The following is an 85,820-nucleotide window of genomic DNA, read 5'->3' as shown; positions in this document are numbered from 1 at the left end:
CCGGCCCGCCGCCAACACCTTCCGCGCCGCCAACCGATTCTCCGCCCGACACGACCAGGCAACCTCGTCGAGAGCAGCGACGTCGGCCAGCAACGAGGCGACCTCCGCCTCGACACCGGACCTCACCTCACCAACCCCGCCACCATTCTCGAACATACATTCGATTCTACGCCCAGGGTCCGACAGTCGACCGGAGATCGCGAACAAAGAGAGCGATCAGCCAGGCGAACCCGCTCGCGATCGAGACGCGCTGGAACAAACCGCCATACCCGACGAATCCGCGCGACTGCCCGAAACCCGCAGTGGCACAACCGAGACCGACGAGCATCGACAGTGCGGACGCGCCTGAGCAGAGCGCCCGCCCCGGTCGCCGTCGCATCGGCATCGCCACGCCTGCGCGACGGCGGCCGCGGGAAAGCCGAAGAAGATCGGGATCGCGGCGGCATAGCCGTCAATCTAGGTTGACATCAGCGCCTTGCCGCAGAATTTCCATCACCGTTCCGGGCACAATGGCGTGGTGACCGAACACGCCAACGCCACCCTCCTCGTCGTCGATGACGACGAGGACGTGCTCGTCTCCCTGCGACGGGGCCTGCGCCTGTCCGGCTTCACGATCCTGACCGCGTCGGACGGCGCCGAGGCACTCAGCGTGGTCGCCGACCGCTCCCCCGACGCCATCGTCCTTGACATGAACATGCCGGTCCTCGACGGCGCGAGCGTCGTCACGGCGTTGCGCGCGATGGGCAACGACATCCCCATCTGCGTACTCAGCGCCCGCGCCTCCGTCGACGACCGGGTCTCGGGCCTCGAGGCGGGCGCCGACGACTACCTCGTCAAACCCTTCGTGCTCGCCGAACTGGTCGCCCGCATCCGCGCGATGCTGCGCCGCAGGACGACGCCGCCCGCCGCGCCCGCACCGCAGGGCGCGATCACCGTCGGCCCGCTGACCGTCGACCTGCTGGGCAGGCGGGCACACGAAGGTGACCGCGAAATCGAGCTCACCAAAAGAGAATTCGAGCTGCTGGCCATCCTCGCTCGCAACAGCGGCGTCGTGCTGAGCCGGGAGCGGCTGCTCGAACTGGTATGGGGCTACGACTTCGTCGCCGACACCAATGTGGTCGACGTGTTCGTCGGCTACCTGCGACGCAAGCTCGAATCGAACGGCTCGCCCCGCCTCCTGCACACCGTCCGCGGAGTCGGGTTCGTGCTCAGGGAAATGCCGTGAGGCGCGGGCACTCGTACTCGCTTCGGGTCCGGGTGGCGGCCGCCACCGCCCTCGGCGCCACCATCATCGTCGCGCTGCTCGGCGTCTTCGTCGCCCTCGCCATCTCCCGCAACAACATGAGCCAGCTCGACCGCAGGCTGGAGACCGCCGGGAAGGTGCTGATCGTCAACATCGGCACCGCCTCGATGTTCCTGCCCCGGTTCGGCGACGCCGGCGCATTCGCCGTCACGATCCGCAACGACGGCACGCTCGCCGCCAGCACCCCAACCCAGCTCCCCGTGCTGCCCGAGGGCGCCGCAACGGTGAACGTCGACCACACCGCGTACCGCGTGAACACCACGGCGGTGGCGGGCACCAATACGACGGTCTCGCTGGCTGTGCCCGCGGCCGAGGCCAAGGACGTGACCGCGGATCAGCAGCAATGGGTGCTGGTGTCCGGGTTGCTCGCGATCGCCGCCGCGGCCGGGCTCGGCTGGATCTTCGGCGGACGGGCCGTCCGCCCGATCGTGCAGCTCACCCACCAGATCGGCGGCGGACCGCCGCACGAGGGCCCGCCGCCGACGGCGTCCGGGGTCCGCGAGGCGGAGGAGCTGGCCGACGCCATCGAGCTCATGCTGCGACGCATCGCAGAGGCCCAGTCACAGACCACCGCCGCCCTCGACACCGCACGCGACTTCGCGGCCGTCTCCGCACACGAGCTGCGCACCCCGCTGACCGCGATGCGCACCGACATCGAGGTGCTCAGCACCCTCGAACTCGACGAGTCACAGAGGGCCGAGATCCTCGCCGACCTGGCCCGCACCCAGGGCCGCGTCGAGGCGACCCTGTCCGCGCTCGAACGCCTCGCGTCCGGGGAACTGTCGAGCGACGACGACCACGTCCCGACCGATGTCGTCGAACTCTGCGACCTCGCCGCCCAGGACGCGCGGCGGCACCATCCGGACGTGCAGGTCCGGGTCGAATCCGAGCCCTCGCTGGTGATCCGCGGCCTGCCTGCCGGCCTGCGTCTCGCACTGGACAACGCCATCGCCAACGCGATCCGCCACGGCGGCGCCACGATGGTGGTCCTCGCCGCCCGCCGCACGTCCCCTGACACCGTCAGGATCACCGTCGACGACGACGGCGCCGGGGTGCCCGAGGCCGAGCGCGAGGCGGTCTTCGCGCGTTTCTACCGCGGCGCCGGTGCCAGCAAGGGCGGTTCCGGTCTCGGCCTTGCGCTCGTGGCGCAGCAGGCGCAGCTGCACGGCGGCCGCGCGTACTTCGAGGTCAGCGACCTCGGTGGGGCCCGGTTGGTGCTGGAGTTCCCGCACCGGCCGTGAGCCGGCCCTGAGAACGCGAGAGGCCCCGTACCGCAACGCGATACGGGGCCTCTCGAGGCAAAGGTCTGCTAGACGTCCAGCAGGTCGATCACGAAGACCAGGGTCTTGCCGCCGAGCGGGTGACCCGAACCGGCAGGCCCGTAGGCGAGCTCCGGCGGGACGGTCAGCTTGCGGCGACCGCCCACCTTCATGCCGGGGATCCCCTCCTGCCAACCGGGGATCAGCCGGCCGAGCGGGAACTTGACGGACTCGCCACGCTGGAACGAGGAGTCGAACACCTTGTTCGTGTCGAACTCGACGCCATGGTAGTGGACGTCGACGACGCCACCGGGCTGCGCCTCCGCGCCGTCACCGACGGTGATGTCCTCGATGACCAGCTCGGCCGGGGCCGGACCCGTCGCGGGCTCGATGACCGGTGCGGCGGGCGGAACCACGACATCGAGCAGGTCGATGACGAAGACCAGGGTCTTGCCCGAGAGCTGGTGCCCGGCACCTGCCGGGCCGTAGGCCAGCTCCGGCGGGATGGTGAGCTGCCTGCGCCCACCGACCTTCATCCCGGGGATGCCCTCCTGCCAGCCGGCGATGAGGCCGGACAGCGGGAAGTTGATGGACTCGCCGCGGCTCCAGGAGGAATCGAACTCCTCGCCGGACTCGAACTCGACGCCGAGGTAGTGGACCTCGACCTTGGCGCCTGGCGTGGCCTCCGCACCGTCGCCGACGGTGATGTCCTTGATCACGAGCTCGGTCGGCGGGGGGCCGTCCTGGAACTCGATCACGGGCTCGTCACTCATCCGAGTTACCTGCTTCCCAGATCGGTGTAATTGCGCTCGTTGTAGCCGGTGTAGATCTGACGCGGGCGGCCGATCTTGGTGGCCGGGTCCTCGTGCATCTCGCGCCAGTGCGCGATCCAGCCGGGCAGCCGGCCCATGGCGAACAGCACGGTGAACATCCGGGTCGGGAAGCCCATCGCGCGGTAGATCAGGCCGGTGTAGAAGTCGACGTTCGGGTACAGCTTGCGCTCGATGAAGTAGTCATCGGTGAGCGCGGCCTCCTCGAGCGCCTTCGCGATCTCGAGCAGCTCGTCGTCGCCGCCGAGCTTGGCCAGGATGGTGTCCGCGGCCTTCTTGGCGATCGCAGCGCGCGGATCGTAGTTGCGGTAGACGCGGTGCCCGAAGCCCATGAGCTTCACGCCGTCTTCCTTGTTCTTGACCTTGCGGACGAACTCCTTGACGTCGCCGCCGCCGGCCTTGATCTCGTCGAGCATCTCGAGCACGGCCTGGTTGGCGCCGCCGTGCAGCGGGCCCCACAGCGCATTGATGCCTGCCGAGACCGAGGTGAACAGGTTGGCGTCCGACGAGCCGACCATGCGCACCGTCGACGTCGAGCAGTTCTGCTCGTGGTCGGCGTGCAGGATCAGCAGCATGTCCAGCGCCTTGGCGACCTCGGGATCGACCTCGTACGGCTCGGCCGGGAAGCCGAACGTCATCCGGAGGAAGTTCTCGACGAGCGAGAGCGAGTTGTCCGGGTACAGGAACGGCTGCCCGACGGACTTCTTGTACGCGTAGGCCGCGATGGTCGGCATCTTCGCGAGCAGGCGCGTGGTGGACAGCTCCACCTGCTCCGGGTCGTCGGGGTCCAGCGAGTCCTGGTAGTACGCGGACAGCGCGTTCACCGCGGAGGAGAGCACCGGCATCGGGTGCGCGTTGCGCGGGAAGCCGTCGAAGAACCGCTTGAGGTCCTCATGCAGCAGCGTGTGGCGCTGGATGCGGGTGGTGAAGGCGGCCAGCTCGTCGACCGAGGGCAGCTCGCCGTAGATCAGCAGGTAGCTGACCTCGAGGAAGGTCGAGCCCTCCGCGAGCTGCTCGATCGGGTAGCCGCGGTAACGCAGGATTCCCTGTTCGCCGTCGATGTAGGTGATCGCCGACTTGGTGGAGGCGGTGTTGACGAATCCCGGATCCAGGGTGGTGTACCCGGTCGCGGACAGGAGCTTGCCCAGCTCGATGCCGTCATTGCCCTCAGTTGCTCGGGCAATCGTCATCGCATGTTCGCCACCGGGGTAGCTGAGCGTCGGTGTGGTGTCATCGGCAGCGGGCACGAAGGATCCCTCTCAAACTCGGATCAGCGAGTAGCACTATCAGTCGGATAGAACCTAGTCGCTGTTACGCCCACTTGCCCAGGGAGGGTCCACGCCGAGTGGGATTTACCACTAGAGCGCGCCGAGACCCCAGGTCCCCGTCCAGGTCTCGCCGGACCGCAGTACCACCTGGTCGATGCCCGTGTTGAACGCGTCCGGCGGGCAGGTCATCGGTTCGATCGCCAGGGCTCGGCCGCGGCCGGGATAGCCCTGACCACGCTCGGGATCCGCTGTGAACACCTGGATCCAGCCGAACTGGCGGTCGGTCCACAGCACAGCCCCCGAACCGTCAGGGGCGCGCAACTCGTGCCGGGCACGGCCGTCCGGATCCGGGACGATCGAGCTGAAAGGCGTGTCCAGCCAGACACCGTCGAGCGAGCGCGGGGCGGTGAAGTCGAATTCGGTGCCGTACACCGACTCGGAGTTGCCCACCGGCAGCATCCGCTCCTGGTCCAGCGGCAACCGGGTGCCCGCGGTCAGCCGCAGGGTGCACTCGTCGAGCGGGGTGTCGCCCGCCCGGACGAAGGTGTGCACGCCCATCCCGAACGGTGCCGGCATCGCGCCGATGTTCTCGGCCGTGTGCGTGACGGTCAGCCCCGCGGGTCCGAGCTCGTGCGTGGTCGTGAGCTGCAGCGGGTAGGGCCAGCCCTTGTGCAGGCCGAGGCGGATGCTCTGCCGCACCCGGTTCGGGGTGTGCTCCTCGAGCTCCCAGTCGTCGCGGCGCACCAGCCCGTGGATCGCGTTGTTCCTGGCTGGCTCGGTGATGGCCAGCTGGTGTTCGACGCCGTCGAAGATGAAGTAGCCGTCGCGAATCCGGTTCGGCCACGGCGCGAGGACCAGCCCAGCTGACAGCGGCGGCTTCTCCCCCGCGGGCGAGGTCTCGGTGAGCGGCCTGCCACCGATCTCGAGCAGCCGGAGACCGGCGCCGCGGGAGACCACCTCGGCGCGGTAGTCACCGTGCTCGATCTTGAGGCTGCGCACACCGGACGAGCGAACGACGCCGTTGACGGACTCAGACATGACACGACTCGCACATGGCACACAGTGTCCACCAATCGGCGCGCGACGGCACCCATCCCACCAAAGCCGCCTTCCCTTGGGATCGGTCGCGCGGGATCAGTCGCGCCGCACCCGGTACCGCAGGAACATCGGGAACGCGAGGCAGGCCAGTCCGACGCCGATCACCACCAACACGCCGCCGCCGGCCGCGGCGACCGCGGTGCCGACGGCGAAGGCCGCCGCGCCGTGCAGGACGTCGCCGATCCGCGGCCCGCCCGCGACCACCACGATGAACACCCCCTGCAGGCGTCCGCGCATCTCGTCGGTCGCCACCTGCTGGAGCATCGTGCTGCGGAACGCGGCCGACACCATGTCCACGGCACCGCCGAACGCGAGGAAGCCGAGGGCGACCCACAGCAGTACCGGGCCCCCGTCCGGGTCGGCGAACCCGACCGCGACACCGAAGCCGACCATCGCCAGGCCCCACGCAACGATGCAGGCCACCACGGCCCGGCCCTGGTACCTGACCCCCGGCAGCCAGCCCGAGAACACGCCGCCGATCACGGCGCCCGCCGACATGGCCGCGAACAGCAGTCCCAGCGCGACGCCGCCGCTGACCGGGTCGCCGAAGCTCTCGTGCGCGATCTGGGGGAACAGCGCCCTCGGCATGCCGAACACCATCGCGATGATGTCGACGACGAACGACGCGAGCAGCACCTTCTGCGTGGACAGGTACGCGAAGCCGTCGAGCACCGCGCGGAGCCCTGCCCTGGTGGCGGTGCCGGTCGGCGGCAGCGCGGGCAACCGCAACACCGCCCACAGCGTCGCCATCAGCGCGATCGCGTCGACCAGGTACAGCACGGCCAGCCCGGTCAGCGGGACGAGCACGCCCGCCAGCAGCGGGCCCGCGATCGCACCGAACTGGAAGACCGTCATGTTCAACGAGTTGGCGGCGGGCAGCGCCCGGGAGGGCAGCAGCCGCGGGATGATCGCATTGCGGGTCGGCGAGTTCACCGCGAAGAACGCCTGCTGCAGCGAGAACAGCCCCAGCACCAGCCAGACGTTGTTCACCCCGGCCGCGGCCTGCGCCCAGAACAGCACCGAGGTGACCGCGAGCCCGATCGTCGTGATCGTCATCAGCCTGCGGCGGTCCATCACATCGGCGAGCGCGCCGCCCCACAGCCCGAAGACCACGAGCGGGACCAGCCCGAACAGGCCGGTCAATCCGACATAGGCCGAACTCCTGGTGATCTCGTAGACCTGGAGCGGCACCAGCACGACGCTGATCTGGGCGCCGATCACGGTGACGATGCCCGCCATCCACAGCCGACGGAAGTCCTGGTTCTGCAGCGGCGTGACGTCGGCCAGCAGCCGCCTGCGGGTGACCTCGGTCAAGGCTGCAATCGCTCCGCGGTCCAGACGCCGTCCGTCAGCGTGGTCTTCACCCGGTTGTGCATGCGGTTCGCCCTGCCCTGCCAGAACTCCACGCTGTCGGGACGGAGCAGGAAGCCACCCCAGTTCGGGGGCACCGGCACGTCGTCGACGTCCGCGAACCTGGCCGTGACCTCGGCCAGCTGCGCCTCGAGCGCGGCCCGCGAGTCGATGGGGCTCGACTGGTTCGAGGCCCAGGCCCCGAGCTGGGATCCGCGCGGCCGGGTGTGCCAGTACTTCTCGGTCATCAGCGGGTCAACCCGGGAGACCGATCCCCTGATGGTCACCTGGTGGGCGAACGCGATCCAGGAGAAGGTCGCCGACGCGTAGGGGAAGCCGGCCAGCTCCCGCGCCTTGTTCGACTCGTAGTTGGTGTAGAACACCAGTCCGTCCTCGGACAGCCCCTTGCACAGCACCGTCCGAGAGGCGGGCCTGCCCGCCGCGTCGACTGTGGCGAGCACCATCGCGTTGGGTTCGGCGATGCCGGACGAGCGGGCCTGGTCCAGCCACCGGCGCAGCAACGGGTACCACCCTCCGCGCAGCGATTCCGCGCCGAGATTTCCCTCCGGCACAGCAGGATTCGGGTCCTGGTGGGCATAGCCGACCCGCATCGCGGCGAGGTCGGGGTTCGCAGCGGACTCGGGCTCGGAATCGGGTGACACAGCCGCTGACGTTACTCCCGGGTATGTGCCGCTCACCCACGCCACGCAACGGGCTAGAGTTTGACCTGACCCACCCTGTCGACCGTGGATCGCACCCGCGATTCCCGCGAGGCAGGGTCACCAGTCACGGCGGCGCAGAGCCTGCACACCATGCATGCGCCCCCGCAGACGGCGATGACTTAGGCGGAGCAGCCCGGACCGGGCGAATACCGAAGACGACGAGGAGAGTCCACGAGCAATGGCAGCGAGCGCGGCAGTACCCGAGGATTTTGTCAGCGGTCTCGAGGGCGTCGTCGCCTTCACCACCGACATCGCCGAGCCTGACAAGGACGGTGGCGCGCTGCGCTACCGCGGAGTCGACATCGAGGACCTGGTCGCTCGCGGCGTCACCTTCGGCGACGTCTGGGCACTGCTCGTCGACGGCGAGTTCGGCCAGGGCCTGCCGCCCGCCGAGCCGTTCCCGCTGCCGATCCACACCGGCGACGTCCGCGTCGACGTGCAGGCCGGTCTGGCCATGCTGGCGCCGATCTGGGGATACCAGCCGCTGCTCGACATCGACGACGAGACCGCCCGCGAGCAGCTCGCCCGCGCCTCGGTGATGGCGCTGTCCTACGTGGCGCAGTCGGCCCGCGGTGTCTACCAGCCCGCCGTGCCGCAGAAGGTCATCGACGAATGCCCCACCGTCACCGCGCGTTTCATGACCCGCTGGAAGGGTGACCCGGACCCGGCGCACACCGAGGCCATCGACGCGTACTGGGTCTCCGCCGCCGAGCACGGCATGAACGCCTCCACCTTCACCGCCCGGGTCATCGCCTCCACCGGCGCCGACGTCGCGGCCTCGCTCTCCGGCGCCATCGGCGCGATGTCCGGCCCGCTGCACGGCGGCGCCCCGGCCCGCGTCCTCCCGATGATCGAGGAAACCGAGAAGAGCGGCGACGCCCGCGCTCTGGTCAAGGGCATCCTGGACCGCAAGGAGAAGCTGATGGGCTTCGGGCATCGCGTGTACCGCGCCGAGGACCCCCGCGCCCGCGTGCTCCGCGCCACCGCCAAGCGCCTGAACGCGCCCCGCTACGAGGCCGCCGCCGCGCTCGAGCAGGCCGCCCTCGCCGAGCTGCGCGAGCGCCGCCCGGACCGCGCGATCGAGACGAACGTCGAGTTCTGGGCCGCCGTCATCCTCGACTTCGCCGAGGTCCCGGCGCACATGATGCCCGCGATGTTCACCTGTGGCCGTACCGCCGGCTGGTGCGCGCACATCATGGAGCAGAAGCGTCTCGGCAAGCTGGTCCGCCCGGCTGCCATCTACACCGGACCCGAGCCCCGCACCCCCGAGTCCGTCAAGGGCTGGGACCAGATCGCCGGCTGATTCGGGCCCTCTGCCCGTTCGCACCACCAACGAGAAGGAACTCGAACCGATGACCACCCCGATCATCCCCGCCGACCTCAAGCCCGTCGATGGCCGATTCGGTTGCGGCCCGTCCAAGGTCCGCCCCGAGCAGCTCCAGTCGCTCGTGGACGTGGGCGCCTCGGTGTTCGGCACCAGCCACCGTCAGAAGCCGGTCAAGGACGTCGTCGCCCGGGTGCGTTCCGGCCTGGCCGACCTCTTCTCGCTGCCCGAGGGCTACGAGGTGGTGCTCGGCAACGGTGGCACCACCGCGTTCTGGGACGCGGCCGCGTTCGGCCTGATCCGCGAGAAGTCCCTGCACCTGACCAACGGCGAGTTCAGCTCGAAGTTCGCCTCGGTGGCCAAGGCCAACCCGTTCATCGGTGACCCGATCGTCGTCTCGGCCGAGCCGGGCAGCGCGCCCGCGCCCGTGTCGGACCCGTCGGTCGACCTCATCGGGTGGGCCCACAACGAGACCTCCACCGGTGTCGCGATTCCCGTGTCGCGTCCGGCCGGCTCGGAGAACGCGCTCATCGCGATCGACGCCACCTCCGGTGCGGGCGGCCTGCCGGTGAACATCGCCGACTCGGACGTCTACTACTTCGCACCGCAGAAGTGCTTCGCCTCCGACGGCGGGCTGTGGATCGCGATCATGAGCCCGGCCGCCCTGGCCCGCGTCGAGGAGATCAAGTCCACGGGCCGCTGGACCCCGGACTTCCTGTCGCTGCCGATCGCGGTGGACAACAGCTCCAAGGACCAGACGTACAACACCCCGGCGCTGGCCACCCTGCTGCTGTTCGCGAACCAGATCGAGTGGATGAACGGCAACGGCGGGCTCGACTGGGCCACCAAGCGCACCGCCGATTCGTCCTCGCGCCTGTACAACTGGGCCGAGGCCAGCGAGTTCGCCACCCCGTTCGTCGCCGATCCGGCGCACCGCTCCCAGGTCGTCGGCACCATCGACTTCGACGACAAGATCGACGCCGCCGCGGTGGCGAAGATCCTGCGCGCCAACGGAATCGTGGACACCGAGCCGTACCGCAAGCTGGGCCGCAACCAGCTGCGCGTCGGCATGTTCCCGGCGATCGATCCCGAGGACGTCACCGCGCTGACCAAGAGCATCGACTGGGTCGTCGGCCAGCTCTGAGCCGAACCCAGCAACAGTCAGCCCCCGGCATCGCCTGCCGGGGGCTGACTGTTTTGTGGCGCCGACTACATCCGCATGGGGTTGCCGCACATTTCGGCCCGGGGATGACAGGATCGGCAGCGACTGACATCGATTGGGAGGGAATCGTTCATGTTCAAACGCAGTTTCGTCGTCCTGGCCGCACTCACCCTGACCGCGTTTGCCGCGGGATGCGGAAGCGACTCCTCGGACACGTCCACGACCACGACATCGGCGGCGACGTCGACAACGGCCGCGCCGACCACCACGGCCGCGCCCGCGACCCCGGCGGCACTGACACCGGCGGCCGCTCCGGTGTCGCCCGCGCCGGTGTCACCCGCGCCGGTGGTGGTGGCCCCGGCGCCCGGACCCGTCGGCGCGGACGGCTCCACCGGAAACAACCTGAGCACCGAATACTGTGCGCGCAACCAGGATCCAGGATGCCCCATCGGCAGCTACGTCGCGCCGGACGCCATCCCGCACCCCGATGGCAGCGGACAGTACGTTCCGTGTGAGGGCACCATCTGCACCAACCCGAACCACGGCGCCGGGACCGACCCGCAGCAGAACGGCGGCGCGGTGATGGAGAACCCGAACGGCGACGGCACCGACGTCCCGTGCGAGGGCACCATCTGCACCAACCCGAACAACGGCGCGGGTGGGTAGTCGCCCTAAGGCCCGGTGATCGTGGTCAGGAAACTCGCTCGGATGTCATCGCGGCCCGCCGCCTCGAGCAACGCGGAGAACGCGGTGGCCTCCTCCGCGGATGCGCGGCGGGCCGTGTCGGCGAGGAAGGTCGGGTCGTCGAACAGGTCGGCGACGGCGTCGGCCGCACGGGCCAGGGTGAAGATGTCATACATGGCAGATCGGTCCTGACGACTGCGGTGAGCACGAAGGCCTTCCGCCAGAAATTAGCTTAGCGTGTCCTTCGTTAGGTCTGCCTAAGTAAAGGTGACCGGGGGCCTCAAGTCAACACGGGTGGTGACCGGTCGCCGTTTCGGAACCGCAGCCTATGCGGTACCTTCGGTCACAGATACATTGCCCCGTCTCCGAGGAGGTCCGCCGTGACCGAACACATCGACGTGCTGATCGTCGGTGCCGGACTGTCCGGGATCGGCGCCGCCCACCAGATCCAGGCCAAGTTCCCCACCCGGTCCTTCGCGATCTTCGAGTCCCGCGACGCCATCGGGGGCACCTGGGATCTGTTCCGCTACCCCGGGATCCGGTCGGACTCCGACATGCAGACCCTCGGCTATCGGTTCCGGCCGTGGACGGACGAGAAGTCGATCGCGGACGGCCCGGCCATCCTGGAGTACGTCCGGGACACCGCCCGCGAGGCGGGGATCGACAAGCAGATCCGATTCGGACACCGGGTGGTGCGCGCCCAGTGGTCGAGCGAGGAAGCCCGCTGGACCGTCGAGGCCACGCACGGCGACGACACCGTCACGGTCACCTGCGACTTCCTCTACGTCTGCAGCGGCTACTACCGCTACGACGAGGGATTCACGCCGAACTTCGAAGGCACCGAACGCTTTCAGGGCCGGATCGTGCACCCCCAGCACTGGCCCGAGGACCTCGACTACACCGGCAAGAAGGTCGTCGTCATCGGCAGTGGAGCCACCGCCGTCACCCTGGTGCCCTCGATGTCCGACCGGGCCGAGCACGTGACGATGCTGCAGCGCTCCCCCACCTACATCGCCGCCCTGCCCGCCAAGGACCCGACCACCAACGGGCTGCGGCGACTGCTCGGCGACAGGCTCTCCTACCCGATCGCCCGATGGAAGAACGTCGCGTTCTCCACCGTCACCTACCAACTCAGCCAGCGGCAGCCGCGCCTGGTCAAGTGGTATCTCCGGCGGGCCCAGCAGCGCGCGCTGCCCGCCGGGTACGACATCGACACCCACTTCACGCCGAGCTACAACCCCTGGGACCAGCGGATGTGCCTGGTGCCGGACGGCGACCTGTTCCGGGCTATCCGCCACGGCAAGGCGTCGGTGGTCACCGACCGGATCGCGACCTTCACCGAGCGGGGCCTCGAACTCGAGTCAGGCGCGGAGCTCGCGGCCGACGTGATCGTGACCGCGACCGGCCTGAACCTGCTCGCGTTCGGCGGGATCGAATTCGCCGTCGACGGCCGCGAGGTATCTCTGCCGGACACCCTCGCCTACAAGGGCATGATGCTCAGCGACGTGCCCAACTTCGCCTTCACGGTCGGCTACACCAACGCGTCCTGGACGCTCAAGGCCGACCTCGTCGCCGATTACGTGTGCCGCCTGCTCGCGCACATGGACCGGCAGGGTCACACGGTGTGCGTGCCGACCAACGACGACCCGGCGCTGTCCACCCGCCCGCTGCTCGATTTCGCCGCCGGTTATGTCCAGCGCTCGATCGACGAGTTCCCCAGGACCGGCACCAAGGCGCCGTGGCAGCTCGGTATGAGCTACGCGCACGATGTGGTGACGCTGCGGCACGGCCGGCTCGAGGACGACGCGATGCAGTTCAGCTCCTGACCAGCGAAACAGGTCAGCCCCCGGCATCGTGTCGGGGGCTGACCTGTATGCGGCGAGTGGAGATCTACTCCGCGATGATCGCGTCGGCCTCGATCTCGACCAGCAGCGCGGGATCGATGAGCGCGCTCACCTCGAGGATCGTGGTGGCGGGACGGATCTCGCCGAAGACCTCACCGTGCGCGAGACCGGCCTCTTCCCAGCGGCTCATGTCGGTGAGGTAGATCCGGGTGCGGATGACGTCCTCGGGCTTTGCGCCCGCCTCGGCGAGGGCCGCGACGATCCGGCTGACCGCCTCACGGGTCTGCTCGGCGAGGCTGTCGCCGCCGACCGGGCCGTCGGGGCCCGAGGCGGTGGTACCGGACACCGACACCTGCTGGCCGATACGGACGGCCCGCGAGTAACCGATCTTCGACTCCCAATCGGAGCCGGACGAGATGTTGTTTCGATTCGACATGGCGCTGATTCTGTCAGCCGCCGAGTCGGGTTTCGCAGGCTAGTCCGGGTTCGCCGCCACGAAGCGCCGGAACGGGTCGAACGCCTCCTCCCCGAGGTGCGGCCCGCTCACCTCGATACCTGCCTCGGCGGACGCGATGACATCCGCACACCCGAGGCCGAACCGCGGCCCACCCTCGAGAATCGCGCCGAACTCCGCAGCCGACGCCGCGAACACGACCCGGCTCACCCCCGCCCACACCATCGCCGCGCCGCACATCGGGCACGGCTCCCCGCTCGCGTACACGGTGCTGCCGACCAGGTCGTCCGTGCGACCCTCCGCGCAGGCGGTGGTGATCGCGTCGAGTTCCGCGTGCTCGGTCACGTCACCGGACGTGGCCACAGAGTTCGCGCCCTCGCTGATCACCTCGCCGTCCGCGCCGACGATCACCGCACCGAATGGCCGGTTGCCGGCCTCTCCTGTCTCGTTCGCGAGCTCGATCGCCCTGCGCAGGTTCGCGAGGTCATCGGCATCGAGGCCAGTCATCTACTCTCCCTTTCGCAGAAATGCCTGTGCGGCGACCCCCACCGCGATGAAGGTGTATCCCACCCAGCCGGGGCCGCCGTCGTCGGTCAGGATCAGGATGCCGACCGGAATCAGCCATACCGCCAGCGGGGCCAGCAACGCGCTCACCGGCGGCCGCGGATCCTCCGGATACCAGGCCGAGAACTGCAGCGCGATCAGCATCGCCGCGGTCTGGATCACCCACCCCGTCCACAGGTTCTCGCTGTCGTGCAGCACCGCATCGCCGTAGAACCCGGCGATCGCGGCGACCAGGAACGCCACGGCCCACACGCCGGTGATCACGTAGTTGATCCGCAGGAACCGCGGTGTCCGCCAGTACTGCTCGTCCACCTCCTCGCGCGCGTACTGGATGGTGAAAGGCATCCGGGCCAGCATCGAGCCGACCGCGATGACCACCAGCGTGATGTTCGCGATCTCGCCGACCCAGGTCTCCATCCAGTCCTGCCCGGCCTGGTCGAGCAGGAAATGGACGGCCAGCAGCGCCGCGAAGAACACGACATCGATCACGCCGAGCAGTTTCAGGGACCGCCCGCGCAGCAGATCGACGGCGACGAACAACACCGAGAGCGACAGTGCGATCCCGGCCGCCCAGGCGAGGCGCCCCGGACCCTCGACGACCGCGAGCACGATCCACGGAGCGAGTCCGGTCAGGGGGCCGTCGAGCATCGCGCCGAGCGCATCCCACGCCCGACGCGCGGGCGAGGGACCTGCCCGCGTATCCGGAGCCTTCTCGATCATCGCTGTGCCCTCGCCGGTCCGACCACGTCCGATTTCCTGAGGGTAGCCCCGAATTCGACAGAATTTCGGCCAGAGACAATAGCGCGCCCCGATCCAAACCTGTTGACCGGGCGAGGCGTGTCCTGACCCGACCCCCATCACGGGTCGATTACAGTCGGCAAGGGCAATATCGCGAGCTACGCGATGAGGGAGGTCACGGTGCGAGAACTTCGAGTGATCGGACTTGAGCCCGACGGAACACACATCGTGTGCGCCGACAGCGAGAGCGGCGAGCGCTTTCGCGTACCAGCCGACGACAAGCTTCGCGCCGCCTCTCGAGGCGACGTCGCCCGGTTCGGGCAGATCGAGATCGAGACCGAGAGCCGCATCCGACCCCGCGACATCCAGGCCCGCATCCGGGCCGGTGCCACGGTCGAGCAGGTGGCGACCGAGGCCGGTGTGTCGGTCAAGAAGATCGAGACCTTCGCACACCCGGTGCTGCTCGAACGCTCGCGTGCCGCCGAGATGGCGCAGGCGGGTCACCCGGTGCGTGAGAACGGCCCCACCGTCCTCACCCTGGCCGAGATCGTCGGCCTCGCCTTCCGCGCCCGCGGCCACAACCTCGACGAGGCCGAGTGGGACGCGTGGCGCGACGACGAGGGCCATTGGATCGCCCAGCTCGAATGGCAGGCCGGGCGCACCCGCAATGCGGCGCACTGGCGTTTCCAGCCGGACTCCCACGGCGGCACCATCGCCCCGCTCGACGCGGCCGCGACCGACCTGATCGATCCGGATTTCGGGCGCCCGCTGCGCGGACTCGCCCCGATCTCCGCCGAGGACCCGCACTCCCCCGTCCTCGAAGCCGTGATCGAGGCCGAGGTCGAAGAAGAGGTGGCGGAGTCCGAGTCGCTCGAACCCGGCGCCATGGATGCCCTCTTCGAGGAGGAGGACATCGTCCACTCCGAGGACGAGGAGCACCAACCGAAGCCGGCGCCACAGCACCAGGGCGCGAAGGACAAGCGCGGCAAGCCCTCACTGCCGTCCTGGGACGACGTCCTGCTCGGCGTGCGCAGCAGCGGTCGCGGCTGACCGATACCCGGACCGACTCCCGCCACGGCGGATCACTTAGAGTTACGCCGAGTAACACTAAGTATCTGACGTGAGCAGGGGGAAGACTGTGCTTGATTTCGACTGGCGTCCGCGACTGAACGCGCTGACCCGGAACGCCTGGGGCCTGACGTTCGGCGACGGAGTCCAGGCGGCCGAGCCGACCCCGTCCGAGCAGATCACCCGCGGCCTGCACCGGGACCTGTACCGGTTCGGCCCCCAGATCGGCACCAACCCGGTCCTCCTGGTGCCCCCGCTCGCCGCGCCTGCCCAGTGCTACGACCTGCGCCCGGGCCAGAGCCTCGCGGCACACCTACTCGACAGCGGTCGCACGCCCTACCTCGTCGACTACGGCACCATGACCTCCGCGGACCGGGGCCTCGGCTTCGAGGCCTGGGTCGACGACATCATCCCCGAGGCCCTGCGGCACGTCTCCGAGCTGCACGACGGCGCGCCCGTCGACCTGATCGGATGGAGCCTGGGCGGGACGATCTCGCTGCTCACCGGGGCGGCGAACGCCGACCTCCCGATCCGGTCGATCACCGCGATCGGCACCCCGGTCGACTACACCGAGATCGCGGCCATCGCGCCGCTGCGCGCAATCGGCCGGATCACCGGAGACCGGCCGCTCACCGCCGCGACCTGGGCACTGGGTGGCCTGCCCGCCCCCGTGGTGCAGGCCAGCTACCGGGTCACGGCACTGCAGCGTGAGTTGACCAAGCCGTGGTTCATCGCGCGCAACCTGCACGACACCGAGACGTTGGCCCGGATGGAATCCATCGACAAGTTCATGGCCGCCATGCCCGGCTACCCGGCCCGGTTCTTCCATCAGATCTGCACCCAGTTGATCCTGGGAAACACTCTGGCGGCGGGGCAATTCCGGCTCGGATCCCGCACGGTCGAGCTGTCCGCACTATCGGTGCCGGTGCTTGCGGTCGGCGGTACCGACGACGTCATCGCGCCGGTCGCCTCCGTCGCGCGCATCACCGACCTGCTGACCGGGGCCCCATCGGTCCGCTTCGAGACCGCGCCGGGCAGCCACCTCGGATTGCTGGCGGGTCCTGGCGCGAAGCAGACCACCTGGGCGCACATCGACGACTTCCTGAGCGAGGCCGCGCCGCAGCTGGTCTGAGGGCTCACCCGTGGGCGAGGTGCGCGTCCACGGTCCGACCGACGAGGGCGGCCGCGCCCTGCGGGTCCCCGATGACCTGCAGGGCCCGGTCCGCCGCCAGCACGGCCATCCCGTGCAGACCCGTCCAGATCCCGAGCGCCCGCTCCCGCGCATCGGCGCTGTCCGCGGTCGCCTCCTCCACCAGCGCGACGAGCGACGCGAACAAGGGAAGACTCGTGCGCCGCAGTTCCGCCCCCGAGCCCTCGAGCAGGTCGTGGCGGAACATCAGCTCGAACATCGCCCGCCGACGATCGGCAAAGTGCACGTAGGCCCATCCGAGCGCGACGAGCCGGTCCCGGGCCGTCAGGTCGCCGTCGTCCAGGGTGGACCGGACAACGGCCGCGAGGTCGGCAAGGCCCTCGGCCGCGATCGCCGCGAGCAGCGCCTTGTGCGTCGGGAAGTACCGTCGCGGGGCGCCGTGCGACACCTCCGCCGCCCTGGTGATCGCGCGCAGGCTCACCCCAGCGATGCCCTCCCGCTCGAGCAGCTCGACACCACACCTGACCAGCTTGTCCCGTAGCGGTTCGTCGTCCACGTAGACATTGTCTAACACTCGGTGACAGAATCGTCGGCCTACGCGTAGACACTGTCTACGACCTGTCGATCGATCACCTCGGGAGCGCGCACTGTGTGGTACTGGCTGTTCAAGTACGTCCTGATCGGACCCGTCCTGCGCCTGTTCGGCAGACCGACGATCGAGGGCGCCGAGCACATTCCGCCGACCGGGCCGGCGATCCTCGCAAGCAACCACCTGACCGTCGCCGACTCGTTCTTCCTTGTCCTCATGGTGCGGCGGCGCATCACCTTCGTGGCGAAGAGCGAGTACTTCACCGGCACCGGATTCAAGGGCAGGCTCACGCGCTGGTTCTTCTCCTGCACCGGCCAGGTCCCCATCGACCGCAGCGGCGCGGACGCCGCTCGGGCGGCACTGGCGACGGCGACCGGGATCCTCGAGTCGGGCGGCGTCTGGGGCATCTACCCCGAGGGCAGCCGTTCACCCGACGGGCGGTTGCATCGCGGCAAGACGGGCGTCATGCGGGTCGCGCTGCCCACCGGCGCCCCTGTCGTGCCCGTGGTGATGCGTGGCACGCCCGCGGTCAATCCTGTCGGTTCCCGGATGTGGCGGTTCGGCAAGGTCCACATCACCGTGTGCGCGCCACTGGATCTGGCGCACCACCGCGCGGCCGTCCCGAGCGAATCGACGGTGCGCGAGGCGACCGACGAACTGATGCGGACCCTGCTCGCCAACTCCGACCAGGAATACGTGGACGCGTATGCCGCCAAACGGGTGGGGGTTTCGCTCCCACACGAAACCGCGCCCAGGTCGTACCCTTTCAGGTAAGCGACGAAAGGCAGGTGCAGGCTGTGGGGGCCAAAGCATCAACTATCTGGTACGTCGACGCCCCCGACCCCATGGCCGTCCTCCGCGATCATCCCGAGCCCGACGCCGAGGCGGCACACGCACTGGTCGGCAAGCTCTATCCCGAAATGATCGTCACGCCACTCGAACCCGGCCCCCTCGCCACCTCGGCCGGGGTGCCACCCGGCGTGGTCTACGTCGGCAGTTATCCGGGGCTCACCGTGGTGTGCGGATCGAACCTCACGGTGCACGAGCCATCGAAACTCGATGAATCCTGGACTCGCCCACTGGCTTCCGAGCGTACCTATCTGATGTGTACCGAACCGGACACCGCCTGGGCGTCTTTCGCGTATTGGGAACGCGGGGCACTGCGGCGCTCGTTCAGCGCGACTCCGGTGCACATCTACGAGGACTTCGGATTGCCGCTGGTCTGGGAGCGAGGGTTCTGGGCCGGGGAACATCCCATGGCCTACCCAGCTGGCGTGCTGCCCGACCCGCAGGCGCTGCCGTTCCATCCCGGCGAGTTCGCCGAGGCGGCCAACGCCGAGTGGCTCGGGTTCCGCTACACCCGGCCCGTCCGCGACGGCGAAATCGACCCCGCCACCGTCGGTGTCTGCGGATTCGCCATCTACAAGGAGGGCGAGGCGCCCCCCGCCGCACTCACCGGGAAGCCCGACGGTTCGCCCCGGGTCGGACTCTTCCGCGGGATCCGTCAGTGGTTCGGCTTCGGCTTCGGCTGACCCGAGGTCAGCCGGCCCCGGCCAGCAAGGCGATCCACCCCGCGACGACCCCCACCACGGCACCGAGCACCGCCCAGCGCCACACCGGCACCGTCCGCCACTGCCACAGCGTCGGCGCCACACCGACCGCGACCAGCACGTTCACCACCAGTGCCAGCAGCGGGTGCACCGCCGCCATCGCCGCCCCGCAGGCGGCCACCCCGATGCCGGTGAGCACGGCCGCGAAACCCGACACCACGAGGCCGGTGGCCCACGGTGTGCGGGCGCCGACCGGAACACTCATCCGGCCGTCCTGACCCGTTCGTAGAACGCCATCGCGGCCGCGGTCGCCACGTTCAGGGAGTCGGTTCCCGGCGCCATCGGGATCCGCGCGCGCACATCGGTGTTCCGCATCGCGTACTCCGACAGTCCCGGACCCTCGGCCCCGAGCAGCAGCGCCACCTTGTCCCCCGTCATCGCCTCGGCGAGCGTAACCGCGGAGGGATTCGGGGTCAGCGAGATGAGCTGAAATCCGTTGTCCCTGAGCACATGCAACCCACGCGGCCACTCCGGCACCCGCGCGAACGGCACCCGCAACACGTGCCCCATCGACACCCGCACCGCCCGCCGGTACAGCGGGTCGGCGGTGCTGCCGCCGAAGAGGACGGCGTCCACGCCGAGGCCCGCGGCGTTGCGGAACATCGAGCCGATGTTCTCGTGGTCGTTGACGCCCTCGAGCACCGCGACGGTACGCGCGCCGCGCAGCACCTCCTCCAGCTCCAGCGGGGGTGGGCGGTGCGCGGCGGCCAGCACGCCACGATTGAGATGGAACCCGACCACCTCGGCCATCACCTCGGCGGAGGTCCGGTAGAACGGCACGTCGACGCCGTCGAGATCGTCGGCCAGCTCGCTCAGCCGCCGGTCCACACCGAGCAGGCTGATCGGCTCGAACCGGGAGGCGAGCAACCGCTGCGCCACCAGCACGCCCTCGGCGATCACCAGGCCCTTGCCCTCCGGCAGATCCGGGCGCCGATCCGACGAGTTCAGGTCGCGGAAGTCGTCCAGGCGGGTGTCGGCCGGATCGTCGATATCGATTACGTGAACCACACCGCCATCCTGCCGTACACCACAGTGCCACCTACAAATCTGTGCCACCCTCGAAGGATGACCGACAGGGCGATCGCGATCAGGACGGCAACGGAGACGGACTGGGACGCGGTGGCGTTGCTCGATGCGCACGCGTTCGGTTTCCACCCCACCGACGAGGACATGGCCTTCACCCGGCGGTTCGCCCGGACGGAGGACGTCATCCTGGCCACCGACGACGACCGGCCCGTCGCTGTGGTGATGCACTTCGCGATGCGGATCACCGTCCCCGGCGGTACCCAACTGGATCTGCCGGGGGTTTCCTGGGTCTCGGTCGCGCCGACCCACCGCAGGCGCGGCATCCTGCGCGCACTGTTCACCGAACAGCACCGGCGGTTCGTCGCGGCGGAGGCACCGTTGTCGATCCTCACCGCCACCGAGGCCACCATCTACGGCCGCTTCGGCTACGGTCCCGCGACCAGCGAGCTCGCGGTGTCCGTCGACCGGCGTTCGGCCCGGATCCGTGACACCGCAGCGAATCCCGGCGGGGTGGCCCTGGTGCCACCGGCCGACGCCCGCGCGGCACTGCCCGCGATCTACGACCGCTGGCAGGCGCGCACTCCCGGGGCCCTGGCCCGGCCGAAGGTGTACTGGGACCGGATGTTCGCGGATCTCGAGCACCGCCGCGACGGCGCCTCCGCCCTGTTCTATCTGGTGCACGCGGACGGCTACGCGACCTATCGTCGCAAGCAGACCCCCGGCGGGATGGTCGCGGTGGTCGATGACCTCGTCGCCGCGACCGACGAGTCGTATGCCGCATTGTGGCGGGTGCTCGCGGGCATGGACCTGATGAGCGAGATCCGGGTCGATCAGGCCGCGGACGACCCGCTGCCGTGGCTGCTCACCGACGCCCGGCTGCCGCGGGTGACCTCGCGGGACGACGCCGTCTGGGTGCGCATCATGGACGTGCCTGCCGCGCTCACCGCGCGCACCTTCGCCGTCGACCTGGACGTGGTCCTCGAGATCCACGACCCGTTCCTCGACGCGGGCGGCAATTTCTCACTGCGCGTGGTGGACGGCCGGGCCACGGTCACCCGAACCGATGCTCCCCCGCAGGCCCGTCTCGATCTCGACGTACTCGGCAGCCTGTACCTCGGCGGCCACCGGGCGCGCTCGTTCGCTCGGGCCGGGCGGCTGTGGACGAGCGACGAGTCGGTCCTGGACCTGCTGGATCTGGCCTTCCGCGCCGACCGGGAACCGTTCGCCGGCTGGCACTTCTAGGCCGAAGCAGCCTTGCGCGCTACTCCGAGTCGCTGACCATCGAACTGATGATCTCGACCGACTCGCGGAGCACTGCGATCTGCGAGTCGTCGAGCGCCGCAAGACGATCGTTCATCCACTTCTCCCTGGCGCTGGTCTCGTCTGTCACCAGGGCCTGACCGGAGTCCGAGAGGGACACGATGATCTGTCGGCCGTCAGTGGGGTGCGGGGTCCGCACGACCAGGCCCAGGTCCGCGAGCGAAGCGATGACCCGGGTCATCGACGGCGGCTGCACCCGCTCCTTGGCCGCAAGCGCACCCGGCGTCATCGGCCCGTCCGCGGAGAGGCTGGCAAGCGCCGACAGCTGCGTCAACGACACCTGAGAGTCCGTGCGCCGCCCGCGGAGATGCCGCGTCAGACGCACGACGGCCAACGAGAGATCACTGGCCAGAGTGCGAGTATCCAATGTCACCCTCCGGAGGATACGGCACTACCTGACAAGCGGTTCAGGTAATCGCATCCGTGATCGGCCCGACCGCGAAATAGGCCACGAACAGGCCCGCGACCACCCACAACAGCGGGTGGATCTGCTTGATCTTGCCGCTGAAGGCACCGATCACGACCCAGGCGATGAAGCCGACGCCGATGCCGTTCGCGATCGAGTAGGTGAAGGGCATCACGACGATGGTCAGGAACGCGGGCAGCGCGATGTCGAACTTGGTGAAATCGATGTCCCGGACCTGGCCGATCATCAGCGCGCCGACGATCACCAGGGCGGGCGCCGCGGCCTCGATCGGCACCACGGAATACAGCGGGGTCAGGAACATCGCGGCGAGGAACAGCAGCCCGGTGACCACGTTGGACAGCCCGGTGCGGGCGCCCTCCGCGATGCCAGAGGCGGATTCGACGAACACAGTGTTCGAGGAGGCGGACGCGCCGCCGCCGACGATCGCGCCTGCACCCTCCACGACGAAGGCCTTCCCGATCCCGGGCAAGTTGCCGTGCTCGTCGGCGAGTCCGGCCTCCTTGCCGAGGCCGGTCATGGTGCCCATCGCGTCGAAGAAGTTGGCGAGCACCAGGGTGAAGACCAGCAGGCTGGCGGCCAGCACGCCGATCCGGGTGAAGGCCCCGAACAGGTTGACGTCGCCGACCAGGCTCAGATCCGGCATCTGCGCGAGCACGTCCGGCATCGTCGGGACACTGAGGTTCCAGCCGCTCGGGTTCACCCCCTTCGAGGGGCCGACATGCCAGATCGCCTCGATGACCGCGGCCAGCACCGTCGTCACCACGATGCCGATGAGCAGGCCACCGCGGACCTTGCGCGCCACCAGGATTCCCATCAGCAGCACGCCGAAGACGAAGATCACCGTCGGCCAGGTGGAGATGGACCCGCTGATACCCAATCCGACCGGAACACTCGTGCCCGCGACATCGGGAATGCGGCGGACGAAGCCTGCGTCGACGAATCCGATGAACGCGATGAACATGCCGATACCCGCGACGATGGCCGACTTGAGCGCGTCGGGGACCGCGTTGAACACCGCGGTCCGGAAGCCCGAGATCGCCAGCACCACGATGATGATGCCGTCGATCACCACAAGGCCCATCGCCTCCGGCCAGGTGACCTGCGGAGCGATCGTCACCGCGAGCAGCGCGTTGATGCCGAGGCCCGCGGCGATGCCGAAGGGGTAGTTCGCGATGATGCCGAACGCGATGCTCATGACACCGGCGACGAGCGCCGTCACCGCCGCCACCTGGGTGACCGGCAGGATGTTGCCGAGCACATCCGTCTTCGCGGCCGCATCGTCAGGCGAGAAGCTGCCGAGGATCAGCGGGTTGAGCACGACGATGTACGCCATCGCCACGAAGGTGACCAGGCCGCCGCGGACCTCGTTGCTGACCGTGGAACCACGTTCCGTGATCTTGAAGTAGTTGTCCAGGAGCCTCGAGGTTCCAGCCATAGCGTCCAATGTCCCAATCGCCGAAGGTGCGCGTCGCACCTGGGAGGTTAGGGCAAAGGGGAACGGGTAGCTTAATTATGTGACCGAGACCCGCGATGACCCGTTGATCCCTCGCAGGCTCACCGATCCGCGTCCGGTGGTGACGATCGGCACACTCGCCTGGCTGGTCACCACCACGGTTGTGCTCGCCTCGGGCGACCGCTGGCACGAGGCGCTGCCGATCTGTCTGGCCGGATTGGCCGTCGGCGCACTCGGATTCACCCTGTTCCTCGTGCAGCGGGCCGCCGCACGCCGCGGCAGCAAGGGCGCGCAGCGCGGCCTGAGCTGACCGGGCCTAGACCCGGCTCGGCTCCATCGTCGGGTCGTCCCCGGCCTCGAACTCCTCCAGCTCGTCGTACTCGTCGTGATACTCCTCACCCGCGACGGGATCCTCCGTTCGCCTGCGCCACCAGATCGTCACCGCCACGGCGGCGGCCACCAGCGCCAGCAGCACCACGACCGCGAACCAGAACCTCGGACCGTAGTAGCCGCTGAGCGTCATCCGGAGGGCGTTCCTCGCGTAGGTGAGCGGCATCAATGCCTGCAGCCATCGGAACGGCTGCGGCATCTGCTCGATCGGGAACACGCCGCCGAACGAGAACAGCTGGACCATCAACAGACCCAGCGCGATGAAGGTGCCGTTGACGGCCCCGAAGACGACGGTGAGCATCCGGGCAAGCGCGAGGGCCGCCGCGCCGATCAGCAACATCACCGCGACCATCATCACCACGCTTGGCGGCTCCGCGCCCGTCAGGGTGATCGCGGCGATCGAGGCCAGCACGGCGCCGCCTGCCATGATCGCGGCTGGCATCCGGTAGCGCCGGAGCCCGTCGCGCCTGGTCGGCCTGATCACGAACCAGATGAGGATCCCGAGCAGGAACAGCGCAACGGACATCACCACCGGCACGGCACCCGGACCGAAACCGGCCGCGACGTTGATGTTCTGCGGGCTCAGGCTCACCGGCGACGCGAGCATCGCGGCCGTGGCCTTGCGCTCGTCCGGCGTGAACGCAGGCACCTGCGCCGCGCCGTCGGCGAGACCCTTGGCGAGCTCCGCGCTGCCGTCGTCGAGCTGTCCGACACCGACCTGGAGCTCACCGAGGCCGTCGCGCAACTGCACGCCGCCCGCGTCGAGCTGTCCCAGTCCGGAGTTCAGCTCGGCCGCGCCCGCGTCGAGCTGGTGCGCACCGTCGGCCAGTTGACCCAGCCCGCCCGACAGTTCGCCGGCACCCGCGGCCGCGGACTGAAGCCCGCCCCGGTAGTCCGCCGCCGGGTCCGAGAGCTGGAAGGCGAGCTCCCGCGCGCCCGCTTGCAGCTGCTTGAGCTGACCCGCCACGTCCTCGTCGCCGGTCGGGAGCCCGGCGGCGACCATGGTGTCGACGAGCGGACCGACCACAGTGTCGATCACCTCGCTGATCTGCTTGGCGCCCGCACCCAGCTCGTCGGTGCCCGAGACCAGCTGCGAGAGGCCGTTGTTCAGTTCGGCCGCGCCCGCCGCTGCCTCATCGCTGCCCGCGGCCAGCTCCGAGGCGCCCGCGGAGAGCTCCCCGCTACCCGCGTACGCCTCACTCAGGCCCGCGGAGAGCTCGACGCTGCCGTCGGCGAGCTGGGTGGTGCCCGACAGCGCCTCCCCGGTACCGGCCGAGAGCTGGCGAGCGCCCGAGGCGGCCTCCTCGAGCCCCTTGCCCACGTCGCCGAGCCCGACGAGCACCTGGTCCACCGACTGTTCGCCGATCGACTCGGAGACCGCGGAACGCACCTGTGCCATCAGACCCTCGCCGACCGGCGTCGCGACCAGGCTGTTGTGGTCGTTGTAGACGACCTCGAGCCGCGCCTTCTGCGCGTCGGGCGTCCCGGCACTCGCGATGTCGGCGCTGAAGTCCTGCGGGATCACCAGCGAGAAGTAGTACTCCCCGTCCTCGACGCCCTCGGTGGCCTGCTCCAGGTCCACCTCCTGCCAGGCGACGTCGCCGCTCTCGACCAGCGAGGCGGCCACCTCCTTGCCCGCCTCGAGCCGGGTCCCGTCCATGTCCGCGCCCGCGTCGTTGTTGACGATCGCGACGGGCAGCCGGTCGAGGGTGTCACCGGGGTTCCACAACGCCCACATGTAGAAGCCGATGAGCGCCAGCGGGGCGATCACGATCGCGGCGAGCACCCCACGGCTCAGGTGGATCCGCCGCGTGGGCTGGTCGGGAACGCCAGGGGTGGCTGCTGCCGCCATGGGTGACCTCTTCTCGTGACCGCAAAGCTGGACGATCGTCCAAAACGGTCACCTTAGGGAAGACGGCGCTCCATTGGCAGAGTTTCGCGAAGATTTAACAATCGCCCAGATCCACAGGCCCGCCCAGGCGGCGCCGAAGAGCCAGCCCGCGATCACGTCCGTGAGCCAGTGCGCGCCCAGATAGACCCGGGAGAGCCCGACCGCCAGCGTCCACAGGCCCAGCCCCACGAACACCACGGGGGTGTTCCAGCGCGGCCCCCCGATCCGGACGATCACCGCCGCCACGACGCACACCAGGATCGACGACATCATCGCGTGCCCGGACGGGAACGAATGGGTCAGCTCGACCACCAACCGTTCCGGCTCGGGCGGCCGTTCCCGGCCGAACGCGAGCTTGAGCAGGGACATCACCAGCTGGCCGGTGAACATCGCGCCGCCGACCAGCAGCGCCTCCGCCCGATGCCGTCGCGCCAGCAGCGCGAGCACGATCACCGAGGTGATCACCCACGAGGCCACCGTGCCACCGAGATTCGTGATCACCGTGACGACGTCGGTGAGCCAGGGGGTGCGGATCCCGACCATGAAATCCAGCACCGTCTGGTCAATCGGCATCCGGCCGGCCCCTTTCGAGATCCTGTCGCTCCGCGGACTCCGCTCCGGCCAGCAACCCGCGCTCCGTGCAGTGCGTGCGCCCGTCCCCGTCCACCCACCACGGCAGTTCGACGTCGCCCCGCACGGCGCCGCTCAGCCGAACGGTCAGGCGGTCGTGCACCACCAGGGTGCCCTCCGGCAGCGGCAGCCCGAGCGCGATGTGGGCGAGCACCGCGGCGGGCTCGCGGTCCCATGCGCTGACGCGGCGGCCTGCGCCGAGCACCTCGCCGCGGATCGCCTCGGACGCGGGCGGCAGGTCGAGCAGCTCGGCCAGCCCGGCCGCGCTCGGCAGGTCGCCGACCACCAGCAGCTCCGCCGGCACTGCCGCCGCCAGCCAGGGCCGGTCCAGCACGACGGCCTCGGCCGGGTCGGCCAGTTGCCCGGACAGCGTCCGGACCGCCGCGGGTGGCGAGAGCTCGTCGAGATCGAGGATCCCCGACGCGGTCGCCTCCGCCAACAGCCGGTGCGCACGCGCCACAACGGCGGGGCCCGGGTCCCGGTCGCGGTCGGCGAGCCGCCCCAGCAGCAGTTCCGCCATCTCGACACCGTCGACCCGGTCGGCGGCCACGACCCCCGACAACGCCGCGGCGTCCGGGTGCTCGAAGACGTCGAGCAGCCCCTCGAAGGTGTGATCGTCGACCCGGCGCATCGCCCCCAGCTGGACCCCGCCCAGGCGCGCGTGCCTGCGCAACCACCAGGCGGTGTACCCGGTCCGGTCCGAGAGCAGTGCCGCGGTCGCGGGCTCCCCGGCCAGCAGGCCGAGCGCCTCCGGCCAGGCGCCGGAGTCCACCAGGTCGAGGTCACGGACGGCGAGCAGCACCTCCGGATCCTCCTCGAGCGTCGACCACCAGGCGTCCTCGTCGTCGAGGTCCTGCTCGGGTCCGGTCGGCAGGTCCGCCCGGAGCACGGTGAATCCCCAGCCGACCCCGACGCCGCGCAGGGCTGCCTCGCCGAACCGCTCGACCAACTTCGGCGACACGGTCCCGAACGGCGAGTCCGCCGCGAGCACGCGGGCGAGCGGTGCGCCCGGCAGCAGCAACTCGTCCGCGGCGCGCAGCGCCCCGTCCGCATCCGGCAGGGGCAGTTGGCCGAGCCAGCCGGGCAGGTCGCCCGCAGCGGCGGCGACCGCGGACAGCGACAGTACCGGTTCGGCGAGTTCGCTTGCGGCGGTGGGATCGTCGAGATCGATGTCCTCGATCGCCGACCGCAGCGCGGGGTCGGCGAGCACGTCGAGCGCGGACGCGCTGCCGGCCCCGAGTCGGCCGAGCAGGCGATGGGCTGCATCGGGATGCACCAGCCGGATCCAATGGACCCTCTGCGCGTCGATGCCGTGACCGAGCTCCCCGAGGTCGTGGCCGAGCACGACGGTTCGCGGGCCGGTCACCGTGCGCCCGTCCGTCAGCGGCACCGGGATGGCGGCCAGCTCTTCCGCGGCGACCGAATCCACGACCAGCGGCTCCAAGGCCGCGTAAAGCCTTCCCCACCAACCCGGTTCGCGATGGATCCCGGCGAGCAGCTCGGTCAGGTGCGCCAGCCCGATTCGGTGCACCCCGACGGCGGACAGCGCCTGGGCCTCGCGCTCGGTGGACAGCGCGGGACCGAGCAGCCCGGGGATCACGTCCTGCAGCAGATCGGCGAGCTCCTCCGTCAGCCCCGGTAGCACGACAGCGGATCCCGGCACCAGCGCCAGCCCGTCGGCGCCCGGCAGCCAGGCGTTGCCGGTCAGCTCCCGCAGCACCGCCTCGCGCAGCACCGCATCCACCTCACCGCGCGCGAACCCGGGCAGTGGGACCAGCCGCAGTCGCTGCGACTCCGGAAGCGCCGCAACGAAATCGGCGTATCCGTCGGCCAGATGCTCGAGGGCGGCTCCCGGCATCAGTCGCCTGCGGTCGGGCTGCAGCGCCGCGGCGGCGATCAGGATCGCGGGCAGCGACAGCTCCTCGTCCGACCGGGTCGGCGCGCGCAGCACATCGGCGGAGACCGGGCGGACCCGTCCGTCGATGATCGGCACCGCCCAGCGCGCGGACGGCGCAGCCGAGTACTGCCACCAGGTGCGCTCGCCGGCCGCCGGGAGCGGAGCGACCTGAACCCGGAGCTCGGTCAGCCCGTCGGCGAGCGGCCGCTCGAATCGGGTGAAAGTCTGGTCGGCGAGCTCGATCGACGCCAGCGCGGGCAGCTCCAGCAGCAGGTCGGGAGCGTCGTCGGCCAGTTGCCGCAGCAGCTCGTCCGCGTCCACTCCCGGTCGCAGCGCCAGCACCACCTCGGAGTCGAAACCAGAGGCGGGCGCGGCGTCGGTGGGCCACACCAACCGCAGCACGGGCACGCCCCGCTCGGGCTCGTCCAAGCCGGCGGCGCGGAGTTCGTCGCGGGTCCGCTCGGCAGAGAAGGCGATCGAGCCGGTCCTTGACCGCACCTCGACCTCGTCGCTCACCGACAGCACGGCGGTGAATCCGACCCCGAACCTGCCGACAACCGGCCCGCCGTCGGTGTCCTTACCGGAGACCCGGAGCGCGGACAGGGCCTGTACCCCCGGCTGATCGAGGGGGGCGCCGGTGTTCGCGACGTGCAGTCGGGTGCCGTCGAGGGTGATCCGCATCGCCCCCGGCACTCCGGCCCGGGCGGCGGCGTCCGCGGCGTTCTGGGCCAGCTCGGTCAGCAATCGGTCGCGGTACCCCGCGGCCGAGAGGTCGGCCTCGGTCGCGGCATCCTCGCGGAGCCTGGTCGGCGAGGAACGCCACGCGAGCAGCGTCGATTCCCTCAGCGCATCGGCGCCGAAGGGGTCGGCGACCGTCAGTTCGTCGATGCCGGTTCCCCGGCGGCGTCGGAGGTCGGTGCCTCGTCCGCGGGTGCCTCGACTGCGGCCGCCTCATCCTTGGGCGCCTCGTCCGTGGGCGCTTCGTCCGCGGGGGCCTCGGCTGCAGGTGCCTCGTCTGCGGGTGCCTCGTGTGCCGGAGCCTCGACCTTCGGTTCCGGCAGCGCGACCATTTCCACCGCGCCGTCGTCGTAGGCGTCGAACTGCGGACTACCCGCGCCGGTGGGCAAGGTGGTGTCCGAGTGGGCTCCGCATCCGTACTCGGCGTACACGACGTGACCGTCGGCGGCCATCTCGTTGCCACACACCCCGAACGCCACCTTCAGCGAACCGGACAGCGGCAAGTAGAACCCGCACAGCTCGCAGGTGGACGGCGCGGCCTTCGCCATCTCGGAGTCGGGTCCGTAGTCGCCCTCGCGCCAACGCTCCGCGGCGTCCAGCCGGCCCTCGAGGCTCATGACCTGCTTGCGGCCGAGCCCGACCTCGAGCGCCACCTCATCGACCGCTGGGTCGCCGGTCGCCACGTAACCGGGCACCAGTCGCGGGTCGCCTGGCAGCGGGGCCAGCAGGTCGCCCGGCGAGAGGTCGCCGGGGCGGATCCGCTCATCCCACGGAAGCCAGTCGGGCGCGGTCAGCGCGTCCGGACCGGGCAGCAGGGCCAGCTCACTGACGGTCGCGTGGTCGGACTCCGGGTCGGCCGCGAGAACCACCGCCCACTGCCAGCCGCGGTAACCGGGTAGCTGCGCGGCGAACCGATGGGTGGCGGCGCACTCGCCCTCGGAGGTGACGCCCAGGTGTGTACCGACTTCCCCCTCGCCGAGGTCGATCAACGCCTGACGGGCCAGGTCCACCGCATCGGCGAGGACGGGGCGCACGGGGGCAAGCTCGGGGGCAGATTGGGCACTCACACCCCCATTTTGCCGTATCGCAGCAAATCATCGGCGCAACGGGCTGCAATGCTGGTCCGATGACCGGGCGACGGCTACCCCAGATCGCGGCCGCTGTGGCCGCCTTGATGCTCACCGGCTGCGCGAACGCGGCCACGAATTCCGGCACGGAACCGGACGTGGACCGCGTCGAGCGACTTCGCGTCGAGGTCGTGGGCGAGCGGCCACACGACCGGGGGGCCTTCACCCAGGGCCTCGAGGTCTCCGACGGCGAACTGCTCGAGGGCACCGGCATGGCCGGACGGTCGGACCTGCGGGCCGCCTCGCTGGAGACCGGGGTGGAGCGCCTCCGGGTACCGGTGCCCGAGCAGATGTTCGGCGAGGGCATCACCGTCGCGGGCGACACCGTCTGGCAGATCACCTGGCGCGACGGCGTTGCGATCGCGCGCGACCGCGACACCCTCGCCGAGCGCTCCCGCACGAGGTACGAGGGCGAGGGCTGGGGCCTGTGCGCGCAGTCGGACCGTCTCGTGATGAGCGACGGCTCGGACACCCTCACCTTCCGCGACCCGGTCACCTTCGAGCCGCGTGGCACCGTGGCGGTCACGCTCGACGGGCAACCGCAGGACCGGCTGAACGAACTCGAATGCGTCGGGGACACAGCGGTTTACGCGAACGTGTGGCAAACCCAGCAAATCGTGCGGATCGACCCGGACACCGGCCGGATCACCGCGGTGATCGACGCGTCGGGCCTGCTCACGGACGAGGAGAGCCGCACGGTGGACGTGCTCAACGGGATCGCGGAAGTGCCGGGCACCGACCGATTCCTGATCACGGGCAAGTACTACCCACGCCTGTTCGAGGTCCGCTTCGTCCCCTGACACCCGCGACGGGCGAGGCGTGTGGTCCTTTGTCGCCCATCTAGGACAGAATTGACCCGTGACCGGACCACGCGTGCCCAACGATCCCGACGGGAGTCGGGCATCCGACGACCTCGGACCGGGCCAGGGCCATCCGGGATTCGAGAATTATCCGCCGACGCGCCGGACCTCGGCCCGCCGCGCGCCGCTGCCCCCGCTGCATCCCGTGGGTGACACCCGGCAGGGTTCCTCGAGTGAAACCCGGCAGGGTTCCTCGCCGAAGCCGCCACCGATCCCCCGCAAGCTCACCGTCACCCGAGTGGCGGCGATGCGCAGCCGCGAACTGACGAACCGGGGCATCGCCACCTTCCACCGGGCGGCCAAGGCCGACGGCGCCGAGAAGTCGGGACTGACCGCGCTGACCTATGCGGTGATGGCGAACTTCGCCACCGACGCCGCGATCGCGGTCGCGCTGGCGAACACACTTTTCTTCTCGGCCGCCACCGGCGAGGACAAGACCAAGGTCGCGCTGTACCTGCTCATCACCATCGCCCCGTTCGCGGTCATCGCCCCGCTGATCGGCCCGATGCTCGACCGGCTGCAGCACGGACGCCGGCTCGCGCTGGCATCCTCGTTCGCGCTGCGCACCGTGCTGGCGGTCGTGCTGGTCTTCAACTTCGACAGCTGGGGCCTGTATCCGGCCGCGCTCGCGATGATGGTGCTGAGCAAATCCTTCTCGGTGCTCAAGAGCGCCGTCACCCCGCGCGTGCTGCCGCCGGAGATCGATCTGGTCCGGGTGAACTCCCGATTGACGGTCTTCGGCCTGATCGGCGGCACCATCGGCGCGGGGGCGGTGGCAGGCGCGCTCGCGCTCATCGTCAGGTCGTCCTCGGGACCGTTGTGGTTCGCCGCCGCGGTCGCCGCACTCGGCGCGTACCTGAGCATGCGGATCCCGGCATGGGTGGAGGTCACGGAGGGCGAGGTGCCCGCCACCCTGACCTACCACGGCGACGACGCCCGCACCGAGCCGATCGGCAAGGACGCGGGCGAGGCGGCGAAGGCGAGCAAGCGGCGCCAGCCGCTCGGCCGCGCGGTCATCACGGGTCTCTGGGGTAACAGCACGATCCGGGTGCTGACCGGGTTCCTGACGCTCTACATCGCCTTCGTCGCGAAGTCCCGCACCGAGCACGAGCCGATGGCGCAGGCGGCCATGCTGGCGCTGGTGGGCGCCGCGGCCGCGATCGGCAACTTCGCGGGCAACGCCACCGGCGCGCGGCTCAAGCTCGGCAGACCGTCGGTGATCGTGCTGCGCTGCACGGCCGCCGTCACCGCCATCGCGATCATCGCCGCCCTCACCGACAGCCTGCTCACCGCGGCGCTCGCCACCCTGGTCGCGTCGGGCGCGAGCGCCCTGGCCAAGGTGTCGCTGGACGCCTCGCTGCAACACGACCTGCCCGAGGAGTCCATCGCTTCCGGCTTCGGGCGCTCCGAGACCGTCCTGCAGCTGAGCTGGGTCATCGGTGGGGCGCTCGGCGTGCTGCTGCCCACCGAGTACTGGATCGGATTCTCCGTGGTGTCGGTGCTGCTCGTGCTCGGCCTTGTCCAGACCTTCCTCACCTACCGGGGTTCGACGCTGCTCCCCGGCCTCGGTGGCAAACGCCCGAATGTGGCCAACCAGGAGATCACTCGACCGATCTCCGCGAACGCAGGGAACCGAACGTCGTGACCAAGACAAAGAAGATCGTCCTCATCGGGACCCTGGGGCTGCTGATCGCGCTCGCCGGGTTCGCGGCCGTCGTCACCGCGCTGGTGCGGGGCGCCGACGAGGAGCCGCCGACGGTCACCGCGTTCGCGGGCGGCAAGTCCCTCGTGGTGGAGCCGACCCAGTACTGCAACCTCTATCTGGAGGACTGCGTGGAGAGCCCCGTCGCCGAGCTCCAGGTCCCCCGCGGCAAGCCGCTGCAGATCTCCCTGCCCGGCGACATCGCCGACGGGCTGTGGCGAGTGGTGATGGTCTACCAGCTCGACGACGGCCGGGTCGGCGTCGACGAGCGGTACCACTCGCCGGGCGAGTCCCTCGCGATCACCGTCGAGACCCCGGATGGCATGCAGCTCAACGGCATCGAGATCCAGCAGCCGTCGGCCGTGGTCAACGAGCAGGGCCTGCCGTTGGTGCACGCGACGTGGGCCATCAAGACCGCCTGATCGGATACACCAACGCCGAGGGGCACCGTCGCGTGACGGTGCCCCTCGGCGTTGGTGTCGGGTGCGGCTAGCTGTCGAGCTCGCGGGCGACGGCGCGCACGACCTCGGAGATGCGCTGCGCGGTCTTGCGGTCCGGGTACTTGCCCTTGCGCAGGTCGGGCTGCACCTTCGCCTCGAGCAGGGTGATCATGTCCTCGACCATGCCGTGCAGCTCGTCGGGCGTGTGCTTGCGCACCGTGTCGTCCTTGCGGGCGCCACCGCCCTGCCGGATCGACGGCGCCGGATCGAGCACCTTGAGGCTCAGCGCCTGGGGACCACGACGTCCCGCTGCCATCCCGAACTCGACGCGCTGGCCCGCCTTCAGCCCCTCGACACCGTCGGGCAGCGCAGACGAACGGACGTAGACGTCCTCCCCCTCTTCCTGGGAGAGGAAGCCGAAGCCCTTTTCAACGTCGTACCACTTGACCTTGCCGGTAGGCACTGCGTTCACCTGCTCATCTACATAAATGAACGCGCCCCACCGTTTGCGGGACGCGATGGACCGAAGTCTACCCCCGCGTGCCCCTCCCGAGCACCGGGGTTTGTGGGGGATACGGTTGGAAGGTGGTCAGCCAATCCTCTCCCCGCGGCAACGGTCTCTTCCGTGCCGCACTCCTGTTCTTCTTTGTCGGCGTCCTCGCCATCGTCGCGATCTTCGTGGTGGCCGCGACCGGCCACGAGCCGGGACTGGTGCTGTACCTGATCGCCCTTGCCTGCCCGATCGGGTTCCTGCTCGGCATTGTTTTCGCGCTGCGGTCCGGCCGCCGCGTTCGAAGAGAGGGAAACCAATGAGAATCCTGCTCAACATCATCTGGCTGATCTTCGGTGGCCTCTGGCTCGCGCTCGGCTACTTCCTCGCGGGCATCATCTGCTGCATCCTGATCATCACCATCCCGTTCGGGATCGCGTCCTTCCGGATCGGCGTCTACGCGCTGTGGCCCTTCGGCAAGACAGTCGTCGAGCGTCCGACGTCGGGGATCGCCTCGTTGATCGGCAACGTGATCTGGCTGATCGTGGCCGGTATCTGGCTGGCCATCGGCCACGTGGTGAGCGCGATCGCGATGGCGATCACGATCATCGGGATCCCGCTCGCCATCGCGAACCTGAAGATGATCCCGATCTCGCTGATGCCGCTCGGCAAGGAGATCGTGGACGTCGATGCGGCGCCCACGTCGTCAACGAGCTTCCCGGCATGACACCGCCGCCCCGCGCCACCCCGGCCGCGGGGCGCGCACTCCCCTCTCACCCACTGTTCCTCGGCTCACTCGGCGCCCTTGCCCTCGCCGTCATCGTGGCGCACGACCGGGTGGTGCCGATGGGATACCCGCTGTGGGGCCTGTTCCAGAACGGTCTCGACCTGCTGGTCTACCGCAGCGGCGGCGCCACCGTGCTGCGGTCCGACGGGCTCTACGACCACGCGCTGCACGGCGGCATGTGGTTCACCTATCCGCCGTTCTCAGCCGTCCTCTTCGCCCCGCTCAACGCCGTGTCGGCGGAGCTCACCACCATCCTCGGATATCTCGCGAACTTCGGGATCCTCTACGCCGTCGTCCTGTTGTGCTGGCGGCAGCTCGGGTACCGGATGGACCGCCGGCTGTACGTGGCGACCGGGCTGATGGCGGTCATCTTCACCTGGCTCGAGCCGGTCCGCACCACGATCTGGCTGGGCCAGATCAATCTGTTGTTGATGGTGCTGATCATCTGGGATCTCGGACGTCCCGAGGGCAGCAGGCTGCGCGGCATCGGCGTCGGCATCGCGACCGGGATCAAGCTGACGCCCGGCCTGTTCATCGTCGAACTGCTCGTCACCCGGCAGTGGCGCGCGGCCGCGATCGCGATCGCCGGTTTCCTCGCGACCGTCGTCGTCGGGTTCGTGGTGATCTTCTCGGACTCGTGGTCCTACTGGACCGCGGTGATCCTGCACTCGACGCGAATCGGCGAGACCGCGTGGCCCGCCAACCAGTCCGCCGCCGGGGTACTCGCCCGCTGGCTGGATGTCGCGGACCCGCCGCTGATGCTGTGGCTGCTCTGCGCGGCCCTACTGACCGCGCTCGGGCTCGGCGCCTCCTGGCTTGCCCACAAGCGCGGCCAGGCACTGCTGGCCACCACCCTGTGCGGGCTGACCTCCGCGGCGGTCTCGCCGTTCTCCTGGGGGCACCACTGGGTGTGGTTCGTGCCGCTACTGGTCCTGGCGATGCACCGCGCGCTCGGCGCCGGGCGGGCGACCGCCTGGCTACTGCCCGCGGCACTCGCTCTGCCGCTGCTCTGCTGGACCCATGAGTTCCCGGACAGCGTGCAGGCGATCGGCCTGTTCATGGTCCCCACCTCCGATGCCCTCGCTCCGTTCTTCGCCGCGGTGTACCCGCTGATGTTCGTCGTCATCGCCGTGACCACGCTGATCGCGCTGCGCCAGGCCCCGGGTCCGCGCCACGCGGAGCCCGAGGCAAGCCCCGATCGAAACTGTGATCTACCTCACATCACGGTAACATAACAGGACGGTCTCGGACCAAGTAGACCCGACCTGAGCTGCGAAAACGCCGGAATTTTCGGGCGAAACGCCGAGAGAATCGAAATTTAGGTAACAGATGACTACACGGCCTCGGCCACGTACGGTCATCTGCGGCCGGAGAAGTTCGGCCAGATCCGATCCGCCGCGCCAAACCTCGTCCCGCGGAACCGGATTCCTACGAGTTACCCAGGGACGAGGACGGGGGACCCACGTCCCCAGTGGACACCGAGGAAATCGCGCAAGCGAATTCCTCTTGGGGTGAAGCCAGACCCGCACCATCCAGGAGCGGCGAGGCCGGGCGACCTCTCAGCCCGAACCCGACAGCTGACCTCGCAGGCGCGTGAGGAGAGGAAAACCCGCATGAGCACTGGACGCCATCGCAAGCCCACGAACACCCGCCGCAACGCAGCCAAGGTCGTCGTGACCGGCGCAGTGTTGGGTGCAGCCGGCGCGGCCTTCGCGGCCCCGGCCAACGCAGCCCCCGATTCCGACTGGGACCGCCTCGCACAGTGCGAAGCAGGCGGCAACTGGGGCATCAATACCGGCAACGGCTACCAGGGTGGACTGCAGTTCTCCCCCAGCACCTGGAATGCCCACGGTGGTGGCGAGTACGCCGCGACCGCCAACCAGGCCAGCCGTGAGCAGCAGATCGCGGTCGCCGAGAAGGTCCTCGCCTCGCAGGGTTGGGGCGCCTGGCCGTCCTGCTCCTCGAGCCTCGGCCTGACCAGCGGCTCGACCCCGCGCTCCGCCCCCGCCGCCGAGGTTGCTCCCGCGGCCGAGCTGCCCGCCGTGACCAGCCTCCCGACCACCGAAGGCGCGGCCGACGTGCTCGACAGCCTCGACAGCGCCCTCGAGGCGGTCCAGGCCAAGGGCATCGCGCTCGACCCGCAGATCGAGGCGCTCTTCGAGCAGGCCAAGCTGAACCCCCAGGTCATCGACTTCCTGAAGGCGAACTCGGGTCTCCTGCCCCGCTGAGACTCCCCCTTCACGTGAAAGGCCCCGCACCTACGAGGTGCGGGGCCTTTCGCGTTCGGTATCCGAGGTCAGCGATTGATGACCGTGTGCGGGTGGGTGTAGGGCAGTTCAGAGACGGGGAGGGGGAACTCGGTGTCCTCCCCGAACGGGGACAGCCCACCGGAGCGGCTCGACGAGAGCTCCGTGACGGCATGATCGCCATCCTGGAGTTCCGGCGCCGGCCAGCCTGGATCTACGTATCGCTTGCTCGAATTGTTAGCCACAATCCCATTTTGGCAGGAGCTCGCGCCGTGGTACACCCCAGGTCTCTAATCTGATAGTTGATGACCGATACCGAAGGTGCTGCCCCCGCCGCCGAATCACCTCACGGCACCGCCGTGCCCGACAGCCTGCTCGCCTGGCTGACCGCGAGGACCGACGCGGAGCTGGCCGAACTGCTCAGGCTGCGCCCGGATCTCGCGGTGCCGCCACCGGCGAACCTGGCGGTCCTTGCGGCCCGTGCCGAACAACGCGCATCGGTGCTTCGGGTCGCCGACGACCTGAACGTCCTCGAACTCACCGTGATCGGCGTGCTCTCGCTCGAACGCGGGGCGGAGGTCGGGGTCCGGCGTGAGGTCCTCGCGGAGGCGCTCGCCGGACGGGCGCCGGTCAAGGCCGTCGACCGGGCACTGAAGGCGCTGCGGGCCCGAGCGCTGGTCTGGGGCACGCAGGTGCTGCGGGTCGTCGCGACCGGGAACGACGCCGTCACCTGGCGGGTCGATCGGCCGCAGGAGCCGATGTCCGCGGCGCAGGTCATCGCAGGGCTGGCGACCGTGACCGATGCCGAGCGCAGGCTGCTCGACACCCTGGCCACCAGCTCGCCGATCGGCCGCACCCGCGACGCCGCGCCCGGCACCGCACCGGACCGGCCCGTCCAGCGGCTGCTGTCTCTCGGCCTGCTGACCTGGGTGGACGAGCAGACCGTCGAGCTGCCCCATCAGGTCGGCCAGGCGCTGCGCGGCGAGACGATCACCGACCCGATGGCCCTGACCCCGCCGCCGATCCGCACCAACAAGCAGAAGATCGCGGACGTGAACGCGGTCGCGGCGGGCGAGGCGCTCGAACTGATCCGGCACTGCGAGGACCTGATCGCGGCCCTCGGCGACCAGCCCGCACCGACCCTCAAGGCGGGCGGGCTCGGGGTCCGCGAGACCAGGCGCCTGGCGAAGGCGGCGTGCGTCGACGAGAACCGGGTGAGCCTGATCGTGGAACTGCTGTCCGCGGCGGGCCTGATCGCGAGCGGCGCCCCCGACCCGGCTCCCGCCGCCGACACCGGCGACGACTACTGGGCACCGACGGTCGCCGCGGATGCCTGGCTCAACACCGGCACCGCCCAGCGGTGGTACACCCTCGCCCATGGCTGGCTGGGTATGCCGCGCAGGCCCTGGGTGATCGGGCTGCGCGATCCCAACGACAAGGCGATCGCCGCGCTGTCCGAGGAGGTACGCGCATCCGGCGCCCCCCGCGACCGCAAGTTCGTGCTCGAGCTGCTCGGCGAGCTCGCGCCGGGGCAGGGCGCGACCACGTCCGAGCTCGCCGCGCTGGTCGCGTGGCGGCGCCCGCGCTGGTCCGGCCGGTTCGGTGCGGGGGCCGTCGAGCACACCGTCGCCGAGGCGGCCGCGGTCGGCCTGATCGGCCGCGGCGCGCTCGCATCACCTGGCCGCGGGCTGCTGCACGGGGCCACCGCGGAGGCGGTGGTCGCCGAGATGACGGCGAGCCTGCCCGCCCCCATCGACTACGTCCTGGTGCAGGCGGACCTGACAGTGATGGCTCCCGGCCCGCTCATCCCGGAGCTCCAGGAGCAGATCACCCTGGTCGCGGACATCGAATCGGCGGGCGCGGCCACCATGTACCGGATCCGGGAGGACAGCGTGCGACGGGCGCTCGACGCCGGGAAGAGCGCCTCGGAGCTGCACGCACTGTTCGAGAAGCGCTCGAAGACGCCGGTGCCGCAGGCCCTGACGTATCTCATCGACGATGTCGCGCGCAGGCACGGCCAGCTGCGGGCGGGGGTGGCGTCCTCGTTCATCCGCTGCGAGGACCCGGCGCTGCTCGCCGAGGTGCTGGCCTCCGCGGTGGCCGAGCAGCTGGCGCTGCGTGCCCTGGCCCCGACCGTCGCGATCTCACAGGCGCCGCTGAGCGAGGTGCTCGACCAGCTCCGGTCGGCCGGGTTCGCACCGGCGGGAGAGGACTCCTCCGGCGCGATCGTGGACCTGCGACCGCGCGGCGCCCGGGTGCCGCGACGCCGGACGCGCCCCGCGCTGCGGATGCCCGCGGTCCCCACCGACGACCAGCTCGGGTCCCTCGTCAGCCAGCTGCGGGCCGGCCAGCGGGCCGCAACCGCCCCGCGCGGTCAGGGTGTGCGTTCGGACGGCAGCCGGGCGGGCGGCGCCGCGACGATGGCGCTACTGCAGCTGGCGGCGAAGGTACGGCGCAGCGTGGCGATCGGTTATGTGGACGCGCAGGGCGTGGCGACGGAGCGCGTCGTCGATCCGATCAGCGTCGGTGGCGGACAGCTCGACGCACTGGATCCGGACACCGGGGCGGTCCGCCGATTCACCCTGCACCGGATCACCTCGGTGAACCTCCTCGACTGACGATCGCGCCCGGCCACGTCGCCACTTGCGCGAAGTGTGGACAATGGAGTGGTTGTCTACGTAGGAGGCGCACGTGACCGACGGCCCCTTGATCGTCCAGTCCGACAAGACCCTGCTCCTGGAGGTCGACCACGAGCTCGCCGGCCAGGCCCGGCAGGCCATCGCCCCGTTCGCCGAACTCGAGCGCGCGCCCGAGCACGTGCACACCTACCGGGTGACCCCGCTGGCGTTGTGGAACGCGCGCGCGGCCGGACACGACGCCGAACAGGTGGTGGACGCGCTCGTCACGTTCTCCCGGTACGCGGTCCCGCAGCCGCTGCTGGTCGACATCGTCGACACGATGGCCCGGTACGGCCGGTTGCAGCTGGTGAAGAGTCCGGTGCACGGCCTGATCCTGATCAGCATGGACCGCGCGGTGCTCACCGAGGTGATGCGGCACAAGAAGATCTCGCCGATGCTCGGCGCCATGGTCGACGAGGACACCGTCGTTGTGCACCCGAGCGAGCGCGGACACCTCAAGCAGATGCTGCTCAAGATCGGCTGGCCGGCCGAGGACCTCGCCGGCTACGTCGACGGCGAGGCGCACCCGATCGACCTCGCCTTCGAGGAGGGGCACTGGGAGCTGCGCGACTATCAGCAGATGGCGGCCGACTCCTTCTGGGCGGGCGGCTCCGGCGTCGTCGTGCTGCCGTGCGGCGCGGGCAAGACGATGGTCGGCGCGGCGGCGATGGCCAAGGCCAAGGCCACCACGCTGATCCTGGTGACCAACACCGTCGCAGGCAGGCAGTGGAAGCGGGAGCTGATCGCCAGGACCTCGCTCACCGAGGAGGAGATCGGCGAGTACTCGGGCGAGCGCAAGGAGATCCGCCCGGTCACCATCGCGACCTATCAGGTGATCACCCGCCGCACCAAGGGCGAGTACAAGCACCTGGAGCTGTTCGACTCCCGCGACTGGGGCCTGGTCATCTACGACGAGGTGCACCTGCTGCCCGCGCCGGTCTTCCGGATGACGGCGGACCTGCAATCGAGGCGTCGCCTTGGCCTGACGGCGACCCTGGTCCGCGAGGACGGGCGCGAGGGCGACGTGTTCTCACTGATCGGCCCCAAGCGGTACGACGCGCCGTGGAAGGACATCGAGGCGCAGGGCTGGATCGCGCCGGCGGATTGCATCGAGGTCCGGGTGACGCTGACCGATGCCGAGCGGATGGCGTACGCCACCTCGGAGCCGGAGGAGCGCTACAAGCTGTGCTCGACGGCACACACCAAGATCGCGGTGGTGAAGTCGATCCTGGACCGGCACCCGAATTCGCCGACCCTGGTCATCGGCGCCTACCTCGACCAACTCGAGGAACTCGGCGAGGCGTTGAACGCACCGGTCATCCAGGGGTCGACGAAGAACAAGGAACGCGAGGCACTGTTCGACGCGTTCCGGCGCGGCGAGATCCAGACGCTGGTGGTGAGCAAGGTCGCGAACTTCTCCATCGACCTGCCCGAGGCCTCTGTCGCGGTGCAGGTCTCGGGGACCTTCGGTTCCCGGCAGGAGGAGGCACAGCGGCTCGGCCGCCTGCTGCGCCCGAAGCAGGACGGGGGCCAGGCGCACTTCTACTCGGTCGTCGCCCGCGACACGCTGGACGCCGAGTATGCCGCGCACCGCCAGCGTTTCCTCGCCGAGCAGGGCTACGCCTACCGGATCACCGATGCTGACGACCTGCTCGGCCCGACCATCGGGTAGGCCCAGCCATCGGGTAAGAATGGGACCGTGCGCAGCTTCGAGTTCCCCGTCGACCACTCCCACGCCAACTCCGTCAACGAGACGGTCGGCGACGTCCGGCGGCTCCGGGTCTCGGCCATCGTCACGGCCCTGTTGTTGGCCGGGCTCGCGGCCTGGCTGATCTACCTGGCCCACCCCTGGTCCTATATCGTCGGCGTGGTGGTCGCCCTGCTGGCCGTCACCTCGCTGTGGGTGGCGTTCTGGGCCCCGAAGAAGGTCGGCTCGGTCGAGAAGCTCTACGCCGAGGGCCCGCTGGTGCCCGCCGTGGTGGCGGTGGCCAGGCCCCGCGGGGCCACGCTGCTGGCGCTGGTGGACGTGGCCAAGCCGTCCGCGGATCGCCCGCACTACGCCCTGGTCACCCGCAACATCCGGGCGCTGCCGGGGCATTCGCTGACCAACGTCGGCGAGCGGGTGCCCTCGATCGCGGTGCTCGCCGACCGCAGCAACAAGTCCACCGCGGACACCTGGCAGATGGTCAGCCCGATGCCGATCGCCTGGGGCACCAAGGACCAGAAGGTGATCCGGCGGGCGGCGGACTCGATCAGCGGCGCGGAGTGGAAGCTGCTGGCGAAGTCGATCCCGCTGGCCGAGCAGGTCCCGCGCGCCGAGAACCAGCAGATCCCCGTCGACCCGGCGGACCTGCGCTAGCCGAGATCCGGCCAGCCCCCGGCCGGCTCCCGAGGATCCGCGTAGAGCAGGCCTGCGACCCATTCGTCGCGCCTGCGCCCGCGCTGGAGACCGCCCGCACGCAGCGTGCCCTCGAATCGGAAGCCCACCCGCCGCGCCACGGAGGCGGACTGCTTGTTGCCGACGTACGCGCGCCACTCGATCCGTTCCAGCGCCATACCGTCCGGACGGAAACCGAAGTCGCACACCAGGTTCACCGCCCTGGCCATCAGGCCGCGGCCACGGACCGCCTGGTTCAGCCAGAAGCCGATGTCCGCGGCCGAGTCGTCACGGCAGGCGAGACCGATCATCCCGACCACGGCGCCCGCAGGGGTGTGCCGCATCGCCCAGGTGGGGCTGCGGTCCGCCCAACCGACGGGCACCACCCGCTCGACGAACCGTTGCGCGTCGTCGTGGGCGTACGGCACCGGCAGTGTGGTCCACTCCCCCACCGCCTCGTCCTGACAGCACCGGGTGATGGACTCGACGTCGCCGGGTCCCGGTGGCGTCAGCCACAGACCCTCGTCGCTGAGCGATTCCACGAACATGTCGGCTCCTGCCTCACGTCCCCGCCAGCGCGGGGATCACCTCGCGTTCGAACAGCTCGATGCCCGAGGTGTCGTACGCGGCCTCGGGGAAATAACAGATCCCGTAGCTCAAGCCCTGATCGCGCAGCGCTGTCAGGTTCTCGATGATCTGCTCGGGCGTCCCGACCGCCGGCATCCCGCGGAACGCCGCCATCGATGCCTCCGCGAGGTCCTCGCCCACGAACTTCGCCATCCTGGCCTTGGTCCCGGCAAGACGGTCCTCGACCTCCGCCTCGGTGGCACCGATCGCCACGTTGTAGTTCGCCGAGCGCACGATCGCGTCGAAGTCGGTGCCGACCGCCGCGCAGTGCTCCTTGAGCACGGCGGACTTCTGGGTGAAGCCCTCGAGGGTGCCGTCGAAATTGGTGTACTGGGCGTACTTCGCCGCGATCTTGAGGGTCACCTTTTCGCCGCCGCCCGCGATCCATAGCGGGATGCCGCCCTCCTGCAGCGGCAGCGGTCGCACGATGGCACCGTCGATCCGATAGTGCTTGCCGTCCAGGGTCGCGGACCCGGTACTCCAGGCCTGCCGCAAGATCTGTACGCCCTCGTCGAGACGGGCCAGACGCTCACCGGCGGAAGGGAATCCGTAACCGTAGGCACGCCATTCGTGTTCGTACCAGCCCGCACCGATGCCCATCTCGATTCGGCCACCCGAGATGAGGTCCGCGGTGGCGGCGATCTTGGCCAGGTAGGCGGGGTTGCGGTAGCTGATCGCGGTGCACATCTGCCCGAGCCGGATGGTGGAGGTCACCGCGCCGAGCGCCGACATCACCGACCAGGCCTCGTGCGTGGCCTGGTCGGTTGGCGCGGGCACCGTGTGGAAATGGTCGTACACCCAGGCCGACTCCCACGGTCCGGACTCGGCCCGCAGTGTGACCGACTTCATCGCGTCCCACTGCTCGGCCGGGTCGATGCCCACCAGGTCCAGACGCCAACCCTGCGGTACGAACATCCCGAAACGCATGCGCTGATCCTACCGAGGAGCCGGCCGGCCCATCAGGCTTCGCTCATGCGCTGTTCCTGGCCTGCGATGCGGCGAACTGGCTGACCGGATGCGCCAGCCCGTAGTGCCCGCGCAGGGTCGACGCCGTGTACTCCGGACGGAACAGCCCGCGGCGTTGCAGGATCGGCACCACCTGGTCGACGAAATCGGTCAGACCGCCGGGCAGGAAGGGCGGCATGATGTTGAAGCCGTCGGCGGCCCCCTGCTCGAACCACAGCTGGAGCTCGTCCGCGATCTGCTCCGGGGTGCCTGCGAAGGTCCGGTGCCCGCGCCCGCCCCCGAGCAGCCCGATGAGCTCCCGCACGGTCAGCGCGTCGGATTCGGCCAGCTCCTTGACCAGCTCGTAGCGGCTCTTGTTGCCCTGGATCTCGTGCACGGGCGGCAACGGCGGCAGGGGCGCGTCGAGGGAGTGCTCGGTGAGGTCGACGCGGAGGATGGCGGACAGTTGCCGGAGCGCGTAGTCGGGCGAGATCAGATCGGTGAACTCCCGCTCGAGCGCCCTCGCCTCGGCCTCGGTCGGGGCGATGAACGGGACGATCCCCGGCAACACCTTCAACTCGTCCGGGTTACGCCCGTGCGCGGTCACCCGGGCCTTGAGATCGCGATAGAACTCCTGCCCCTGGGCGAGCGTGCGTTGCGCGGTGAACACCGCCTCGGCATACCGCGCCGCGAACTCCTTCCCGCTCTCGGACGAGCCCGCCTGCACCAGCAGAGGGCGGCCCTGCGGTGAGCGCGGCGAGTTCAGCGGGCCCCGGATCCGGAAGTGCTCGCCCTCGTGGTCGATCGCGTGCACCTTGTCCGGATCGGCGAACACCCCTGTGCCCGGATCCAGCACGACGGCATCGTCCTCCCAGCTGTCCCACAGGGCGACCGCTGCGTCGACGAACTCCTCGGCGCGCTGATACCTGCCGAGGTGATCCGGGATCCCGTCGAGGCCGAAGTTGGCGGCCTCGTCCTCGCCTGCGCTGGTGACGATGTTCCAGCCCGCCCTGCCACCACTGATGTGGTCGAGCGACGCGAACTTGCGGGCGGTGGTGAACGGGTCGCTGTAGGTGGTCGACGAGGTGGCGATCAACCCGATGTGCTCCGTTGCGCCCGCGATCGCGGTGAGCAGGGTGACGGGCTCGAAGGTGGACAGCGCGTTGTGCTTGATGCGAGGGCCGACGGCGAGGCCGTCGGCGAAGAACACCGAATCGAGCTTGCCCCGTTCGGCGATCCGGCCGAGCTCGGCGAAATGCTCGACCGACCGCACGTCGTCGGCATCGGTGCGCGGGTGACGCCAGGCCGCCTCGTGGTGGCCGACGCCCATGAGAAACGCATTGAGGTGAAACTGCTTGGACCGCTGAGACATTGCGATGATCTCCTTAGATCGGGCCGACGCGCCAGCGAGACAGGCGGCGCTCGGCGAGGATGAGGATTCCGTTGAAGACGAGACCGAGAAGCGAAATCGCGATGATGCCGGCGTACATCTTCGGGATCTGGAAGTTGTACTGCGAGGCCGTGATCAGATATCCCAACCCTGCTTTGGCGCCCACCATCTCGGCGGCGATGAGGACGAGGATCGAGGATGCTGCCGCCATCCGGATGCCGGTGAAGATGGTCGGGACGGCGGCGGGCAGGATCACCTTCTGGAACAGCCGGATCGGCGTGAGTCCCAACGACAGGGCGGACTTGACCAGCAGTGGATCCACCGTCCGGACTCCCGAGATGGTGTTCAGCAGGATCGGGAAGGTGCTCGCGTAGATCACCAGGGCGACCTTCGAGGTCTCCCCGATGCCGAGCACGAGCACGAAGACCGGCAGCAGCGCGAGCGCGGCCGTGTTGCGCAGCAGCTCGAGGATCGGATTCACGAACTCGGCCACCGGGCGGTACCACGCAATGGCGACGCCGAGCGGGATGGCGATCGCGATGGCGACCGCGAACCCGGTCAGCGCCCGGCTCAGGCTCGCGGAGGCATGGTTCCACAGCTCGCCGCTGGCGGCCAGGTCGCCGAAGGCGCCCGCCACCACGGAGAACGGCGGCAGGAACACCTTGTCCACCAGGCCAAGGCGCGGGGCCAGCTCCCACAGCAGCAGGAACAGACCGATCGCCAGCGATGGCTTGAGCACCCGCCACGCGGTGGCACCGACCGCCCGGCCGCCGCGGGCGAGAGCCCCCGGACGCCGCGGTGCCGCCTGCGCGGAGCGTGGCACGTGGCCGCGGGCGGCGACCGGCGGCGCGAGCAGTTCGACACTAGACATGAGCCGTCTCCTTCTGTGCGGGCGCCGCCACCTCGAGTTCTTGATGCTGAGCGCGCGCCACCTCGTCCTGTAGTTGGCTCCAGATGTGGTGGCGGAACTCCCGGAAGCGCGCGTCGGAGCGGACATCCGCCGAGGTGCGGTCGATGTCGATGTCGACCACCGTCTTCACACGGCCCGGCCGCGAAGTGAGCACCGCCACCCGCTGCCCGAGGTACACGGCCTCGTCGATGCCGTGCGTGATGAACAGGATGGTCTTGCCGGTGGTGCGCCAGATCCGCAGCAACTCGTCTTGCAGGGACTCCCTGGTCTGGGCATCGAGCGCCGCGAACGGCTCGTCCATGAGCAGCACCTCCGGGTCGAACGCCAGGCTCCGTGCGATGGCGACCCGTTGCTTCATCCCGCCCGACAGCTCGTGCGGGTACCGGTCGCCGAACCCCTGCAACCCGACCAATTCGAGGTAGTGGTCGGCGATCTCCCGCCGCTCCCGTTTCGGTAGGCCCTTTGCCTCCAAACCGAATTCGATGTTGTGCAGGGCCGTCCGCCACGGCAGCAGCGCGTACTGCTGAAAGACGATCCCCCGGTCGAGGCCGGGTCCGGTGATCGGTTCACCGTCGAGCAGGATCCGTCCGGACGACGGTGTTGTCAGGCCGCCCAAGAGGTCGAGCAGGGTGGACTTGCCGCAGCCGCTCGGGCCGACCAGGACGAGGAATTCGCCGTCGGCGACGTCGATGCTGATGTTCTCGATCGCGGTGAACCGCTCATCGGACCCGCGGATGCCGAAGTGCTTGCTGACCCGGTCGAGCCGGAGCTTGGGTTCTGTGGTCATTTCCCTGCCCCCAATGCCTGTCCGTCGGCACCGCTGGTGGCGGTGTAAGCACCGTTCGCATAGGGGTTGAACTCGTTGGTGAACAGGTCGGCCGCCGTCAACTCACCCGGCTTCAGTTCGCCGTTTCTGACCAGCCAGTCGATCCAGGTCTGCAGCTCGCGGTCGGCGATGACCGCCCCCGCGACCGGTATGCCCGGACTCCGCCAGTAGTCGGTCAAACTCGTGTTCTCGTTGCGGCCCCGCTTGCCGATGATCTCCTTGAACCTGGCCACGACCTGGTCCCGCGGTGTGGTCTGGGTCCATCGGACCGCGCGTGCCACGCCCTGTGTGAAGTCCTTCGCGGCCTCGGGATTCTTGGCGATGAAGTCGTCACGCAGGACGTAGGTGCCGTAGCTGAAGTCCCCGAAGATGGCCGAATCCGTGAAGAGCGGACGCAGGCCGCCGCGGTCGACGGCGGTTTCCCGGAAGACACCCTTGAGCGCGGCGACGTCGATCTGCCCTTCCCTGAGCGCCTGCTCGGTGTTGATCGGGGGAACCACGATCAGCTCGACCTGCTTGATCTCGTCGGGGGTGAGCCCCTGCTTGGCCAGCCATTCGCGCACCACGAATTCATGATGGGCACCAAGGGTGTTCATGCCGACCTTCTTGCCGATCAGGTCCCGCGCGCCGGCGATGGGCGCGCCCTCGAGCGCGAAGTAGCCGGTGAAGTCACCCTGGTCGGCGCCGTACGAGCTCACCACCGAGGTGATCGGAGAGCCCGCGGAGCGAAGCTTGACGATCGCGCCGTTGAACGCGCTGCCGAACTCCGTCTGCCCGGTCGCCACGGACTGGATGTCCTGTGGCCCGCTGGTGGTGTCCCCCACCCATTTCAGCTCGATGCTCTGGAAGTAGCCGAGGTCTGCTGCCAGCTCCGGGAAGGTGACCTGTCCGGCCGCGCCCTGGTAGCGCAGCACGGCCTTGCCATCCGCGGTCTGTTCGGTCTCGGACGACCCCGCGCACGCACTGACCAGGGAACCGATCGTCAGAAGCGCGGCGAGAGCCGCGAGTGCGCGCAGGGGTCGCGGCTGCGTTGATCGTCTCTTGGGCGTCGGTGATGCCATGGTCTGAGTCCTCAGGTCGGGCGTGGCTGGATGATGCGTCAAAGATGACGGACGCCGTGACCATCGGGAACAGTTCGGTTCACCGGGGTTTTAAGTCGAACTCGTTCGTAGAATCGACGCCATGGGCACCGTCGCACTCGCCGAGACCTTCGAATCCCACCGCCGTCACCTGCTGTCGGTCGGCTATCGGATGACAGGCAGCGTGTCCGACGCCGAGGACGCCGTGCAGGAGGCCTGGCTCCGGCTCAGCGAGACCGACCCCGACTCCGTCCGCGACCTACGCGCCTGGTTGACCACCGTGGTCGGACGGATCTGCCTCGACCATCTTCGTAGCGCCGCCGTCCGGCGCGAAAGCTATGTCGGGCAGTGGCTTCCGGAGCCGATTGTGATGCCCCTCGGATCCTCGGAGTCGATCGACCCACTGGAAGCCGTTGTGCGCGAGGAGGATGCACGTTTGGCGGCGATGGTGGTGCTTGACACTCTCGGCCCGGATCAGCGCACCGCGTTCGTGCTTCATGACGGGTTCGGCGTCCCCTTCGACGAGATCGCGGGGATCCTCGGCACCTCGACCGCCGCGACCCGGCAACTGGCCTCGCGCGGACGGCGCGCGGCGGCCGGCGCCGAGAGGCGGACCCCGGACGACGAGCATGCGGAGGCGGTCGGCCGGCTGATGGCCGCGATGGCAGCGGGCGACCTCCAGGCCGTGCTGGACGCGCTGCACCCGGACGCCCTGGTGATCGGCGACGCCAACGGCACCACCCGCACGGCCGTCAACGTCATCCACGGATCCGACAAGTTCGCCCGTTTCTTCCTCGGCCTGATCAATCGCTATGGGCCACAGGCACTCCTGGCGCTCGAACCGGCTATGGTCAACGGCCAGCTCGGTTTCTACACGCACGGGTCGCCCGGGGACGAGACCCACCCGGGCTTCCCGTCGCGCGTGGGAGGATTCACCGTCCGCGACGGCAAGGTGAGCGCCGCCTACGACATCGCGAACCCGGAGAAGTTCGCGGGTGTCAGGCTCCCGGACCGGCCTGCCCCGTGACCGCCTGATCGGCCCACGGAACCCGGCACGCGTCCCCCGAGTTGAACCCCTGCTCGGTGATCCCGAGCGCGGAGTACATCCGGGCCCGCATGTTCTCCAGCCCGATCTGATAGGTCAGTTCGACGACCCCGTCCTTGCCGAACCGGCGTTCCAGGTCCGCCACCTGCTCGTCGGTCACAGTCCCCGGAGTTGCCGTCACCGCGTCGGCGTAAGCGATCGCCGCGCGTTCGTCCTCGCTGTAGAGCGGGGAGTTCTCGTAGTCGCCGATCTTCTGGAGCCGCTCGATGTCGAGGCCGTCGAGGCGCTGCAACATGGTGCCGAAGTCCACGCACCAGGAGCACCCGACGGTCCACGCGACCCGGTACACCGCCAGCTCGCGGACGTTCGCGGGCAGCACCTTGGAGGCCTTCTCCGCCGCCATCTCGTGCCGGGCGCAGGCCACGAAGAGCTTGCGATGATTCGCCAACACGGTGAAGGGCTCGGGCACCGCGCCGAACCTGCGGCCTGCGAACTTGTAGGCCACCTTGATCAGCGGTCCGGCATCCTTCGGAGCCACCGGCTGGATTCGAGTCATGACGCCCTCCTGTTTCACTTGCGGCGACCGTTCGTGCCGCCTACTCCTTGGACGAGACAGCCCCGGAAAACGTGACAACCCTCAGTTCGTCTGCAGATCGCGCCGCCGGAAGGCCGCCGTCCCCAGCAGGCACAGCGTGCCCGCGACGAGTGTGGTGACCAGCAATGGCGCCAACCGGAAGTCCACCGCGGGCACCAACGGAAGGTTCTCGAACGGCGAGACGCTCATCAGCCGGTCCGGGAGCTTCAGCGTCGTCCCGAACATCAGGACGAAGAAGCAGAAGGCCAGGCCGATCCAGGCGGCGGAGGCGAGCCGCGGCAGGAGGCCGAACAGGAGCAGGGTGAGCCCGCCCAGTACCCAGACCGCCGGCAGGTAGACGAGGGTCGCGCCGAGCATCCGGGGCACCTGCTCAATGTCGCCGGCGATGATCCCGTACATGAGCCCCATCCCGAGACCCGCGAGCGCCAGCACCAGGGCCGAACCGACCAGCGTGATCACCCCGTGGCCCGCGATCCAGCGGATCCGGGTCAGCGCGGTGGAGAGCAGCGGCTCGAGATGCCCGGCCGCCTCCTCCGCACGCGGCCGGAGCGCGGAGGAGATCGTGTACGCGGACCCGATCATGGCCAGCATCGCGGCGGCCATCGCGTAGAACGCGTCGACCATGCTCGCACTCTCCTGCCCCAGCAACTCACCGATGTCGACATCGCCGAGCAGGTCGCCGACGTCATTGCCGATCGTGCCGAACGCCAATCCGCCGAGGAACAACCCGACCGACCAGCCGACCAGCGTGCCGCGCTGCAGTCGCCAGGCGAGCCCGAACTCGCCGAGCAACCCCTGCGGAGCCCGGGCCGGGCCCGGCCTCGGGGGGAACACGCCCGCGCCGACGTCACGATGGTCCAACACGCGGAGCGCGGCGAGGCCGACGGCCGCGGCGACGGCAAGCGACAGCAGCGCAGGCCACCAGATCTCGCCGTCGTACGGCCGCATCGCCTGGCCCCAGCCAAGCGGCGAAAGCCACGACAGCGCACCACTTCCGACGTCGCCGACCGCGCGCAGCACGTACGCCACGCCGATCGCGGCCCCGGTGATGCCGTAGACGGTCCTGGTGTTCTCGGTGATCTGCGCGGCCAGTAGGGCGACCGCCGCGAACACCAGGCCCGCGCAGGTGGCGCCGACGCCGAGGGCAAGCGATCCCGCCGCGGCCAGACCGTAGGAGATCAGGCTGAGCGCGACCACCGCGCCGTAGAGCACGTTCGCCGCCGTCACGATGATCGCGGACGCGGCGAAGGGGGCGTGGCGCCCGACAACCGAGGACCGGATCAGCTCGTCGCGGCCGGTTTCCTCGTTGGCACGGGTGTGCCGTCCGATCACGAACATGCTCATCAGGCCCGCGACGATCATCCCGAAGGCGCTGGCCTGGAAGGCCACCTGGCCCCCGATCGTGTCGAGGGCGCGCGGCGGTCCGGCCATGGCCACCATGGCCGCGTTGCCCTCCATGCTGGCGGCGACGGCATCGAGCTCCGGCTGGGTCGGATACGCGATGTCGACCCCGACGGCCTGCGAGTAGTAGACGAAGGCGCCGGCGAGGGCCCACAGGACCAGCGCGAATCTCTCGCGCCGGAAACCGAACCGGGTCAGTGTCGCGGTGCCGGCCAGCGTTGTCACGATTCGTCCACCCCTGCCGCCGCGAGCTCGTCGCCGTAGTGCCGCAGGAACAACTCCTCCAGGGTCGGCGGCTGACTGGTGAGGGTGCGGATGCCGAAACGGGTGAGGTGCGTGATCGCCCCGTCCAGTTCGCCCGTGTCCACCTGGAACCGGGCCCTTGTCCCCTCCACCACCAGGTCGTGCACACCGGCCAGCTCGGTCAGACCGGTCGCCGGGCTCCTGGTCTCGCAGGCGATGGAGGTGCGGGTGAGGTGCCGCAGGTCGGCCATGCTGCCGGTCTCGATCGACTTTCCGAGCCGGATGATCGTGAGTCGGTCGCACAGGGCCTCCACCTGGGCGAGGATGTGGCTCGACAGCAGCACCGTGCGCCCCTGCCCCGTGACCTCCGCGATGCACTCCTGGAACACCGCCTCCATGAGCGGATCCAACCCGGAGGTGGGCTCGTCGAGGATCAGCAGTTCCACGTCGGAGGACAGGGCCGCGACGAGCGCCACCTTCTGCCGATTGCCCTTGGAGTAGGTCCGGCCCTTCTTGGTCGGGTCCAGGTCGAACCGCTCGAGCAACTCGGCCCGGCGTCGCTCGTCGAGGCCGCCGCGCAACCGTCCGAGCAGGTCGATCACCTCGCCGCCAGAGAGGTTCGGCCACAGATTGACGTCGCCTGGGACATAGGCGAGACGCTTGTGGAGTGCGGCCGCCTCCCGCCATGGGTCGCCACCGAGCAGTCGCACCTCGCCGCTGTCGGCGCGGAGCAGGCCGAGCAGCACCCGGATGGTGGTGGACTTGCCCGAGCCGTTGGGGCCGAGGAAGCCGTGCACCTCCCCGGTGCGCACCTGGAGCTCGAGGCCGTCCAGGGCCCGCGTTCGGCCGAAGGTCTTTACCAGGTCCGAGATCTCGATCGCGGCGCTCATGTATCGACGGTAGAACGGTCCGGCCACGCCCTGCTGCGGTTTGCCGAGTCGGGGCGCAGGCAGTTCGTCGACCATGCGGTCTGAACCCGCCAGGACGGCGAATAAGCTGTGACGATGCCCGCAGCACGCCACTCGCAGACGGTCTCGCGCCTGCAACCGTTCAGCTCCACCATCTTCGCGGAGATGACAGCGCTCGCCGTGCGGACGGGCGCGATCAACCTGGGCCAGGGCTTTCCCGACACGGACGGCCCGAACGCGATGCTCGAGGTCGCCAGATCCGCGATCGCCGACGGTCTCAACCAGTATCCGCCGGGTCCGGGGATGCCGGTCCTGCGCGAGGCGATCGCCGCCGACCGCGCGGCCCGATACGGCCTGGAGTACGACCCGGACACCGAGGTGCTGGTGACGGTCGGCGCCACCGAGGCGATCAGCGCGACCCTGCTCGGCCTGGTCGAACCGGGCCAGGAGGTGGTGCTCATCGAGCCGTACTACGACTCGTACGCCGCGGCCGTCGCCCTCGCCGGTGGCGTTCGCCGGTCCGTGTCCCTGGTCCCGGACGGCGACGGCTTCACTCTCGATCTGGACGCGCTGCGCGCCGCGATCGGTCCGAACACCCGGATGCTGGTGCTCAACACCCCGCACAACCCGACCGGCACGGTGTTCACGGACGCGGAGCTGCGGGCCGTCGCCGAGCTCGCCGTCGAGCGCGACCTGCTGGTGCTGAGCGACGAGGTGTACGAGCACCTGGTCTTCGACGGGCGCACTCACACCCCCCTGGCGTCGCTGCCGGGAATGGCGGACCGGACGATCACCGTGTCGAGCGCGGGCAAGACCTTCAGCGTGACCGGATGGAAGACGGGCTGGGTGTGCGGCCCCGCCGAGCTCGTGGACGCGGTCCGCTCGGCCAAGCAGTTCCTGACGTTCGTCGCGGGTGGCCCGTTCCAGCCCGCGGTCGCGCACGCGCTGACCCACGAGCAGGCCTGGGTGACGGGTCTGCGAGAAGACCTGCAGCGCAAGCGGGACGTGCTCAGCGGGGCCCTGCGCGAGGCGGGATTCGGGGTGCACGTGAGCGGCGGCACCTACTTCGTGTGCGCGGACATCACCCCGTTCGGCACCACCGACGGCGAGGCGTTCTGCCGCGCACTGCCGGAGCGGATCGGCGTGGCCGCGGTGCCGGTGAGCGTCTTCACGGACCACAAGGCGCCGTGGAATCACGTGGTCCGCTTCGCATTCTGTAAGCGCGACGAGGTGCTCGCCGAGGCCGCCGAGCGCCTCATGGGGCTGGCCGGGCGGTGGTGACGCGGCGATGAGTCAGCGCACAATTCCCGCGGACTTCGTGCGCAGGGCCGCCGCCTTGGCGGCGAGCGGCGGGTTCGACATGTCCATCCCCCTTGCGGCCGCGGGCATCACCCTGCCCATGCTGCGCGACGAGAACGCACGGTTGACCGCCGACCAGCTGACGCTGTTCACCCAGGCGGCCTGGCAACTGACCGGCGACGAGCTGTTCGGTCTCGGCGCTGCACCGGTGCCCCGCGGCACCTTCAAGCTGGTCTGCCTGTCGCTGATCCACACCCCCGACCTCGGCAGCGCGCTCGAGCGGATGGCTGACGTCATGCGGGCACTCCCTGGTCCGCCGCAATTGCGGATCCGGACCGGCGAGTCGACCACCCGGCTCCAGGTCGTGATCCCCCGGCGGGACGAAGCGCTGCCCGCCGCGACCGCGGACGCCGCCGACCGCCTGCTCACCGACTTCGAGCTCATACTCCTGCACCGGTTCGCGGCCTGGCTGGTCGGCAGGCGGGTCAAGCTGATCTCGGTGGAAGTGCCGTATCCGGCTCCGGATCCGTCGCTGGCCCGGAACTACGACGTGATCTTCGGCGTCAAGGTCACCTTCGGCGCCGACATGGCCGCACTCGAATTCGACAACGCCGTGATGCGTGCGCCGATCATCCAGACCGAGGAGACGCTGGAGGATTACCTGCGGGAGTCTCCGAATCTGCTTTTCTCCGAACGGGATTACGACAGCACGGCCTCCGCGCAGGTCCGCAAGGTCCTCGAGTCCGGCGTCAAGGGCCGCACCTCCACCGCCGATGACATCGCGGAGATGCTCTCGATCAGCGTCCCGCACCTGCGCCGGCTGCTGCGCCAGGAGGGCACCTCACTCAATCAGCTCCGGGAGGAGGTGCTCCGCGACGCGGCCATCTCCGGACTCGGCCGCGGCGAGTCCGTTGACGACCTGTCGGCGCGGCTGGGGTTCTCCGAGCCCAGTGCGTTCCGGCGTGCCTTCAAGCGGTGGACCGGCGAGACCCCTGGCGCCTACCGCTAGCCGCCGGGCAGTCGCTCAGCTGACGCAGAACTCGTTGCCCTCGGGGTCGGCCATCGTGATCCACCACTGCGGACCCACCTGCCCGCGATGCAGGATCGTCGCGCCGCGGGCGACGAGGGCATCGGCCACCGCCTGCTTGTCCTCGCCGACCCGGACATCGAGGTGCAGCCGGTTCTTCACCGACTTCGCCTCGGGCACCAGCTGGAACAGCACCCGCGGGCGCTCCTGGTGCTCGGGGTCGCTGATCGCGGCACCCAGCTTCCAGACCAGGGTGCCCTCGAAGACCTGGGTCTCCTCCTCGGTGGCGTGGCCGGCCGCGACCATCCGCCGAATGAAGTCCTCGTCGCTCGGCTCGACCCGCCAGCCGAGGGTCTGCGCCCACCACTTGGCCTGGGTGTGCGGGTCGGCGGCGTCCACTGTGACCTGAAATTCGTATCCCATGTCGCGACAGTACGACCGGGGACCGACAGCGTCCGGGGACTCAGGGCCTGACCAGGATCCTGATCGGATCGCCCTCGTGCTTGTCCAGCTTCTCGATGCCCACCAGGACGTCCTCCAGCGAGACGATCTCGCTGATCGAGCGCGAGACGTCGAGACGACCGCGGGACAGTAGCTCCGCCAGAGTCTCGATGTCGACGTTCTTGTAGCCGAGATGGCCCTTGACCTGCTTCTTCGACAGCCCGAAGGCGGTGGTGGTGCCGAGTAGCGCTTCCTGGTCGCTGAGCCCGACCACGATGAGCCTGCCGCCGACGGCGAGGCAGTCCAACGCCTGGGAGAACGTGACGGCGAGACCCGCCGAATCGAACGCGACGTCGAGCATCTTGCCGCCGGTGGCCTCGGCGACCTTCGCCCTCAGGTCCGGATCCCGGGAGTCGAACGCGTAGTCCGCGCCGAGTTCGATGGCCCGCTGCAGGACCACCGGGTTGATGTCGAACGCGAGGATCGGGACCGCACCGACCAGGCGCGCGAGCTGCACGATGTGGGTACCGATGCCGCCGACGCCCCACACCCCGACGACCTCACCGACCCTGACCTCCCCGGTGCGCACGACGGCGCCGTAGGGCGTGGACACCGCGTCGGCCAGGATCGCCGCCTGATCGAACGGGACGTTGTCGGGGATCCGGGTCAACCCGCCTGCCTGCGCCACCGTGTACTCGGCCCAGGCGCCGTCGTAGGCGAATGCCATCAGCTGGATGTTCAAGCAGTTGGTGAGATCCCCGCGCCTGCAGTTGCGGCACCGGAGGCAGGCCTTGCCTGCGGACGGGATGACCCGGTCGCCCACCGCCCAGCCCGACACTCCCGCACCGAGTCCCGCGATGGTGCCCGAGGACTCGTGACCCTGGGTGACGACCGGCAGCATCGCCGGGAAGGTTCCGTTGATCAGGCTCAGGTCGGAGTGGCAGATCCCGCAGTACTCGACCTTGACGAGCACCTCCCCCGGACCCGGCTCGGGTATCGGGACATCTTCCACCACAGTCTTTTTGGAGTCGGCATGGAATCGTGCGGCGCGCATGGTCTCCGCCATGGTCGGCTCCCTTCAGCCGTGTTCGATGTAGGCCTCGAGTTGGTCGCGTTCGCCCTGCAGTTCGCCGATCCGACTCTTCACCACGTCGCCGATGCTGACGATGCCGACCAGTTGACCGTCCACGATCACGGGCAGGTGCCGGATCCGGCGCTCGGTCATGGTCTCGGCGAGGCTGTCGACACTGTCGGTCGGCAGGCAGGCGAAGACCGCCGTGGTCATGATGTCCCCGACCCGGGCGTTCAGCAGGTCGGCGCCACGCTCGTGGATGCGGCGCACCACGTCGCGCTCGGTCACGATGCCGACCACCTCGTCGTTCTCGACAACGACGAGGGCGCCCACGTTGTGCCTGGCGAGTTCGCCGATCAGCGCATTGACCGTGATCCCCGGCCCGACCGTCGCCACCGCCGGGCCCTTGTTCCGCAACACGTCCGCTATTTGCATCTGGACACCCCGATCCATCCGCGCTCGGCTACCGCTGTGTCGATCATAGGCAGCTGGACGCCCCGCCGACCATCAACGGACGAAGGAATCCGGGGGCGCATCGCCGCCGGTCAGGCGACCGCCGGCCGGGACCTGTCTAGGGCGAGGGTGACGGCCAACCCGCCGAGCACAGATCCCATCACGTAGCGCTGCACCCTCAACCAGCCGGGCCGGGCGTCGAGGAGGGTCGAAATGGTTCCTGCCGCAACGACTATCGCCGCATTCACGGTCAGCGCGACCGCGATCTGCACGCCGCCGAGACCGAGACTCTGGGCCCAGACCCGCCCCGCCGCCGGATCGATGAACTGCGGGATCAGCGCCAGGTACATGATGGCGATCTTCGGGTTCAGCAGGTTCGTGACCAGCCCCATCGTGAAAAGGCGCGTGGCGGAATCGGCGGGCAACCGCCGGGGCGCGAACACCGAGGCCCCGCCCGGCCGGAGCGCCTGCCAGGCCAGCCAGCCCAGATAGCCCGCGCCCGCGAGCTTCACCGCGAGGTAGAGGTGCGGCACCGCGACGAAGACTGCCGAGATCCCCGCGGTCGCGGCCGCCAGGTAGCAGGCGAAACCGACGGCCACGCCGCCGAGTGAGATCAGCCCCGCGCGCCTGCCCTGGGTGACGCTGCGGGAGACGAGGTACATCATGTTCGGTCCCGGGGTGAGCACCATGCCGAGTGCGACCGCCGAGACCCCGAGAACTGCCGCGCCGGTGATCATGGCGATGAGGTTCGCACGGTCCGCACACCGCTGTCGCGGGCCAGTTGAGCACCACTGGACCTCCAACCTAAATGACACATATCCGTGTCATCTCAGTCAACACTGTTACCGTCGAGGGGTGCCACACGACACGCAGCTGATCTTCGCCGACCATGTCGGCCGCTTCTATGCGCGCCAATACGGGTTCCCGCCGATGGCGGGTCGGCTGCTGGGATACCTGTTCGTCTGCGATCCGCCACAGCAGACGATCGACGAACTGGGCGATGCCTTGCTGGCGAGCCGGAGCGCCGTGACCGGTGCCGTCAAGCTACTCGAGAGCTACCGGATGGCGCGGCGGACCCGTGCCGCGGGCGAGCGGGTGGACCGGGTGAGCCTTGACCCCGTCAGCCGGCAACCCCAGAACTTCGATTCCGCCGTCCATCGCGAGCACGCGGCACTGTTCCGGGAAGGACTGGCGCTGCTGGCCGACGCCCCGCCCGACCGTCGCGCACCACTCGAGGAGATGGTCGCCCTTGCCGAGTTCCTCAGCGAGCGACTGCCGGCCCTGCGCGACGAATGGCACACGCATCGCGACGAACTCCGCCGATCGGGAGCACTTCCGGCTCCCCACAACTGAGAGGTTGCCGATCATGACCGACCACGACCTGTCCGCCCTACGAGAGCGGGCCGAGGACGGCGACGAGAACGCCCTCGACGAACTGGTCCAACTCGCAGTCGAGCTGGGCGATATGGACGAGTTGCGACGCCTCGCCGACGGCGAAAGCTCCGACGCGACCGACGAACTGATCCAGCTCGCAGGCGAGCTGGGCGACATGCAGGAACTGCGGCGCCTCGCCGAGGGCGGGAGCTCCGACGCAGTCGACCAGCTCATCGAACTCGCCACCGAACGGGACGATCTGGACGAGCTGCGGCGCCTCGCCGACCTGGGCAATATCACCGCGGCCGAGCAGCTCGCGGAGCTCACCGCCGATTAGCACAACACTAGAACAATTGTTCGATACCGGCGTAGAATTCCGCCCGTGGACATCGCAGTGCAGGCGTCGCTGTTCGACGACCCGACCGAGGGCGCTCGGTTCGAGCCGCTGGGCGACTGCGTCCACAGGCAGGACCTGACCGCCGGCGCCTGGATCGACGTGCGACCGGGCTGGCTGCAGGGATCGGAGCGACTGTTCACCGATCTCGTCGACACGGTCCCGTGGCGGGCCGAGCGCAGGCAAATGTACGACCGCGTGGTCGACGTCCCGCGGCTGGTGAGCTTCTACGCCGAGGAAGCCACGCTCCCCGACCCCCTGCTCACCGAGGCCAGGACGGCCCTCGACGCCCACTACCGGCAAGAACTCGGCGAGCCGTTCGCCACCGCCGGGCTCTGCTACTACCGCGACGGCACCGACAGTGTCGCCTGGCACGGCGACACCATCGGGCGCGGCGGCACCGAGGACACGATGGTCGCGATCGTCTCCCTCGGCGCCGCGAGGACGCTGGCTCTGCGGCCCCGCGGTGGCGGAGCCTCCCTTCGATACTCGCTCGGCCACGGCGACCTGCTGGTCATGGGCGGGTCCTGCCAGCGGACCTGGGAGCACGCGGTCCCCAAGAGCACCCGCCCCATCGGGCCGCGGATCAGCGTGCAGTTCCGGACGCGCGGCGTGCGCTGACGGCGCTCGCGAGCCGGTCCAGCTGGGCGGCGGTGGTGTCCCAGTCCAGGCAGGCGTCCGTGATCGACTGACCGTAGGTGAGCTCGTCCGCCCGACCGAGGGTCAGGTCCTGGCGGCCCGCGACGAGGAAGCTCTCCAGCATCAGCCCCGAGATTCCAGCCTCGCCCGCCTCGATCCGCGCGGCGACATCGGTGACCACGTCGACCTGCTTGTTGTGGTCCTTCCGGCTGTTGCCGTGGCTGGCGTCGATGACGACCCGCTCGGGCAGGCCGGACTTCGCCAGCCGTGCCATGGTGTCGGCGACGGTCGCGGCGTCGTAGTTCGGGCCGTCGTCGCCGCCGCGCAGGATGACGTGACAATCCGGGTTACCCGCGGTGCGGATCAGCGCGGACAGCCCGTTGAGGTCGGTGCCGGGGAACACGTGGCTCGCCGCCGCAGCCCTTGTCCCGTCGACCGCCACCTGCACGTCGCCCTCGGTCGAGTTCTTGATCCCGACCGGCATGGACAGCGCGCTGCAGAGCTGGCGGTGCACCTGGCTCGCGGCGGTCCTGGCGCCGATCGCGCCGTAGCTGACCAGATCCGCGATGTACTGCGGCGTGATCGGGTCCAGGAACTCGCATCCGACCGGCAGGCCAAGCGACGAGATGTCCAGCAGCAGTTTGCGTCCCATCCGCAGGCCGGTGTTGATGTCGAAGCTGCCGTCGAGGTGCGGGTCGTTGACCAGACCCTTCCACCCGAGCGTCGTGCGGGGCTTCTCGAAGTACACCCGCATCACGATGTGCAGATTGTCGCGGTGCTGCTCGGCCTTCGCCGCGAGCCGGCGCGCGTAGTCCATCGCGGCGTCCGTGTCGTGCACGGAGCACGGCCCGACCACCACGATGAGGCGGTCGTCGCGGCCGTCGAGGATGTTCACGGTCGCGTCCCGGCCGCCGCGCACCGTCGCGGCGACGGCGGGGTCGACGGCGTGTTCACGGCGCAGTTCGGCCGGCGCGGCCAACGGACTGATCGAGACGGTGCGCTGGTCGTCGAGGCCGAGCACATCGGTGTCGATGGTGAGAGTCATGGGGGTCCTGTTCGTTCAGGCCGACCCAGGAGAGTGCATGCACACCCGCGAGCCGGTCGATAGCGGCTCGGGGTGGAGGAAGTCAGCGCGTGGTTACGCCGACCGGCCCACCCGGGGCCAGCCTGCTAAACCAGAAATATGCGCGCTGCATGGGCGCCACTGTAGCAGCGCCCCGCAAGCCCCCTGTGAACGGTCACCGCAGTTGGCAATTTGCCAAGTAGTTGGCACGGTTGTCACCGCAGTTGGCAATTTGCCAGATAGTTGGCACAGCGCCGACGCACGCTCGTCTCGCGCTCGGTACGACTGCAACGAGGCGCCTGCCACCGCGACAGCACGCCGAGGGATCCCCGAGTTGTGTGGCCCGCCGGCTCCAGTTGGTTTCGGTCGCCCCAGTTAAATTCGATCCATGGACCGAAATACCATCGAAGCTCTTCCGGTTGGCCGAGCGTTTTCGCAGAGGGCCAAGGCCCTCGCGATCATCGACGCGATCCTGTGCCCCGAGTGGGAGTACCGCTACTACTCGTTCAATTCGGAATGGGGTTCCGGACAGTCGATGGCTTCGGCCCGAGACGGGCAAGGCGCCGAGTATTTTGCCTTGATCTCGGATGATGTCATCGGATTCAAGTCCTACGAACCCCAGAGTCCGGCGGTGCCGCCACCTTCCGCCGGCTGGGCCGCCCATACGCCCGCGAACAAAGGGCTCGAGTACTTCTGGGGCGAACCGGCTTTTTCGATGGATCGCATCTCGTGGTTGGCGACGTGCGACACGGGCAGCTGGCAGTTGCTCGCAGGTGAACTGCGAATTCCTGACCTGGCCGAAGCGCTGACCCGCGACGCAGATGAGCACGCCAGCTGGGCAGCCACCTACTACGAGCGGACCCCGAGCACCGAGCAGGTTGAGGCGATGCGGCACCTCTTCAACGGCGAACCTCTGACCGGCGAGATTGTGGCCGCGCTGAACCCGTCCGCGGGCATCGTCGACCTCACCGACGACATCACGGAGATCGGTTGGCCAACCGCGGTGTAGCCGTTGCTCTCGCGCGAACAATTGCAACTGTCGTGACCACGATCGCGACGGAAAGTCGCCATGGTAGTTGTCACACCACAGGTCGGCGCACCTGCGGATGACAACTCCGATGAATGATTCACACCCCCTGTGAACGGTCACCGTAGTTGGCCATTCGTCACCCAAGTTGGCCACTTCGTCAACATTGTTGGCCATTGGTCAGGACAGTTGGCCAAAGGTCGGCTCCGGATCGCACGGCGTGCGAGTGGCTGTTGTCGCTGTGCGATACAGAAACGGTCCCTGCTGACCTGGCCTGGCGGTCCAATCGATGCTGGCCGGCTTCGCTTGTGTACCAACGGGCTCGGAAGGACTGGGTCGGTGGTCGATGCTGCGGTCGTGCGCGCAAGGCTGCAGTGGAGCGGCTGGCAGTGCAGCTGTCAGCCAGCTGGAGTGATCGGTGTCGACCGAACCTGTTCGATGAATTGACGAGTTTCCTCCACGTCGCGCGGACGGTAGACACGCATGCCGTAATAGAACTTCTGCCCCTCGGTCGTGCGGATGACGTTCGGCTTGTTCGCTACGCGGTCGTCGCCGAACCAGATGCTGATGGTGCCGTCGTCGTTGCGGACCAGTTCGCTGTCGGACAGGCCGGGTCGGTCGACGTCGAGCCAGCCCATCCCGTCGTACTTGATCACCGAGAAGTAGCCGTTGTGCTCGTAGTCCAGCGGCGGAACATCGAAAGTCCACACATCGGCACCGGTGGATGTGGCCACCGCCTGGAAGTACTGGGCATCCTCGGGCGGCAGACCGCCCCAGCCCAGGCGGGCGCCCAGCAGATGCTGGTAGGGGTCCGTACTGGCTGGGGTACCGAAGCCCTTGGAGAAGTCCGCCTCGGCGGCATGGGTTTCCAGCTCGGCGCCGACCGACTTCCGGGTGTCCTCGTCGAACTCCCGGCCTCGGTACGGGTTGGCGGTCGCGGCTGTGATCCGGCGCGCGTCCTGCAACTCGTGGGCGCGATCGAGCCCGCCGACAGTCGCGGTGCGACCCGCGACATACACATGGGTGCCGGCGGACAGGTCGGCGTTGCGCACCGTCAACGTCTCACCGGGGTAGATCACGCCGACGACGTAATGGTTCTCGTCGATGATCTCCGCTACCTGGTATTCGTTGGACGGCGCAAGCGAGAAAGTGGCCTCCTCGGTCACGTCGACGACGGCGAAGGAGTAGATCAGGTCCACGTTCGACCGGATCACGACCTGGGTTTCCACGTTCACCGGCACCCTTGAGTGGAAGTACTCGTTGACCGGGGCCTTGGCGAGCTGCTCCCGGAAGTAGTGCGCGGTTTCAGCCTCGACGAAGTTGTCTCGCGTCACGATCTCAGCCACGGGCGTCCCTTCTCGAATCAACAGGTCAACCGCGACGCTAATCGCCCGTGGGAGAGCCACCTTCGCCCGTCGCGGGTGAATTCACTGGCCGCGATATCCGCCCGACCTGCGTCATCGGCCGAGTAACTGGTAGGGCCCGCATCCCGAGAGAACCAACTGGCGTCAGGGCGTGACCGACGCTTCGCTGAGGATGGTTCAGCACGCTCGGGTGATCCCTCCCCCATCCGATCGCGACGATGTGCTGCTCGCCAAGTTCACGTGAGCCGGTCCAGGAACGCACCAGTCTGCCGATCCGCCTTACCGCCACACTTCGTTCAGCCAACGAACAGCCGTGAACAAATGTCAACTTCGATGACGACGATCGTGCCCTGTCGTCGTCACGATAGGTGTCACACCGCAGGTCAGAGCGCCGGGAAATGACTACTACGATGACGATTCACACCCCCTGTGAATGGTCACCGTAGTTGGCAATTTGTCAGCTGTCCTGTTCCTCGTCCCCGAACCGGTGCTCAACCGCCTGCCTGCTAACCCGCAGCGTCTTCTTGACCGGTGGTCGATAATTGGTGAGTGCTCGTCAATTTGGTTTCTGCCGAAACGGGTCTCCGGTGAGCGTGGCAACTCTGCCGATGGAGCTGACCAGCTTCGTCGGCCGCAAAGCCGAACTGTCCGAGGTACGCAGAGCCCTGTCAGCCTCTCGTCTGGTGACGTTGTCCGGCATCGGGGGGGTCGGCAAAACCAGGCTCGCCATTAGTGCGGCCGAGGCGGAGCGAAAGGCCTATCCCGATGGGGTGTGGCTGGTCGAACTTGGCGAGCTACGCGATCCGACGTTGGTGGTCGAGCTGGTCGCCGCCGGCGTCGGGGTGCAGAACCGCTCGGCCCGTCCCCTGCTCGAGGTGCTTGTCGAGGTCCTGTACCCGAGCACGGGACTGCTGGTGCTCGACAACTGCGAACAGCTGATCGAGGCCGTGACCGAGCTCGCCAAGGCACTGTTGACCACCTGCCCGAAGCTCCGCATCCTCGTCACCAGCAGGGAACCACTCCACATCGGCGGCGAATCCGTGATCCGGGTCTCCCCCCTGACGACACCACCAGCCCACCACCCGCTCTCGCTTCGGAAGTCGACTCACTTCGATGCCGTGTCGCTGTTCACCGAACGGGCTTCGTTTGCGCTCCCGGATTTCGAGCTCACCGGCGACAACGTCAACACCGTCGCACAGATCTGCGCGCGACTGGAGGGGCTACCGTTGGCGATCGAGCTGGCGGTGGCGCGGCTGAAAGTGCTTTCACCCGAGCAGATCCTCCAGCGGCTCACCGACCGATACACCCTGCTGACCCGCGGCCGCCGGAACGCTCCGAGCAGGCAGCAGACACTGCAAATGTGCATCGGCTGGAGTTACGACCTGTGCACACCCGCCGAACAACAACTGTGGGCTCGGCTGTCGGTGTTCGCGGGCAGTCTCGACCTCGAGGCCGCCGAGGCCGTGTGCGCCGATGACGAGGCCGATCAGGACCTGGTCGACACCTTGGCCTCTCTGGTGGACAAGTCGATCCTGATCCGGGAGCAATCGAGGGGTGGGGTCCGCTTCCGATTGCTGGACACCGTGCGGGACTTCGGCCGCGACAAGCTCGACCACACCGGCCAGCGACTGGCCCTGCGCCGGCGACATCACGACTGGTACCTGCAGTTGGCGCTCGATGCCGACGACGCGTGGATGAGCCCGAACCAGCTCGAGTGGACCGCGCGCCTCGCCCGGGACCTGCCGAATGTGCGCGAGGCGCTCGAGTTCAGCCTGTCCGGGTCCGGCGAGAGCGTGCTCCGGATCGCCGCGGCCATGAACCAATTCTGGGTATCCCGCGGCCTCCTCAGCGAGGGACGCCGATGGCTCGACCGAGCCCTGGCACGAACATCCGACTTGTCCTCCGCGGACCGAGCCAAGGCGCTATACGCCGTCGCCGTGGTCGCCGCGACCCAAGGTGACCTGGCGGCGGCGACCGCTCGGATCGAGGAGGGCCGCGCTCTCGATGCGCGGCAGGAAGACCCGCTCTGGCATGTCTTCGTCGCGATCAGCGACGGGTACGTCGCGCTCCATCGCGGTGATGTCGATCAAGATCTGACACCCCTGGAAGAGGCCGTCGAGGATTCCCGGGCACGCGGGGAGTTCAAGCGACTGGTCGAGGCGCTGTTGCTACTCGGTTTGTCCCGCCAGGCGCGCGGCCAGATCGCAGAGGCACTCGCCTGCCATGAGGAGATGCTTGCCATCACGCAGGCGCACGGCGAGACGGTGTATCGGTCGTATGCGCTGTGGTCGATCGCACTCACCGCGCGAGGTCAGGGAGACAACGACCGTGCGGTGCACTGTCTCGAGGAGTCGCTTCGGTTGATCCGACTGGCAGACGACCCGGTTTCGGCAGTTATATGCCTGCAGGCGCTGGCCTCGATAGCCGGCGAGCAACACGACGCGCGGCGGGCCGCCGTCCTGATGGGAGCCTCTGACGCGCTTGGCCGAACCGTGGGCACCGTCACCTTGCGCTTCCCCGACCTCATTGCCAATCCGGACGAGTTCACGCGCGATATCAGTCGGGCACTCGGCGTGCACGAGTTCGAGGCTGCCTACCGCGAGGGCGGCGCGTTGGACTTCGGTGGCGCGATCGCCTTTGCCCTGGGAGAGCAATCACCCGAGGAGGCCCCGGCCGTTCGGCACCTGGCCAGTCTGACCGAACGCGAACTTCAGGTTGCCGATCTGATCGCCGATGGCCTGACCAACAAGGACATTGCCGGCCGACTCGCGATCTCGCCGGGGACGGTGAACGGGCACGTGGAACACATTCTGGCCAAATTGGGGCTCTCCTCGCGCACAAAGATCGCGGTCTTGGTCGTCCAGCACAAGAGAGGTGAGCGCATCTGACAGCACAGGCCAGTGCCGTTGTCTCCGCGCCGGGATGGGGCCGATCCGCCGGGCACGTCGGCATCTGGTCTGCCGTCCTATTCGGTTTCCGCGGCGCGGGCGGCACGGCGGGACAGTTCGGCGAACGCCGCACGCAGCTCCGGTGGGGCGATCACCTCGATCTCGGTGTCGAAGCGGGCCAGCGTCGAGGCGAAGGCGGCCCAAGACCAGGAACCTGTCGTCAGCCTGGTCCGGGCGGTGCCGAGTTCCTCGACGACGCCATCGCCTGCGAACTGGGCCACCTCCGCCGCAGGGAGATGGAGGATCACCTCACCGCGGCAGGGCCAGGCGTCCGTGCTTGCCGAGCCCTTGAACCGGGCCGACAGGAAGACAGCCACGTCGCCGCCCGGCACTTCGCGAGACGGGAACCGCGGTCCGTTCGGCACACGCGGTGTCATCCGGTCGGCGCGGTAGATCCGCCAGTCTTCGCGCTCGGGATCCCAGCCGACCAGGTACCAGCGTCCGGTCCGGACCACGAGGTGGTGTGGCTGCACCCGGCGGGGCGGTCGCGGCTCGGTGTCCTCGGGGCGTCCCGGCGAACGATAGTCGAACCGCAGCTCCTCTCCAGCGCGGACGGCGGCGCTCAGGGTGAGCAGGACACCGGTATCGACCTGGGGTTCGGCACCGCGCCCGGCCGCGCTGATCTCCAGGGCGTCGACACGCTGCCGCAACCGGGACGGCAGGACCTGGCGCACGGTGGCCAGCGCCCGTGCGGCCGCCTCCTCTATGCCCGCGCCCGTCCCGACAGCGATCCGCAGCGCCACCGCGAGCGCGACCGCCTGCTCCTCGTCGAACAGCAACGGCGGCATCTGGAGGCCCGCTTCGAGCCGGTAGCCACCATCGGGTCCTTTCACCGCCTGGACGGGGTAACCGAGCTCGCGCAGCCGGTCGACGTCCCGTCTCACCGTCCGGTCGCTGACGCCCAGCCGTCGGGCGAGCAGGCCGCCCGGCCAGTCGCGGCGGGCCTGCAGCAGGGACAGCAGCGAAAGCAGCCTGCTGGAGGTCGTCGTAGACGAAGCGAGTGGCATGTCTCCAGGCTGCCACGAATAGCGGACGTTCCCTGACCGGTACTGGTGACATCGTGGGATTTGTCGCCGGAAGTCTCCGGCGACGAACCTCTCGTGAAGGACCGGAACACCATGTCGCTCAACGCTGTCGCCCACCTCAACTTCCACGGCCAGGCCCGCGAGGCCCTCGAGTTCTACCAGTCGGTGTTCGGCGGGCAGCTCACCCTCGCCACCTACGCCGACTTCGGGATGCCCGCCGAACTGTCCAGCGCCACGAACGTCGTGTTCGGCCAGGTCGTCGCCGACAACGGATTCCGGGTGATGGCCTACGACGTGCCCGGCCAGGACACTCCTGCCGCGCCCGGCACGCCCACCACGCGCCGCGAGAACGGCACCACGATCACTGAGGAGCGGTTCTTCCTCTCCGTCCGCGGCCAGAGCGTCGACGAGATCACCCCGGTGTGGGAGTGCCTCGCCAAGGACGCGACCGTGATCGAGCCGTTCGGCCCCGCCCAGTGGGCGCCCGCCTTCGGGATGCTGGCCGACCGATTCGGCGTCACCTGGATCGTCGACGTCGCGGCCGAGTACACCCAGGCCTGACCTCGTACATGGGGTGCGGCCGCCCGGCCGCACCCCATCAACAGGAGAAGCCCATGCGAAACCGCCCGCTCGGCCGCACCGGCATCCAGGTCAGCGCCTACACCCTGGCGTCGGGGTGGGATCTGATGTGGGACAACGTCGCCACGCAGGCCGACGAGAAATACAAGATTCAAGTTTGGCCTGAAGCATCAACCGCTCCTGTGATCATCTCGCATCAGAGTCCGCCCACCCTTGGGTGCCGGGGACGGCGTCGTGTCCGTCTGCCGCAGAAGCCAATTGGACCCCGTCCACACGGCGGTTCGCGAACAATTGCCAACTATCTTGACCACGATCACGACCGAAAACCGTCAAGTAGTTGTCGCTCCGGAGGTCAAGGCGCCGCGAAATGACAACGACGACGACTCACATCCGGCGTCCGCACGGCTACCTCCGCCCCGGAAACGGCCGCTACCGTTCGGATGACGAACGGTAGCGATATTTGGCGGATGGTCAGCTAGTTGACGGATTCCCCCGAGTGGAATTGTCCCTTCGCGGCGGTGTGTCAGTCTCGCCGAGGCGGCCGTGGCAGCGACGGGCGTAGACCTAACATGAATCGATGAAGATCGACCGGATTCCAGACGGGGCTCAGGACCCCCGCACCAGCGTCTTGACGCGTGCACGACTAAGCGAGGTTCAGGACGTCGACGAAATTCTGACGCTGGTGTCTGCAGAACGAGCCGCCAATCTCGACTCCCGAATCTTCATTACCCTCGACGATCTCGCTCAAGCTTCGTACACGAGCATGCACGCCGGCGAGGCCGATGAACTCGAAGTTGCGACAGACGATCTCGACTTTCTGAACGACCCAGGCGCTCAACGGCGCTTCGAGCTCCGGCAGGTCGCTCATGCGGCGGCTCAGCTCGGCAGGAGCGAACTCATACCAAGCTGGGACGAACTGCACGGCACTCGAGAATGCCCTCCCGAGTGGATTGACCGGATGGCTGCCGTCAACGACGACCCGTCCACCATTCTCGGCGACGAAATCCACGTTCTCCACGTGCCGGTCCGCGACAGCCTGGCAGCAATCGCCGGCTTCCCGAATGGGTACTTCAGCGTCGACTGGGACACGTTCCAGAACTACACCGTCACTCGTCATCTCGCCGACGCCTACGCCTATCGTCCACTTGGTATCGGTGCGTCCTGGATCGGATTCGAACGGGATACCCCGTTGTCCCTGCTGAAGGCGAGCGAACTCATCGAGGAGCTGAAGCCCATCTACGGCAGTATCGACGCGCCCGGATGGACTCGCCTCGAGGATGTCCTGACTCGCAGACGGACGCTCTTCCTCGGCTACACCGAGAACTTCGCCGATTGAGAAAGCGGTAGGTCTCGTCCAGCTCCGGGGGTCCGTGGCGTCGGTCGACCCCGCTGTCCCGTCTACCTGCCGACGCAGCGATATCAGGATTTATAGCTGACGGGCCCAAAAGTGGCGGAGTGCGGCAGCTACCTGCACGGGTTGCTCCAGGGCTGGAATCACGCGCGCGTCCGTGATCGTGACCTCCGTCGCGTATGACATCTGTGCCACCACGGCGCGTGCCTGTTCGGGTGTCCATTCGCCTCGATCGTCGGTAGTGACGAATAGGGTGGGACACCGCAGCGCACGCGCTGCCCACAGTAGGTCGGTGCGATTGAGAATGGCCGATCGGATCGCGGTGATGGTGGCGCCGCTCCCCGATTTCGCGAGGCACTCGTCGATCAATGCCACTGCCTCCAGGTCATCCTTCCGGGTGGCGTCGGTCAATATCGTCGACATGATCGCTGAGCGGACCGGGCCGCGTGGGCCGAAGGCACGGTAGAGCGGTAGCAGCAAACGAATCTTCAGCCGTACCGCGAGGCCGATGGGAAAAGTCGGCGCACTGATCGCGACAAGGCTGTGGATCATGTCCGGACGGATTGCTGCGAGTTCCATGCCAACATGCCCGCCCCAGGCGTTGCCGAGCCAGTCGATCGGTTGTCCACCCAGTTCGGTGGCGAGCGCCGTGATGACTTGTGCCGCCGCACGCGCACAGGCACTGATGTCCACTGGCTCGGCGAGCGCCTCGCTGGCGCCACATGATGGAGCATCGATCAAGAAGAAGCGTCGACCCGGTAGGTGAGGCGCCAGGCGGGACCAACTCGACGAGTCGACGAACATGCTGTGCCAGGCCACGACCGGGCGTCCCTCGCCCACGATGTGTACTGCGAGATTGCCGAGGTCGGTCGGGATTAGTGCGGTCTTCCACTCAGCGGTTGTCATGGATCCGGTGCCTCCCTGGAATTCTGAATTACTCCAAGTAAACTGAAATTTGATTTCAACATACACCACGTAAGGCGAAACTCGGTAGGCTGTCGGCGTGGTGCGTGAGTACAGATCGAAACTTCGGGAGCAGCTGGCCCTGGCCAACCGTGAAGCGGTGGTCGCCGTGGCAACGGAGATGTTCACGGCCCGCGGATGGGTGGCCACGACCATGGCCGACGTCGCCGATGCGGCACACCTGACCAGGCAGACGGTCTACCAACAGTTCAATGGAAAGCTCACACTCCTCGACGCCTGTATTGCCCACGCCCTCGCCGGTGGAGACGGTTTGCGCGTGCGTGATCAACCGACATTTCAGGCGATGGGTGTAGGCGACCAGGCGACCCGCATTCGCGCCGGCGGGCACTGGTTGCGAGGTGCGCACGAGCGATCGGCGGCCATTCAGTACGTCCTCGATCAAGCGGCGGTGACCGACGATGCCGCGGCAGCCCGACTGGCTGAGAGGGAAGCGGCCCGATGGAACGAGGTCGCACACGCGTCGACCCTGATTGTTGGGCATCGTCCGCATGATGACGTCATCGATGCAATGTGGGTTCTGACCAATCGCCGGTGGTGGTTGTTGCTGGTCGGCAAACGAGGCTGGAATGGCGATCGCTGGGAGCGATGGTTCGAGAACGCCGCCACCGCCACCTTCACAATGTGAGCCTCGGGTCGGGCGGTTACGGCATACCCGGCAGCACGCTAGCCGGCGCCGAACCCATGGACTTCGGCGATCTCGGGCGGCAGCAGGGCCGGCGACGGTTCGCTCGAATGAGGCTGCGCTCGAATCAGCGAGCGCACGCCGGTCAGTGACTAAACCATCTCGACAGACCTGCACTCGAATTCTCATACGCACGTTCACTATTCGTTCATCACGGAACCGTCGTCCCGGGCGAATTCTGCTCGCCGCCAACGGTTCCGTCGAAGGCAAACGGGCATCGCTGCCGCTTCGGACTCCACGTACCCGGATGGATCTCGTTCGCGTTGGACACGGCCGGCTGGACCTACGGCTTCAAAGAACCGTCCGGACACTCAGCCTTCGACAGACATCCCACCAGGGCGTCTACCTTGATCAGCTCGTGTGGCGCCCTTCCACAGTCCTGCCATCATCATCGACTCATCCGCAGACGAATCTGTGACAGGTCTATGACGATTCCTGTCGCGAGAGCAGCGGTGCCGTCATCGTCGGTTCATCGGTGCGCGTAGGAGCCCGACGAGCATCTCCACGATCTGCGGCTGCGTAGGTCCGAATCGGTCGTCGCCCTGGTGTGCACGCTCGAAGTCGGCCAGGAGCGCGAACAGCGTGGTCGCCATCGATGAGATGCGGCTGATCCGCTCCCGCCGCGTGCCCTCAGGGAGGAGTTCGGCCAGCGTGTTCGTGATCATCGACCAGGTGGTGTCCTCACCGGCCGGCCACCCCTTCACCTGGGTGCGCATGACCTCTAGGAACCGGAAGTAGTGAGTACTGCCCTGCTCGACCGATGCATCGACGAGGGAAGCCACCAGCACTTCTACGAGCGCGTGCGTGTCACCGCGGTCGACACCGACCAGCAGCCGGGCGCCGGAGGCCTCCACCGACTCCAACCGCCGTCGCACGATCGCCGCGATCAGGCCTCGGCGATCGCCGAAGTGGTACTGCACCGCGGAGTTGTTTCGCTGGCCCGCGGCGATCGCGATCTCGCGCAGGGGGACATCGGCGCCGCGATCGGCGAACAGTCGTTCGCCAGCGATCAGCAATGCGTCGACGGTCATGGATGGAGAACATACCCTTGACGGATTTAAGCGCGCGCGCTTAAATCCGGGGTATGGATTATAGGGACATAGACACCGGCCGGCCGATCGACCGCTACGCGCGCGGCTGGCACTGCGTGGGGCTCGCCGACACGTTTCGTGACGGCCGGCCGCACGGCCTCGATGCATTCGGGACCCGGATCGTGGTCTTCGCCGAAACCGGCGGCGAGCTTCGGGCGCTCGACGCGTACTGCCGACACATGGGGGCCGACCTGTCGGGCGGGACGATCAAAGACGGTGCGATCGCCTGTCCGTTCCACGACTGGCGCTGGGATGGGCCCACCGGTCGTTGCACGGGGGTTCCCTATGCACGCCGGGTGCCCCGGCTGGCCAGAACCCGCAGGTGGCCTACGGCGGAGCGCAACGGTCAGCTGCTGATCTGGCACGACCCCGAAGGGTCCGATGCATCAACGGATCTGCTGCCCCCGGCGATCGACGGCATCGGTTCGGGGGCATGGACTGATTGGGTGTGGAACTCGGAACGGATCGAGGGCTCGCACTGCCGGGAGATCATCGACAACACCGTCGACATGGCGCACTTCTTCTACATCCACCATGCCTATCCGACCTACTTCAAGAACGTGCTCGACGGGCACTGCGCATCGCAGTTCATGCATTCGAAGGCCCGCCCGGATGTGTTCGGCGCAGGCAAACACTTCTCGGAGGACGCGCATCTTCGTTCGGAGGCAACCTATTTCGGCCCCGCCTACATGGTGAATCTCATCCACAATCACGTCGCGCCGGACTCGGTGATCGAGGTCGCGCTGATCAATTCGCACTATCCGATCTCGTCCGAGTCCTTCATGCTGCAATGGGGAATTGCGGTGCAGAAGCTGCCGGGGCTCACCGACGAGCAGAACGACCGGATGGCGCGGGCGTTCTCACAGAACTTCAGCCGGGGCTTCCTCGAGGACATCGAGGTGTGGCGGTCGAAGACGAGGATCGAGAACCCCCTGCTCACCGAGGAGGACGGTCCGGTCTACCAGCTGCGGCGGTGGTACCGGCAGTTCTATGTCGACGTCGGCGACGTGTCCCCGGAGATGACCGCGCGCTACGAATACGAGATCGATACCGCGCGCGCGAACGACGTGTGGCAGGCCGAGGTGGCGCGAAACCTGGCCGCCCAGAACGCAAGATAGGGCGCAGGCGACTCCTCACCCGGTCTGCCACCGAAGCCGGCACGCCGACATCCACCACCACGCCCGAGGCTGCGATGACCACGTCACGTCGCCTGCTCGATAGCGCGGGGTCGAATCAGAGCGATATGACGGTCTCGATCGGCGGCGCCGACACGTGCGGGGTCGCGGTGCTGAGCCAGAACCGGACACGTCCGAGCCCCGACGCGACATATGCGGCGTTCCCGGAGGTCTGGTAGGCAGCCGGGTTCTCCCTGCTGTCCATCGGATACACGGTGCGACTGCCAGTGCCGCCGGTGTCGAGGTTCTCCCAGTGCACCGTCACCGCGATCATGCACTGGGTCAGCCGATGGGTCAGGTCCGGGAGGTAGAACTCCGGGGACAGCAGGATGTAGGCCTCGCCGCCGGGCCATCCACTGGCCAGTCCCACGGTCATCGGGATACGGACGATGCCGCACCGACCGATGTCGTCCGACACCGCCCACGTGTCCAGGGCCCGCGCCGGCACCGGTGCCGCGCCTGCCGTTCCGACGCCGAGCATCATCGTTGTGGCCAGTACGGCCACGACGATCGCGCTGCGACCCCTGATGAGTTTCCTCATGCTGTTCCTCCCCCGTTCCGTGCTGAGCAGCACGACTGAAACTGATCGTCATTCAGCGCCAACAGCCAGTGCGGTCACCGCGAACAGTCGCCTGATCAGCGAGGCCCACATGCCGGATTGACTGAAACCTACCGATGTGTCTGTTTCCTCCCTCCGCGCGTTACGGAGCTCGGCCATGTTCCGGGTTGCCCCGCTGCTTCCCCGGAGTCGACCCCGCGTCCAGCGAGGTCGACGATCTTGACCACGATCGCGACCGAAGGGGTCACGTTTGTCGGCACACCGCAGGTCAGGTCCTCGGGAATTGCCAACAACCTTGGTGATTCGCATCCGACGACGACAACGGTGGCCGCTGTGAACGGGCACCGAAGTTGGCAGTTGGTCACCCAAGCTCCTCGCGGCCACTGGAGCCCGCTCACAAGCCCCGGGGAGCGCAACTCAGGCGCTCACCACGTAACCTCCGCCCATGATCGACGATCCGTCCCAGTGCCGCTGCATCCTGTGTCATGACTACGGCGACCGAGACGAAGCAGACCGGGCTGAGCTGACGATCATCGACAATGTGCGGCAGCACGGATGGCACGTCGTCATGGTTCCCGAGGACGAGATCGGTCCTGGTTTCGCCTACACGATCGGCCTCTCGCACACCCACGGTGCACCGGAACTCGCAATGTTCGGGATCGATGTCCACGCCATGCACAGCATCCTCAATGCGCTCGGGGAGATGGCCGCCGCAGGCACCGTACTGGCCGACGGCCAGAAGCATCCTGACGTCATCGGCGACCGCCAAGTCGCGCTCAGGCAGGTCGATCCCCGCTGGTACCGGACCTTCTTCGGGCGGGCCATAGATTTCCACCGGAAGGCGTCTTTTCCTGTGCTGCAAGTCGCGTGGCCCGACGTGCAGGACCGCTTCCACTGGGAAGCCCAGGCCGAGGAGAGGCATCGAGGGTCGCAGCCACAGTTATGGCTGCCGCCGAGCGAGCACCCTGCCGGATGCTGGACGGCAGAACTCTGAACCCAACTCCAGGGCAGAGCGAGGATTTCGCCACCCTCGCCGCGTATGTGAAGGACTACCGCGCCGGTGGCTACGACGTCGACACCGTCACCGAGTCGGTGTGCGCGAGATGCGGCGGACGAACCTTCGCGATAGGCGTGGACGACGAGGCGGGTTGCGCCGAACGGCTGTGCGTGGCCTGCGACGACGCCGTCCTGATCGCCGACAGCGTGGACCACTGGCCCGAGTCCGAACCGGCCCAGTGCGAATGCCCTTGCGGCGGGGATGAGTTCGCCATCGCCGTCGGCTTCGCCCCGGTCGACGACGGGAGCGACGACGTGCGCTGGGTGAGCATCGGGCTTCGGTGTCTGCGAGACGGGACGCTCGGCGTGTACACGGACTGGAAGATCGACCACAGCCCCTCTGGCCACCTGCGCGGCATGGCATAGGCGGGACATACCCCGAATTTCATCGCCGGACCGAGCTCGCGCCCGGTTGCAGGACGTCGCGGCTCAGTCGTGGAGAGTGACGCTGGGCATTGGGCGGCCACCATCGTCGAACAACGCGGCTCCACAATCGCAGCGCTCGTCGGCCAGGATCTCGGTCGCCGGCAGCTCCCAGACCAGCATCTCCGAGCAGTTCGGGCAGTTCAGGCTGACCAGGGTCTCGTCGGGTTCCGAGCCCCAGGCCCGCACCGGGAGGCCCTCGTGCGTCAGCTCTGTCAGCTCTGTCAACTCTGTCAGCTCACGCTCACCGGTCAGCGCGACCAGCACCTCGTAGGTGTCGGTGCCGCTGTCCCGAACCGCGAGCGTGCAGCCGAGATTTGCCAGCACACAGGACAGATGATCGAGCTGGCGGACCGGGAAATCGCCGCGGCGCAGAGACGGGTCGACCTCGGCCGCGCGGTAGACGACGTTGGTGTCGACGTCCGTCGGCTCCGCCCCGAAGGCCCGTACCCGACCAGCCACGAACGCCGCGAGATGGCCTGGATAGTCCTCACCAGTCCAGTCCATCCTGAACATCACACCGTCGACCCGGACCCCCTTGGCCCGCTCGCCGGGGGTCAGGACCAGGTCTTCCAGATCTGTCACGGCGATCACGCTATCAACTGCCGGCTGGCAAGCCTGCGGTTGTTGTGTCGTTGTCGTGCCGGACCAACGCCGGCCCCGCGGAAATCTGCACGACCTCCAGGCCACCCGCGATTCCACTTGCCGGGGTGTTGGTTTCACTCGCAGGTCGGCGAACCCGCCGGCGCGATGGCGAAGCCTGAACAATTGCCGACGACAGATGAATGACAACACCGTTGGCGACAGCCCACGCTAGGGGTCTTCCCCCATTTCGGTCTCAGGGGTGCGCCCGGATGTGCCCCGGTGCTGGCGAAACTAGCGTTCAGTTCATGACTTCGACCAAGCGAATGCACCTCGCGGTGGCACTCGGTGTCGCGACGATTCTCGTCGCCGGGGTGGCGGCCGCCGTCGTCCATTCCGCCGGTGACTCGTCTGTGGAGCAGTTGCGCCAGGACACCGAGGCGATCCACGCCCTCGGTGTCAGCGGGGTGCAGGCCCGAGCGATCGAGCCTGACGGTCGGCAGTCGGTCGCCACCAGCGGCACCGCCGACCGGAACACCGGCCGCCCTGTTCGTTCCGAGGGCTACTTTCGCATGGCCAGCACGTCCAAGACCCTGGTCGCCACGGTGGTCCTCCAACTGGAGGCCGAGGGCGGGGTATCCCTGGACGACACCGTCGACCACTGGCTGCCAGGAGTAGTGCAGGGCAACGGCAACGACGGCAGCCGGATCACCATCCGCCAACTGCTCCAGCACACCAGCGGCATCCGCGACGACCTGCCCGGATACACCACGCCGGAGGAGTACTACCAGCAGCGCCACGACGTCTACGAACCCGAGCAGCTGGTCGCCCGCGCGATGGCCCACGCGCCTGCCTTCCTGGCAGGCGAGGGCTGGGGGTACTCCAACACCGGCTACGTCCTGCTCGACATGATCATCGAAAAGGCCACCGGTCAACCCGTCCACCAGGAGATCGAGGACCGCATCCTGCGCCCGCTCGGCCTCGATCAGACCCGGCGGATGGGCACCTTCCCCGCCCTGCCCCAGCCGCACGCGCAGGCCTACGAGTTCTTCGGCCCCGGTTCCGTGGTGGACGTCACCGATCAGATACCGGTGTACGAGAACCTGTCGTGGGTCACGACCACGAACGACGAGAACGAATTCTTCCGCGCGCTGCTCGCGGGCCGCCTGATACCGACGCAGCAACTGGACAAGATGAAGCAGACCGTCCCCGTGAGCGCCGAGGTCCAACAGATGTGGCCTGACGGCCGATACGGCCTCGGTCTGGTCGAACGCCCCCTGAGCTGCGGGGGAACCTACTGGAGCCACGAGGGCGGGGACGGCGGCTTCATCACCCTCAACGGCGTCACCGACGACGGCACACACAGCGCCGTGGTCTCCATGTCCGAGGCACGCGGCGACACCCTGGAACACATTCAGGAGCAGGAGAACGCGGCCAGCGCCCTGATCGACCACGCACTGTGCGCCGGAGGTCCCAGCACCCGGTAAGCCGAGGCGTCGTTGCGGTGAGCAGTGCTCCGCGATCAGATCACTGGCGGGCCAGCCACTCCGACAGTGATGTCTGCGCCAGCTGTGCGCCACTGCCGGGCAACAGGCTCTCGGGCCCCAGCACCGCCCCGAAATACCGCGCCAGGGGATCGGTGACCACAGTGCGCGGATCGGAACGCGCGGCCAGCACCGTGCGGATCCACTGGTCCATGCCGAACACTTCCGGACCCGCGACCTCGACGGTGCCGTTCAGCGGGGCGCCCACCGCAGCTCGGCCAACGGCCGGTGCCACCTCGTCCGCGGCAATAGGCTGCACACCGGCGTCCGGGAGCCGCACCTCGCCGTCGACGTTCGCGGAATCGGCTATGCCACCAGCAAATTCGAAGAACTGCGTCGCGTGCACCAGCGAGTAGGGCAGGCCCGACCCTGTGATCAATTCCTCCTGCGCCGCCTTCGCCCGCAGGTACCCGGACTCCGGTAACCGATCCGTACCGACCACCGACAAGGCGACATAGTGTCCGACGCCGGCCGCGGCGGCGGCCTCGAGCAGGTTCGCGGTGGAGGTCCGGAAGAAGTTCATGACGTCGTCGTCGGCGAACGACGGCGAATTGGAGACATCGACCACCACGTTCGCATCCTGCAGCACCTCGTGGACCCCCTCGCCGGTGAGAGTGTTCACGCCCGTACTGGGTGCCGCCGGAACCGCCTGGTGGCCAGCCTCACTCAATCGAGCGACGAGCTTCGAGCCGATCAGCCCGGTGCCGCCGATCACAACGATCTTCATGCTCATTCCTCCCACCTCGTCGGACACCCACATGCGCAGTCGCGCGCGGGTCTGGTCCACTCGGTCCAAGGCAAGGCGGGTGGCTACGTCGACACGCACGCACCGCAGGATTGACGGTACCCGGCACCGTGCCCTCAGTCGGGGCGCCTGGTTCCGATCACGACGGTGGCGCCGGACTCCTCCGAGCGGGCAACCCGGGGAGTCAGTCCGCCGCGGGCGAAGGCGTCGACCGTGAGCGGCGCCTGCCGTTCGCTCGTCTCGATCAACAGGTGTCCGCCAGGCGCCAGCCAGCGGGTGGCGCCTGCGGCGACCCTGCGCTGGATGTCGACGCCGTCGGTCCCACCGTCGAGCGCCACCATCGGCTCGTGGACGCGGGCCTCCGTCGGCAGCATCCCGATCGAGCCGGTGGGCACGTAGGGCGCGTTGGCCACCAGGACGTCGACCCGACCCCGCAGGGACCGGGGCAGCGGATCGTAGAGATCGCCCTCGTACACCCGGGCGCCGGCGGCATTGCGGCGCGCGCAGCGGACGGCGGCCGGATCGACGTCGACCGCGTGCAGTTCGATGTCGCCCCCGGCCGCGGTCAGCGCGACGCCCACCGCACCGGACCCGCAACAGAGATCGAGGACGACCGCCCTGCGATGGGCGACGGCCGCCGCCTGACGGGCGAGGAACTCGGTGCGACGGCGGGGCACGAAGACCCCGGGGTCCACGGCGATGCGCAGCCCGCAGAACTCGGCCCAGCCGAGGATCTGCTCGAGGGGCAGGCCGGCGACACGTCGGTCCACCATGGCCTCGAGGTGGTCGGGGGTCGCGGCGGCGGCGGCGAGCAGGCGCGCCTCGTCCTCCGCGAAGACACAGCCGGCGGCGCGCAGCCGGGCGACGAGCGGGGTTTGCGGGCACAGCGATGAGATAGCAGACATGGGAACGCCTTTCGGGAAATTCCGATGGGCGCTCTCGCGATCACCTACGCCGGTCGGACCGCACACGGTGAGAGCACCCGGGTTGCCAAAACGGACACCGGTCTCACCTCCTCGGTCGGACGACTACTGCGGACGGGAACGATACCCGAGCCATCACGGAGCGGCCACCGATATACCGAGCGCCGTTTGAGCCGCGTCACACTTGGTTGTGCACAACATAACCGTGCACTACCTTCAGTCTCGTGACGGATGAACTCGCCCTCGACCGGCAGGTGTGCTTCGCCCTCTACTCGGCCTCGCGCGCCGCCACCGCGGCGTATCGCCCACTACTGGAGGATCTCGGCCTCACCTACCCGCAGTACCTGGTGATGCTGACGCTCTGGGAGCGCGACGGCCGCGGGGTCCGCGAGATCTGCACGGAGCTCGGCCTGGACACCGGCACCCTCTCTCCCCTGCTCAAGCGACTGGAGGGCATCGGACTCATCGAACGCCGGCGCCTGAGCACCGACGAGCGCCGCGTGGAGATCCACCTGACCGCCACCGGACGGACCCTCCGCGACCGCGCGCAGGACATCCCGCGCCGACTCGCCGATTCCACCGGGATGTCCGAACCGGAGCTGGCCGCGCTCCGGGAGGCCCTGGTCCGGGTCACCCGCGCACTGCAGCTCTCGACCCGACCCTGAACCCCGCCAACCCATTCCCCACCCACCGAAGGAGAAACAGATGAAGACGCTCTACACCGCTGAGGCCCTCGCCACCGGCGACGGACGCAACGGCCACGCCCGTTCCTCGGACGGCAGGCTGGACTTCGATCTCGCCATCCCGACCGCTATGGGCGGCACCGGCGACGGCACCAACCCCGAGCAGCTCTTCGCGGCCGGCTACGCGGCCTGCTTCCACTCCGCGCTGCAGCTGGTCGCCCGCCAGGCCAAGGCGAACGTCGCCGACTCGGCGGTCGGCGCCCGGGTCGGCATCGGCTCGCTCGACGGCGGCGGATTCGGCCTCGAGGTCACCCTCGAGGTGTCGCTACCGCACCTGGCACGCGCCGAGGCCGAGGACCTGACGGCGAAGGCCCACCAGGTCTGCCCGTACTCGAACGCCACCCGCGGCAACATCGAGGTCACCCTCGTGGTGGCCGAGGCCGACGAATAGGTCTCGCCGACAAGCAGTTCAGGACCGGCGGGCGAAGATCCGTTCCCACACGGCGGGATCGGTGCGCGGACCGCTCGGGGTCTCCGGCCCGTACCTCTCGATCTCGCCGTCGATGTCGAGGGGGCGGGTCGGCGGCATGCCCGGCACCAGCTCCTCCTCCACCCGGTCGTCCGGAACGAGCCAGCACACCTCGAACTCGATACCGTCCGGGTCCCTGGCGTACAGGGCCTTGGTCGACCCGTGATTGCTCGCACCGGTCAGCGCCCCTGCCTCGATGAGCTTCTCGCGCATCGACGCCAGATCGGTGAGGGTGTCCACCTCCCAGGCGAGGTGGTAAAGCCCCACGTCGCCCTGGCGGGCGCGGCTCGGCCCACTGGGGCTCTGGAACAGGCCCAGGTCGTGATCGTTGGCCGAGTTCGCGGCCTGTAGGAAGGCCGCGCCCGGAAATCCCCCCGGGAGCGGACGGAATCCGAGCACGTCCTGGTAAAACGCCAGGCTGCGCTCGAGGTCTGCCACGAACAGCACAGCATGGTTCAGTCGGCGAATCGACATCTGTGTGCTCAGCTTTCGAATGAGTAGGTGACGCCGGACAGCCGCTCGGACTCGCCCCACAGCGCCCGGGCCACCGTCTTGTCTCGTGACTTCGAGGAGGAGCCGACCACCTTGGGGTAGCCGCGCTGCTCGAAGGGCCCGTCGGGCCCGAAGTAGGTGCCGCCGGCCACGTCGGGCGCCGTCGCGGCGTAGAGCTCGGGCAGGGCGCCCATCTCCGCGCTCTGCGCCATCAGGTCGCCGATGCCCATCAGTCGGTCCCAGATGGACTCGGTGTGCCCCTGCAGGCCGGTGGACGCGTATCCGGGGTGGGCAGCAACGGATTTCACGCTCGATCCCGCCTGGCTCAGTCGACGGTCGAGCTCGTAGGCGAACATCAGGTTGGCCAGCTTCGACTGCCCATACGCCGGCCAGCGGCGGTAGGTGCGGCGCTGGTAATTCGGGTCGTCGAGATCGATGCTGCCGAGCCGGTGGAACAGGCTCGACATCGTGACGACGCGATCGGAGATCCGGTCGAGCAGCAACCCCGTCAACGCGAAGTGGCCCAGGTGGTTCGTGCCGAACTGCGTCTCGAACCCGTCGGCGGTGGCGCCCTTCGGCACGGCCATCACCCCCGCGTTGTTGATCAACACGTCGACCTTCTCGACGCCGGCGGCGAACTCGCGCACCGATGCCAGGTCGGCCAGGTCGAGGCGGCGCACCTGCGCGTTCTCCCCGATCTGGGCGGCGACGGCATTGCCCTTGTCGACGTTGCGGCAGGCCAGGATCACGGAGGCTCCCGCCGCCCCCAGTGAGCGGGCGGCGACCGCACCCAGCCCGCTGTTGGCGCCGGTCACCACGAAGGTGCGGCCGGTCTGGTCGGCGATGTCCCGCGCGGTCCATTTCCCCATGCCGCCAGCTTACTGTCGCGGTCGCGGATCCGATGGATCCGCGACCGCCTGGTGGGAGCTTGGTCGGAGCTACCCGACGCCTCGGGCGCCGGCCACACTCGATGTTCGGTGCTTGCGACTCAGCCGATATGGCTGTCCATCGCAAACCCGCCCGAGAAGGACTTGATCAGCTCGTCGACGGAGAAATTGCTGGATCCGCCGGCGGTTGCGCATGACTGCTCGTCTGTCGTCTCGTCACACTCGTCGGACACCGCGGTCGGCCGTGCTGCAACGGATCCGGCGACGGCAGTGCAGCCGGGATCCCCGCCGCCCATGTTCGACTCCTCACAGTTCTCCGACGTCGGAGGCGTCGCGGCGTGAGCCGTCGTGGGCACTGCCAAGAGACCTGCAGCCACAAACATGAGGCTCGCAACAAGACGCCGGTTCATTCTCAGGCTCCAATTCGGTCGTATCCGATGCCTACGCCGGCACCGGCTCTTGATGCGCGGCACGCTATACCAGCTGTCGATCGCTCACGTCAGCATTGCGAATATCGCTACGCTGCATACGATCTACTCGACTTGCACATGGAAATAGACCTTCGCAACCGTTGCATCGGATAACTACCCATTCAGAAGGAAACATGACGGACAAGACACTTGGACTGGCCGTGATCGGGACCGGCTTCGGCTGCATCACCCACGTACCGGCGTTCCGGGATTCCGGGTTCGAGGTCCGCGCGCTTGTCGGCCGCGATCGAGACCGCACCGTGGACCGTGCCGAGCGCATGGGGATACCGCATGCCGCGACCTCCCTCGACGAGGCCCTCTCGGTCGCGGACATCGATGCAGTCACCATCGCGACGCCGCCACACACCCATGCCGCGCTGGCCGTCGAGGCAGCCGAGCGAGGGCTGCATGTGGTGTGCGAGAAGCCGTTCGCGGCAGACCTGAGCGAGGCTCGGGCGATGCTGGCCGCCGCCGAGAAGTCCGACGTCGTGCACATGATCGGCACCGAGTTCCGCTACGCGAGCCCCCAGGCGCTGCTTACCCGGCAGATCCGCAGCGGGGCGATCGGCGCCCCGCGGCTCGCCACCTTCCTCATGCATCTACCGCTGTTCGCCGCCGAGGGCAGCGAGGCGCCCGGTTGGTGGACAGACGCCAGCAGTGGCGGCGGCTGGCTCGGCGCACAGGGCACCCACATGATTGACCAGATCCGTAGCACCCTAGGCGAATTCGAGATGGTCAGCGCCGGGCTGCCGGTCGTCGCCGACCGTGGGCAGAGCGCGGAGGACTCCTTCACCGTGCACTTCCGCACCACGACCGGAGTCGACGGCGTGCTGCAGAGCACGGTCGGCGCATGGGGGCCGCTGCTGATGACCACCCGCATCGCGGGCACGCTCGGCACGCTGTCGATCAACGGCGACAAGGTGTTTCACGCCGACGCGACCGGCGAGCACGAGGTACCGATGCCCGCCGACCTGTCCAACCCGGCTCCACAACCGCCGCCGCACGACCTCTTCCAGACCACCTACGACTGGATGCACTCGACCGGGCTGGATCGCGCCCCGTATGCCCGGCTCGCCGATGCGTTCCGCAGGCGCATCCTCGGACAGGCCCCCGACCCGAACGAGCCCCCTGCGGCGACCTTCCGGGACGGCGTCGCGGGACAGGCTGTGCTGGACGCCATTCGCCGCTCGGCGCGCGAGGGACGGTCCGTGCGGGTCGAGGCGCCCTAGCTCGGCCGATTCTGGCCTCGCCCGGGGGCGACCGCCTACCCTCCGAGGTGTGTCCGCCGCCCCGCTCCCCGTCCGCGACGGCCTCAACCCCACCCGGCTGAGGCTGCCCGAACGCGGGCCATGGACCACGGTGATGGAATACCTGCTCGCCCGGTTCCCCGACGATGCGGCGCGGCTCCGGGAGAAGGTCGCACTGGCCGAGGTGATGGGCGGGGACGGGGTGCCGGTCACCAGCGAGACCGAGTTCGCGCCGCGCTCGTTCGTATACCTCTACCGAGACCCGCCGGTCGAGGCGCGGGTGCCGTTCGAGATCGAGATACTGCACCGGGACCGGGACCTGCTGGTCGTGGACAAACCACACTTTCTCGCCAGCACGCCGCGGGGCAGGCACATCGTGGAGTCGGCGCTGGTCCGGCTGCGCCGCGACCTGGACCTTCCCGAGCTCACCCCCGCTCATCGCCTGGACCGCGTGACGGCAGGCGTGCTGGTCTTCACGGTCCGACAGGAGGCCAGGCGGGCGTACCAACTGCTGTTCGAACAGCGACTGGTGACCAAGGAGTACGAGGCGATCGCCGGATTCGACCCGGCGCTGACACTGCCGCGGACCGTGCACAGCCGCATCATCAAGGAACGCGGAATGCTGCAGTGCATCGAGGCACCGGGGGAACCGAACGCCCACACCCGCATCGAGCTGCTCGAGGCGCGCGGCGATTTGGCCCGCTATCGACTGCTCCCGAGCACCGGGAAGATGCACCAGCTACGGGTTCACCTGAACTCACTCGGCATCCCGATCGTCGGCGACAGTTTCTATCCACGACTGTATGACGTTGCACCGGAGGACTATTCGAATCCCCTGCAACTCCTGGCGCGCTCGATTGAATTCTCCGACCCGCACACAGGCGAGCCGAGACGCTTCGTGAGCGAGCGACACCTGTCCGCCTGGGAGCGGACCAGCAAACCCAACCCTTAGCGAATTGCCAAGGAGCGCACACCGTGCGCTCACAGATCTCCGTCACCATCGGTATATCGGAAAAACCCGAACCGCCGGACACCCCGGCTGATCCGCACACCGATCGGAGCCCGAGATGACCGACCTCTGCATGATCCTCCAGCGCGCAGACGACACCGCGGACCTCTTCAGCGATCGCGACTTCCTCGAGGCCGTCGCGCGGGCCGCGAACCTCCGCCAGGCCCACATCCTCGCAGAGCTGCTGACCACCACCGGCCACGAGGAGGACGCCGACCAGTTCCTGGCCGCACACGCCGCATCCTGCCTCACCGACCTGCCGGACGCTGCCTGAGAAACCGGCGAACCCACAGGTAGGCGACCTACTACGCACCGTAGTGGAGTGCGTCACAATACTGGCATCTCAGATGCAAGTTAAATACCGTCGGGTCATGACCCTCTCCCCCGCATCCACCGAAGTCATCAAGGCGACCCTCCCCGCCGTGGGCGCTGCCATCGAGGACATCACCGCGCTCTTCTATCCGAAGATGTTCGCCGCGCATCCCGAACTCGAACGCGATCTGTTCAATCGGGGCAACCAGAAGCAAGGCCAGCAGCAGAAGGCCCTCGCCGGCGCGATCGCCGCATTCGCGGCACTGCAGGTCAGCCCCGACGCCCCCCGCACGGAACTGATCATGTCGCGGATCGCGAACAAGCACGCCTCGCTCGGAATCACCGCGGACCAGTACGTGATCGTGCACAAGTACCTGTTCGAGGCGATCGTGGAGGTCCTCGGCGAAGCCGTCACCCCGGAGGTCGCGGCCGCCTGGGACGAGGTCTACTGGCTGATGGCCGACACCCTGATCGGACTCGAGGCCGACCTCTACTCCGCGTCCGGGGTCCAGGCCGGCGACGTCTGGCGCCGAATGGTGGTGGGCCGACGCGTCCTCCAGTCCGCGGACACCGTCACCTTCATCCTCGAGCCGGCCGACGGCGAACCCCTGCCCGCGTACCGGCCGGGACAGTACGTCTCCGTCGGCGTCCGGCTGCCCGACGGCGCGCGCCAGATCCGGCAGTACAGCCTGGTCGGCGCGCCGTCGCAGTCCGAGTGGCAGATCAGCGTCAAGGCGGTCCCGGCACAGACGCTGCCCGATGGGTCAGCGACTCCGGCAGGCGAGGTCTCAAACCACCTGTACCGCAATCTTTTCGAGGGAGACGAGGTTTCAATCTCGCTACCCTTCGGCGACCTGGTCCTCGAGGACGACGACGCTCCCCTGCTGCTGGTGTCCGCCGGGATCGGCTGCACCCCGATGATCGGGATGCTCAACCACCTCGCCGCCACCGGCGACCCGCGCCAGGTCTCCGTGCTGCACGCGGACCGCTCCCCGGCCCAGCATGCGCACCGGGCCGAGCTGACAGAGCTGGTGCAGCGGATGCCGTTCGCGGTGATGCACCGGTGGTACGAGGACCTGGGCGCCCGGCCCGCGGGCGACACCACGCACCTCGGCCGGACGGACCTGTCCGCCATCCAGATCGAGCCGGACACCCAGGTCTACCTGTGCGGGCCGCTGCCGTTCATGCTCTCCGTCCGCGAGACGCTGATGGAACGCCGTGTCCCGGCCGAGCACATCCACTACGAGGTGTTCGGCCCGGACAGCTGGGCGTCGGCAGGCTGACCCTCCGCTCGGCGGCTGGCCGTAGTACAGCTAGCCGCCGACACCGGTCAGCTCGATGGGCGACTGCGGCAGCACCGCCGAACGGACCACGGTGCCGGTCTCGAGGTCGACCACATGGATCGACTTCGCGGCCGGATCACTGACGTAGGCCGTGGCGCCGTCGACGAACAGGGCGGGCCGCGGCGACTGCCACTTCTCCGGCTCGGTCCAGGCGCCGAGCACCGGTATCCGGTTGGTCACCGCCCTCGTGTACTGGTCGATCACGTGCAGGAAGCCGTCGGTACCCAGCACCAGCGCCTCGCCGCGCGGGCCACGACCGAGGGACCGGAAGGTGTAGCTGGTGCCGAGGTCGACGGGCGTCATCGCGGCGGTCGTCGTATTGACCAGCATCACCCGCTGCGGCCGTTCGAGTTCGGCGTCGCGGTCCGTCTTGTAGTCGCCCAGCACCACGTCGGAGTTGTCCGCGCCTGCCTGGTTGCCGATCCGGCCGTAGGCGTCCGGACTCGAGATCTTCGTGACCGCGCCGTCGCGGTAGACGAGCACCCCGTCCTGGCATCCGAACACCACGACCTCGTTCGCGGCCGACGCCTCGCCGTGTACGCCGGAGCACTGTTCGTTGCGGGTGACCTCCCGGCGCTCGCGGTCGAGGACAACGATGCCGGTACGGGTCTTCTCGTCGCCGAGCGTGGTGATCAGCCCACCGTTCTCCAGTTCCACCGCAACCCCGTGGTGCGGCGCGGCGGTCGTGTGGCTGTCCACCGCCGGTTTCCCGTCCGCCAGCCCGTGCGGATCGAACATCTCGACCAGCCCGGACCCGTCATGGAACAGCACGGTGCGATCGGCGTGCCGGACCACGTGGCCGGGCTTGTTCGCGGCAAACTCGGTGCCGGTGAATGCCGGGGCCGCGGTGTAGTGATGCGAGTGGTCGCCGTGCGGCTCGGACCAGGTCCCGGTGTCGAGCACCTCGAAGGCGTCGCCGGTCGTGACGAGGACATGCCTGCCGTCCCCCGCCGGGTTCAGCCGGGTGAAGCCGTCGACCGGCACCTGCCCGACCACCTCGAGACTCTCGGCGTCGAGCACCAGGACGCCACCGTCGTATGACACCGCGAGACGCGGTGTCGCGCCCGAACCCTCCACCGGTCCAGCGGTTTCGGATCCAGCGGCGGCGGCCTGGTCCTGCGGGTCGATCCCGGACGAACAGCCGGCGAGCAGGGCAGTCGCGAGGACGGCGGACGCCGCCGCGGCGCGAACACGAGGAATGGGGGTCTTGGTCATGCCCATCAGCTTCGGCCTTATTGCAAATGATTGTCAAAGTATATAATGCGCATGCGTGCACCCATTTGACCGAAAGCCCTTCCCTGGGAGCGCATTTGACAGCAAGCCCCTACCCTCCCTAGGTTTCTGGAAATCATTTCCATGTGACCTGGCGCCGCATGCCCACGCACCGCGGCCCCACGAAGGGGATTCAATGAGCAAGTTCCGCAATGCCGGCATCAGTGCGGCCGCGGCCGTGGCGATCGGCCTGATGTCGACCGGTGCGGCGCATGCCGACACCTTCGTGCCGCTGCCGGACGGGCAGAAGGCCGGGCCGGGTGCGGTCGTCTCCCGCACCGGTGAGAGTGT

Annotated in this window: 89 protein-coding genes, 2 pseudogenes and 1 riboswitch; of the genes and pseudogenes, 44 read left to right on the top strand and 47 right to left on the bottom strand. The window is 68.6% G+C overall.

What is annotated here, in order from left to right; genetic code table 11:
• Positions 1–517: 517 nt before the first annotated feature.
• Both FCG67_RS23720 and FCG67_RS23715 read left to right on the top strand, forming a co-directional pair.
• Positions 518–1,225: a response regulator transcription factor gene (locus tag FCG67_RS23720; protein WP_136912030.1), complete on the top strand. Its 708-nt coding sequence runs from the start codon at positions 518–520 to the stop codon at positions 1,223–1,225.
• A gap of 32 nt (positions 1,226–1,257) precedes the next feature.
• Positions 1,258–2,544, top strand: coding sequence for a sensor histidine kinase (locus tag FCG67_RS23715; RefSeq protein WP_136912034.1), 1,287 nt, complete (start codon positions 1,258–1,260; stop codon positions 2,542–2,544).
• Positions 2,545–2,612: 68 nt separating this feature from the next.
• Here the strand turns inward: FCG67_RS23715 and FCG67_RS25515 are convergent, their stop codons facing one another.
• The 6 genes and pseudogenes from FCG67_RS25515 to pdxH all read right to left on the bottom strand — a co-directional run bounded on the left by FCG67_RS25515 (position 2,613) and on the right by pdxH (position 7,770).
• Entirely contained in the window at positions 2,613–2,954 is a 342-nt protein-coding gene (locus tag FCG67_RS25515; RefSeq protein ID WP_246045248.1) for an FKBP-type peptidyl-prolyl cis-trans isomerase, read from the bottom strand.
• A gap of 30 nt (positions 2,955–2,984) precedes the next feature.
• A pseudogene (locus FCG67_RS25510) lies at positions 2,985–3,335 on the bottom strand (FKBP-type peptidyl-prolyl cis-trans isomerase); the annotation flags it as partial.
• Between the two features lie 5 nt (positions 3,336–3,340).
• Positions 3,341–4,639 carry a citrate synthase gene (locus FCG67_RS23705; protein WP_077042733.1) on the bottom strand — a complete coding sequence of 433 codons (1,299 nt, stop codon included), beginning with the start codon at positions 4,637–4,639 and terminating at the stop codon, positions 3,341–3,343.
• A 111-nt stretch (positions 4,640–4,750) separates the two neighbouring features.
• Positions 4,751–5,698: an aldose 1-epimerase family protein gene (locus FCG67_RS23700; protein WP_136912029.1), complete on the bottom strand. Its 948-nt coding sequence runs from the start codon at positions 5,696–5,698 to the stop codon at positions 4,751–4,753.
• A 96-nt stretch (positions 5,699–5,794) separates the two neighbouring features.
• The gene (locus FCG67_RS23695) at positions 5,795–7,072 is read right to left on the bottom strand and encodes an MFS transporter (protein WP_281282357.1); all 1,278 of its coding nucleotides are present in this window, start codon (positions 7,070–7,072) and stop codon (positions 5,795–5,797) included.
• Positions 7,069–7,770 (bottom strand): pyridoxamine 5'-phosphate oxidase, encoded by a 702-nt coding sequence (pdxH, locus tag FCG67_RS23690; RefSeq protein WP_246045244.1) that lies wholly within the window; start codon positions 7,768–7,770, stop codon positions 7,069–7,071. Before pdxH ends, FCG67_RS23695 begins: the two co-directional genes overlap by 4 nt.
• A 238-nt stretch (positions 7,771–8,008) precedes the next feature.
• Here pdxH and FCG67_RS23685 point away from each other — a divergent pair, with 238 nt between their 5' ends.
• From FCG67_RS23685 to FCG67_RS23675, 3 genes are all read left to right on the top strand, one after another.
• On the top strand, positions 8,009–9,133 hold the full coding sequence (locus FCG67_RS23685) for a citrate synthase 2 (protein ID WP_136912027.1): 1,125 nt from the start codon (positions 8,009–8,011) through the stop codon (positions 9,131–9,133).
• A gap of 49 nt (positions 9,134–9,182) precedes the next feature.
• Positions 9,183–10,298: a phosphoserine transaminase gene (gene serC / locus FCG67_RS23680; RefSeq protein WP_136912026.1), complete on the top strand. Its 1,116-nt coding sequence runs from the start codon at positions 9,183–9,185 to the stop codon at positions 10,296–10,298.
• Positions 10,299–10,448: 150 nt separating this feature from the next.
• The gene (locus FCG67_RS23675; RefSeq protein WP_246045243.1) at positions 10,449–10,982 is read left to right on the top strand and encodes a hypothetical protein; all 534 of its coding nucleotides are present in this window, start codon (positions 10,449–10,451) and stop codon (positions 10,980–10,982) included.
• Between the two features lie 5 nt (positions 10,983–10,987).
• Here FCG67_RS23675 and FCG67_RS23670 read toward each other — a convergent pair whose 3' ends face one another.
• Entirely contained in the window at positions 10,988–11,176 is a 189-nt protein-coding gene (locus tag FCG67_RS23670) for a hypothetical protein (RefSeq protein ID WP_027500952.1), read from the bottom strand.
• Positions 11,177–11,380: 204 nt separating this feature from the next.
• Between FCG67_RS23670 and FCG67_RS23665 the strand changes: the two genes are divergently transcribed.
• Entirely contained in the window at positions 11,381–12,826 is a 1,446-nt protein-coding gene (locus tag FCG67_RS23665) for a flavin-containing monooxygenase (RefSeq protein WP_136912025.1), read from the top strand.
• Between the two features lie 64 nt (positions 12,827–12,890).
• Here FCG67_RS23665 and FCG67_RS23660 read toward each other — a convergent pair whose 3' ends face one another.
• From FCG67_RS23660 to FCG67_RS23650, 3 genes are read right to left on the bottom strand one after another with little or no spacing between them, the layout of a single operon-like run.
• On the bottom strand, positions 12,891–13,280 hold the full coding sequence (locus FCG67_RS23660) for a RidA family protein (protein ID WP_072751450.1): 390 nt from the start codon (positions 13,278–13,280) through the stop codon (positions 12,891–12,893).
• Between the two features lie 39 nt (positions 13,281–13,319).
• Positions 13,320–13,805 carry a nucleoside deaminase gene (locus FCG67_RS23655; RefSeq protein WP_136912024.1) on the bottom strand — a complete coding sequence of 162 codons (486 nt, stop codon included), beginning with the start codon at positions 13,803–13,805 and terminating at the stop codon, positions 13,320–13,322.
• Positions 13,806–14,582 (bottom strand): DUF3159 domain-containing protein, encoded by a 777-nt coding sequence (locus tag FCG67_RS23650; protein ID WP_136912023.1) that lies wholly within the window; start codon positions 14,580–14,582, stop codon positions 13,806–13,808.
• Positions 14,583–14,780: 198 nt separating this feature from the next.
• Here FCG67_RS23650 and sepH point away from each other — a divergent pair, with 198 nt between their 5' ends.
• On the top strand, positions 14,781–15,650 hold the full coding sequence (sepH, locus tag FCG67_RS23645) for a septation protein SepH (protein ID WP_211243308.1): 870 nt from the start codon (positions 14,781–14,783) through the stop codon (positions 15,648–15,650).
• Positions 15,651–15,738: 88 nt separating this feature from the next.
• Complete coding sequence (locus FCG67_RS23640; protein WP_136912032.1) at positions 15,739–16,800, top strand: alpha/beta fold hydrolase; 1,062 nt, start codon at positions 15,739–15,741, stop codon at positions 16,798–16,800.
• 4 nt (positions 16,801–16,804) lie between these two features.
• Here the strand turns inward: FCG67_RS23640 and FCG67_RS23635 are convergent, their stop codons facing one another.
• Entirely contained in the window at positions 16,805–17,374 is a 570-nt protein-coding gene (locus FCG67_RS23635) for a TetR/AcrR family transcriptional regulator (protein WP_136912021.1), read from the bottom strand.
• A 93-nt stretch (positions 17,375–17,467) separates the two neighbouring features.
• On the opposite strand from FCG67_RS23635, the gene FCG67_RS23630 reads away from it, so the two are divergent.
• Positions 17,468–18,181: a lysophospholipid acyltransferase family protein gene (locus tag FCG67_RS23630; RefSeq protein ID WP_136912020.1), complete on the top strand. Its 714-nt coding sequence runs from the start codon at positions 17,468–17,470 to the stop codon at positions 18,179–18,181.
• Between the two features lie 23 nt (positions 18,182–18,204).
• Positions 18,205–18,939 (top strand): DUF6928 family protein, encoded by a 735-nt coding sequence (locus FCG67_RS23625; RefSeq protein WP_136912019.1) that lies wholly within the window; start codon positions 18,205–18,207, stop codon positions 18,937–18,939.
• Positions 18,940–18,946: 7 nt separating this feature from the next.
• On the opposite strand, the gene FCG67_RS23620 is transcribed toward FCG67_RS23625, so the two are convergent.
• Together FCG67_RS23620 and FCG67_RS23615 are read right to left on the bottom strand one after the other, a co-directional pair.
• Positions 18,947–19,222 carry a DUF2537 domain-containing protein gene (locus FCG67_RS23620; RefSeq protein ID WP_136912018.1) on the bottom strand — a complete coding sequence of 92 codons (276 nt, stop codon included), beginning with the start codon at positions 19,220–19,222 and terminating at the stop codon, positions 18,947–18,949.
• Entirely contained in the window at positions 19,219–20,025 is an 807-nt protein-coding gene (locus FCG67_RS23615; protein ID WP_136912017.1) for a TrmH family RNA methyltransferase, read from the bottom strand. Before FCG67_RS23615 ends, FCG67_RS23620 begins: the two co-directional genes overlap by 4 nt.
• A 57-nt stretch (positions 20,026–20,082) precedes the next feature.
• On the opposite strand from FCG67_RS23615, the gene FCG67_RS23610 reads away from it, so the two are divergent.
• The gene (locus FCG67_RS23610) at positions 20,083–21,285 is read left to right on the top strand and encodes a GNAT family N-acetyltransferase (protein WP_136912016.1); all 1,203 of its coding nucleotides are present in this window, start codon (positions 20,083–20,085) and stop codon (positions 21,283–21,285) included.
• A gap of 19 nt (positions 21,286–21,304) precedes the next feature.
• Here the strand turns inward: FCG67_RS23610 and FCG67_RS23605 are convergent, their stop codons facing one another.
• The gene (locus FCG67_RS23605) at positions 21,305–21,736 is read right to left on the bottom strand and encodes an Rv0880 family HTH-type transcriptional regulator (protein WP_077042747.1); all 432 of its coding nucleotides are present in this window, start codon (positions 21,734–21,736) and stop codon (positions 21,305–21,307) included.
• 34 nt (positions 21,737–21,770) lie between these two features.
• On the bottom strand, positions 21,771–23,225 hold the full coding sequence (locus FCG67_RS23600) for an NCS2 family permease (RefSeq protein WP_136912015.1): 1,455 nt from the start codon (positions 23,223–23,225) through the stop codon (positions 21,771–21,773).
• Positions 23,226–23,304: 79 nt separating this feature from the next.
• Here FCG67_RS23600 and FCG67_RS23595 point away from each other — a divergent pair, with 79 nt between their 5' ends.
• Positions 23,305–23,553: a DUF2530 domain-containing protein gene (locus FCG67_RS23595; RefSeq protein WP_136912014.1), complete on the top strand. Its 249-nt coding sequence runs from the start codon at positions 23,305–23,307 to the stop codon at positions 23,551–23,553.
• A gap of 6 nt (positions 23,554–23,559) precedes the next feature.
• Here FCG67_RS23595 and FCG67_RS23590 read toward each other — a convergent pair whose 3' ends face one another.
• From FCG67_RS23590 to FCG67_RS23575, 4 genes are read right to left on the bottom strand one after another with little or no spacing between them, the layout of a single operon-like run.
• Positions 23,560–25,485: a YhgE/Pip domain-containing protein gene (locus tag FCG67_RS23590; protein ID WP_136912013.1), complete on the bottom strand. Its 1,926-nt coding sequence runs from the start codon at positions 25,483–25,485 to the stop codon at positions 23,560–23,562.
• A 48-nt stretch (positions 25,486–25,533) separates the two neighbouring features.
• Entirely contained in the window at positions 25,534–26,097 is a 564-nt protein-coding gene (locus FCG67_RS23585) for a phosphatase PAP2 family protein (protein ID WP_136912012.1), read from the bottom strand.
• Positions 26,087–28,897: a sacsin N-terminal ATP-binding-like domain-containing protein gene (locus FCG67_RS23580; protein ID WP_425467882.1), complete on the bottom strand. Its 2,811-nt coding sequence runs from the start codon at positions 28,895–28,897 to the stop codon at positions 26,087–26,089. The genes FCG67_RS23585 and FCG67_RS23580 overlap by 11 nt, the downstream gene beginning before the upstream one ends.
• Positions 28,898–28,926: 29 nt before the next feature.
• On the bottom strand, positions 28,927–29,856 hold the full coding sequence (locus FCG67_RS23575; RefSeq protein WP_246045242.1) for a DUF3027 domain-containing protein: 930 nt from the start codon (positions 29,854–29,856) through the stop codon (positions 28,927–28,929).
• A gap of 59 nt (positions 29,857–29,915) precedes the next feature.
• Between FCG67_RS23575 and FCG67_RS23570 the strand changes: the two genes are divergently transcribed.
• The 3 genes from FCG67_RS23570 to FCG67_RS23560 are packed head-to-tail and all read left to right on the top strand — an operon-like array spanning position 29,916 to position 32,900.
• A complete protein-coding gene (locus FCG67_RS23570) occupies positions 29,916–30,716 on the top strand; it encodes a glutaminyl-peptide cyclotransferase (RefSeq protein WP_136912009.1) in 801 nt (266 codons plus the stop codon).
• 58 nt (positions 30,717–30,774) lie between these two features.
• Positions 30,775–32,421, top strand: a complete 1,647-nt coding sequence (locus FCG67_RS23565) for an MFS transporter (protein WP_136912008.1) — start codon at positions 30,775–30,777, stop codon at positions 32,419–32,421.
• On the top strand, positions 32,418–32,900 hold the full coding sequence (locus tag FCG67_RS23560) for a DUF2771 domain-containing protein (RefSeq protein ID WP_136912007.1): 483 nt from the start codon (positions 32,418–32,420) through the stop codon (positions 32,898–32,900). Before FCG67_RS23565 ends, FCG67_RS23560 begins: the two co-directional genes overlap by 4 nt.
• A 67-nt stretch (positions 32,901–32,967) precedes the next feature.
• On the opposite strand, the gene FCG67_RS23555 is transcribed toward FCG67_RS23560, so the two are convergent.
• Positions 32,968–33,381: a cold-shock protein gene (locus tag FCG67_RS23555; protein WP_097214255.1), complete on the bottom strand. Its 414-nt coding sequence runs from the start codon at positions 33,379–33,381 to the stop codon at positions 32,968–32,970.
• 122 nt (positions 33,382–33,503) lie between these two features.
• On the opposite strand from FCG67_RS23555, the gene FCG67_RS23550 reads away from it, so the two are divergent.
• The 4 genes from FCG67_RS23550 (at position 33,504) to FCG67_RS23535 (ending at position 36,423) form a co-directional block, all read left to right on the top strand.
• Positions 33,504–33,731: a hypothetical protein gene (locus FCG67_RS23550; RefSeq protein ID WP_077043891.1), complete on the top strand. Its 228-nt coding sequence runs from the start codon at positions 33,504–33,506 to the stop codon at positions 33,729–33,731.
• Positions 33,728–34,135, top strand: a complete 408-nt coding sequence (locus FCG67_RS23545; RefSeq protein ID WP_136912006.1) for a YccF domain-containing protein — start codon at positions 33,728–33,730, stop codon at positions 34,133–34,135. The genes FCG67_RS23550 and FCG67_RS23545 overlap by 4 nt, the downstream gene beginning before the upstream one ends.
• Entirely contained in the window at positions 34,132–35,430 is a 1,299-nt protein-coding gene (locus FCG67_RS23540; RefSeq protein ID WP_136912005.1) for a glycosyltransferase 87 family protein, read from the top strand. The genes FCG67_RS23545 and FCG67_RS23540 overlap by 4 nt, the downstream gene beginning before the upstream one ends.
• A gap of 168 nt (positions 35,431–35,598) precedes the next feature.
• Positions 35,599–35,803, top strand: a riboswitch (cyclic di-AMP (ydaO/yuaA leader).
• Positions 35,804–35,808: 5 nt separating this feature from the next.
• Positions 35,809–36,423 carry a transglycosylase family protein gene (locus tag FCG67_RS23535; RefSeq protein WP_136912004.1) on the top strand — a complete coding sequence of 205 codons (615 nt, stop codon included), beginning with the start codon at positions 35,809–35,811 and terminating at the stop codon, positions 36,421–36,423.
• A gap of 68 nt (positions 36,424–36,491) precedes the next feature.
• On the opposite strand, the gene FCG67_RS25505 is transcribed toward FCG67_RS23535, so the two are convergent.
• The gene (locus FCG67_RS25505; RefSeq protein ID WP_072751546.1) at positions 36,492–36,686 is read right to left on the bottom strand and encodes a hypothetical protein; all 195 of its coding nucleotides are present in this window, start codon (positions 36,684–36,686) and stop codon (positions 36,492–36,494) included.
• Positions 36,687–36,746: 60 nt separating this feature from the next.
• Here FCG67_RS25505 and FCG67_RS23525 point away from each other — a divergent pair, with 60 nt between their 5' ends.
• From FCG67_RS23525 to FCG67_RS23515, 3 genes are all read left to right on the top strand, one after another.
• The gene (locus FCG67_RS23525; protein WP_136912003.1) at positions 36,747–39,059 is read left to right on the top strand and encodes a helicase-associated domain-containing protein; all 2,313 of its coding nucleotides are present in this window, start codon (positions 36,747–36,749) and stop codon (positions 39,057–39,059) included.
• A gap of 73 nt (positions 39,060–39,132) precedes the next feature.
• On the top strand, positions 39,133–40,791 hold the full coding sequence (locus tag FCG67_RS23520) for a DNA repair helicase XPB (RefSeq protein WP_136912002.1): 1,659 nt from the start codon (positions 39,133–39,135) through the stop codon (positions 40,789–40,791).
• A gap of 27 nt (positions 40,792–40,818) precedes the next feature.
• Entirely contained in the window at positions 40,819–41,478 is a 660-nt protein-coding gene (locus FCG67_RS23515; protein WP_136912001.1) for a DUF3239 domain-containing protein, read from the top strand.
• On the opposite strand, the gene FCG67_RS23510 is transcribed toward FCG67_RS23515, so the two are convergent.
• From FCG67_RS23510 to FCG67_RS23485, 6 genes are read right to left on the bottom strand one after another with little or no spacing between them, the layout of a single operon-like run.
• Positions 41,475–42,044 carry a GNAT family N-acetyltransferase gene (locus tag FCG67_RS23510; RefSeq protein WP_136912000.1) on the bottom strand — a complete coding sequence of 190 codons (570 nt, stop codon included), beginning with the start codon at positions 42,042–42,044 and terminating at the stop codon, positions 41,475–41,477. The two genes, FCG67_RS23515 and FCG67_RS23510, sit on opposite strands and share 4 nt — an antisense overlap.
• Before the next feature lie 13 nt (positions 42,045–42,057).
• Positions 42,058–43,050: an LLM class F420-dependent oxidoreductase gene (locus tag FCG67_RS23505; protein ID WP_136911999.1), complete on the bottom strand. Its 993-nt coding sequence runs from the start codon at positions 43,048–43,050 to the stop codon at positions 42,058–42,060.
• Between the two features lie 43 nt (positions 43,051–43,093).
• Positions 43,094–44,440: an LLM class flavin-dependent oxidoreductase gene (locus tag FCG67_RS23500; RefSeq protein WP_136911998.1), complete on the bottom strand. Its 1,347-nt coding sequence runs from the start codon at positions 44,438–44,440 to the stop codon at positions 43,094–43,096.
• A gap of 13 nt (positions 44,441–44,453) precedes the next feature.
• Positions 44,454–45,329 carry an ABC transporter permease gene (locus FCG67_RS23495; RefSeq protein WP_136911997.1) on the bottom strand — a complete coding sequence of 292 codons (876 nt, stop codon included), beginning with the start codon at positions 45,327–45,329 and terminating at the stop codon, positions 44,454–44,456.
• Positions 45,322–46,155 carry an ABC transporter ATP-binding protein gene (locus FCG67_RS23490; RefSeq protein ID WP_136911996.1) on the bottom strand — a complete coding sequence of 278 codons (834 nt, stop codon included), beginning with the start codon at positions 46,153–46,155 and terminating at the stop codon, positions 45,322–45,324. Before FCG67_RS23490 ends, FCG67_RS23495 begins: the two co-directional genes overlap by 8 nt.
• Positions 46,152–47,255, bottom strand: coding sequence for an ABC transporter substrate-binding protein (locus FCG67_RS23485; RefSeq protein WP_136911995.1), 1,104 nt, complete (start codon positions 47,253–47,255; stop codon positions 46,152–46,154). Before FCG67_RS23485 ends, FCG67_RS23490 begins: the two co-directional genes overlap by 4 nt.
• Positions 47,256–47,376: 121 nt before the next feature.
• Between FCG67_RS23485 and FCG67_RS23480 the strand changes: the two genes are divergently transcribed.
• On the top strand, positions 47,377–48,300 hold the full coding sequence (locus FCG67_RS23480; RefSeq protein ID WP_136911994.1) for a sigma-70 family RNA polymerase sigma factor: 924 nt from the start codon (positions 47,377–47,379) through the stop codon (positions 48,298–48,300).
• Here FCG67_RS23480 and FCG67_RS23475 read toward each other — a convergent pair.
• The 3 genes from FCG67_RS23475 to FCG67_RS23465 all read right to left on the bottom strand — a co-directional run bounded on the left by FCG67_RS23475 (position 48,272) and on the right by FCG67_RS23465 (position 51,447).
• Positions 48,272–48,874 (bottom strand): carboxymuconolactone decarboxylase family protein, encoded by a 603-nt coding sequence (locus FCG67_RS23475; protein WP_136911993.1) that lies wholly within the window; start codon positions 48,872–48,874, stop codon positions 48,272–48,274. The genes FCG67_RS23480 and FCG67_RS23475 overlap by 29 nt on opposite strands.
• A gap of 81 nt (positions 48,875–48,955) precedes the next feature.
• Entirely contained in the window at positions 48,956–50,539 is a 1,584-nt protein-coding gene (locus tag FCG67_RS23470; protein ID WP_136911992.1) for an ABC transporter permease, read from the bottom strand.
• Complete coding sequence (locus FCG67_RS23465; RefSeq protein ID WP_136911991.1) at positions 50,536–51,447, bottom strand: ABC transporter ATP-binding protein; 912 nt, start codon at positions 51,445–51,447, stop codon at positions 50,536–50,538. The genes FCG67_RS23470 and FCG67_RS23465 overlap by 4 nt, the downstream gene beginning before the upstream one ends.
• A 114-nt stretch (positions 51,448–51,561) precedes the next feature.
• Between FCG67_RS23465 and FCG67_RS23460 the strand changes: the two genes are divergently transcribed.
• Positions 51,562–52,746, top strand: coding sequence for a pyridoxal phosphate-dependent aminotransferase (locus FCG67_RS23460; RefSeq protein WP_136911990.1), 1,185 nt, complete (start codon positions 51,562–51,564; stop codon positions 52,744–52,746).
• A gap of 7 nt (positions 52,747–52,753) precedes the next feature.
• The gene (locus FCG67_RS23455) at positions 52,754–53,773 is read left to right on the top strand and encodes an AraC family transcriptional regulator (protein WP_136911989.1); all 1,020 of its coding nucleotides are present in this window, start codon (positions 52,754–52,756) and stop codon (positions 53,771–53,773) included.
• 15 nt (positions 53,774–53,788) lie between these two features.
• On the opposite strand, the gene FCG67_RS23450 is transcribed toward FCG67_RS23455, so the two are convergent.
• The 4 genes from FCG67_RS23450 to FCG67_RS23435 form a co-directional block, all read right to left on the bottom strand.
• Entirely contained in the window at positions 53,789–54,214 is a 426-nt protein-coding gene (locus FCG67_RS23450; RefSeq protein ID WP_136911988.1) for a VOC family protein, read from the bottom strand.
• Positions 54,215–54,254: 40 nt separating this feature from the next.
• Positions 54,255–55,298 carry a zinc-binding dehydrogenase gene (locus FCG67_RS23445; protein WP_136911987.1) on the bottom strand — a complete coding sequence of 348 codons (1,044 nt, stop codon included), beginning with the start codon at positions 55,296–55,298 and terminating at the stop codon, positions 54,255–54,257.
• Between the two features lie 12 nt (positions 55,299–55,310).
• On the bottom strand, positions 55,311–55,739 hold the full coding sequence (locus FCG67_RS23440) for a CBS domain-containing protein (RefSeq protein ID WP_136911986.1): 429 nt from the start codon (positions 55,737–55,739) through the stop codon (positions 55,311–55,313).
• A 110-nt stretch (positions 55,740–55,849) separates the two neighbouring features.
• Positions 55,850–56,494: a LysE family translocator gene (locus FCG67_RS23435; RefSeq protein ID WP_136911985.1), complete on the bottom strand. Its 645-nt coding sequence runs from the start codon at positions 56,492–56,494 to the stop codon at positions 55,850–55,852.
• Between the two features lie 118 nt (positions 56,495–56,612).
• On the opposite strand from FCG67_RS23435, the gene FCG67_RS23430 reads away from it, so the two are divergent.
• From FCG67_RS23430 to FCG67_RS23420, 3 genes are read left to right on the top strand one after another with little or no spacing between them, the layout of a single operon-like run.
• Positions 56,613–57,110: a GbsR/MarR family transcriptional regulator gene (locus FCG67_RS23430; RefSeq protein WP_136911984.1), complete on the top strand. Its 498-nt coding sequence runs from the start codon at positions 56,613–56,615 to the stop codon at positions 57,108–57,110.
• Positions 57,111–57,123: 13 nt separating this feature from the next.
• The gene (locus FCG67_RS23425) at positions 57,124–57,468 is read left to right on the top strand and encodes a hypothetical protein (protein WP_136911983.1); all 345 of its coding nucleotides are present in this window, start codon (positions 57,124–57,126) and stop codon (positions 57,466–57,468) included.
• A gap of 45 nt (positions 57,469–57,513) precedes the next feature.
• On the top strand, positions 57,514–58,146 hold the full coding sequence (locus FCG67_RS23420) for an alpha-ketoglutarate-dependent dioxygenase AlkB (RefSeq protein WP_136911982.1): 633 nt from the start codon (positions 57,514–57,516) through the stop codon (positions 58,144–58,146).
• On the opposite strand, the gene FCG67_RS23415 is transcribed toward FCG67_RS23420, so the two are convergent.
• Positions 58,112–59,209 carry a 3-deoxy-7-phosphoheptulonate synthase gene (locus FCG67_RS23415; RefSeq protein ID WP_136911981.1) on the bottom strand — a complete coding sequence of 366 codons (1,098 nt, stop codon included), beginning with the start codon at positions 59,207–59,209 and terminating at the stop codon, positions 58,112–58,114. The genes FCG67_RS23420 and FCG67_RS23415 overlap by 35 nt on opposite strands.
• Positions 59,210–59,615: 406 nt before the next feature.
• Here FCG67_RS23415 and FCG67_RS23410 point away from each other — a divergent pair, with 406 nt between their 5' ends.
• Complete coding sequence (locus FCG67_RS23410; protein ID WP_136911980.1) at positions 59,616–60,236, top strand: hypothetical protein; 621 nt, start codon at positions 59,616–59,618, stop codon at positions 60,234–60,236.
• 416 nt (positions 60,237–60,652) lie between these two features.
• On the opposite strand, the gene FCG67_RS23405 is transcribed toward FCG67_RS23410, so the two are convergent.
• On the bottom strand, positions 60,653–61,600 hold the full coding sequence (locus FCG67_RS23405) for a DUF1254 domain-containing protein (RefSeq protein ID WP_136911979.1): 948 nt from the start codon (positions 61,598–61,600) through the stop codon (positions 60,653–60,655).
• Between the two features lie 605 nt (positions 61,601–62,205).
• On the opposite strand from FCG67_RS23405, the gene FCG67_RS23400 reads away from it, so the two are divergent.
• The gene (locus tag FCG67_RS23400; RefSeq protein ID WP_136911978.1) at positions 62,206–64,506 is read left to right on the top strand and encodes an ATP-binding protein; all 2,301 of its coding nucleotides are present in this window, start codon (positions 62,206–62,208) and stop codon (positions 64,504–64,506) included.
• Between the two features lie 77 nt (positions 64,507–64,583).
• Here FCG67_RS23400 and FCG67_RS23395 read toward each other — a convergent pair whose 3' ends face one another.
• The gene (locus tag FCG67_RS23395) at positions 64,584–65,573 is read right to left on the bottom strand and encodes a helix-turn-helix transcriptional regulator (protein ID WP_136911977.1); all 990 of its coding nucleotides are present in this window, start codon (positions 65,571–65,573) and stop codon (positions 64,584–64,586) included.
• 111 nt (positions 65,574–65,684) lie between these two features.
• Between FCG67_RS23395 and FCG67_RS23390 the strand changes: the two genes are divergently transcribed.
• Positions 65,685–66,152 carry a VOC family protein gene (locus tag FCG67_RS23390; RefSeq protein ID WP_136911976.1) on the top strand — a complete coding sequence of 156 codons (468 nt, stop codon included), beginning with the start codon at positions 65,685–65,687 and terminating at the stop codon, positions 66,150–66,152.
• A gap of 595 nt (positions 66,153–66,747) precedes the next feature.
• The gene (locus FCG67_RS23385) at positions 66,748–67,506 is read left to right on the top strand and encodes a hypothetical protein (RefSeq protein WP_136911975.1); all 759 of its coding nucleotides are present in this window, start codon (positions 66,748–66,750) and stop codon (positions 67,504–67,506) included.
• A 90-nt stretch (positions 67,507–67,596) separates the two neighbouring features.
• Here FCG67_RS23385 and FCG67_RS23380 read toward each other — a convergent pair whose 3' ends face one another.
• On the bottom strand, positions 67,597–68,427 hold the full coding sequence (locus tag FCG67_RS23380; protein WP_136911974.1) for an alpha/beta fold hydrolase: 831 nt from the start codon (positions 68,425–68,427) through the stop codon (positions 67,597–67,599).
• A gap of 97 nt (positions 68,428–68,524) precedes the next feature.
• Between FCG67_RS23380 and FCG67_RS23375 the strand changes: the two genes are divergently transcribed.
• The gene (locus FCG67_RS23375; RefSeq protein WP_136911973.1) at positions 68,525–69,130 is read left to right on the top strand and encodes a TetR/AcrR family transcriptional regulator; all 606 of its coding nucleotides are present in this window, start codon (positions 68,525–68,527) and stop codon (positions 69,128–69,130) included.
• A gap of 515 nt (positions 69,131–69,645) precedes the next feature.
• Here FCG67_RS23375 and FCG67_RS25270 read toward each other — a convergent pair.
• Positions 69,646–70,218, bottom strand: coding sequence for a TetR/AcrR family transcriptional regulator (locus FCG67_RS25270; RefSeq protein WP_211243307.1), 573 nt, complete (start codon positions 70,216–70,218; stop codon positions 69,646–69,648).
• A gap of 53 nt (positions 70,219–70,271) precedes the next feature.
• On the opposite strand from FCG67_RS25270, the gene FCG67_RS23365 reads away from it, so the two are divergent.
• Positions 70,272–71,396 (top strand): 3-ketosteroid-9-alpha-monooxygenase, oxygenase component, encoded by a 1,125-nt coding sequence (locus tag FCG67_RS23365; protein WP_136911972.1) that lies wholly within the window; start codon positions 70,272–70,274, stop codon positions 71,394–71,396.
• A 115-nt stretch (positions 71,397–71,511) separates the two neighbouring features.
• On the opposite strand, the gene FCG67_RS23360 is transcribed toward FCG67_RS23365, so the two are convergent.
• Positions 71,512–71,994 (bottom strand): hypothetical protein, encoded by a 483-nt coding sequence (locus FCG67_RS23360; RefSeq protein WP_136911971.1) that lies wholly within the window; start codon positions 71,992–71,994, stop codon positions 71,512–71,514.
• Between the two features lie 463 nt (positions 71,995–72,457).
• Here FCG67_RS23360 and FCG67_RS23355 point away from each other — a divergent pair, with 463 nt between their 5' ends.
• Positions 72,458–73,006, top strand: coding sequence for a DUF4262 domain-containing protein (locus FCG67_RS23355; protein ID WP_136911970.1), 549 nt, complete (start codon positions 72,458–72,460; stop codon positions 73,004–73,006).
• Positions 72,985–73,434: a hypothetical protein gene (locus tag FCG67_RS23350; RefSeq protein ID WP_136911969.1), complete on the top strand. Its 450-nt coding sequence runs from the start codon at positions 72,985–72,987 to the stop codon at positions 73,432–73,434. The genes FCG67_RS23355 and FCG67_RS23350 overlap by 22 nt, the downstream gene beginning before the upstream one ends.
• Positions 73,435–73,497: 63 nt before the next feature.
• On the opposite strand, the gene FCG67_RS23345 is transcribed toward FCG67_RS23350, so the two are convergent.
• On the bottom strand, positions 73,498–74,076 hold the full coding sequence (locus FCG67_RS23345) for a hypothetical protein (protein WP_136911968.1): 579 nt from the start codon (positions 74,074–74,076) through the stop codon (positions 73,498–73,500).
• 305 nt (positions 74,077–74,381) lie between these two features.
• Between FCG67_RS23345 and FCG67_RS23340 the strand changes: the two genes are divergently transcribed.
• Positions 74,382–75,560 (top strand): serine hydrolase domain-containing protein, encoded by a 1,179-nt coding sequence (locus FCG67_RS23340; RefSeq protein WP_169310603.1) that lies wholly within the window; start codon positions 74,382–74,384, stop codon positions 75,558–75,560.
• A gap of 40 nt (positions 75,561–75,600) precedes the next feature.
• On the opposite strand, the gene FCG67_RS23335 is transcribed toward FCG67_RS23340, so the two are convergent.
• Entirely contained in the window at positions 75,601–76,344 is a 744-nt protein-coding gene (locus tag FCG67_RS23335) for an SDR family oxidoreductase (RefSeq protein ID WP_136911967.1), read from the bottom strand.
• A 134-nt stretch (positions 76,345–76,478) separates the two neighbouring features.
• Positions 76,479–77,267, bottom strand: a complete 789-nt coding sequence (locus FCG67_RS23330) for a putative protein N(5)-glutamine methyltransferase (protein WP_136911966.1) — start codon at positions 77,265–77,267, stop codon at positions 76,479–76,481.
• Between the two features lie 242 nt (positions 77,268–77,509).
• Between FCG67_RS23330 and FCG67_RS23325 the strand changes: the two genes are divergently transcribed.
• Both FCG67_RS23325 and FCG67_RS23320 read left to right on the top strand, forming a co-directional pair.
• Entirely contained in the window at positions 77,510–77,950 is a 441-nt protein-coding gene (locus FCG67_RS23325) for a MarR family winged helix-turn-helix transcriptional regulator (RefSeq protein WP_136911965.1), read from the top strand.
• A gap of 40 nt (positions 77,951–77,990) precedes the next feature.
• Positions 77,991–78,419 carry an organic hydroperoxide resistance protein gene (locus FCG67_RS23320; RefSeq protein WP_097214247.1) on the top strand — a complete coding sequence of 143 codons (429 nt, stop codon included), beginning with the start codon at positions 77,991–77,993 and terminating at the stop codon, positions 78,417–78,419.
• Between the two features lie 18 nt (positions 78,420–78,437).
• Here FCG67_RS23320 and FCG67_RS23315 read toward each other — a convergent pair whose 3' ends face one another.
• The 3 genes from FCG67_RS23315 to FCG67_RS23305 form a co-directional block, all read right to left on the bottom strand.
• The gene (locus tag FCG67_RS23315) at positions 78,438–78,971 is read right to left on the bottom strand and encodes a VOC family protein (protein WP_097214187.1); all 534 of its coding nucleotides are present in this window, start codon (positions 78,969–78,971) and stop codon (positions 78,438–78,440) included.
• An 8-nt stretch (positions 78,972–78,979) separates the two neighbouring features.
• Positions 78,980–79,858 (bottom strand): oxidoreductase, encoded by an 879-nt coding sequence (locus FCG67_RS23310; RefSeq protein WP_136911964.1) that lies wholly within the window; start codon positions 79,856–79,858, stop codon positions 78,980–78,982.
• 119 nt (positions 79,859–79,977) lie between these two features.
• On the bottom strand, positions 79,978–80,172 hold the full coding sequence (locus FCG67_RS23305; protein WP_136911963.1) for a hypothetical protein: 195 nt from the start codon (positions 80,170–80,172) through the stop codon (positions 79,978–79,980).
• A gap of 308 nt (positions 80,173–80,480) precedes the next feature.
• Here FCG67_RS23305 and FCG67_RS23300 point away from each other — a divergent pair, with 308 nt between their 5' ends.
• The 4 genes from FCG67_RS23300 (at position 80,481) to FCG67_RS23285 (ending at position 84,197) form a co-directional block, all read left to right on the top strand.
• On the top strand, positions 80,481–81,575 hold the full coding sequence (locus tag FCG67_RS23300) for a Gfo/Idh/MocA family protein (protein ID WP_136911962.1): 1,095 nt from the start codon (positions 80,481–80,483) through the stop codon (positions 81,573–81,575).
• 49 nt (positions 81,576–81,624) lie between these two features.
• Entirely contained in the window at positions 81,625–82,545 is a 921-nt protein-coding gene (locus FCG67_RS23295) for a pseudouridine synthase (protein ID WP_136911961.1), read from the top strand.
• Positions 82,546–82,660: 115 nt separating this feature from the next.
• On the top strand, positions 82,661–82,876 hold the full coding sequence (locus tag FCG67_RS23290; RefSeq protein ID WP_136911960.1) for a hypothetical protein: 216 nt from the start codon (positions 82,661–82,663) through the stop codon (positions 82,874–82,876).
• Positions 82,877–82,973: 97 nt separating this feature from the next.
• Positions 82,974–84,197 (top strand): globin domain-containing protein, encoded by a 1,224-nt coding sequence (locus FCG67_RS23285; RefSeq protein ID WP_136911959.1) that lies wholly within the window; start codon positions 82,974–82,976, stop codon positions 84,195–84,197.
• 30 nt (positions 84,198–84,227) lie between these two features.
• On the opposite strand, the gene aztD is transcribed toward FCG67_RS23285, so the two are convergent.
• The gene (gene aztD, locus FCG67_RS23280) at positions 84,228–85,478 is read right to left on the bottom strand and encodes a zinc metallochaperone AztD (protein WP_425467880.1); all 1,251 of its coding nucleotides are present in this window, start codon (positions 85,476–85,478) and stop codon (positions 84,228–84,230) included.
• 187 nt (positions 85,479–85,665) lie between these two features.
• Here aztD and FCG67_RS25500 point away from each other — a divergent pair.
• A pseudogene (locus FCG67_RS25500) lies at positions 85,666–85,820 on the top strand (MspA family porin); the annotation flags it as partial.

This window comes from Rhodococcus oryzae (genome assembly GCF_005049235.1).
Lineage (GTDB): Bacteria > Actinomycetota > Actinomycetes > Mycobacteriales > Mycobacteriaceae > Rhodococcus_G > Rhodococcus_G oryzae.
This window is presented reverse-complemented; position numbering and strand designations above follow the sequence as displayed.

Excerpts from the sequence above, each read along its gene's own strand:
- FCG67_RS23700 (WP_136912029.1), bottom strand. The coding sequence starts at position 5,698 with ATGTCTGAGTCCGTCAACGGCGTCGTTCGCTCGTCCGGTGTGCGCAGC.
- FCG67_RS23685 (WP_136912027.1), top strand. The coding sequence starts at position 8,009 with ATGGCAGCGAGCGCGGCAGTACCCGAGGATTTTGTCAGCGGTCTCGAG.
- serC (WP_136912026.1), top strand. The coding sequence starts at position 9,183 with ATGACCACCCCGATCATCCCCGCCGACCTCAAGCCCGTCGATGGCCGA.
- FCG67_RS23675 (WP_246045243.1), top strand. The coding sequence starts at position 10,449 with ATGTTCAAACGCAGTTTCGTCGTCCTGGCCGCACTCACCCTGACCGCG.
- FCG67_RS23670 (WP_027500952.1), bottom strand. The coding sequence starts at position 11,176 with ATGTATGACATCTTCACCCTGGCCCGTGCGGCCGACGCCGTCGCCGAC.
- FCG67_RS23660 (WP_072751450.1), bottom strand. The coding sequence starts at position 13,280 with ATGTCGAATCGAAACAACATCTCGTCCGGCTCCGATTGGGAGTCGAAG.
- FCG67_RS23655 (WP_136912024.1), bottom strand. The coding sequence starts at position 13,805 with ATGACTGGCCTCGATGCCGATGACCTCGCGAACCTGCGCAGGGCGATC.
- FCG67_RS23650 (WP_136912023.1), bottom strand. The coding sequence starts at position 14,582 with ATGATCGAGAAGGCTCCGGATACGCGGGCAGGTCCCTCGCCCGCGCGT.
- FCG67_RS23620 (WP_136912018.1), bottom strand. The coding sequence starts at position 19,222 with ATGAGTGTTCCGGTCGGCGCCCGCACACCGTGGGCCACCGGCCTCGTG.
- FCG67_RS23610 (WP_136912016.1), top strand. The coding sequence starts at position 20,083 with ATGACCGACAGGGCGATCGCGATCAGGACGGCAACGGAGACGGACTGG.
- FCG67_RS23600 (WP_136912015.1), bottom strand. The coding sequence starts at position 23,225 with ATGGCTGGAACCTCGAGGCTCCTGGACAACTACTTCAAGATCACGGAA.
- FCG67_RS23590 (WP_136912013.1), bottom strand. The coding sequence starts at position 25,485 with ATGGCGGCAGCAGCCACCCCTGGCGTTCCCGACCAGCCCACGCGGCGG.
- FCG67_RS23585 (WP_136912012.1), bottom strand. The coding sequence starts at position 26,097 with ATGCCGATTGACCAGACGGTGCTGGATTTCATGGTCGGGATCCGCACC.
- FCG67_RS23570 (WP_136912009.1), top strand. The coding sequence starts at position 29,916 with ATGACCGGGCGACGGCTACCCCAGATCGCGGCCGCTGTGGCCGCCTTG.
- FCG67_RS23545 (WP_136912006.1), top strand. The coding sequence starts at position 33,728 with ATGAGAATCCTGCTCAACATCATCTGGCTGATCTTCGGTGGCCTCTGG.
- FCG67_RS23540 (WP_136912005.1), top strand. The coding sequence starts at position 34,132 with ATGACACCGCCGCCCCGCGCCACCCCGGCCGCGGGGCGCGCACTCCCC.
- FCG67_RS23535 (WP_136912004.1), top strand. The coding sequence starts at position 35,809 with ATGAGCACTGGACGCCATCGCAAGCCCACGAACACCCGCCGCAACGCA.
- FCG67_RS23525 (WP_136912003.1), top strand. The coding sequence starts at position 36,747 with ATGACCGATACCGAAGGTGCTGCCCCCGCCGCCGAATCACCTCACGGC.
- FCG67_RS23510 (WP_136912000.1), bottom strand. The coding sequence starts at position 42,044 with ATGTTCGTGGAATCGCTCAGCGACGAGGGTCTGTGGCTGACGCCACCG.
- FCG67_RS23505 (WP_136911999.1), bottom strand. The coding sequence starts at position 43,050 with ATGCGTTTCGGGATGTTCGTACCGCAGGGTTGGCGTCTGGACCTGGTG.
- FCG67_RS23500 (WP_136911998.1), bottom strand. The coding sequence starts at position 44,440 with ATGTCTCAGCGGTCCAAGCAGTTTCACCTCAATGCGTTTCTCATGGGC.
- FCG67_RS23495 (WP_136911997.1), bottom strand. The coding sequence starts at position 45,329 with ATGTCTAGTGTCGAACTGCTCGCGCCGCCGGTCGCCGCCCGCGGCCAC.
- FCG67_RS23490 (WP_136911996.1), bottom strand. The coding sequence starts at position 46,155 with ATGACCACAGAACCCAAGCTCCGGCTCGACCGGGTCAGCAAGCACTTC.
- FCG67_RS23485 (WP_136911995.1), bottom strand. The coding sequence starts at position 47,255 with ATGGCATCACCGACGCCCAAGAGACGATCAACGCAGCCGCGACCCCTG.
- FCG67_RS23480 (WP_136911994.1), top strand. The coding sequence starts at position 47,377 with ATGGGCACCGTCGCACTCGCCGAGACCTTCGAATCCCACCGCCGTCAC.
- FCG67_RS23475 (WP_136911993.1), bottom strand. The coding sequence starts at position 48,874 with ATGACTCGAATCCAGCCGGTGGCTCCGAAGGATGCCGGACCGCTGATC.
- FCG67_RS23465 (WP_136911991.1), bottom strand. The coding sequence starts at position 51,447 with ATGAGCGCCGCGATCGAGATCTCGGACCTGGTAAAGACCTTCGGCCGA.
- FCG67_RS23460 (WP_136911990.1), top strand. The coding sequence starts at position 51,562 with ATGCCCGCAGCACGCCACTCGCAGACGGTCTCGCGCCTGCAACCGTTC.
- FCG67_RS23455 (WP_136911989.1), top strand. The coding sequence starts at position 52,754 with ATGAGTCAGCGCACAATTCCCGCGGACTTCGTGCGCAGGGCCGCCGCC.
- FCG67_RS23450 (WP_136911988.1), bottom strand. The coding sequence starts at position 54,214 with ATGGGATACGAATTTCAGGTCACAGTGGACGCCGCCGACCCGCACACC.
- FCG67_RS23445 (WP_136911987.1), bottom strand. The coding sequence starts at position 55,298 with ATGGCGGAGACCATGCGCGCCGCACGATTCCATGCCGACTCCAAAAAG.
- FCG67_RS23440 (WP_136911986.1), bottom strand. The coding sequence starts at position 55,739 with ATGCAAATAGCGGACGTGTTGCGGAACAAGGGCCCGGCGGTGGCGACG.
- FCG67_RS23435 (WP_136911985.1), bottom strand. The coding sequence starts at position 56,494 with ATGATCACCGGCGCGGCAGTTCTCGGGGTCTCGGCGGTCGCACTCGGC.
- FCG67_RS23425 (WP_136911983.1), top strand. The coding sequence starts at position 57,124 with ATGACCGACCACGACCTGTCCGCCCTACGAGAGCGGGCCGAGGACGGC.
- FCG67_RS23415 (WP_136911981.1), bottom strand. The coding sequence starts at position 59,209 with ATGACTCTCACCATCGACACCGATGTGCTCGGCCTCGACGACCAGCGC.
- FCG67_RS23410 (WP_136911980.1), top strand. The coding sequence starts at position 59,616 with ATGGACCGAAATACCATCGAAGCTCTTCCGGTTGGCCGAGCGTTTTCG.
- FCG67_RS23395 (WP_136911977.1), bottom strand. The coding sequence starts at position 65,573 with ATGCCACTCGCTTCGTCTACGACGACCTCCAGCAGGCTGCTTTCGCTG.
- FCG67_RS23390 (WP_136911976.1), top strand. The coding sequence starts at position 65,685 with ATGTCGCTCAACGCTGTCGCCCACCTCAACTTCCACGGCCAGGCCCGC.
- FCG67_RS23385 (WP_136911975.1), top strand. The coding sequence starts at position 66,748 with ATGAAGATCGACCGGATTCCAGACGGGGCTCAGGACCCCCGCACCAGC.
- FCG67_RS23380 (WP_136911974.1), bottom strand. The coding sequence starts at position 68,427 with ATGACAACCGCTGAGTGGAAGACCGCACTAATCCCGACCGACCTCGGC.
- FCG67_RS25270 (WP_211243307.1), bottom strand. The coding sequence starts at position 70,218 with ATGACCGTCGACGCATTGCTGATCGCTGGCGAACGACTGTTCGCCGAT.
- FCG67_RS23365 (WP_136911972.1), top strand. The coding sequence starts at position 70,272 with ATGGATTATAGGGACATAGACACCGGCCGGCCGATCGACCGCTACGCG.
- FCG67_RS23360 (WP_136911971.1), bottom strand. The coding sequence starts at position 71,994 with ATGAGGAAACTCATCAGGGGTCGCAGCGCGATCGTCGTGGCCGTACTG.
- FCG67_RS23355 (WP_136911970.1), top strand. The coding sequence starts at position 72,458 with ATGATCGACGATCCGTCCCAGTGCCGCTGCATCCTGTGTCATGACTAC.
- FCG67_RS23350 (WP_136911969.1), top strand. The coding sequence starts at position 72,985 with ATGCTGGACGGCAGAACTCTGAACCCAACTCCAGGGCAGAGCGAGGAT.
- FCG67_RS23340 (WP_169310603.1), top strand. The coding sequence starts at position 74,382 with ATGACTTCGACCAAGCGAATGCACCTCGCGGTGGCACTCGGTGTCGCG.
- FCG67_RS23335 (WP_136911967.1), bottom strand. The coding sequence starts at position 76,344 with ATGAAGATCGTTGTGATCGGCGGCACCGGGCTGATCGGCTCGAAGCTC.
- FCG67_RS23330 (WP_136911966.1), bottom strand. The coding sequence starts at position 77,267 with ATGTCTGCTATCTCATCGCTGTGCCCGCAAACCCCGCTCGTCGCCCGG.
- FCG67_RS23320 (WP_097214247.1), top strand. The coding sequence starts at position 77,991 with ATGAAGACGCTCTACACCGCTGAGGCCCTCGCCACCGGCGACGGACGC.
- FCG67_RS23315 (WP_097214187.1), bottom strand. The coding sequence starts at position 78,971 with ATGTCGATTCGCCGACTGAACCATGCTGTGCTGTTCGTGGCAGACCTC.
- FCG67_RS23310 (WP_136911964.1), bottom strand. The coding sequence starts at position 79,858 with ATGGGGAAATGGACCGCGCGGGACATCGCCGACCAGACCGGCCGCACC.
- FCG67_RS23305 (WP_136911963.1), bottom strand. The coding sequence starts at position 80,172 with ATGGGCGGCGGGGATCCCGGCTGCACTGCCGTCGCCGGATCCGTTGCA.
- FCG67_RS23300 (WP_136911962.1), top strand. The coding sequence starts at position 80,481 with ATGACGGACAAGACACTTGGACTGGCCGTGATCGGGACCGGCTTCGGC.
- FCG67_RS23290 (WP_136911960.1), top strand. The coding sequence starts at position 82,661 with ATGACCGACCTCTGCATGATCCTCCAGCGCGCAGACGACACCGCGGAC.
- FCG67_RS23285 (WP_136911959.1), top strand. The coding sequence starts at position 82,974 with ATGACCCTCTCCCCCGCATCCACCGAAGTCATCAAGGCGACCCTCCCC.
- aztD (WP_425467880.1), bottom strand. The coding sequence starts at position 85,478 with ATGGGCATGACCAAGACCCCCATTCCTCGTGTTCGCGCCGCGGCGGCG.